We start from the raw sequence: 108,435 nt of genomic DNA on the forward strand, positions 1-108,435 counted from the left end.
TTCGAGCAGGATGTTTTGATCGTTGAAAAGATGGGATTCATGAAATTGCTTCGAAATGAATAGAGAAACGAATTGAATGTAAGATAAGCACTACCACGTATTTTTTTGACAGAATGCACTGCAAGATGAAGATGGAATGGTACAATATGTAAAAAGGGGGTCGTTCTAATGTCTCGCTTCAAACAAGAAAAGAAACAACCACTCGATCATCTCCGCGACGGTGTCGATCAAGGTCTCGGTAGTGCCGTACCACGTGGGCAAAACGACGGGATGCGTGGTCTTGAGATGCTCGCGGTGCTTGTCGTCCTCGGTGGAGGATATCTACTGTATCAATGGTTTTTCTAAAGCAAGAAGCATCGCCCTCATGAGGACGATGCTTCTTTTTGTTCGATTTCACTGACGATATCATCCAGTGTGACGTGAGCGAGCACCTTTTCAAGAGCAGATTGAGCGAGCTCAAAGATTGGTGTGACCGTCGATTGGATGTTTCGTCCGACCGGGCAATCTGGGTTCGGTGCGGCATGGACGCCGAACAGTTCCTTGTCCGGTACGACAGCGACGGCTTGGTAAACGTCAAGTAGCGTGATGCAAGATGACGGGCGGGCGAGTCGCGCACCGGCGACACCCGGGCGGACCTCAATCAGATCGGCTTTTTTGAGCATGCTCATGATTTTACGGATGACGACCGGATTCGTATTGACGCTGCCAGCAATCAAGTCGGATGTCATCTTCTCGTAAGTCGCAATCAACGAGAGAATATGGATGCCGACGGAAAAACGTGTACTGATAGCCAACGGATGACCCTCCTTCTTAAAAACATTGTTCTCTCATTATACGTCGTATTGTTCATTTGGCAAGAAACGGGGAATAGGAACAACACTGTTGACAAACAAAGTAATTGTAACTATATTGGTTACATGTAATCAAAGTAGTTACATATCAAAAGGAGGAATCATCATGAACATCGGAATCATCGGCGCAACAGGAAAAGCAGGACAATTGATTTTACAAGAAGCAATCACACGCGGGCATGACGTCACGGCAATCGTCCGTAACGCAGCAAAAGTGACCGCAGACGTCACGATTCTCGAGCGCGATGTGCTCGCGCTGACGAAAGACGACTTGAACGGGTTTGACGCAATCGTCAATGCGTTTAACGCAGCACCGGGTGAGGAAACGAAACATATCGAAGTCGGTCGTCATTTAATCAACGTGTTAGCAGGAAGCAAGACACGACTATTCGTAGTCGGTGGTGCTGGAAGTCTATTCGTCGATGCTGAGCATAATGTACGTGTCATGGAAACACCGGATTTCCCGGAAGCGTATTATCCGACAGCTTCGAACATGGGGAAAAACTTGATCGAACTGCAAGGGCAGCAAGACGTGACGTGGACGTATCTCAGCCCCGCTGGATTCTTTGATCCGAATGGTCAACGAACGGGAGCATATACAGTCGGTGGCGAGCAGATGATTCTAAACGCAAAAGGGGAAAGCTACATCAGTTACGCGGATTACGCCATCGCTGTAGTGGATGAGCTTGAAAAAGGTCAACATCTCAACGAGCGGTTCTCGGTCGTTGGCGAACAAGGGTGATGGTGTCAGACCGACTTACGTATTCGGTCTTTTTTAATGGACGGAGTGAGAGATACAGCGGAGGACGGATGGCATAGTAGCATGGTTTGTTTAATATGAGAATAGAAACGACTAAAGGAGCTCAAATCATGATGCGACGATGCTTAAGTATCATCAGTCTGTTAGCTGTCTTGATCGTCTGTACGACATCTGCGCAACCGTCCCGGTTCGAACGTTCGGAACCGGTCGCGACGATCGAGGATCATTACGAGGGACAAATCAATTGGCCGAGTGAAAGCGATCCGTTGATAGAACTTCACGCCAAACCGTGATCTACATATGACCGATCAAAACCCGTCTCCTTAAAGAAGACGGGCTTTTTGGTGACGTTAAATGACAGTCATTGCGCTCAAGAAGACGAAGAAGAACGTGACGCCGCTCGTCAAAATCAAAAAGGGAAGGACGATCAGTAATTCGAGATGCGGACGAAGACCGTAGTAAAGCAGAAAGAACAAAGTCAAACAGGCGGTCGTGATCGTCAACGCAAGAGAAGTCATCAAGAGATGAAGAGGTTCGACGAACGGAACGAGAGACGATCCTGTGATCGTATCGAAAGCTAAACCGAAGGACAAAAAAATGAGTAAATACAGAAGCGATTTTTGACGAAACATGCGGCATGTCTCCTTTTACTAAACGATACATTTAGTATAAAGCGTAGGTCATCTTGTTTTATCTAACAAAAATGTAAGAAAGCGGATGATTTCAAACAGCTGAATCTTTCTTGTATAACAATGTCAAACGCGTCATCAAAAAGTAAAGGAAAGCGGCGCTACTCGCGATTGCCTGAAAATAGATCGGTTGAAACAGACCTTTGAATACAAGTAACAGTACGCCACCGAGTAATAAAGCGATGCCTTGATTCAGGAGGAGGTGTGTTATCCAAGGTAGTGGACGTGAGCGAAATCGGAAGTAACGAATCGCGTCGGTCAGGATGCCACCGACCGTGATGACGATCACAAACGACAGCAAGGTCTCGAAGACACCTGGATAATACCCATAGTCCGTATCGGGCATGAGTCGTGGTGATGACGGAAGATGTTGATAAAGCATCAGAAAAATCCAATTACTCATCAGAAGTCGAAATGACAGACGGATCATGGTACTCCTCCTTTCCAGTCTTCATGAGGATGAATAGACGGGTGATCATTACATATAAAAAGGCAGCGACTACATTTCCGATGAAAAAAACCGCAGGAAGTGAACTGAACAAGATGAACGCACCGGCAAACACGAAGACCGTACCTTGATGAACGAGGAGATGCGTCATCCACGGTAGCGAACGCTTCGTGAAACGGACAGCTAACAGAGCGTCAGCAATCACGGTACCGCTGAAGAATAATAGCATGACAGCATCCAACTGTTCATTGACGAGCTGCACCGCGTAAGACAAAAACAGAACCATCATCGTCATTGATCCAAACAATTGGAGAAACAGAAAAAAGCTGAAGACGGTCCGACCGAGCCACCCGAACAGATAGGGGAGGAATGATGAGTACTTTCGCGCCGACTCGGAGAAGATGAAATAGATCAACGCTACACCTGAACAGAATAAGATGAGAACAAGCGAAAACGAATTCGATTGCATGAGCAGATAGAGGACAATGCTTGCGAATAATGCCATGATTTGATTGAGGATGGTCCGTTTTACGAAAGAAATATTCGAACGAAATAACAGGCGTGGAAGTCCTTCCGTCAAGAGTGCGCCGGTCAGAATGGCGGGACCGGCAAACAATAGACCAATCATAAAGAAGTCGTTGAAGGAAGTGCCGTATATTGTTGGATCACCCATCTCAAGCCCAGCAATGAGTGCATACAAGAAAGCGAACAATATCGCGGTAATAAAACTATTCTTTACGATAGATAACAGAAGGTAAGCCCTTTCCGACTGACGTTTAAAATAGTTTATACCAATACAACGTCAGATCGATATGTGGATTGACGAATTGTTTTAAACTATCGGCACCGCCGAGCTCGAAGCCTTCTCGCTCGTAAAAACGGCAAGCAATCAGGTTATCGTCTTGTGCTTCGAGTGACAGACCACTCAACTCGCGTTGTTGTGCCCATTTCGTCGCAGCAACAAGCAATTGGTGTCCGACGCCAAGTTTACGAAATGCTTGTTTGACCGCGATGTTTTCGATATAGGCGAAACGGTTCCAGTCACGAACAAGGCGAATGTGACCGATACAAGAAGTGCCGGAAAAGGCGAGGAGGACGATTCGATTCTCGTTTTCGATATATGTCGTCCAATCGAGTCGATCGTCAGGGAAACGGGTTTCAGTAGCGGTTTCATAGAGTTCTTCCGTATAGGACCATGTGGTACCAGAAAACTGCGGAACGATGCGTCCGATAATTGGGAATGGATCGTTGGCATGGTTGACGAATGGAATGCTCTCGAACGATAGCGGTTGAATCGTTAGCTTTTCAGTCTCTTTCATTGTCATCCTCCTTTTGTCTATAGAGATCTACTTCACTCTATTCATCATCTCCTACAGACTGAGAATTGTCACGAGGAGAGATGCGAGAACAGGTCAATTTTCGAATGAACCAGGTTTTAATTTTTCTAAAAAAGGAATTGCTTCAACAGGAACGAATACATAGTCAGAAGACGTTGAAACAGTACAGAAAGACAGCAGTAGAGGACGTGACAACATGAATATGGATACGGTCAATCAGTATCTCGATGCCTATGGATATGGCGTTATTTTCATTTTTTTATTTTTTGGCATCGTCGGGATTCCAGCACCGGAAGAATCCTTACTCGTCCTGATTGGTATCTTAAGTGGTCAAAACGAAGAACGTTTAATCTATTCAATCTTGACCGCGTATGCTGGGACGTTTGTCGGTATGCTGACGGCATATGGAGCAGGGCGCTTCTTCGGACCGACCGTCCTACGGTACGGTCGATTCCTCGGATTGACGAAGGAACGCTGGGAGCGGGTGTCAAACGGCTACATGGAACGAATCAATCGAACGATCATCGGCGGTCTTTACATTCCGGGTGTGCGGCAGATCAATCCATATTTTGCAGGCCTGAAGCGGATTTCTTTCGGTCGGTACTTTTTTGTGTCAGCAATCGGTTCCGCGCTGTGGGTCGTACCTTTTGTCTTACTCGGTCACTTTGCAGGAAAGACATTTCATATCAAGCCGGAAGTCGTACCGTATTTCGGACTTGCCTTACTCGTATTGTTCCTGATCGGAGTGCTCGTGAAATGGCTCAAGCGGAAGCGACTTGAGAAACGCGTCGTTTCAGGGAAAAACCAAGCGGGAAAAGAAGACTAAACGTTACTTTTTTGTTGAAGGAACGTCGGAACAGTTTGAAGGAGTGGACAAACGATGCAAAAAATAGTGATCTTTCCTTTTTTAAGGATGCGATCCGGTCATCATCTGGTTGCCGAAGCGATCGCCGAACGATTGCAAGGACCAGGGATTGAAGTCAAGGAAGTAGAATTGCTCAGTACGATCAGTCCATTTGCGGAATGGGTGACATCAAAGTTTTACCTGAACTGGATCCGACACTTCTCAAACGGCTACAGTCGTTTTTATCACCAGCATATTGCCGGACGTTCGAGCAATGCCCGGTCGACAGGGTGGACGTCGCATTATTTCCAACAACAGATGTTACGGATCATCCGGACGGAACAACCGGACGTCATCATCTGTACACATGCGTTTCCTTCCTATCTCTTGAATCAATTAAAAGAACGAAACCTTTGTGACGTACCGGTCATCAATGCCTATACCGATCTATTCGTCAGCCGCGTCTGGGGAAAGACGCATATCGAGTATCATCTGTTGCCGAATCGTGAGGCAAGGCAAGAATTGCACGAGCATCATGCTGTACCAAGTGAGCGCTTGTTCGTGACGGGTATCCCCGTCCATCCAGCAATTTCTGGTGGTTCCATCTTTCGCTCGACGCAGTCCCGCAAACAAATTCTTGTTGCTGGCGGAAACGGTGGACTCGGTCAACTCGAGACCTTACTGACGCAGATCGAACAGTGTCCAGAAGCAGATTTCCATGTCTTATGTGGGAAGAACCAAACATTGTATAAACGACTAGCTTCGCGACATCATCCACATATCCATCCGCTCACCTATATCGATTCAAGAGATGAGATGAATCAGCTGTATGAACGAATGGATGCGATCGTCACGAAACCAGGTGGCGTGACGGTCAGTGAAGCATTCGAAAAACGTGTACCGTTGTTCATTCAACACGTCCTACCGGGACAAGAAGAGATCAATCGTACGTATTTGATGGAGAAAGGACTTGCGTTCGCATTTCATCAAACGGATACACTCGCGGACGTCATCCGTCGGACGCTTGAGAACCCAGACGTCATGCATGCTTGGCAACAAGCAGTCACGCAGTATCAAAATGATCGTGTCATGGCCGATCAGCGGTTCTTCGCGGAACGGATTGCGGGTTGCCTGCAAGTCCATCGCCGAAAAGTAAATGAATAAAAGGGAGTTAGTTTCTATGCGTTCACGTCTTATCACAGCAGGAATTCTCGCGACACTCGCCTATACGGTCGTCCCGTACGTGGCGTCACGCGTCTTTGGATGGCGCGTGACAAAATCACTGAACTCACGATACGTCGCTTTGACGTTCGATGATGGTCCAGATCCCGTCTATACGGCAGAACTGCTCGATCTCTTACAACAAGAAGGCATTCAGGCGACGTTTTTCGTCGTGGGTCATAAAGCAGAAGCACATCCGGACCTCATTCGCCGGATACACGACGAAGGGCATCAACTTGGTATCCACAATTACGTCCATCGACCGAACTGGTCGATGCGACCGTCGACCGTCCGTTCAGGCATCGAGCGGACGGCTACAGTCATTGAACGGATCACGGGCGACCGACCGACCGTTTATCGTCCACCGTGGGGTGCGCTTAATGCTGGAGATGTCCTCTGTCCTCCTTCTTACAAAATGATTCTCTGGTCGAAGATGGCGGAGGACTGGAAGCTAGAGGGCGGGAAGGCGAAAATCAAACGGCTACTATCAAATGTGTCAGAAGGAGATATCATCTTGCTCCACGATAACGGGGATACGTTCGGCGCGGACCCACAAGCACCTGTGCAGACGATTGAAGCGCTTCGTGAACTCTTGCCGAACTGGAAAGCACGCGGCTTACAGTTTCGTCGCATTGATCAAACGTAAAAAAAAGAGGAGCTATCCGGTGCAGGATAGCTCCTCTTTTGCATGGATTAAGCATTGCGTGACATGTCGTCCTCGTCTGCTTGGAGGATCAAGCGTCGTACGACGAACGAGCGTAAGAATAAGATGAAGGTGATGAGCGGAAGTAGTAACCACCACGATTGCGTTAAAAATAAGTCATCAAACGTCGTGATCATGACGAAATGATGCCCGATGTACAGCCACTTGAACAAGGAACTGACGAACAGAATCGCTTCTGATGTCGTCATGAACTCAAAATCGGATTTCATTGCTTCACTCCTTATGGATGGATGATCTGTTTTTGCATCATCCAGCGCAATCTACTAAATAATCGAATGCGTATGATAAAGATTAAGAACGGACCGGTTCGCGGTCTTGTGTCGTCATGGCTGCCTCAGCATCGACTTCGTACAGAATGACGCGGTTCCGTCCTTGTTCCTTGGCGGCATATAACGCTTCGTCGGCAAGGATATTCATCCGCTGGGCAGCAACGTGTTTCCCATGGGCGATTCCGACGGATGCTGTGATCGAGATGGCGGAAAAACCGTCGAGCTGAAAGCGCGTGTTCGCGATCCGCTCCCGGATTCGGTTGGCGACCTTCGCGACTTTCGAAGGCGTCAAATCATAGACGAGGACCATGAATTCCTCTCCACCGATGCGCGCCGTGATATCGTGCGGACGCGTTTCTTCCTGTAAGATCCGTGCGAACTGTTGCAAGACGAGATCACCGTTCGCATGCCCGTATGTATCGTTGACATGCTTGAAGTGGTCGATGTCGAGTGCGAGCACATTGTAGACACGTCCTTCTTCTTCAAGCAACGCCGTCCGTTCGTCCCAAACACGGCGATTGTATAGTCCCGTCAAGTGATCGACTTCCGCTGATTGTTTATAGCGTTGCACCTGTTCGTTAAGCAACTGAAAATCAATCGTCAACAGGCTCGATAAGAGTCCGACCGCGAGTCCGATCGTCCATGTCGAAGCGAGCAAACGAAGAGCGGCATCACTAAAGCCGAGATTAATCGAGACAGCAATCGAGATCATGAACAAGGCCCAAACGTTCATGATGAGATTTTGCAAGAATGGTCGTTGGAGCAGCCGTTTGTGGATGAAGTACATCCCGGAGCTGATGCCAAGGACAGCAAGAAAGGCGACGACTGCTTGGGGTGTCCAACCGAAATAGAACCGAGAGCAACCGATGATTAGCGTCGCGATGATCAGTGGCGAGCGGACGCCATAAAAAGCGAGCAGAACGAGTGGCAAATGTCGCAAATCCATCCGTAACGACTCGTTGACGGCGATCCCCTTAAACATCAATAGCACCCCGAGCAGCCCGGTCGCGAGACCGACGATGAGGGTTTTCAAGCTACTTGACGCAAGACGCTGACTATAGATGATTTTGGCAATCAAATAAAAGCCGGTGAAGGCGATGCAAGCATTCAATAACAACTCGGCAATGAACATCGGTTCCACATCCTTGAGTATGATACCTTCACGATAGCAGTTTGATAAACGATGTCAACGAGAGACACTCAAAATTTTAGTAAATCAGGTAAAGACTTGCTTCGATATGATCATTTGGTAAAATAAGAGAGCTTTAGGGAAAGGGAGGGATGAGGTTGGAACCGAAACATCTAACGATTGAAGCGCGGAAGTTTGACGGACGTCCGCACTACTCGTGGGACGGAGACGTTCTTGTTCAGACGGAAGCGTATCTGCTCGTCGCGAATACGCCAGTGCGGACACTTTTACATCATCGTCGCGAAGCCGTTTATACATATGACAATTATAGTCTGGAATTCTATCCGCTTGATGCTGATTTTACGGTCGGTCTCGATATAGAGCGGACGGGAGAAGTGACGTACTACTGTAACATTTGCTTACCGCCGGTACTTCAAGGAAATACCTTATCGTTCATTGATCTGGATCTCGATCTCGTCCATCGAGAGGGAGTGTGGACGGTCGTCGACGAGGACGAATTTTTAGAGAACCAACAATTGTACGACTATCCGACTGATGTGATTGAACTAGCTCGTGCATCGTTACTGAACCTACAACAGCGAATCGCGCAGCAACAGTTTCCGTTTGACGGCTTTTTGGATTCATTCATCCCGACCGTCCTACAGATGAAGAGAAGGGGGAATGACACATGAAGACGATTCGTTGCCACCGGGCATTTGGTGTCTATGGATTATTGATGAAGGAGGATGCCTTACTCGTCATCGACAAGAATGGTGGACCGTATATCAATCGCTATGACTTACCAGGGGGAAGCCTCGAAGAAGGAGAGACGCTCGCTACGGCGATGCGCCGGGAATTCACGGAAGAGACAGGGCTCGAAGTGGCACTCGAACGACAGATCGGCGTCGCGGACTTCAAGCTTCCGTGGGATTGGCGCGAGTTCAACGAAGTCCATCACATCGCTGTCTTTTATCTCGTCCGACAGACGGGTGGAACGCTGAGTATCCCCGAACAATTCGTCGGACAAGACTCACTCGGTGCGCGCTGGGTCAATGCGAGTGACGTCTCGATTGATAACGCGTCACCGCTCGTAATCGAAGCGTTTCGCTGGATCGAGGAACAGCGACTCGATCTCGAGGCACGACACTTCTCGAATTGGGACGTCTTAAAATGAACAGGAGCGCTCTTCGTTGACGGAGAGCGCTTTTTTACGTCTGCAATGTCATAAAGACGAATCGTCAGGAGTGTTGGTCAAACCAAGCAGCATCATCTGATTGGTTCGCATGTATTTTTTTCGAACAATCCTCGACTTCTTCCTGTCATATTTCCTAGAAAGGAGGAATCACCATGCAAGCCCCATATCTCCCGGTTCCCCATACGCTCTTACGGAGCGGGACGGCATTTGCGTCTGTCCATGAAAAGATGATCTACCTGATTCTTGAGAGCTTCAGCGGTCAGGATGGTCAAGCATTCCCGTCCTATCAAACGATTGCCGACGCTGTCCCGTGCAGTAAATCGACGGTTAAGTCATGTATCCAGTCCTTGATTGCAAGCGGTCGGATCGAGAAAGTCGAACGGTTCACGAAACACGGAGGACAGACCTCGAATGCTTATCGTGTCCTGTCCCGTGTCGACATACCGTCCCCGGCGAGTCACGAGACGACTGCTCCCGAGGTTTCTGCTGCCTCCGAAGAAGAAGTCTTGAAGAATACGACTTTAAAAAAGGAACTGATGCAGCAGTACGAAACGAATCTCGGCAAGGCGACACCACGAATCGAGCAGGAATTGCTACAGCTGGCAACAGACCATCCGATTGAGCGCATCCAGTATGCGATCGAAGAGGCGGCGCGGGCGAACAGTCGTCATTTTGGTTACATCGAGCAAGTCGTAAAGCGTCTCGCGACTGGATTACCGGCTGAACGGCGAAAACGAATAACCAAACGTTCAAGAAGAGACACTTCATTATTTCAATTACCGAATTGGATGGAACGAGAAAAAGCAGCGCAACGAGTGTATGAAGCACACCAGAAGGAGAACCAGATCATACCTGACGACGCCGAAATTGCTGAACTATTACAAGGACTGACAAGGGAGGGAGCCTGATGCAACTAGAAGAAATACTCCGACGTGCCAATCAAAAACTATCCGTTCCGGGCATGCATCCGTCTGTCGTCCGGATCGCGCGTGACGCGATTCGAGAGCTGTATCCGCATGGAATCAAACTCGGTATAGCGCAAAGTTTTCGGAGCATCGCGGAACAGAACGTATTGTACGCAAAAGGACGGACGACACCAGGACCCATCGTGACGCAAGCCCGCGGTGGACAATCAAACCATAATTTCGGTGTCGCAATCGACGTCTTTCTCTATCAGGATGGAGCATTGTTCCTTTCTCCGCCAGACGCGCGACTCCGGCGGATCGTTGCAGCGATGAAACGACGCGGAATGGACTGGGGAGGGGATTGGTCTCGTTTTCCCGACTACCCACACTTTGAACTGTACGATCATGTCAGTCTAGCGCGTCATCACGTTCCAAAACAAGGGCGCTATCTCCGGGAAAAAATCCAAGCACCGGAACTCGTCCGAGCCATTGAAAAACGCTTGGGTCTTGTGGTGACAGGAATCTTTGATGCCCGATTGACGCACGCCGTTCGAACGTTCCAACAGACATGTCGTCTAGTCGCTGACGGAATCGTTGGTCCGCAAACATGGCGTCAACTCTTTCCGGTGTCACCATGATACGACTTCAGGCGTGGATCCGTCTTTTAATACCGCTCTATGTTTTCCTTGAGTTACTCTTGCCGACGCTCGGTTTTACGGCATTGCCAGTGTCGGCAAGTGACGTCGAACGGTTCGTGACGGGTTTAGTCGGACTAGTTGGTCTACTCGTCGCTTGGTGGAAGAACAATGATGTGACTGAGCGGGCACTGAGACGAAGGCAGGCACAGGAACAGTTGGAAAACACATCCATGACCGATTGAGTAGTCTGGAAGCGTTTGGAATGTGCTAGCAACGGGCATTATTTCATACAAACGACTAACAGTTTGATTTCAAGACACCGATAGAAGGGATAGACTTTAGTCAATTAGAAAGAGAAAGAAAGGTCGGTCTTTTTGTGAAATGGTCAACGTTGCAGCGCTATTTGTTTTTGGCACTCTGTGCGCTTTTATTTACAAGCGTATGGAGCTATCAAGCTTTCCTGAAAATCGAACGAGAGAATGCACGCATCTTAAACGAGGCGATTCCCATCTCGACGGAAGCAGCGGAGTTGTTTCCGGCGTTACTAAATCTTGAACTGGTCGTTCGCAGTTACATCCTCTCACCGAACGAGGCGGATATAGCGCAGTATGATCGGACGATTGATCGGCTTGATCAAACGATCAAGCGACTCAATCAACTCGATGAGAATCATCCAATCATGCGAAAGCTCGTTCGGACGGAAGCGATTCCCCGGATCGAGACAGCAACCCGGTTTTATGATGCCCAACTGGCACTCGTTCGAAGCGGGGATCAAGCAGTCGCTGAGGCAAAACGCTATCAAGGAATGCAATATATCGAGACATTTCGTCCGATCGATGCCCGTCTACGGACGGACGTCAACCGAATCATCGCCGAAGCAACGAATCGTTCCGAACAAGCATCGAGTGCTGCGAAATGGGTCATCGTCGTCGTCGCAAGCATCGCCGTTCTTGTCTTGATCGCCTTCATCCAGACGTTTCGGATGGAACGCAGTAAACGAGCCTTGATTCATCGTTCGCTTCACGACGCCTTGACCGGTATCCCGAATCGGCGGGCGTTCGATGAACGATTGGAGCAACTCCTTGAAGAAGCCAAACAACAGCAGACACCACTCTCCCTGATTTTGATCGATGTCGATGCCTTTAAGTCGTATAATGATACGTACGGTCATTTAAAAGGGGATGAATGTTTAAAGGAAGTCGCCCGCGTCTTGAAGCGTCAAGCACGGCATGGACAAGTCGCACGGTACGGTGGAGAGGAATTCACAGTCTTGTTGCCGCGTGGAGCAGAAGAAGCCCGGCACATTGCAGAACGCATCCGACAGGACATTCTCGACTTAAATATCGTACATGAACGGTATGAACCACTTTGCCGGGTCAGTGTCAGTCTTGGTTTGACGTCACTTGTACCCGAAGCAGAGATGACGGAAAAAGAGATGATTGACCAAGCCGATCAAGCGTTGTATCGGGCGAAAGAGAATGGTCGGAACCAAATCGGTGACATGGCAGGGTAATGCTTAATCAGATGGGAATGAAGATGGGTGATACACCTGGGATTTGTTTTTGAAGAAACCTACGATATGGAAAATGCTGCTCGAATAATCTTAGATAATTTTTGTATAGACATTCAATTTCTTAGATACAGTTACGCGACGAATACCGATGGGTCACATTGGGGCGAGGAAAAAGGTCTTCCGAAAGATTGGCGTCCATTGCTGAGTCATCATTACGGTAATGCCTCGCTCGTTTTCTTTGCGTATCATGGTTTAACGACAATACCTGTTCGAATGACGATTGAAAAAGAACCAGACTGTTTCGGTTTTCAATTCGGTTTCCAAGAAGAGAATTTAACTGCGTGGTCACTCGATCAGCAGGAGACGATTTTCATGGAGGATATGCAGAGGATTGCCGATCGATCGAATGCTTTATATGCCTATTGTGATTTTGATGCAGAAATCGAGCATGCGATAACGGAACGGGAACGCATCAATCGAGAATATGCGATCGTCTACTGGTCCAAGGAGCAGACTTTTTTAAAAAACGCATGGAAAATCGATGGTTTTACAGACCGATGAACACAAAAATACCCCGCGTGAGAGTTTGCTTCTCATACGGGGTATTTTAAAGTTCATTGTAAGATGACGCAATACGATCGATCGGAAATGAGAGGTGCCGATATGATGTAGACCGTTTTGACGGGAACACCCCCGACACGTGCATCGAGTTGTGTGAGCTGAGACCGAATCTTGCGGCTTAAACCATAGCGAATTTCAGTACTAAGTTCATCGACATCTTCTTGTACGTGTAAGAGAAGTTGGAACGGTTCAAGCGAAAAGATTGAAAAATCACAGGAAATCCGCGGATCTACAAATTTCTCATTCAATTCGTTCTTAATGTAATAGGCTTCTTGGGCACTGATCATCTTCTCTCACCTCACTCTCCTAATTGAAAAATTTTTCTCTACTATAGTATATATTACCCAGTTTTCTGGCAACTAATCGTCTGATTTTGAAAAAAAGTCAATTCAGTCTGTAAAGTCCTCTAAAATCTTTTTTCAAGAGCAATCACATCTGTAAACACAAAAAAACCGCCAAGCTTCAATGCGCAAGGCGACTAGATTCAAGAAATTGATGACTGGACTTGGCAGTTCCGAAGATATCGCTCCATCGCTTGAACGAAGAAGGTCAATTGATGTGTCGAGATGACCGGCATTTTCCCATATCGCACTTCAAAGTAGAGCGGATCAACAGGAGATGGAAACGCAATCCGGTCGAACCATTCTGTTACTGTCTCGTGGGTCCGGCGTCGTAAGGAAAGCGGCAATTGTGCATTAAAGTGAGCGAGTTGTTTTCGAATCGAGTCAGCAGGCAGGTCTTTTGTCTCATAAATGAAGATTGGAAATCGTGGCGGAAGCACATACCCTGATGGATCGATACGCGGTCGACGCAACCACTGGAGATATTGCCAGAAAAACCAGCTACAAAACAGGAGAACGAGACATAGTACGAGAAGATAAGGAGGTGTCGTCACCGAAGAATCGAACCCTGTCCGGAACCATGGAGCTGGTGGATCGACTTCGCTCATCGTGACCGTGCTTTCACCATAAGACGTTCCTTCTTCGATCGTATCGAAGATCGATTCCTTTGGACCGCAACGGTCGACGCAATATGTATTCGTTGCTGAATCAATTCGTCCAAGAAGTGACGTATAGAGCGACGGGACGAATTGTTGCACGGTAAGTAGTAGTAGACAGACAAGTGGAATAAGAAGTAATAGGCGAGTGCGAAGCGTTTTCACGATAGGGACACCTCCTTTGACGAGTACGTTTAACAGACTTTCGCTACACAGTATAGCAAAAGTGGAGAGGGAATATTTTGATTTTTTCAAAAAATAGTCATTGATTTAGAAGGGAATGAAAGAGATGGATTTACGAACGAGTTACCAAGAAACGACGAAACGTTTAGATGGACATGGTAGTCGGACGGTCGGCGTGTTACAAGAAGCGTTGCAGGGCGTTGCTGCCGATCAAATGAGCGATATCTATGGTAACGGCGAATTAATCAAGACGTTTGAGCGCAAGATGGTAGACTTACTCGGACACGACGATGCGGTCTTTTTCCCGAGTGGCACGATGGCGCAACAGATTGCGCTACGTATCTGGTCGGATGAACAGAACAATCGTAAGGTCGCTTATCACCCGCTCTGTCACCTTGAGATTCATGAACAGGACGGCTTAAAGAAATTGCACGGGATAGAACCAATACTAGTCGGAGAAGCCGATCGGATGATGACGATAGACGACGTCAAAGCTTTGCCGGACGTCAGCTGTCTGTTACTCGAACTACCACAACGCGAACTCGGCGGATTGCTTCCGTCGCGTGAAGAACTCGAAGTGATTTGTGCGTATGCCCGCAAACAGAATATCCGTCTTCACTTGGACGGTGCCCGTTTACTTGAGGTCTTACCGTATTATGAGGCAGAAGCTAAGGACATCGCGCAACTGTTTGACAGTGTCTATATCTCTTTTTATAAGGGACTCGGCGGTGTCGCAGGAGCAATCTTAGCTGGACCAGAACCGTTTTGCCAAGAGGCACGGATCTGGAAACGTCGCTACGGCGGTGACTTGATCAGTCTATATCCGTATATTCTGTCTGCCGATTTTTATTATGAACAACGAAAAGACCGCATGGCAGAGTACCATGCAGCCGCAAAGGAGCTTGCGAGCAGATTGAATGCGATTTCGGGCATCTCGACTCGTCCCCAAGAGCCAGTCTCGAACATGTTTCATCTCTACTTCAAGGTAGAAAAAGCAGTCGTCGAGGAAAAATTGGTTGAAATCCAGTCGCACGGAAAAGTAGGTATCGCTGGTTATCTAGTTGAGAAAGAGAGCGGCTGCGCGACGGAAGTCAACATCGGCGATAGTTTTCTTACGTTGACGCCTGACGAACGTGAAACAGTCTATCGTCAATTGACGGAGGCGTTCTCCGAGGATTGAACAACATCAGGAGCGGGAATTGTAGGATGGAGGCGACGATAGGTGTCGACTTTTTCTGCAATCATTCGCTCCGTTTCTTGTAATGCTGCCAGTTGTGCTAAGACGTTCGCATGGTGGGCTTCAAGCAACGCGAGCCGTTCTTGCGTCGTATCCTGCTCGCCGTGAGCAAGGAACAGCGTTACGTAAGAACGGATTTGCTCGATTGGCATATGCGTTTCGCGCAAGCGGAGGACGAACCGAAGCCACGTCACATCTGGGTCGTCGTATCGACGTTGACCGTTCTGGCGCTTCGGAAACAGTAGCCCTTCTTTTTCGTAATAGCGGATCGTATGGGCACTCGTATCGGTCAATCGACTGATTTCAGAAATCGTATACATACATCTCACCTTTCTGCTTGACTTAGAGTTCACTCTAAGGATTAGACTCTCACTATACCAAATCAAAAAGGGGATATGCTACATGAAGTACACGGTCATTACAGGAGCAAGTTCAGGAATTGGATATGAGACAGCAAAACTACTCGCAGGAAAAGGAAAATCACTCGTCCTCGTCGCACGGCGGACGTCTGAGCTCGAAAAACTTCGGGATGAAGTCAAACAAATCTCACCAGATAGTGATGTCATCCTCAAGTCGGTCGATCTCGCAGATAACCAAAATGTCCATGATTTATATGAGGGACTAAAGGAACTCGACATCGAGACGTGGATCAACAATGCTGGATTCGGCGATTTTGATCTCGTCCAGGACATTGAGCTCGGGAAAATCGAGAAAATGCTTCGCTTGAACATCGAGGCGCTAACGATTCTATCGAGTCTGTTCGTCCGCGATCATCATGACGTTGACGGAACGACGCTCGTCAATATCTCGTCAGCAGGTGGCTACCGGATCGTGCCGAACGCGGTCACGTATTGCGCGACGAAGTTCTATGTCAGTGCTTATACAGAAGGGCTCGCGCAAGAACTGCAAAAAGGTGGGGCAAAACTCCGGGCGAAAGTACTGGCACCAGCTGCGACTGAGACAGAGTTTGCGGATCGTTCGCGCGGCGAAGCAGGTTTCGACTACAGCAAGAACGTCAAAAAGTACCATACGGCGGCTGAAATGGCAGGCTTCCTGCATCAGTTGATTGAAAGCGACGCGATAGTCGGCATCGTCAACGGTGAGACGTATGAGTTCGAATTGCGTGGTCCATTGTTCAACTACGCAGGATAAAATGGAGCAAGGTCCCTTTTTCGAATGAGAAAGGGACCTTGTTTATGTAAGCATAATTGATACGAATTTCAGCAATGAATCAAAAAGGGACATCCATCATTTATTTTTTAAAGAGTTTTTTCCTAATTTCCATACGACATAGACGACTGCGCCAATGATCAGAAGATTCATCAAGGCGCCGAAAATCATGAATTGCCCCACGAGTTAACCACCTTTACGTACTTTTTTTAGAGCGATAAGCATCCTATTTACGTTTTCGCTTTGAAAATCTCAAGCTGATAAAAAATAACGCCATCAGCACGATAGCGATGTTCACGGCTAACGTTAATCGCTCATTTTCAATCATTCGACCATTCAAGAGATTCAAGATGATAACAAGTAACATAAATGACAATAAAAAGTATTTTATGGATTTTTTTATCATAAATAACTTCCTTTTTTTGTGGTCTTATATTAGTTTATACATATCTAGTTTTTAAAACAAGGGGAATGGAATCTGGAAATACGATATTTTTCTTATTTCTACTCGGGAGTGATGGTATGAAACGAATTTATGTATGGATTACGATAGTGATGATTCTAGGAGTGGGCATCATCGGTGCTTCTGCCTATAAATCGTTTTACTATGATGAAAAACAAGAAGTCACTCAGGCAATCGATCATTATCTGAAGCAACAGGATTATATGACATATGTGAAGAACAAGGAAATTCGATACGATACGAGCACGGGTGAATTCATTGCGCAGGTCGTGTTCCAAGATGAACCGGAAAATGAATATGAGATTTATCGATCGGGATCTCATCGCTTTAAAGTCACGGGATTCAAAGACGGCGAACAAATTACGAACAAACAAGAAGGACGGTATATTTCAGAGTATTGACAGCAAGGAGTCAAGAATGGAAGTGAGATGACAAAATGAAAAACATGATCTTTTTAGGAAGCGTCGTTGCGCTACTCATGGTACTCTTTTCACTTCATTACGGATTTCACGTAACCAGTGATACAACGCTTAAAATATCTTTATTGGCTTCTCTGATCGTTGTATTGATCGCGCGGAACAAATGGAAGATTTCGTTTTAATGGGAGATTGAATCGGATGACAAAAGATTGTTTGGAGGAAAAGATAAGTGAACGTCAGTGAATTTTTTGACTGGAAAATCAACTTAGATGATGAACTGTATGCTGTCATTGATGAGAAGGCGAGAAAAATGGTAGTGATGGGGGACTTCATCGAACTGACTGCGGTCTTGTGGTTGGATCGAAATGATGTCCTTCAGTTAAAGCCGACATGGGATTGTGTCATATCCATCGATGATGCTACAAAACAAATTACGATTCGCTCGGCAGAATCACTGAACATGAAAGAAGAATGTTAAGAGGTACATAAATCGAGTTCATTCGTGCGATTGCTGAATGGGCTCGATTGTTATTTAAAATACGATATCTATTTTAATTCATGTTGAACGGAGCCAATCACTTCAACATGATGCTGGTCGTATACAGTCGTCAGTACATGATCTTCAACGATTTCATAGTTGTATGTATAGTCTGGTTCATTCGTGTATTTGATTTCCGACACGTATCTTCCGGTCTTCGACTCAAAGATCGTTTCTTTTTTTGAAATATCTTGGTCGTATCCTGATTCAACTAACATTCGTTCAATCTTGATTTCAGTCATCGTTTTAGAAACGAAGAGGTAAGTCGGATAGGCAGTTATCAAGATGACGAGAACGATAAGTGTATAGATGAGTGGACGTACTTCTTTTTTCATACAATCATATCCGTTTCGATGAAATGAATAGAGAAGCTAGGTTTTCTATATTGAAGATGAGGAGAGATATGTGATGGGAAAAAACAAAGACGAGATACCGTACTATATGAGGAACGTTCCGTTCTTCTTCCTAACGGCACTCCTCGCACCCGTCGCGGTACTACTTGTACTGCTCAATTGGGATAAGCTCTCTACACAAATGAGAAATAACCATTTAACGTTTTCAATCCTAATGACTATGTTATATATCTCAAAAATACTGCCTGACGGCTTATTTAAAATCATATTCGCGGTTTTTACGTGGATGTTGATTCTTTTTGTGACATACATCTACTTCGGTGGCGGAAGAAAAGGAGGGAAACCATGAGTAAGTATCATTTATCAAGCATTCGGTTAGTTCTTATCGTCGTCATTACGTCGTCGATCTTATATTTCGGCTTCGACTGGGAACTCGGGTATGGCATTATCTGGTTGATTGGTTTAGTAGGATTTACGATTTATCGCAACTTTGAGGCTGCTCGGAACGAAAAAATCGAAGCGCAAACGAAGAACGATTGATTTCATATGAAGTCCATCGTTCTTTTTAAATATGACCCCACCGAACTAAATCTTCAAGGTAATCACGATACGATTCCTCGACTTCTACTTCCGTCAATTCTCGCGCACGAATGACGAGGTCTCTTACGTCAGAATCGGCAAAATATGCACCGCCGACGAGAGCATATAAGTAAGAGCCGATTACTTCGGATTGATTCCGGACTAAAAAACCGGTGATGTGTGTACCATCGAGACTCTCTAAGACGATATCAATCCGGCGTCCTTCCATCTCATCGAGAATCAATTGATTATAATCTGCTTCTTTCTGAGTAGCATATCGGTATCGTCGGTTTCTCCTTTTGTTATCTTGAATCTCCCACTCGAAATCCTCTAATTCCTTAGGCGTGAAAAGCGAATCCAAGATAGCAGCGTCATCAATCTTCAAGCAGCAAAAGATGGCATCGTATTCGAGTTGATCATCATTCACTAAATCCGAGATGTCGTCTTTCGGGATTTCGATTGCATTATAACGCCGGCATACGCGCTCGATGACCGTTTCTTTTTTTAACGTCAACTGTTGCTTTCGGTGTTGGAACTTGTGAGATGCTTTTTCATAATCCATGCTGGTCACCTCCGATGATAGTCTGTTCTTCTCCAATATATTTGTGTTCGACTGTATTTTAACACAAATAGACCGTTGGATTAGTCCGACGGTCTACGCTCGTTATTTGTCGTCCTGTAGAACACATTTCATCGCCTCAGATCATTTTATATCCCATTCGCCTCGCCTCGATGAAAGCAGAAGCAAGAAAGGCGAATACTCCCCAAAGAATCCATGCTGCCCCACGTCCGACGAGTAAGGGATCCGTTCCATATAGCGATGTGCCCCACGTTAGAACGATTCCGTCTAAGAACGTAGCCACTAACAGTCCGAGACTGACACCTGGCACCATCTGTTCAGCATTCAAGCATGCAACTTTTTTTATGATGATGACGGAAATCCACGAAACCGGTAAACCAATCAGGAAGGCAATCACGTTTCCAACATTTTCGAACATGCCGATTCCAGATCCGAATCTGACTGACAGGGCACCGACGAACCAAAATGCTGCACCAAGTACGACCAAGACGATAGATTGTCCTTTCGAGAATAGAGGGGGCTTATCATGTGTCATTTGTATTTCCTCCTTAAATATGTAGTATTTACTACATAAATAAATGTAGCATCTGCTACGCTTTTTGACAATGCCATGGTGTATCGATTGTAACTGTCACAATATTTTTATCGAAGTGATTTCGTTTTCGTGAAAAACAACTTGAATAATCGCCGATTCAGCTATAAAAAAGGTCAATCGATGACGATAGATAGGTACAGATTGTTCTTTTGAAAAACTGTCTTAGTACATGAACGATACATGGAAGGAGTTAATGACACCATGAATGAAACCTTACCGAGACCGCTACGCTCACCAGCGATTTTGTCGAGCCTTGAAGCAAACGTCGCGATGATCTGTTTTGATCGCCAACGACGCGTCGTCGACGTCAATGACTTGTTTGCGAAAACGATGAAATATAAACGAGACGAGATGATTGGCTTACAGCACCATACGTTTTGCACACCAGAATTCGCGAACAGCCGTGAGTATCAGGACTTTTGGACACGTCTGTTTTCGGGCTTCAGTACAGCGGATAAAATCAAACGAGTCGATGCCCGGGGCGACATCTTGTGGCTTGAAGCAACCTACATGCCGATTTTTGAAGGAGAAGAGGTCGTCGGTGTCGTCAAGATTGCGAGTAACATTACGGACCGGATCGACCGCGTGCAAGGATATGCGAAAAGCTTCCAGACGCTTGCTGAAGGACTGAATTTGCAATCGGTTCAAGGATCGAAAGAGGGCAACCAGCTTCAAGAGACGATGACTACGATCGCGAGTGAAACGGCAGAAAACCAACAGACGTTCGAAACACTGTATGACCAAGCCATCGAGATCACGAAGATTGCTGATACGATCAAGGAGATTGCGGCCCGGACGAATTTATTGTCTTTGAATGCGGCAATCGAAGCGGCACGGGCTGGGGAACACGGTAAAGGCTTTACCGTCGTTGCCAGTGAAGTCAAAAACTTATCGGATTTAGTCGGCAGTGCAGTCGTCGAAGTACGCACGAATACGGAAACGATGAACCGTCAAATCATGGCGATGATGAAAAAGATTGAAGCGTCCCATCTCGAAGTTGCGTCGAGCCTTGTGACGGTAAAAGAAACGATGCAACGCTTTACTGCGATCGAAGAGGTCGCACGACAACTCGAGCAGCAAACAGAGGATTTTCGGTCGTTTATTTGAAATGGATATGGAAAAAGCGATGGTAATGAGCCATCGTTTTTTTGTTTAGTCAGATGAGTCGTTTTAGAAGAGTAAAGGCGTGGGATATAACAGATGAGCCCGTTGACCACAGAACGGAGGCACGTTATAATTCAAATATACGTTTGAATGTAAGGTAAAAGGAGGCAACGTCATGGCACATGATCATCACCACCACCATCATCATACCGACAATAAAAAGGTACTGCTCTTATCGTTCCTGATCATCACCGCGTTCATGATCGTCGAAGTCATCGGCGGGATTTGGACGAATAGTCTCGCGTTGTTATCGGACGCAGGGCACATGTTAAGTGATTCGATTTCACTCGCGATCGCCCTGTTAGCCTTCCAGTTCTCGAGTCAAGCACCGGATGCGAGTAAGACATTCGGTTCAAAACGCTTTGAAATCTTAGCCGCTATCATAAATGGTGTGACGCTGATCGTCATCGCCCTTTATATTTTCATTGAAGCCATCCAGCGCTTCATCGATCCACCCGCTGTCGCAACGACCGGGATGCTGATCATCAGTGTCCTCGGGTTGCTCGTCAACATTCTCGTTGCCTGGATCATGACGCGCGGCGGTGGACATGAACACAACCTCAACATGCGCGGTGCGTATCTACATGTGTTAAGTGACATGCTCGGATCGGTCGGTGCGATTGCAGCTGCTCTTCTGATCATGTTCTTCGGTTGGGGATGGGCGGATCCACTGGCAAGTGTCATCGTTGCGATCCTCGTCTTACGGAGCGGCTATTACGTGACGAAGGCATCCGTTCACGTCTTGATGGAAGGAACGCCGAGCGACGTCGATATCGATGAGGTCGTTTCGACGATTCAGACGAACGAAGCCGTCCTCGGATTACATGATCTACACATCTGGTCGATCACGAGTGGGTATAACGCATTATCGTGTCACGTCGTCGTCAAGGAGGACATGACCGTCCGGGAATCGGAGTCGATTCGCGAACAGATTGATCACGATTTAAAACACGTCGGGATTAACCATGCAACGATCCAGGTCGAAACGGATCAGCATGCTCACGGGAATACGTTGTATTGTGACGGTAAACACGAATCGCATACGCATTAAAAAAAACGAGCACGCGTCCAAGTCGGACGTGTGCTCGTTTGCTTATGCTCAAATGATCGGCACCGTTGGTAGAAACAGCGTCGCGAACAGACTGATACTCAAAAACATCGAGTATCCGAAAAAGGTCGTTTTGGCATTTCCAGCAGCTCGGTTACCTAAGTACATGAAAAAGACGATGGATAAGAACGTCAAACCCGTCAATACGGACGAGTGGTGTTGATCCGGCGAAGGAGCAAGCGACTGGACAAGATGCGCGAGACCAAGCGGCAGGACGATCAAAAGAAAGTAGTAGCCTAGACGTGCCTCGGATGGGACGTCGACCTGTTCCTGTTCGGTTTCATAGTCATAACGCGTTTGCGTTTTCATGGATCTTCACCTCCCTATGCGTTTTAGTATAGCGAATGAACATGTCGGCTCTGTTACAGACGGGTAAGAATGCCTTAACAGACGATGACGATGTGATGACGAAAAAAGAATGGGCAGCAATTGAGAAAAATTGTAAGATGGACAAGAAGTCGTTTTAGGAAAGGAATAAAGCATCATGTCACGTGCGTTTCGTTTTATGTATGTCTCGGATTTGTTATCGACCGTCGGGACGAGTTTCGTCTATATCGCGATCTACTGGTTGAGTGCGGAACAGATCAGTGCTTCTGGCGTTGCCTTGCTTGCGACCGGTGTCTTTTTAATTCGTTTTCTTGTCTCAACGTTCGTCGGACCATGGATCGACCGATTCGTCAGTGCATCGTTGTACCAAACGTCGCTACTCATTCGCTTGCTTGCACATGGGATCACGTTAGCGGGAATCGGTCTGACGGACGTCGTCCTACCGTGGTTACTCGGCTTACTCGTCGTGCAGACGATTCTGCAAATCATTGGTGGCAATGCTGTCTTCACGTGGGTCGTTGATCTAGTCGAAGATGACCAATTGCCGCAAGCGAATGCTTATCTTGCAACGATTGAGCGGATTGGTACGTTGAGCGGATTCTTGCTCGGTGGGATGATAGTCGCTCATTTCTCGATCGCGAGTATCTTATGGCTTGACCTTGGATTGCATCTCGTCGCCTGGTTACTCGTTCGACATATGACAGGGCAAGTCGCAGAAGGGGCGCGTCAAGTATCGTACCGCGAAGCGTTGCTCGAAGGGATTCATCACGTTGTCCATGACGGTCGCCTGAAATGGATCCTCGGTTGTGCGATCCTCGCCAACTGGATGATCACACCAATGAATACTTTACTTGCGCCATATGCCAAGAATGTCTTATCGGGAAATGCCCAGACGTTTTCTGCACTCGAACTATCGACGGTGATCGGGGGAATCGCGATGTCGCTCCTTTACGGAAAATGGGTCGCCTCCGTACGACAGGATAAGCTGTTTCGTTTTGCCGTCGTCTTGCAAGGTCTCGCGATTGCGATCGTCGCTTATGTCTCATTCGTCCCAGTGGCTGTTGGCGGTTTCGTCTTGCTCGGGATGGCGCTGACGTTATTCGGGATTCCGTTTGCGACCTTGTTGCAGCGCTCGACGCCTGCGCATTTGCTCGGCCGGGTCCGGACGGCGATGGTCGCAGCATCAACGGCGTGTTCCGCGCTCTGTTACGGATTGTCGTCGTACTTGACATCGTTCTTTAGCATCTCATTCGTTTTCCTGTTCTTTGCCTTAAGTGGTCTTGTGATGACCAGTGTCTGGTTACTTCTTCATCGTACCGTTTCCTTTACTGAGGTACGACAGGACAAGGTCGGATGAAATATCCGCCTTGAGGTGGAGGTAAGCGGTTTCGCGCTTATGTACACTAGAGATAGAAATGAACGATGAGGAGTGGAGTCGATGGAGAGTTTATGGATCACAGCGTTATTGTTTTTGATTCCGATTAGTGGGATGACGGTCTTTTTGAATGTACTGTGGCGCCGAATGGAAACGGAAGGCGTTTCGGAGTAAGGATGAACTAACTAAACAGTGCGTCTGCTTACCAATTTTAGATTGGACAGCGGACGTTTTTTTCATTTGAGGCATAAATGGTCGTAGAAGAATGACCTCAGATTCGTTAAATCAACACTTCCCGTGTAAACTGATGTAGTAAGTAGTTTTATGATGTTTCGATTGAACATAAGGGGGATGAATCACCATGAAAGCGATCACTACAGGTATGAATGGAACAGTAGCACCCGTCGTTGCGGACGTCTTAGCAAAGCACGACATCAAGACAGTCGCCTGGGACCGGACGAAAGTCTCGACGACTGACGAATCTCAGATGCGAACGTTTTTTGAATCGGAACGACCAGATTATTTCTTACATATCGGGATGGGATCCGTCAGTTGGACGGAAGCGCTCGTTCGCTTGTGCCAGGAATACAAGATTCCGTTTTTCTTCACGAGTACGGTGTCTGTTTTCTCGGACGACGTGCCGGCACCGATTGACAAGGACGCTGTTCCGGATGCGACCGATGAATATGGTGCTTATAAGATTGCTTGCGAACAAGCGATTCAAGCGCTCGATCCACAAGCGAAGATCGTCCGGATCGGCTGGCAGATCGGAACGGAAGCTGGTTCGAACAATATGGTCGATTTCTTCACGAACGAGATGAACCAGCACGGCGTCATTCGGGCGAGTCAAAACTGGTATCCGTCGAGTTCAGTGCTTGAAGATACGGCAGAAGCGCTCGTTACGATTTTACTTGAACAGGAAGCGGGGCTCTATCAGTTGAACGGTAACGAGCGTTATTCGATGTACGACTTAGCGCGTGCCTTGAATACGCTTCATGCGAAAAACTGGACGATTGAACCGGTCGATGAACCACGCCGTGATAACCGAATGGCGACGGACGTCGTCTTGGTCCGTCCATTGTCAGAACGATTGCCCCTCTAATCAAACATCCCGCTCTCCTTGACGTGTGTCAAAGAGAGCGGGATGTTTTTTATTGTGCAACTGGAGTTTCTGCTGCAAAAGCAAGCGTTGGTCCAAAGATTTCGTAATGCAGTTTGTCGGGTGACGCCGTGAAGTGTTCGATCACATATTGAATCATTGCTTCCGGACCACAGACGTATGTCGAATCCGTGATACCTGCGATAACGTCTTTCGGCAGGCGACCCGCTTGATCCATTGCCTGGTGTTCTGCGTAACGAATGACGCGTGCGCCACGTTGCTCAAGCAAGGCAAGTTGCTCGTTAAATGGACGATTGCGTTCGTCTTGGACAGCGTGATGTAACGTGACCTGTCGACCAGCAGCTAACGCTTCGTCAGCCATCGCAAGCATCGCTGTGATCCCGATCCCACCGGCAATCAGCACGACTGGTTCGTCTGACGCATCGAGTGTAAAAGCACCCGCCGGCGCACTAATGAACACCGTGTCACCGACTTGCGCTGCATGTAAATAGTCCGAGACGATGCCTTCTCGTTTGACACCAATCGTATATGTCTCCGTGTTCGATGCCGTCGTCAGACTGTATTGACGATTGTGCCATAAGCCATCTTTGTCTTGAATCCGCACCGTGATGTATTGTCCGGCTCGATAAGCGGGGAGTGGACCGTCCGTGCGGAAGGTCAAGGCGCGAATCCCATCCGCTTGCTCCTCGACATCCGAAATCTCGACTGTCTGATATCCGGAAAATCCTTTTGCTTGTTCATCCTGTGCGTAAAGTTCGGCTTCAAGCGTGATGAACAGATTGGCAATCTCCCCATATGCTTCTCCCCACGCGCGCAAGATGTCTGGCGTTGCGGCTTCTCCTAAGACATCTTGCATCGCCCCGAGTAATTCGTGCCCGACGATGGGATACATCTCCGGTTTGATTTGTAGACTGCGGTGTTTATGGAGCACAGGTAATAAGACCGGCTTTAACGTCTCGAGTTGATCGATGTGAGCAGCAGCGGCATACACGGCGGTCGCGAGTGCTTGCGATTGACGGTCGCTTCGTTGATTCGATTGATTGAAGACGTGTTTCAGTTCCGGATGAGCCTGAAACAAGCGCTGATAAAAGACTTTCGTGATCGCGGCACCGTGCGACGCGAGGACTGGAACAGTCGATTGAACGATTTGAATGGTAGAGGTTGATAACATAAGACCACTTCCTTTTCTCTAAGTAATGAAGACAGTCTTAGTATTTCGCAGCCTCACCTTTAATACAACATTTAGAATACTAGATTAAAGGATACCGTGCGTTTTGTCACAAGCAGGTCAAGATTTCGTCAACGATTCGTCACGATTGGTTGGAGATCCAGAGCTTCGAGAAATCAAAGTAACCGAACGAGTCAATCGTGATGTTTTGCAATTCGATCGGATACGGAATCAGTCGTGTATCGTGATAGAACGGGATGAAGTACGATTCGTCGATCAAGTAACGCTCGATCGTTTGATGGATCGGAAGCCAGTCTTCGAACGGTGTCGCGTCATATTGTTCGATCGATTTCAACATCTCTGGTATCTGCTGAAACAGTCGGATCGGTGGTGAGAACGTGTTCGTCATGAACTGATAAAAGGCGTACTGGATATTTCGCTCGAACACTTCGGCATGGATGGCGAGATCGATCGTATCGTAGGCATGAAAATCCGTGATGCTCTCTTCAAATCCGACCTCGACGAACTCATACGGAATCCCGTCTTGATCAAATCGCTGACAGAGCCAGCGTGTTACCTTGTCCGTAAAGTCAGTCAGCTTGATTCGGATCGGTTGCGTGAAAAAGACGGCAGGACCATCCGGGACAGTATACGGTTGACTATAGGACTCAAGAAAACCACAGTCGTTCGGTTGTGCCCGTTCATGGAAGTCATGAATGCCACCACGGACTTCCGCGACGAGCCGGTGGATATAATGACGCGCGGCTTTTGATTCAAACGGACCACCGGCGCGTGGATGGAGCAAGACAAGACCAAACCCGGATTGCGTTGCGATCGTATCAATCGGACTAGAATCAGAAGCCGATGTCCGGTAGACCGGGTCATATTGCTCCGGCATCTGGATGAACTCAATCCGGTCGAGCAGGGCACGGATGCCAAAGTAATTCGGGAACGCTGTCAGAACGGTCTTCTTGTCGTCATGTTGCGTCAGTTGGAACGGTCCCGTCCCAATGCCGTCCTTGATGATACTCGTATGTATCGAGGCAAGTTGCGGCAAAATTGAACTCCGACGCTGATCGAGTGTGAGGTCGACCCGGTACGGACCGTTCGAGACGATGTGTTTTACGTGCCGGTAGGAATAAGCGTAAGCCGGATAGGCAATCAAAGCACGCAGGCTCTTCGTCACTTCCTTACTCGTCAGGAGCGAGCCGTCATGAAAGCGGACGTCCTTCCGTAAGAAGAGACTGAGCGTCGTCCCGTTCCAAATATAATGATGGGCGAGTTCACCCTGGATGTTGCCGTCAACATCGATCGTAAACAGCCGGTTGAAGACGTTCTGGACGAGGTGGGCACTATGGATATCGGCTGCTTCTAACGGGTGTGTCGTCAGGAAGTTCCGTTTTCGCGGAATCAATAACGCATCAGCCGTCGTCTGTGTATAGCCGAATTTTCGTTCCAGTTGCCGCATGAAGCGTCCTGCTTGCGCCGGCGACCAGTCCCACGTCAATTCCTCCGTCACCGACTCGATCGAGTCGCGATCGATCCGTTCGAGCATCCGTTTCGCATACTCTCGTTCGACGTGGCGTAACCAGACGAGTTCACTTAAGTTGCCCCGTCCGCGACCACTCGTGTAACCAATCCAACCGTCTTCCTGCCATTTATTGAGATATCGTTTCGTTTGTTTAGGACTGAGATGGATGGCGTCGGCAAGCGTCGCAATCGAGTAGTGTCCATTTCGGCAAGTCTTCCATAACATAAAAAAGATAAGTATCCATCGTCCTTCTCCTCCTTAAAAGGGGACATCTTTTTTGAATGACGTCCATTTTTCCTGTGTCTTGTCTTGTTTATGATACAGGTAGAGAATGGAAGGTGACAATATGAAATGGAAAGAAATACCGAAACCAATTAAAGTACGTCTTATCACATCGTTTTTCAACCGGGCTGTCTCGTTCTCCATCATGCCGTTCATGGCCCTCTTGTTCGTCCAGGCATTCAACGAAGTCATCGCCGGTGCATTTTTGATCGCGATGGTCTTCGTCAGCTTCATCACGAATCTACTCGGCGGATATCTTGCCGACCGCTTTTCCCGCAAACGTCTGCTCGTCACGACTTCTGCGCTCACAGCGCTGACGTTCATCACGATGACGATCTCATTGACACTCGACTGGATGCTGTTGTTCATGGTCATTTACGCTGTCTTCTCGGTGACAAGTAATCTTGGTCGGCCGGCAATGGGGGCGATTATCATCGATGCAACGACGAAGGAAAACCGCCAAGCGGTTTATGCGCTCGACTACTGGCTGATCAATCTCTCGATCGCCATCGGTACGGCGCTCGGGGGCTGGCTCTACGTCAGTAACCAACTGCTGTTGTTCGGGATATTAAGCTTCACGTCGTCCGTTTTACCGATTGCCTATTATCTGTTTCTTGACGACACACCACGGACGTGGCAGCGTCAAAAACTACGTGGTGTCCTCACGGATATCTTCACGAGCTATCAACTCGCTTGGCGGGATCGTCCGTTCGTCAAGGTCGTTTTCGGTTCGATGTGTATCTTAGCGGCTGAGTTTTCGATGGGCAGTTACGTCGCCGTCCGACTCGCCGATTCGTTCGAACCGCTATCATTTGCCGGGTGGTCGATCAACGGGGTCCGGATGATGAGTATCATCAACATCGAAAATACGTTGCTCGTCGTCACGTTGACGTTCATCGTCCAGCGATTAGCGAAGCGTTTGTCTCCGCGCCGGACGCTCGCTGCGGGTCTCATGCTGTACACGATCGGCTACGTCGTCGTGACGAGTGCCAACAGCATGACGGCACTGATGGTCTTCATCTTCATCGCAACGATCGGCGAGTTGCTCTACTCTCCGGTCTTGAACACACAAAAAGCGAACATGATGCCAGCCGATCAACGTGGGGCGTACTCAGCGTTCGCGGGAACGTCGTTTGCTGGAGCGGATTTACTTTCTCGGTCGACGTTTCTCGTCGGGACCTTCTTGATTCCGTCGATGATGAGTGTATACCTCGGATTGATCCTCCTAACGGGCTTTGGATTAGTTTATACGAGTCTGTTCGTGAAGGAATCTGTCGAGCGAGAGCGAAACGTATCTTAATAAGGGGGAATATAGATGAACTTACCAGATACTATTGAAACGCCACGGCACCTGTTACGCCGTTGGCAAGACGACGATGCAGAAGCATTGTATGCTTACGCGAAGGATCCAAATGTTGGACCAAAAGCAGGCTGGGCGCCGCACGCGTCACTTGACGAAAGCCAAGAAGTGATCGGCATTTTCCAAGCGTCACCTGGCGAATATGCAGTGACCGATAAGGAAACTGGTGAAGTGATCGGTAGCTTCGGTTTTCACTTCAATCGTCGTCCGGACGATTCAATCACCCATGACCGTCAAGTTGAGATCGGCTATGTCCTCGCGCCTGATTACTGGGGAGAAGGGCGGATGCCGGAAATCGTCGAAGCAATACTTGATTTCATCTTCCGGGAACTGCCGATCGATGTCGTCTGGTGCGGGCACTTTGATTTTAATGACCAATCACGCCGTGTCGTTGAGAAACTCGGTTTTACCCCTGTTCTTGACCGACCATTCGTCTTAGAACGAATCGACGGTCGGACCGTGACGAGTCATGTCTACAACTGGACGCGTGAGCGGTATGAAGCAAAGCGTGAAATAACGAACACGTAATTGAAACCGACACAAGTAATCAGCGAACTTCTCTTAATCTGAGAATTTCGCTTTTTATTTGATTTGATGTGTAAAAAAAACTTTACTTTAAGTCAAAAAAACTTTACTGTTTATTTATGGTAATAAATATAGTGTGATGAAAGGAGAGATGGTTTGGGCATCAAGAGTGATGGATTCATTAAGAATCGATTAGCGGTTTTAAGAGCTGAAAAAGGATGGTCGCAAAAAGAATTGGCAGAGAAGGTCGGAGTCAGTAGACAAACCATTATTTCTTTAGAAGGAAGTCGCTACAGCCCTTCGTTGATTCTGGCGTTTGAAATTGCATATTTATTTGATAAGGATATTAACGAATTATTTCAATATGAACGAGAAGGTGAGGGAAAAGGGTGATTATAAACATAATAGTAATACCGATTTTTCTATTGAGCTTATTCGTATCGCTACCGTTTATTTTCGGTGAGGAAGGAAAAGATGAGCGGGGAAGACGAATTGTTTCAAGCGCATATACGTATACTTTTCCGATTTTTCCGATTGGTTGGTTACTGTTAGAAACCTATCATCGTAATTACGCTGACCTGACGTTTGTCGATTATCGAAATATATTAGGATTACTTATTCCTCTAACGTTCATTGTTTTAGGTGGTGTGATTTTTACATTAAAAAGACGAGTGTAAATCATTGATCCACTCAAATAACTCAAGATGTGAAAGGTGTGAAAAGTCATAAGACAAAGCAGCGACGTTTTCAAGGTGAGAGAACGTCGCTGCTTTGTCTAATTTTCTACTTAATGATTAAGTGATTAATCTGCCTGACTGTTCTTAGATGAACAGATAAAAGTAACTGCAATCGTAATCGAGGTCAAAACATAACTCACGAGGACGGCGGTAATCTCTGACAAATTAAATACAAACAAAAGCAGCAGTTGAGGCACGAAAAAGACGAACACTGCAATCGGTAAAATCCATGTCTTCGTCTTCCATGCCGTGACGAGAATCCAGGCAATTAGAAGGGCACCAATTAACCAACCAACGCTCGGAGATAACGTGATTTTGGGCGAATCAATGAGTCCGTTGACGATCAACAGTCCGACGATCAGAAGAAGATGAACACTCCCATGAATCCCGTAACGCAGGAGGCGTGGTCGAGCAGTATCGCGTAAGGCGTCTTTGCGGAACAACAATGCAAGTGTCGTCAAATAAACAGCGCTTATCAGTAAGAAGCCACCGACGAGCAGGATACTGTAAGTCATCGTGCCATTCAAGAGATTTTGTAAGTATAGAAAGCTGGAAGCACCAAGATACACTTGCATGATCGTCCAAAAGGCTTGTTTTGAATCAAATGCCATCTCGTGTGAGATCGACTGGATGTAGGCAGCAGGACTGTCACCCGTGATGGAACGAACCGATTTGCCATCCGCTTCCGCTTCAATCAGATGGTCTTCGAGTTCAAGGACGATCTCGTTCGTCGCTTGTTCATTTTTTCCCGAAGCAAGCAGGTAGACCTTCAAGTCTTCCAAAAATCGGGTTGATTCCGTTGATAGGGTCATCTCAATCATCCTCCTTTAAAATACTTTCAACACTTGTCGAAAGGTGTTGCCATCTTTCCTTGAATGCGGTGAGTTCTTCTGCACCGCTCGTCGTGATCGAATAATACTTCCGTTTCGGACCGGACGGAGAGACGCGTGAAGTCGCTTCGATCCAGCCCAGTTTTTGCATCCGGATCAACAATGGATAGATCGTTCCTTCGCTGATGTCAGAGAAACCGTATGCTTTCAGTTTCGTCGCTAGTTCATAACCATAAATCTCTTCTTCCGCGATCAGTGCAAGTAAACAACCGTCGAGAATCCCCTTTAACATTTGCGTCGATGACATCCACATCATCCTTTCGCTACTTGGTATTACAAGGTAATGATATACCAAGCTATTTTGTATTACAAGGTAGCTGGAGGAAAAAGATTCATTTCCCTGAAAAAAAGGTAAACAAATCATAAAGTAGATACGTCGCTTGTTTAGAAAAGGGAGGTATTGATCGTGGATAAGCGGAATACTGTCGTCTCGGCGACCGTCGTCTTCATCATCATGGGTATCGTCATGGCTGTCTCTGCGTTTGGTTTCGGCATTCGTTATGGTGAACCGGAGTTGTTACGTATCGCGATCTTCGGTGAAGTCGTTACAGCGATTTTTCTCGTCTGGTACATTCGTCGACATGCCACGTTTGCTGCCATCGGGTTTTCGAAACTGCAGTCGCGGGGTCTGATCTGGTACATTCCGTTACTGCTGATCGTTATCGTTCAAGTCGGATTGATCGTCAATGCGATGCTCACGACCTCGATTTCATCATCGGCACTCCAACTTGTCGGAATCGTCTTCCTGACGACCTTATTCGTTGGTTTCAATGAGGAAGTCTTGTTTCGAGGCATCATCTTACGTTACCTTCGACCGAACGAACATCCGTATCGTGCCGTCCTCATCAGTGCGCTCCTATTCTCATCTTTCCACTTGCTTAATTTGATCGCCTTGATTCCCCCAGCAGCGATGTTGTTCCAACTTGCGAATACATTCGTCTTTGGTGTGTTCTTAGCGATCATCGCACTCAAGCTGAATACTCTTTGGCCATTGATCATTTTTCATGCGTTATGGGATTTCGCGAGCATCGCAGCGGATGTCGTGAACGTCAATTTAGGCATCACTCCTCTTTTGACACAAGCTTATCTACTCGTCGCGATTGTCATTCAATTGATCTTGTTGAAACGGCACGATCTCAGTCACCTGAATGGACCGATGAATCCACGTAACGTTTGAATAGTTGACTCCTCGTTGTTTGACGGGGAGTTTTTTTGAATAAAGCTAGTATCAATGATTAATATGTAATATATTACTTGTATGAAACCTACAGATGATTTAGCCATTGCACGACTTCCTCTCAGTGAGGAAGTATATCGACGTTTACAGCATCACATCATCACTTTACGCCTCGCCCCAGGTGAGAAGGTGAACGATCAAGCGCTCGCGGAAATGTTCGGTGTCAGCCGGACGCCGGTTCGCGAAGCCTTGAAACGACTCGAGGAGGAGGGATTGATTTTTGCGAAACGGGGCTCGCGGACGATCGTGACGGAGCTTGATGCTGAACAAGCACAGCAAACCTATCCAATCATCGCGACGCTGCACGGGCTGGCAGCGCGTCTAGCCGGACCGCAATTGACGGAAGACGACTTGATGGAACTTCAGACGATCCATCAACAGTTCACGACGGCAATCGATCAACAGGAGACGGAGACAGCACTGACGTTAGACGATGCCTTTCACGATGTCTTTGTGTTGCGCAGTCAGAACGCTCAGCTACGAGAAACGATTCGCCGATTAACACCGCTGATCCACCGGCTTGAATACGCCCAGTTCGATCGACTCGGACGCCAATCGATTGCCGATCATGCGGCGATTTTGATCGCGTGCCAACAACGGGATATCGAACAGCTCGTCCAAGCGACGGAACACAACTGGAACGGACTCGGACGTCTACTCGTCTCGACCCTAAAGGAGGAGCGCTGATGCGACCGATCATGTATGGCATCCTAGCGGCGATGTTCTTTGCCGTCACCTTCATCTTGAATCAATCGATGCAAGGAGCAGGGGGGCACTGGATTTACAGTGCGTCGCTTCGCTTCTTCTTGATGTTGCCGTTCTTTATCGTCATCGTCTTGATGCGCCGAGGCATCGGGCGCGTCATACAAGCACTGCGAGCAGACATCGGCTTTTGGTTACTATACGGAACGATAGGTTTCGGATTGTTTTACGGTAGCATCTGTCTTGCTGCCGATCATGCGCCAGGCTGGTTGATTGCCGGAACGTGGCAATTGACGATCCTAGCCGGACCGCTCCTTGCACCGTTGTTCAAGCAACGGATTCCGTGGTCGGCCCTTAAGTATTCCGTCTTGATCGTCCTTGGCGTCGTCGTCATGCAGTTATCCGTCGCAGGAAGTCTATCGCTACAATCCTTACTGTTCGGTGCCTTGCCGGTGCTCGTCGCTGCGATTGCCTATCCGCTCGGGAACCGGAAGATGATGGAACGGTATGGTAACGAGCTCGACGTGTTTGAACGGATCCTTGGGATGACGATCGCGAGTCTACCGTTTTGGATCGTGCTCTCCGTAATTGCTTACATACAAGTCGGATTACCAAGTGTCAGTCAAGTGACCCAGTCCGGCTTCGTCGCCTTATTCTCAGGCGTCATCGCGACATCGCTCTTCTTCTACGCGACGTCACTCGTCCGGACGGAACCGGTCCGGTTAGCCGCGATCGAGGCGACCCAGTCGTTTGAGATCGTCTTCACCGTTCTCGGGGAGATTTTGTTTCTCCATGCGGCACTACCGACGGGACTCGCGACATTCGGGATCATCCTCGTCATGCTCGGGATGACGTTGCATAGCTTGAATCAGGTGGAGCGGACGGTCGTCCGTCCTGCGAAACGAAAAATCAATTGAGAAAGTAGGCTGTCAGATGGTTTTAACAGGTACACTCGTCAATACCGTCCTGATCATCGTCGGGACGTTGCTCGGATTGATGTTCCACCGGATTCCGGAACGGATGAAGGAGACGGTCTTGCAAGCGATTGGTCTAGCCGTCGTCGTCCTCGGGATCCAGATGGGAATGAAAAGCACGAACTTTTTGATCGTCATCGGTAGTCTCGTTCTCGGAGGTACGATCGGGGAATGGTTCCGTCTCGATGAGAAGCTCGACCGGATGGGGGCATGGCTCGAACGTAAAATCAGTCGCGGTCGACCATCGAATATCGCCGAAGGCTTCGTTACCGCGACGTTGATTTTCGTCATTGGAGCGATGGGTGTTCTCGGTGCGCTCGACGGTGGACTACGTCAGGATCACGACGTCCTCTATACGAAGGGATTGATTGACGGCTTCACGGCGCTCGTCCTCAGTTCAACGCTCGGGATCGGCGTCATGTTCTCAGCGATTCCCGTCTTTCTGTATCAAGGAGCGATCGCACTGAGTGCCGTTGCGATCACGAAGTTCATTCCCGACGCCGCCTTGCAAGAATTCATCTTGGAGATGACGGCGACCGGTGGAGTGATGATTGCAGCGATCGGTCTTAATCTCGCCGGAATCACGAAGATCCGCGTCGCGAACTTGTTACCGGGCATCGTCATCGTCGCTGTCATCGTGACGGGCTTACATCTATTCTAACGAAACATCCCCGCCTGTCCGAAAGGACGAGCGGGGATGTTGTGTTATGTCTCAATTAATTCATGTGTCTCGTATGCCGTGATCGTATGGGCATCGTAATGGAAGTCATGCAGTAACGGGTGTTCGGTCGACAGAGCAATCGGTAGGTAGTGCCGGAGGTTGCTGATGATACCCATGTTATCGTCGCTTAAAATCCAGTCGAGTGATTTCCAATCGAGGATTCCTTCAACTGTCATGACCGGTGTCGGAAATGGACGATTTTCTAAATCAGCCAGGTAGAGGTACATGCCAGAAGTCTCTTCCCCATGTAAGCGGACGATGCCTTTTGATGTCACTGAGGTGAGCGTGATACCTGTCTCTTCAAACGTCTCGCGGATGACGGCAGCTTCCGGTGTCTCGCCCGGTTCGATCTTACCACCGACACCATTCCACATGCCCATCGCCGGACGTTTTTGCCGATTGACGAGTAAAAAGTGGTCCGCATGGCGGATTAAACAAAGCGTATAACGATCCATGATTTACGACTCCCGTCCTAAAAAGTGTGTATTGTACAGCATGTCGAATTGGGCGGGACCTGCGACCGGTAACTCGGTCGTCGTCGTTTCTTCAATCCGTAACGTCCGCTCAGTCAACGTCTTTTGTCCGCGCGGCGTCCGCATCGCGACGAGGCGACCTTTATTGAATGGCGAAGCGTCGCTCTGCTGGATGATCTGTTCCATCTTCGATAAGTCATCTGTTGTAATGGATGTCTCGCGGTCGAACCGGTAGCCAGTCACAAACTCCGCTTGTCCCGTTCGCTTCATCACAAGTGTGTCATTATTGATGATCCGGTAACTGCCGCTAGCGGAATGAACGGTCTCCCCATTCAACGGAACAGGAACGAGCGGTAAATTGACGCCGAAGCCGGTATCGAGCAAGTGCGTTTCATTCCAAATGATCGCAACATGGGTCGGTCCGGTCGCTGACCAGGCGTCCGACTTCGTATCGTAAACAGTCGCTTGAACGAGTCGAACGGGACAATTCAGTTCCTGCAGGACCCGGTGCAGCAGTCCGTTCAGGTCGTAACAGACACCACCGCGTCGCTCCGTCAAGAATGTTTCGATGAAGCGCTCGTCGCTAAACGGACGGATGCGTTTCTCAAGGACGGTCGTATTCTCGAACGGTAACTGGTAGGCGAAGGCTTCGAGTAAGTCAGGTAATTGATCAAACGTGATTGCATCGAGCGGAAACTCAATTCGCTGTCCTAAGTCTTTCATCCAATCCATCTCTGATCCCTCCTTTATTCACTACCTGATTATCCCATATTGCTTCAGAAAATGTGGATTTCAGTCTATATTATCTGAAAATAAGGATTTCCCTTTTGTTCGATGGAAATCTTTGATATGCTGAGACAGGATTAATTAAGAATGATTCTCAATGTCGAATCACGAATCAAAGGAGGTCTCACCATGAGACGGAAAACTTGGATGACAGCGTTGACGCTCCTCGTGTTGAGCAGTTTGATGCTTGCGGCTTGTTCTAGTCAAGCAGAGCAATCGAACGAAAAGACGCGGACGATCACGCACGAAGCAGGAAAAACGAAAGTACCGGAAAAGCCGAAGAAGGTCGTCGCGCTCGAATTCTCGTTCGTTGATGCATTAGATGAACTCGGCATCACACCAGTCGGGATTGCACAAGAAAACAAGACCGATGTCTCCGGATTACTCGGAAAAGACATCTCGTTCACGGAAGTCGGTACACGCCAACAACCGAATCTTGAAGTGATCAGTTCCTTGCAACCGGACTTGATCATCGGCGACTTCAATCGTCATAAAGGGATTTACAAGCAATTACAAGAAATTGCACCGACGATCATCTTGAAGAGTCGCAATGCAACATATGAAGAGAACATCGATTCGTTCAAGACGATTGCTGAAGCGGTCGGCAAAACGAAACAGATGGACGATCGCCTTGCGCTTCATGAAGAGCGCTTGCAGGCAGCGAAGAAGAAGGTTGATCCAAAAGATGACCGGAAAGTCATGGTCGGTGTCTTCCGCGCCGATTCACTGACAGCACACGGTGAGACGTCGTTTGACGGTGAGTTGCTCGAGAAGATTGGTATCGAGAATGCCGTTACGAAAACAGCGGAACCGACCGTGACGATCACGTTAGAGCAGATGGTCAAGTGGGATCCGGATGTCATCTTCATGGCGGAAGCCGATCCGAAGTTACTGAAAGAGTGGAAGGATAATCCGCTCTGGAATCAGATCACAGCGGTCAAAAACGGAGAAGTCTATGAAGTCAATCGTGACCTCTGGACACGTTACCGTGGTCTGGACGCTGCTGAACAAATCGTTGACGAAGCAATTCAATTGCTCAAACAGAAATAACGAACGACAAAAAGCCGGAGCAATCTGGCTTTTCGTCTTGATGAAAGGGGAAAGATCCGGTGCAGCGGAAACGTCTGATTTTCGTACTTATCTTACTCAGTGGCTTGGCCGTTTATAGTAGCTTGTTCTTTGGTATCACACAGATGAATCCGGTCCACTTAGTGCAGGAGTGGATCAGTGGCACGACCTCTAAAGCGGGACTCGTCCTGACGAATCTGCGCCTGCCGCGTCTCTTACTCGGATTGTTGCTCGGAGCAAACCTTGCTGTCGCTGGAGCGATCATGCAAGCTGTGACACGGAATCCGCTCGCTTCACCACAAGTCTTTGGGGTCAATGCTGGTGCGTCGTTTCTCGTCGTCTTAAGCCTACTCATCTTTCCGTCACTCGGAACGGCGAACTTGCTTTACTTCGCTTTTGCCGGTGCCTTACTCGGTGGCGTGCTCGTCTTTTCATTCGCTTCGATTCGCGGAATGACGGCGTTAAAACTTGCCCTCGTTGGGATGGCGATCCATCTCTTATTGACGTCGCTAACGAAAGGCTTGATCTTGTTCAACGATCGAATTACGAACGTGTTGTATTGGTTGTCCGGTTCGCTCAGTGACGCAAGCTGGCTCGAACTCCGGATCGTCTTACCGTGGTCGCTCGCCGGTTTGATTCTTGCGGCAAGTCTTGCGAAGTCGCTCGCCGTTTTCCAACTCGGGCAAGACGTCGCGGTCGGACTCGGACAAAAAGTGACGCGGATCCGTCTGCTTGCCGGCATCAGTGTCGTGTTACTCGCAGGGGTGACGGTTGCCGTCGCCGGAGCAATCGGCTTCATCGGTTTGATGGTGCCGCATATTACGCGTCGCCTCGTTGGTGAGGACTACCGGATCGTCTTACCCGTCTCTGCCGTCATCGGTGGTCTGTTGTTGACGTACGCCGATGTCCTCGCGCGCTTCATTGCCTATCCGTATGAATCACCGGTCGGCATCGTGACGTCATTACTCGGAGCACCCTTCTTCCTTCTGCTGGCACGCCGTCAGATGAAAGGGGGATTACGATGAGAGAGATGCGTCGGATTCTACTTGTCGCAGTAATCGTTTTCGTCACAAGCTTCGCCTTACTGTCGGTCGGTTCGATTCAGTTGTCGGTAACGGAACTCTGGCAGTCGTTCTTCGGTGGAAAGGATGCCTTCATCGTCCAAAATTACCGCTTGCCGCGAACGGTCCTTGCCTTTTTAGCAGGTGCGAGTTTCGCTCTTGCTGGAGTCATCTTACAAAGTGTCATCCGCAATCCATTGATCTCACCGGACGTGATTGGGGTGACGAATGGAGCGTCTCTGTTCGCTGTTTTGACGATTGCCCTCGTGCCGGACGGTCCGCTCTTGTTGACACCGCTCGCCGCCTTTATCGGAGCAGCACTCGTCACGTTAGCGTTGATGATGCTTGAGCGGGGTGGAAACGTCTCACGCAGTTCGTTTGCGTTACTTGGTATCGCCGTTAGTGCGATCTGTGCTTCAGGAACAGAATACCTGTTGATTAAATTTCCACTCCAGACGAACGATTCACTCGTCTGGCTTGCTGGAAGTCTGTTCGGGAAAGGGTGGCAGGAAGTGTTGATCTTAGCGCCGGTGCTCGTCGTGATTGGTGCGATCCTCTTCTATCGCCATCGTCAACTCGATGTCTTATCACTTAGTGAGGAAGTCAGCATTGGTCTCGGGTTACCGATTCAGCGGACGCGGCACGTCTTCTTAGCGCTCGCTGTTGTTCTAGCGGGTGTTGCCGTCGCGACGGTCGGTGCAATCGGCTTCATCGGTCTGATTGCTCCACATATGGCACGGCGTCTCGTCGGACATAAACATCTCGCCGTTTTACCGATGGCGCTGTTACTCGGCGGTGGGCTGCTCGTCGTCGCCGATGCGCTCGGTCGCGGGATTCATCCGCCGCTTGAAGTACCAGCCGGATTGATCACAGCAATCATCGGTGTACCGTACTTCCTGTATCTCTTACGAAGAGAGCGGGCTTCATGAACAGATAGCAGAAAATAAAAATAATCCCCCTCATTTCATAAGTGGAATGGGGGGGATGTTGTATAAAAGTTTTTGTTTGATTCATCATGAGGCAAGTTATTCACTTTATGCCGAGCGAATTTCTGAACCTAAATTCAAGAAGATCTCTTCCAACGACGCTTCCTCGACTTCGAGTCGATACACGTTAACGTGTTGCGAGACGAGGTAGCTATTGATCGTAGCAATATCGTGTTCACTTTGGACGATGAACGTCGAGTGAGTAGAGGAGACGATGACGTCTTTCGCAAGTGTCGACAACTTGGTCTGCAGATGTTGTTGTGTATCATTGTCGAGCAACGCATGTTTTACGTGAACGGTGATGTTCTTCTCATGTTGTTCCCGTAACTCCTCCATCGTGCCTTGCGTCTGAATCGTTCCGTCCTGCATGATCGCAATCTCCGTACACAGTTTTTCGACCTCGTCTAAGTTATGAGACGTTAAGAAAATCGTCGTTCCGTCTGCTGCGATCTTGCGAATCAAAGTATGAATCCCGAGAATCGAGTTGGCATCAACGCCAGACGTCGGTTCATCTAAAAATAGGATTTCCGGTCGATTAATCAGGGCTTGGGCGATCCCGAGCTTTTTTTTCATCCCAAAGGAGTAGTTCTTCGTTTTCACATCGATGGCGTCTTCAAGTTGGACATCACGGAGGAGTTGTTTTAATTCGTCCGTCGTCGTCTTCAGACCGAGGACTTTACTGAAATACTTCAAGTGATCGTGCGCCGTGAAGTTTTCGTAAAAGGTCGAGTAATCCGGCAGGACGCCGATTCGGGTCCGGACGTCCTTCAAGGAATCATTCGGTGCTCCGAGTAACTCGAACGTTCCGGATGTCGGACGGACAAGACCTGTGATCATGTTGATGAATGTTGATTTACCGGCGCCATTTTGACCAAGGAAGCCGAAGATGGCCCCTTGTTTGATTTCGAGATTCAACTGGTTGACGACGGTCTTATTGCCGTACTGTTTCGTTAGATTGGTTGCGCGAAGGGCTAGCATCATAAATCTCTCCTTTTAAAGATCATCAAGCTCGCGATGACGAAGACGGCGATATGGATCAAGACAAGATAAGTGTATGCAGTGTTTTCTTGCGTATAGTAATAATAGGGCGTCAAGTAAGACAACGTATCAACGATGACATTCTTCGAAATAAGACTCCACATCCCAATGACCGGAAGCGCGATCGAGATGAAGATGCCGACGAACATCGTCATTGCAGAGCTGTTGACGACTGTCGAAAGAAACAGCGACAGACCGATGAAGTAAGAGACGAAGATGATGCTTTGGATCAAATCGACGATCGAGAACGATTTTGAAAACGGAACGATCAACAAGAGGGCAACTGTCAGACAGAGGACCCAAAACGAGACGTTGCCTAAAAACTTTCCCAAAATGATGTTCTCACGAGATGTTTTCGTCGCAAGAAAACGAATCGTCTTCGATTCAATCTCTTTGTTGACGCTACTATGAGAAATACTCGTCACGAATAAAGGAGATGCTAAGAACAGGAGCAGCATCAAACCGATGATATAGGCGTTGTCACCTAGACCGAGATCACTGAGTTGTTCTTTGAACTGGCTGACAAGCTTAGCTGAACCAATCGTCACACCGAACAAGACGACGATGATCAGGATGGCTCGAATACTTTGGAAAAGCGATTTAAATTCTCGAAGTGTAATCGCGAACATATCGACACACCTTTCTGTTTGAGTTTAGTATTGCCGTGCTATCTTTTTATTCTTCGTGACGTTAGTGATACCGGCGATCAAATAAGCGATTGAACCAAAGACACCGGCGAGTAATGTGAAGATCCCACCGAGAATTGCAGTAATGATCAACATCTTTCCTGCTGAACCGTTTTTGCGAATCCGGACGATCGAGACGATTCCGCCTATCGTACATAAGAGAGAGACGGCACCAAGGTATAAGAAGAATTGTTGGAAGGATGTGAGGATTTGGGTAGACGTGACATCCGTAATGTTCTCATCTTGAATGAATTGATCGACCAACTCCCTCATGCCAGCGTGATCCGCAATTGATCCAGACAATAGAAACCCACCTAAACATAATGATCCAAACAAGACGATACCGATGACAGCAAATATGTATTCCGTTGTTCTTTTCAAGTAAAACACTCCTTTTCCTTATTTTTCCGATTTTACAAACCTAAACTACCATGACTTGAATCACTATGACAAGCGAAATAATGAATATATTTTAATGATTTATTGGTTAAATGTTTAATTAATATCAAAAATACTTTAACTTTATTTAAATGAATGCTATTGTAGTGACATGGGAGGGAAATGGGAAATGAAAAAAGATGATGTTCCAGATTGGGTTTTATCTCTAGAATTGGAAGAGATGGAATTCGTTAAATAATTCATCGTAAGCTCGGGTTCTTTGAAGGAACTGGCGAAACATTATGATGTCTCCTATCCCACAGTTCGGATTCGCGTCGATCGGATCATTCAGAAAATCGAAGTGAATGAGAAAATCGAGAATGAACCGTTCATCGCATACATTAAACAAATGGCCATTGAAGATCGCATTACGATTGAGGATGCCAAAAAAATCATCGAAAAATATCGACTTGAGAGGGGTAACAACGAATGAACTTTATCATTTCTGCTTTATTCATCACCGTTGGATTAGGATTACAGCAACTATTAGCGAGTCGAAATAATCCGTATCTTGGCGTCATTATGCCGCTTCTATTGACAATCGTCATGACATGGCGATACCTCAATGGTGGGTACAATAGTTTTCTAGCTTATGCATTAATTTTAGGATTCGGTTGGATTGTACTTTCAGTTGAATGGTCGAATGGCCGGAAATCTTTTAAAAAGAACCAAGAAAAAGAACTAGAACGGATGCGCGTCCACGATACACTATGATGGAAAGCGTACATCTTTTCTAAAGGAAGACGATCTCAAAAGAGGTCGTTTTTTTAATGACCAGAAAAGAGAGGTACTGCAGTTCATTTCGTACATCAATATAAAGCAATGATTGGCAAAAGGAGCAAATGACTTTAACTTCCTCATCACAGAATCTGTGAATAAATAATGGTCTAAGTCACATCACGCTGAATTCATAAATTTCAATTCGAAAATAACTATAAAATTGAAGTGTGATTAAGAATAGAAAAACAGACGGTGAAAGTATAGGAAAAGAACAAATAACGTGATAATTTGAGAATATATTACATAATCTAAAAAAAGTGAGTGGAAAAAATGAAGCGTAAAACGATGACGTTCTTAACAGCATTGAGTGTTACCTTAACCAGCTCCTTTATGTACGAGGCATTTGCAGAGGGAAAACAAAAGGCACTGACTCCACAACAAAAAAACCAATATTATCAGCAGTATGCGGTTATTCTTCGTACTATTAATTCGCATCATCCAGATACAGATTTAGAACTCGTCGATCAAAAATCCTTTAAGGAAAAGGATTGGGTGACGCCGAACCGTTTTCGAAAGATAGCGGAAGATCGAGTCAAAGTAAAGTTCGCATCGACGTTCGATTTCTCAAAGAAAGAATCCACATCTAAATCAAAAACGATTCATGCGAAGGGGACAACATTTGCCATTTCGATCACTGGTACATTTGATACCGCACTTCGTGAGGAGGCAGAAAGGCAAGTCTTTAAAACTATCACGTCTATGACGTCAACCGCTTCATCGAGTAAGGGGACATGGAGACAGCTTGGATATACCGCTACTTTGATGGATGGCGGAAGAACATACGATGTGACGGTCGGTGGAGAATTCATTCAACATGGTATTTCTTCCACACACAACATTCCTCTGGAGTTTTATTGTAGTGCAGAAGGTGTGATTAATTAGTTCAAAGTAGCAGGGGAAGAGACATTGATATGTATCCTATAAAGCAGTAAAAAAGAAGCTTACATGATGTGTAAGTGTCTTTTTACTGCTTTTGTACGTGGAGGAGAAGATTCAATCGACACGTGACTTCGACATTTTTTCACAAAAATCATACGTATGATATACTAATTTATGTAAAATTGTAAAAGAGGTGAATGACATGGATGATAAAACACAAAAGATCTTACGGATATGGCTGAGTATTCCTAGATGGATGCGTATTTTCGTTCCGGTTCTCCTATCTTTACTTGTTGTACTCGGTGCCATTTTTAAAGGGATAGAGATGCTGATTCATCCTACTTCACTCTCGATCTCACTCTCGGATCTACTGATTTGTTTCATCCCGTCCATTGTTTTAGCTGTAGTGATTATTAAAAATACGAAGTAATCGACAGAACACTCATATGTATAAAGGAGATGAGACGATGGATCCGCGTAAGAAAAAAGTATATTTTGTTGGATATATTCTCTTTTTAATCGTGCTATTGATAGATTATTTGTTCGTCCCGAATACAGCATTTTATTCTGTCTTGTGGGTACTGCTTGGTCTTTTTTTGGTATTTAACATTTTTCTGTTCTTCCTTAAACCCAAAACGGATTGAGAACGAGCTGAAGTCATTTTTAGCAATTCGCTGCTCTAAAAAATAGCTATATTCGAATAGATAGGATGTATACAAAGAGGGTGATCCATTTCAATAACGGAATGGATCACCCTCTTTGCTTTGATTAAATAAGGTAAGTGATGTGTTGCTTACTCTACTTCATCTAGAGCAGCAGCTCCGATGACGCCTGCCTGTCCTTTCAATTCGGCAAGACGGATATCGACCTTTGAACGAAGGGAAGGATATACGAGTTCGCGAACACGTTCCTGTAACGCTTCCCAGTATAAATCAGCAGATCCCGTAACACCTCCTCCAACGACGATGACTTCCGGATCAATCGTGTGAATGATGTTTGCAAGTCCAGTTGCTAAATGATTAGTAAAACGATCCCTCTCTTGCGGATGGGCGAGTAATCGCTCGATGGACGAGGCGTGTCGTTCGTTAGCTCGTGACTGTAGTGCTGTACCACTGGCATATCCTTCGAGAGAACCTTTGTTCAACACAGGATGCAGTGGACCCGATGAGTCGATAATCGTATTGCCAATCTCACCAGCGTATCCATTTGCTCCACGGATTAGTTGTTTCATATAGACATAACCTCCACCGATTCCTGTACTGACGGTCACATAGTAGACAGATGATGAGTGACGTCCCGCGCCGTATAACGCTTCACCGAGAGCCGCGGCATTGGCATCGTTCTCGAGAAAGACGGGTAAGTCGAATGCGGAGGAAAGTGGGGTAACCAAGTCGACTTCATCCCATCCTGGTAAATTTGGTGGAGATAACAGAAGTCCAGTCTTCGTATCGAGTGGACCAGGCGCGGCAATTCCGATGTTCGACAGGTGAAATTCCTCTGAAAAAACTTGAATGGCGTACTCGATATTTGAAAGCGTCTGGGATGGACCTGCTTTAGGATTGGTCGGAAACGACAATTGTTTAACGATTTTATGTTGATTGATCACAGCGACACGTGTTTGCGTTCCACCGAGGTCGATACCGATTCGATGAGGCGTTGTCATTTTAAGAGAAGGACCAGTGATCAAGACGAGACCGTTTCCTTTGATGAGAAAGGTGCTATTTGCCGGAAGAATCGCAGTCGCTCCGACAGACAGGAGGACGTGGTCCAATTCAATCGTACCTTCGATGACCGTGATGACGCGAAACAGACGGCTTACCTCTAAGATATGTGTCTGCCTGATCGACCACTCTTCGACAAAGAAGTCGGGTGTTTGTGTCAATCTTTTACGAAAAGGAGTGAGCGTGACGGCAGGTTCCGTGTACTGGAAATGAGGAAAACGAATGATACGACGGGCTTGTTCAAGATGAAGCGGGCGTACCTTTCCCGTCACCGGATCAGACCGGTCGTAATCAAATAGTCGATAGGTCGTATCTGAATTTTGTTGAATTTCAAGGACGACACATCCTTTTGTTAACGCGTGTACTGTGCCAGCAGGTACATAGATAAAATCACCTTTAGCGATTGGCACATGCTGAAGAGACTGCAATAAAGTACCCTGATGAATGGTCTCATCAAAGTTGTTTAAGGAGGTTAACGAATGACCATAGATAAGGACGGCGTCTTCTGGACAATCTAAGATGTACCAGCATTCATTTTTACCAAATGGCTGCTTTTCAAAACGATTGGCATCCTTGTCGTTTGGATGGACTTGAACGGATAAATCCTCCGAGGCATCGATCCATTTTACCAATAGTGGAAAATCAGAGTCGGTCTCCATACCAAAAATTTCAGGGTGATTTGACCATAGTTTTTCTAAGGTGAGTCCCGTCATTGGTCCAGTCTGGACGCGTGACATGCCGTTTGGATGACTTGCTACTGTCCAGACTTCTCCCGTCCGTTGTTCTTTAGGTATCGAAAATCCATACTCTTGAAGCTTCTGTCCGCCCCAAATTCGTTCTTTTGAAAGGGGAGTAAGATAAATCGGTTTTGTCATACAAATTCCTCCTTCATCTTATTTTCAATAACAACTCTACACTTTTATAAAATAAAAATAAACAAATTAATTATCAAGTATAGACATGAATGAATTAATCCGTATAATCAAATGTGTAAGCGATTACAAATGAGGAGGGAATTGTAGATGAGAAAAATCATGTTGGCGTGTAGTTCAGGAATGTCGACGAGCATTTTGGTGTCGAAGATGCAAGAACATGCGAAGGGACTCGGAGAAGAAGCTAAAATTTGGGCAGTCGGACAAGATCAGGCGATGAAGGAGATGTCTGGTGCAGATGTCATCTTGATTGGACCACAAATGCGATTTCTATTATCAAAATTTCAGCAAGCGACAGACAAACCGGTCGAAGTCATCGATATGATGGCGTATGGAATGGCAGACGGAAAAGCAGCTTACGAACAAGCTGTGAAGTTGATGGGGTGATCGATATGCAGACGAATGAACAGACGATGGAGCAAATTGCTTTCACGATGATCTTACACAGTGGAAATGCGAGAAGTACGATTCGTGAAGCGATCGAAGTGTATAAAGATGGCACGTTTGAAGACTTCGACCAATTATTATCAAATGCAAGATCGCAATTACAAGAAGCGCATCAAGTTCACTTTAGTCAGGTCCAAAAGGAAGCAAACGGTGAGCCAACGACGCTCTCCTTATTGTTATTACATGCAGAAGATCACCTGATGTCGACGCAGACGATGCTTGATTTAACGACCGGACTCATCGAACTCATGGAACATAAGTTTTCCCAAAAATGATAAGGAGTGTTTAAGATGACTGAGAATAGTAAGTGGTTTGATTTGCTAAGTCGTTTTTTGATGCCGATGGCGGCATTTTTAAACAATAGTCGATATTTGCAGACATTACGTGATGCATTCATGCTTGCTTTTCCGATTACGATGTTTGGTTCCTTAATTGTCGTCGTCGCGAATTTACCGTTCCTTGATAAGTTCATGTCTCCGGGTGTACTAGATGCCTTTAAGACATCACTTGGAAACGCTCCATCCGCCACAATGGGCATCATGTCATTGTTCGTCGTATTCGGTATCGGTTATTATCTGTCTAAAAGTTATGAGGTCGAAGCTGTTTTCGGTGGCGTCATCGCACTTGTTTCGTTTTTATTACTTACTCCTTTCTTTGTTTCAGTCGAAAATGTCGCCGATCCAGTCGGCAATGTCATTCCACTCGACCGTCTCGGCGCAAAAGGCATGTTCCTAGCCATGATCACGGGATTCATAGCAGGAGAGATCTATCGCTTCATCGTTCAAAAAAACTGGACGATCAAAATGCCTGCCGGTGTGCCGACAGCTGTCGCCAAATCATTCTCAGCACTCGTCCCGGCATTACTTACGCTCACCGTATTCCTTGGCATTAACATTGCCGTCACTTCACTGTTAGATACGAACTTACACGATCTCATTTTCAATCTTGTTCAAAAACCACTTGTTAATCTAGGGAACGGACTCTTCCCGACGTTAATCGCCATCTTCTTCGTGCAACTATTCTGGTTTTTTGGACTGCACGGACAAGTCATCGTCAACTCGGTCATGGACCCGATTTGGAACACACTCTCTCTTGAAAACTTGAATGCGTACACGTCAAATGGAGAAATCCCGAACATCATCAGTAAACAATTCATTGAAATCTATACGGTTGGGATCGGGGGTTCCGGTTCAACACTCGCTGTCGTTGTTGCCATCTTGTTATTCATGCGATCGAAACAAATGAAACAAATCGGAAAGCTGTCAATTGGACCTGGTATTTTCAACGTTAATGAACCCATGATCTTTGGACTTCCTATCGTCATGAACCCATTGATCATGATTCCATGGATCGTCGCACCGCTGATTACGGTGACCGTGACGTACTTCGCGATGTCAACGGGGATCGTCCCACCTCCGACCGGTGTTGCGGTACCGTGGACTGTCCCGATGTTCATCAGTGGAATGATGGCAACCAATTCGTTAGCTGGTGGATTGCTACAATTAGTCAACTTTGCAATCATCATGGCAGTCTGGTTCCCGTTCCTCGTCTTCATTGACCGTTTGAATTTGAAGAAAGAACGGGAAGAAGCGAATACTACTCAAGAGAAAAATCAACAGATCGGATAAAGTATACCGGATGAGTGAAAAATGAGAGATAGGATGTGCTAATGATGAATCAGATAGAGAACAAGACGACTACGATTAAAAAGTATGATTTTCCGACGGATTTCTGGTGGGGGACAGCTGCCTCTGCGACACAAACGGAAGGAGCCGCCTATGAAGGTGGAAAAGGTCCGAACATTTGGGATCACTGGTACGAGGTCGAACCGAACCGCTTCTTTGATGGTGTCAGTGCTTCAGTAGCATCTGACTTTTACTATCAATACAAACAAGACATTGCCTTGATGAAAGAGCTCGGGCACAATTCGTTTCGACTATCGATTTCTTGGTCGCGTCTATTTCCAACGGGAGAAGGAACCATCAATCCGGAAGCGGTCGATTTCTACAATCGTGTCATTGACGCGTTGATTGAAGCTGGGATCGAACCGTTCGTTAATTTATATCATTTTGATATGCCGCTTGCCTTACAAGAAAAGGGAGGATGGGAGAGCAGGGAAGTCGTGATGCATTATGTTGCGTATGCCAAAACCTGCTTTAAACTGTTCGGTGACCGTGTCGGCAAATGGTTCACCCATAACGAACCAATCGTCCCGGTCGAGGGGGGATACTTGTACGATTTTCATTATCCGAACGTCGTAGATTTTAAACGAGCGGTCCAGGTCGCCTATCATTCGATTCTATCAAGTGCCCTTGCAATCGAAGCATACAGAGATACACGACAAACAGGAAAAATCGGAATTATTCTCAACCTGACTCCCTCTTATCCGAGAAGTCAAAATGAAGCGGATCGACAAGCAGCGTATCTAGCGGACATCTTGTTCAATCGTTCTTTCCTCGATCCGTCCGTTTTAGGTACTTTCCCTGCTGAATTAATCGAACTGTTAAAAGAGCAGGATTCCCTCCCGGCGATGGGTGAAACGGACCGAAAAAAAATCGAGACGTACACCGTTGATATCCTCGGCATCAACTACTATCAGCCGAGACGTATCAAAGTAAAAGAACATCTTCCGAATCCGAAAGCACCGTTCATGCCAGAGCATCTTTTCGATTATTATGAAATGCCGGGACGCAAGATGAATCGACATCGTGGTTGGGAAATTTACGAAAAGGGTGTGTATGACATCCTGACGAACTTACGTGAGAATTATGGAAACATCGAGTGCTTCATTTCAGAAAACGGGATGGGAGTGGAAGGAGAAGAACGCTACCGAGACACGGACGGTAGTATCCAGGATGATTACCGGATTGACTTCATCGCGGAACATTTGAAATGGGTGCATCATGCATTAGAGGAAGGATCGAACGTCAAAGGATATCACCTTTGGACGTTCATGGACAATTGGTCGTGGAGTAATGCCTATAAGAACCGATATGGTTTCGTCGGTGTCGATTTGACGAATCAAACGCGTACAGTAAAAAAGAGTGGTTACTGGTTCAAGCATCTCATCGAAGAAAATGGATTCGAAGGATAAGAAGAAAGGATCGGGGTATATCTAGCCCTGATCCTTATTTTTTGTTATATTATATGTATATGTCTATACATGGGGTGTTGTCATGTCTAATAAAAAGAAACCAAAGTATGAAAAAATTGCAGATGAATTACGAGAACGGATTCTTCATGGCGGATACAATGTGGAAGAAGCGATGCCAGACGAGATTCAACTAGCAGAAGAGTTTGAGGTCAGCCGGATGACCATGAAACGTGCTCTAGAAATCCTCGTACTCGAGGGGATCATCTATCGACAACGAGGACAAGGGACGTTCATTTTACCGTCAAGCTTTTCCCAAGGAAGAATCAATGTATTAAACAAAGAGTCACAAGGGTTGACAAAGCTGCTCGGAGAGCGGGCTGTCAGAAGTGAAGTTCTTCAGTTCGAGGTTCGTTTTCCGGAAGCCGAGGTCGCACGCCATCTGATGATCGAGAAGACCGATCCCGTTTATGAGATACGGCGTGTTCGATATGTTGACGACGAACCATACGTGATCGAACACACGTTTATGCCGTCTTCATTAATTACCGGAGTAACGCGAGAAGTTCTTGATAGTTCGATTTACCGGTATATCCAAGAAGAACTCGGTTATACGATCACGAGCTCGCATAAGATGATTCGGGCAGACAAGCCGAATCAATGGGATCATGAATATCTCGGGAACGAGGAGACCGATCCTGTCATCGAAGTAGAGCAAGTCGTATTCCTTGGTAACGGAAAACCGTTCGAGTATTCGTTTTCACGCCATCGTTATGATAAGTTCGTCTTTACGTCTGTCCATATCGGCAGATGATAAGATTTAATCTGTTTGAGATTAAAGCGATACGTGATCATGTCAATCATTCAAAAGATATGTTACTTTTTCATCAGGAACAAAATGGTTTATATCGATTTGATGATCAGCTAACGTTAATGGATTATAAACTGAAACAAGTGCTCGATCGTGACGGTCATTCACGGGAGATCATGCAATTTGTTCTTGGATCAGCTACGATTATGAAGCATGATCAGTTCGAGTCGGAACGTCATTTGAAGAGTAGTGTAATAATTGAAGATTCGCTTGAAAATTTAAAAATATGGCTCTTCAAGATACGTCGACAAGAGATGAGTCGATTTCAAGTCAAACAAATAAAGGTCAGAAAACAATCAGAAGCGATTAAAGTATATGCATGAAAGAGAGCGGCAGGAATATGCGAAGTATATGGACGATCTGAACTATTTGAAGCGAGTCACGTGTATAAATTTTCGGATGGTGACCCTGATCATACTGAACATGTCGTAGCAATTTGTCCGCACTGTCATGCTCGCATTCATCGCTGAATAGATGGTAGTACGTATAATCAGAAATTAATAAAAAAATTGATGCAAAGGAAAATTCTTTTCGATTCAGACGAATTTATTAAGATAATTTTATACGAAAGGAATAAACTGATGGGCATCTAAATTTCATCAAAAAAGTCTGCATCTGTACAAGATGTAGACTTTTTTGATGAACGTTATATTAGTTTTTCAATACGTAACACGTGTTTAAGTGTATGCCATGTTTCTTCTAACTCAGGTTTTTCAAAAATATAAATAATTAATCCATCTCGATTTCTCGTCAAAATGACACGATAGGCATCATTTGGAATGGAATGCTGTAAGGCTTGCGAAAACTGATGTTGATCGATCTGTAAAAAATCTTGAATCGTACCACTCCATCCAACTGACATGTTTAACACTCCAAACGATGAGAATTTTAGAAAAACAAATGTATACGTAGATAACGTTATAGGTTCTTAAAAATGGTCTATGAACAAACTGAAACTTACTTTTTTATGGATAGATGGAAAATAAATCTATATAATTATTTTATAAGCGTTATACGATACAATCATTTCAACAATAAGGTGGTAAATAATTTTGAGAATACGTCTAGCGTTCTTTTTATCAATACTCATTTGTTGTGTATCAGGATGTACATCCCAACCGACGCAGTCGACTGAGAAACCCAAGTCCACTATTCGAGAAGTTGAACTAGCAAAAGACCAGCATGCAAAAATCATTACATTGTACCCAGCCTATATCGACTACTTCACAAAAGTTCAGAAAAAGATGAAGGACACAAACGTCACGGACGAGGACATACAGCGAATCTTCGATAAAACCGTCCGTCGGGAACTGGATCGCATTCAGAAAGAGCAGGATATCTTTCTTGATTTCAAGGGGTTCAATGACGTGTTTTCCGCCACTTCTTATTTGAACGATTTAAAAAGATTGACGAAACGTTTGATGCATGAAGAGAAAGAAAATATGAAAGCTGTTCATGAGGCACTCCGAAAATCAGCTGACCACCTTCCTGGTAAAGATAAGATTATCCTGATGCTACCCTTATCGGAAGAGCATCGATACGCCGCAAAGGCGACGAGCGGGCTGATTGGTTTTACGATGAGCGATGGTAGTATGGTGATTATGTTAGGTGAAGAGTATACGCATGAGATACTGGAGTACGTTGTTGCGCATGAGTATAATCATTCCGTAGTGAACGAACATCCTGAAATCAGACAACCAAGTTCCATCGACTATCTCATATTCGAAGGTAAAGCGGAGGTGTTTGCGAAGGAACTTTATCCTAAAGCGCCCCCTATAGAAACAGAAAAGATGGCTTTCAACGATAAAAAGAAGATACTCGAACAGGTTAAGAACAACTCCTTAAGCTACGAAGAACTTAGCACTGGAAGTGAAGCGAAGGATGTCCCTCGATTAACTGTTTACAGTTTAGGAACGGAGTTAATGTCAGATTTCCGACAAAAAAAATCTGAGCAGACACTGCAAGAGTTTTCATTAACACCAGTTTCAGATGTCATTCATGAAGGAAAGTTTAAATTGATTCTTGAGTAAAGAGGAGAAGGTGCATAAAAAACACTGACGTTTGAAGCGAAAAAGTAAATACTTTCAATCTAGAAGGTCAAAACGCCAAAAGCAACCGAAGATATAATAGAGAATGTGAAGAGCATACTCTCAGATAAAGTTATGCTGAAATGACTGCGTGACGATCTATTGGATATATAAGAATGTTTTCTCTCTTACATATACTCTGAGGGAGCGTTCTTATTGGACTGTCACATCTTTGTAAGAGCTTAGACATTCGTTATCCAATTCGATCGATTCGATTTTATGCGAAAATCCCTAAAAAATTCAAGACAGATAGTACAAATAAAATTAAAAGAACCATCATTAAAATAAAAGCTAACATTTTGCCTATACCTCGATTACTAAAGATAGCAGCTAATAAAGCAAGGACCAGACCACCAATGAGGATGGCGTCGCCCCAAAATCCATTAATCGGGAATGTAAAAAGTACCAAGAAAGTAAGAACCATTAATCCGATAGAAATCCAGCCAAGTTTTGCTCTCAAGAGAAGACCCCCTTTTATTTGTATAAATTTCATTATCAGTATACAAAAAATGGGATGTTGTTCAAGCAATTAGAGGTATACGTCTCTCTTCTAAACGCCTGTCATCCTATCTCACTTACTTAATGATAACTATGAATCATCCTCTTATACGTATCGTAAATTTTGATTAGGTTAGTTTTTTTATTAGGTTAGTTTTTTTATATTGATAAGCATTTTTGGTGAAAATCCTTAAAGTAAACTTACTTTTTAGTACAAATATAAGGTCGTATGGTAGAGTGATGATTGTCAACTATTAGCTATGAATAAAGGAGATTTGAAGACGTTATCTTGGCTCGGTATACATAAAGTAGAGAAACAAAGACATCAATTTTTTGGGAATATCGAAAAGCGGACTATAACTTTAGTTTTACTGACGTCCGTGTTGGTTTCATATGGAATCAAGATGTTGTTTACGTATGTAATTCCATTCGCATATTTGAAGGATCCCATCGTTGCTGTTTTGCCGGGAATAATTGGAGTATTGTTTGCTGTAATATACGTATTAGTTCTAGAGAGACGACTTCAAGAGAAACACGATGAAAACATGAAGCAAGGCTGACGAATTAATAACATAAATTGATAGATTCATGCTTGGAGGTACTTATCATGTTTACAGTCGAAAACTATATTGATTCAATTAAGATCCATCTTGAAAAGCAGTCAGGTTTAGTGGAGGACCAACTCCAGAAAATCTTTTCTTATCCGTTCTCTAAGGACATCGAAGTACTAGATTTCACAGCATTCATTGAACCGACTAGATTCGAACTTTCGGTCATCATGTTCTCAATGGATAAAGAAGCAAATGAAGTATTTAACGAAGGAAACGATTCAACTGTTTTTGCTGGGAGCGAAGATGTATTACAAGAAGTCGAATATCATCAAATGAACGACAGTCAACTCGATGTTTTTTTTGAATTTCATGAGCAAAATGAAGAAAAGTTAATTCCACAAGAACAAAGCGTTTTTGCACAATGGTTCAGATTGTGCTGGGAAAAAGCTGGTGGAGCGTCACTAAATCTTCCATCGTACTTTACGATACACGATAGTGATGATTCTCTTGATTTAAAAAACAATTGTTGGATGGATGCTGAAGAAAAATGGTCTTGATGAAATAAGAATGGTAAGCTCCCTAAAAAAGTAGACAGCTTTGATATTTCAACTGTCTACTTTTTGGGGGAGCTTTTACTATAGCTACATCTAGATTTTGATAGGTCAAAAACAATACATCATTTTCGTCACGATGGGTGAGGATGGAACAGACTCGATTAAGTCAATCGCCTCGCTCTTCGAGTTTTCAGTCACGCCCTTGAATAGTTGAAGGACAAAATATCGCATGGGAGTATTCTCTACATTTGATAATCGAACAAAGTGGACACGCTAACCAGAAGAACTAAGGATGAAAGCTTTACATGCGGTTCTGACTCAAAAGGAATCGCTCTCTAGCGCTAAAGTATTTTTGGTAGGAATCATATAGTAGAACGATGTTCAGCTCACTATCTTGGTTGATCACTGCGGTCTTTGCTCTTACTTGATCACTTGAGTGTTATTCCTTACACGCAGATAGAATCAATAAAGGGATACAGATAATGGGTACGATTAAGAGTTTCAACATACGATTGTTCTTTCGGTCATTTACTAAATCAACATATTACTGTGGTAGTGCACTTATGATATTTTATGAAACGCAGACTGCTTATAGAGCGTAAATGGATAAATAACATGATATCTATTAAAACAGGAGAAAGGAGCGAACGACTTTGAACGATTCCATCGTGTATGTCGTGATTTTAATCCCCATGCTAGTGTTTGCGATCGTTTTATCAAGAGGAAAGGGTGCCTCATTGCTTGCAGGATATAATACGATGTCAGAAAGTAAAAAGGAAACATATGACGAAGTCGCCCTGTGTAAATTCATGGGGAAGATCATGTATGGGATTAGCTTTAGTCTATTATTGATCGCATTCAGTGAGATATCTGGATATTCGTTTTTATTCATAGTAGGCTTCGTTCTACTCGTGTTTTTTATAATTTTTGCAGGCGTCTATACGAATACGAAGAATCGATTTAAAAAAGAACTGTAAGTTCGTCTAAGTCAGTATGTCCTTAGTCGTTTAAATCATAATGTAATTTAGAGAAAGGGCGACTAATCTTAAAATCGAAGTCAATCAACGTCTGTATATCATTTTTTTGACGATAAAGTTCTCTCATGAATTGTAAGAAGATGTAGCGACATGTGTATAAATCGTCTCCTGTATCTTCTCGCATCGCTGCGTAATTAATCTCCTCACCAAGCGAATCATACACGATCGTCTCAAATTCCAGATTCGTATGCCACATGAAATCTAAAAACCCATGCAGGACTGCTTTTTTATAGGTCTCTAGTGAAAAAGTAGCCAAGAGTTGATTTTGATAATGAAATTCTACTCGTTTTTTTCGATAGAAAAATCGAATAATGAACTGGTTAGAAATTTCTTCGTTTTCATATGGAAGTGACCAATCGAACTTTTCGATGTCATGCAAATCATTCGTGGTCACACTTTTTATTAACGCATGCCAAAATTGGAATAGCTCGCTCACGTGTGAGTTAAAGGGGAGAGGCATGCCCTCTATACAAAAGAAGACTTTTCCAGCAGGATAGCCGCCAGCTCGACCAAAAGCATAGTTAAAGATATCGTTGTCGATCGTATGGGTCATCTCTACGAATCCTGGATAAGTGTGATTCACATCATGTTCTTCTTTTTCAGGCGGAATTTCAAGATAGCTTTTAATTTCGAGATTCATAAAAACGTCCTTTCTGTTATCTCATAAGAGTAAAGCTTTAATAGTTGCTGTTGTCGCTCACTAGAACGTATTAAGCGTCATCAATATTATAAGCGAAAATATACATGGGTGAATTCGTCGTCTCAATCGCCTCAACTAAAGTCCAACCTAATTTTTTATAATATGCTGAAGCGTTTTCTGTTTTTAAATAGATCGTTGTGATCTGTCGTGATTTGGCGTAGATGATTAGTTGATTGATCAGTTGCTGCGCGATCCCTTGATTCCGATAGACTTTTTCAACGAATAAAGAAGCGAGCCAAGGCGTATAGGCTGGTCGTTCCTTCAAGTCATTTTCAAAGAGGGAGACGGTTCCGATACACGTGACATCATCTAAGGCAATCAACGTCACAGGATACGACTCATCTGATTTTTTGTCTAAAAAGGCTTTTATTTGTTCATAGGGTGTCGTTCCTTTTTTCTTTTGAACGAATTCGGTATGAATCATTGTGGCAACTACTTCTAATTGTTCAGGATGATTCGATAATGTATCAATGATCATCTTTTCATTCTCCATTCTAGACTGGTTGTATCAATCGTTAAAAAAATCCGTCCTCATCAGAATAAAGGAGCTTTGGAATGAACTTCGCACAATACTTGCAACAACACTATGGGAATGTAAACTTATTTGATCGTTCCTTTGTCGAGAAGGATTTCGTAATTCACGTAGACTTAGTAAGGGACCTGTATCAGTTAAAGAAAAATTCAGATGAAATCAACGAGGAATACTTTAAACAGGCATACCAAAAATCAAACGAATTGTTTGAGGATTTATTCCGAGAAGAGGAGTCCCTTTACTTCATCGTACATGTGAGAAGTGAGCGCGGTAAGTATCAAAAGTCAGCGACGAAAGTATTCCGTCACTTAAAAAGAAGAGAAGATCAATACAACATGAAGTTCGCTGAGAAAGAGGTGGATGAAGAAGAGCTAGTATCCGAATATGCCGTGTTATTACCGAACAAAAACGCATTAGATTATAAGCGTGTAATCAAAGCGATCTGCCATCAGGATTTCCCGACGCTGCATCCAAGATTTCGTCAAACGCATACAGACTATCCGGAAGTCTTTTTCGTGAACATGGATCGAAATATCGTCATGAATCTTTATGATGATCGCGGTTGTTTCTTACTGTTCGGTGATTCAGCAACGTATGACGTGTTCAAGAAGAAATATCGTAATGATGTCAGCTAATCGAATGTAATCGCTTCTAGAAATACTTAAGCTAGTGCCAAGAAGCCGATCACTGAAAAAATAAAAAGCACCAATAGAGAAGTGAGTAATGTTAACGCAAGGATTTTCCCCGTATTTTTTAGACTTATGATGGCGCACACTAGCGCAAGCACTAGTCCAGCTAACATATAATTCGTTCCCCAAAAGCCATTGAAAGGCAAGAACTTGAACGTTATAAAAGTAAAGACTACGATGCCGATCGAGATCCATCCTAGATGTTTTCGCATAAACTGCCTCCTCTTAAAATGAATACGTATAGTCATAATTTGGTTCTTTTTTAGCATATCATTACAAATGTTTACAGTGAAAGAGTTTTGTAATCGTCGCCTAAAGATAGTCTGAATGAAATGCGTGTCATACACCTACTCGTCACGAGATATACCAACAAGCAGCAAACGATGGAACAGCTATCAATCGACAAACAATCCCTCACTCTAATCAGAATGAGGGATTGTTTCGTTTCAACATTAGACCGTCAACTCAATCACATTACCTTCCGGGTCTGCGACCGTACTTTCATAATACCCGTCACCCGTCGTCCGGGGACCGTCAAGGTGTTGTATACCGGCATCCCGTAACTGATCTGTCCAGTCATCAACTGCTTGTTTGCTGCCAAGCGAGAAGGCGAGGTGGGCATACCCGAGCGCATTCGTCGACCGATCTGTGATGTCCGTCCGTTGCATCAACTCAAGACGCGCACCACTCGAGAACGTCAGGAAATACGACATGAACCCTTTCGACGGATTATGATACCGCTCGCCTGCCGTAGCATCAAAATGTGTTTCGTAGAATTGACGCATCCCTTCCAGGTCTGCCACAAAGAGGGCGATATGTTCAATCTTCATCTCCACTCATCCTTTCTTCATTACGAGGCTTTTGCCAATCGCTGTCTGAACAACATCCGGTTCAACCCTTCCGTAGCGACCAGCATCAAGAAGATGAGACTGATCGTAAACCAATGGAACAACGATAAGGAATAGGACGTCGCCAGCCATCCGAACAATGGCGGCATGAAGGTACTACCGGTATAGGCGAATGCCATTTGTACCCCCATCAGCCGTTGCGCCGCAGCCTCCCCGAAGCGAACCGGCGTCTCATGGAGCATTGCCGGGTAAATCGGTGCGAGACCAAGCCCGACAAGTACGAAACCAAGCGGCATCCAGGCAGCGGGTGCGAGGATGAAACAGGCGGCTCCGACGAATGCCGTCCATTGACCGACACGAATCAAACGACGATTCGACCAGCGTAGCGACAGAAAACCACTGATGAATCGCCCCGCGGTGATGCTTCCGTAATAGACGGAAATCCACGTCGCTGCTGACGTCACGGAAAAGGACCGGACTTGGACAAGATAACTACTGCCCCACAGCCCGACGACCGCCTCGACGCCGCAATAAAAGCAAAACGCTGCGAGAGCGGCAATCAATCCGCGTGGTTTTCCGGACGACGTATTCACGGTCTGAACCTGTTCAGACACGTGTTTCGGAGCCCGTTTCCAGAGCGGTAAACTGACGATCAAGATAATCATCAAGACAAGTTGAAATGCACCGACGACGAGGTAACCTAAACGCCAGCCGGAATCGAGCAATACACCAGCCATGATGAGCGGACCAGCCGTCGCACCGATGCCCCAAAAGCAATGGAGCCAGTTCATATGATGCGCTTGATAATGGGTGGCAACGAAGTGGTTTAACGCCGCGTCGACGACTCCAGCACCGAGTCCAAGCGGGGTCGCAAGGACGAAGAGCCAAATCAAGGACGGAGCAACGTAAAAACCAATCAATGCCAGTGCCGTCAAACCGGCAGAAGCTGCCGTGATCGGACCCGTTGAATAACGTTCGATCAAGCGACCGCTAAACAGACTCGAGACGATCGTTCCGGCAGCGATCGTCATGAAGAGCCACCCTGCCATGTCGAGCGGTGCGTCGAGATCGAGCCGCATCACGGGCCACGCTGTACCGAGTAACGCATCCGGAAGACCAAGACTGATGAAAGCGAGATAAATCAAAGGTAATAGTAAACGGGTCATCGGGCGAGTCCTCCTAACGGAATTTGTTCAATGAATGACTGGATGCTCAGTTGCATCAGACCATCTAAATAATCGGTTTCCCAGTCGCCTTGCCGCAACTGAGGTAATTTGTCGAGCGGAAAGCGCTTGGCGCATCGTTCGGTCAGCCGAGCTAATCCGTCATCTGAGACATCGGACGACGTAAATAAGATGGCATCCGGATTCAAGGTGACGCTAAACGAGAGGATGATTCGACTTAACGCTTCATACCAGTCGTCAGAGTGTGGTGTAGTCGTCGCGAGGACTTGTCCGACATTTCGCTTGTCGTCAAACGGGATGAACGAGATCTCTCCAGCGAAGTGATGCGCTCCGCGGATGACATGACCGGAAACGGCGACGCCGGCTCCCGGTCCGTTCGTTCCGAGATACACATAGACAGTCGTCTCGTTATCAGAAGCTTGGGCACGGACCGCAGCGTTCATATCATTTTCGATGACGACGGGTCGCCCGAACCGTTCCGTCAGTTCTTGTTGCAAGGGGCGACCGTCTAGCGTCGGATAATCTGGGGCGAATAGGATCGTGCCGGTTGTATCAACGGCACCAGCGACACCAATTGCAAGCGTTTGAACATCTGGATGATCGTCGAGTAATGTTGATAGCGTTTTCAATAAATGAGATCCATGATCTGTCGAATCGAAGTTCAGGCGATCCGTTGCGATCAGATGTCCACCGACGTCGTGGATGCGATACTGCAGATACGTGCGTTCGAGATAAAGAGCGAGTCCGTGGAAGTGATCCGCGCGATAGCGATACCGTTTTGCCGGACGCCCTCCGCGAACCAATTCAAGTGGTGTCTCTTCAATTTCCTGTGCAGCGATCATCTGATCGATCTGTTTGCTCGCAGTCGGAAAACTGACATCCAAAACGTGACGAATCGCAGGGATCGTATCGAGATGGTCAACTAAAAAAGCGTGACGTGTACGTGAAATGAGTTCAGTCAAACAAAGACCTCCAAACTAGTTTACTTATTAAAAAAGTTTAATAAGTTTTGATTTGAGTATATCAGGTTGGGAACAAAAGACAAGTTTAAAAAAGAGGTGTAGGATATGAATATTTAGAAAAATCACGTTTCATTCCATCGCTGTCTGGCTATATGTAAAGAAGATAAAAAAATTTTAGTCATATATCTTTAATTCATACTATTCCGATTTGTAATATCTTGGATAGCCTGCAACGGGAGGTAGATGACGAGAGGAGTTTGTAATCATGACCACCCAACTTTCAACCAACCTAGGATCCCAAGATATTTTAGCCTCCCTGCAAGATAATGTCGCAATGATTCGATTCGACCGGCAACGTCGTGTCGTCGACGTCAATGGTTTATTCGCAAAGACGATGAAATATAAACGAGAAGAGATGATCGGGATGCAACATCACCTCTTCTGCACGACGGAGTTTGCAATGAGTGACAGTTACCAAGCATTTTGGCAGAAGCTGTTTAGTGGCTTCAGTACGGCAGATAAAATTGAACGCATCGATGCGCATGGTCAATCGATTTGGCTAGAAGCAACCTATATGCCGATTTACGATGGAACGGAAGTGACCGGTGTCTTGAAGATTGCTTCCGATATTACTGATCGTCAGCAGACGATTCAAAAGTTCGCGACTTCGTTTGACACGATTGCTAGTGATTTGAATACTCGGTCGACGCATGGCGAGCAGGAAAGCGAAGCGTTACGGCGAACGATCGAACAGATGGCCGAGACGACTCGTGATAACCATCAGACGATTGAACGGCTGCAACGCCAGGCGCAGGACATCGCTCAAGTGACGGAGACGATCAAAACAATTGCGTCACAGACGAATCTCTTGTCACTCAATGCATCGATCGAGGCAGCGCGAGCCGGAGAACACGGCAAAGGATTCAATGTCGTCGCGACTGAAGTCCGAAATCTCTCAAAGCTCGTCGAACAAGCCGTCGTCGACGTCCGACAGACGACGCAGCGAATGAATGATGAACTGCAGCGGATTGCCCGTGCGATGACGCAAGCAACGTCGGATGCACAAGCAAGCGTCACGGTCGTCGCAGAAACGGTCGATCGCTTCCATGACGTTCAGAGTGCGGCATCGACGTTAACGGAGACAGCGCGAGACTTTACAAAAGCAATTTAAGTGAGAGACGGCATTCCGGTAACGGAGTGCCTTTTTGTATAAAAAAGTATCTCTACACTTTGGAATAATATGTTAATATACTACAAAACGGAAAGGGAGCGAACTACTGATGAATATCCGCACTGCTCGACCTGACGATTTTCAGGCATTGATTCCATTGTTCCAGCAAATCCACGATCAACACGTCGCCATACGACCTGATCATTACCGTCCGCACGAGATGCCGGTTTCGGAAGACTTATTTCTGTCGCAACTCGAGAATCCGGATTATGCATTACTCGTTGCGGAACAAGATGGGCTTGCCGGTGTGATCGTCCTAAAGGAAGACATCGTCGAAGGAAGCGGCTTCGTCTTCGATAAGCATTACTTACGCGTCATCAGTCTCGTCGTTGCGGATACGCATCAAAAACAAGGCGTCGGGAGACGATTGATGCAAGCCGCTTACGCGCACGCGGAAACGATCGGCTGTGACAAAATCGAACTCGGCGTCGATGACGCCAATCAGGAAGCGATCGCCTTTTACGAGGCACTCGGAATGGCTGTCCGCTCGAGACGAATGGAATGGAACGTGACGTCAAGCAGGGAAACGACGACGTGATGTCAAACAACAGGTACTAGAAAGGGGAGAGGTCATGTTCAGATTACAAGTATCCGATCACGTATCGCTTCAATTGATCGAACGGCACCATGCGGAAGGATTGTTCGCCCTCGTCGATGCCAATCGCCCCCATCTCCGCGAATGGCTCGGTTGGGTCGATGGTGCAACAGAGGCAAGTACATATCAGGAGAGCGTCATTCCAGCATGGCTGCAACAGTTCGCCGATGGTAACGGCTTTACATGCGGCATCTATCTTGAGGACGAGCTCATTGGAACGATCAGTTTACATGAAATTAATCGGCATCTCGGGCAAACGTCGATCGGCTATTATCTAGGAGAAAAGGGCCTACGAAAAGGTGTCATGACGGACGTCGTCCGGTTCGTCACGAACTATTGTTTCGAGACACTCGGCTTAAACCGTGTCGTCATTGAGTGTGCGACTGGAAACGTCCGGAGCAGACGAATCCCGGAACGACTCGGCTTCACGGAAGAAGGCGTCTTACGGGACGCTGAGAAATTATACGGGACGTATCACGACATCCAGGTCTATGCGATGTTACGACGGGACTGGACGAAAACGCAGGAGGTGGCAGCATGCGCATCGAGCCAATGAATCAAGCGACCTATGAGTCGTATCTACCGGTAGCAATCGAGGAATATGCGGCAGATAAGTGTCGCGCTGGTACGTGGTCAGAGAACGAGTCGCTTGAGAAGGCGACTGAAGAGTTCGCGGCGCTGTTGCCAGAAGGTCTGAAAACGAAGGATCATTATTTGTTTACGTTTCGTGATGAGACAGATAGCGACATCGGGATGGTTTGGGTCCATGTGACGGAAGAATCACGCGGACGTTCCGCCTTCATCTTCGACGTCAAGATTACGTCCGACAAGCAGAACCAAGGCTACGGCAAGAAAGCGCTCCGATCACTAGAAGTGATATTAAAACGGATGAACGTCAAGAAAATCTCCTTACATGTCTTCGCGCATAACGAACGGGCGATTCATGTGTATGACTCGCTTGGGTACGAGAAGACGGATTATCATATGTCGAAACGTCTCGATGTCAGCCATTAAAAAGCTTCCTCTTGCGCAAGCAGGAGGAAGCTTTTTCGTTTAACGCCACGTCTGTAATGTATTCGCGAACTGAATGTTCGTCTCCAGTTCACCTGTGATCTCGCTTGCTGTGAAGTCATTGCCAGCGAGCCAGTCGGCAAAGTCGAATGTGACCGGTTCCTGATCACCACCGAGCGCAAACCAGACCTTCAACTCTTCCGGAAAGTAGGCAGACGTATGAATCGTTCCCGCCCACTGGGCATATAAATCAGCGAAGACGCCTTTATCGGTATCGTTGAGTAGTCGGAAAGCGGACTCCGCATCTTGAATCATGTGTTGATGGGTCTTCAACTCCATCATCCGACGTTTCGAGTCATCCAGATGATAGCGGTTTTCGTGTTGCAGCAAATCGAAGTGATTGGTGCACATGTTCGATTCCCGCACTTGGACGTCGCGTGCCGTCGCCTCGATGACGAACGAACGCGCCGATTTATCGTGGACGACGTACGTGAACGATCCGCGATGCGGAATTTCCTTGACGAGTGAAATCGCGTCGTCGACCGACGTGCACATCTCGAGGATGATCCGCCCGATCATGAAACTGACGAACCCATCGCCCGGACGGCGACGGTTGATGAAGTTATAGCCCATTGCAAGCCCATGTTCATTCATCCCGTCCATCCGACCGGTCACCCGCGATGCGGGACCGATGATTGCTGAGCCACCATCATTCGGTTGAAAGACGGAAAATCGACCATCATATGTCATCGGATGGTAATCATAGTTACGGACGAGGAAATTATCACCGGTCATGATCGAACAACCACTTTTCGGTCCTTCGACCCGGTAATGCCCGAAATGGAGTAACGTATCCGGAAGCGACAGTTCAAGTTCGTCCTGGAGTCCAAGTAACTCGTCCCAAATATGCGGGGCGTACCGGAGAAACATCTCCTTCGTCTCGACCGGATCGACTTGAAAGCGCGGAACACGGATCTTCCAGTTGTCCTCCCGGTTATGGAGCAACTGGTTTCGTTTGACGTAACGCCCTTGTTCGCGACCGAACTCATAATGACTGCCGCGGAATTGTGTGATCTCATTGGCTACACGTTGCATGGAATCCATCCTTTCTTCACCTGCTGTATGCTGATTATATCGAACACGAGAGAGAAAGTCGTACGGCAGGGCTTTGCTTGAGCACATCAAAATATAGGAATATTGAAAAATCAATCAACTATTTTAATCCTGAACCGATAAAAAAACGGGAGGGGATGGAATGAAACACATGTCAGTCAGACGGAAGATTCAAGTATTGATTGCGACAGCAATCATCTCAATGCTCTTAATCGCAGGAGCAGGACTCTATTTCTTGAATCAGATGTCGAATGCTTTACGCACGATGTATCAAGAAAATCTGATACCAATTCAAGAGGTGGCACAGATCCGAATCGATACACGGGCACTCGATTCCTTTTTAGTCGAGATGATTTTGACGAAGGACGAGACTCGAATCGGTGAACTGCAGGCGGATATCGATACGCGACAAGCGCAAATCCGTTCATCGCTCAATAAGGTAGAAGATACAGGACGATTTACCGCACAGTCAAAAAAACAATTAGAAGACTTAAAGGATAACGTCCTAGCCTATGATAACGGGATGAGCCTCGTCCAAGATGCCGCGACGCGAAATGAGAACGAAGAGGCTTATAAAGCCTACTCGGATAGTTTGGAGCAAGTCCGGGACAATGTTGCCAGTTCAGCGAAGTCGTTGATGGCTTCGATGACGAGACAGGCGAAGGATCTGAACGCTCAAAATCAGTCAGAAAAACAGACCGCCTTTTACTTAATGCTCGGGATTATCTTGTTAGGTGTCGTCCTATTCGTGGGACTTGCTTTATACATCACGCGTCTGATTACCCGTCCGATTCGTCGATTACAAGGCTGGATGGACCAATCGGGTAACGGTGATTTGACGGTTCGTGGCGATTATGATTCTAAAGACGAACTCGGTCAATTGACGACGTCCTTTAATGAGATGATCGCGTCACAACAACAAGTCGTTTTAGAATTGACGGGAACAGCAGAGCGTGTCGCTGTTGCTTCAGATGAACTCAGCGTCAACGCAGAGTCGACGACGAAAGCAACCGAGATGGTCGCTGTGACGATGGAAGAGATGGCAAGTGGTGCGAGTCAGCAGCTGCACCAAGTGTCCGATGCTTCACGGACGATCGAAGAGTTAACGACGTCGGTCCGTTACGTCGCTGGCAATGCGCAGCAGATGACGGAACGCACGGCAGAGGCGATGGAAAAAGTTTCGCTCGGTGGTCAGGTCGTCGGAACACTCGGGACACAGATGGGACGGATTCAGGAAGACGTCTCGCGTCTCAGCCACGTCATCGATGGTCTCGGTAACCGATCGCAGGAAATCGGACAAATTACGGATTCGATCAAAGGTGTCGCGGCGCAGACGAACTTACTCGCGTTAAACGCAGCAATCGAAGCAGCGCGCGCCGGTGAACAAGGACGCGGATTCGCCGTTGTCGCAGCGGAAGTCAAAACGCTCGCTGAGCAGTCGGCAGTCTCGGCAAAACAGATCGAGTCGTTGATTCGTGTCATCCAACAAGAGACGGAAGCATCGGTTGTCTCGATGGAAAAAGTCTCAACCGAGATGACGAGTGGAATCGCTGTCGTCGATCGGGCAGGTGCCTCATTCTCAGAAATTGAGACAGCCATCACCGACGTGACAGGGCACGTCGAGGAGGTATCCGGTGCCGTTCAGGAAATGGCGGCGGCGAGTGAACAGATCGCATCTGTCATGCGGACGATTCAAGCAGTGACGGAAGGAACTGCTGCCGGAACGCAAAACATCTCCGCTTCAACCGAGGAACAGATGGCGTCGATGGAAGAGATTGCATCCGCGTCCCAATCACTCGCAACGATGGCGGATGATTTGAAACACGTTACCGGACGATTTACCGTATAAGATTAAAAACGACCTCGATGGAGACATGATCGAGGTCGTTTTTATGTAGGGATAAATGGGAAAAGAAGGTGATTCATGGAGACGCGTCGTATGTATCTGAATACTATATTTTAGGAGGCATACATATGAACTTTCAATCGTTATCGACAAATAGGCTGGATTTGATTCGCGTTACGGAAAGTCACGTCAATGATTTCTATACGATCTTATCTGATTCACGCGTGACTCAATATTATGGCATTGATCCGCTCACGTCTCTTGAGGAAGCAAGTCAGATCATCCATTCATTTGATCAAACGTTTTCTATGAAACGGGGAATCCGATGGGGCATGATCGACCGTTCGACAGGGCGGTTCATTGGAACGGTCGGACTCAATAACTGGAGTCCATATGCGAAAAAAGCCGAACTTGGATTCGAATTACATCCAGATTTTTGGCGACGAGGCTATGTATCGGAAGCTGTTCAAGAAGTCATCCGGTTTTCGTTCAAAGAATTGGCGCTTCATCGGTTAGGTGCGGTGACATTTCTTGAGAACGAAGCATCCTATCGCTTACTCGAAAAACTCGGATTTACGTTTGAAGGCGTCTTACGCGGCTATCTCTATCAAGGCGAAAGGTCGCATGATGCACGGATGTACGGTCGGTTACGAACGGACGTTATCACGCCTCAGGTAAAGATTGAAGAAACTGTTTGACAGCACGACGGGACGTCAAATGAATGATTTGTTTATTGGACGTCGCTTTAAGCGTTGAGAGGATACTCGGTCGTTTATCGATCGGGAACCGCCAAATCCATTTCAAAAAATCAAACGATAGTTTCTCCGGACAGTCTGCTGCCATATCCGGTCGACCGGTCTTGCGGTAGCGCCACGTCCGTTTCAGTGCTCGGTACAGACAGATCGTCCGCGGTAGATCAAGGAAGATGATCGTATCTGCGGCTTTGATTCGTAAATCAAGCGTTCCACCGTAGTTGCCGTCGATGATCCACGTGTCGCGCGACGTGAGCATGTGTTGAATCTGGCGTTGCTCCTCACGCGAAACCGCCTCCCAGTTCGGACGCCATAATAAGGTGTCGAGATGATCGACGGGATAACCGAGTTTTTTGCCCATCGCACGAGCAAGCGTCGATTTACCGGATCCACCGGAACCGATCAGGATGATTTTTCGCATCATAGACCTCCTATTTTTTGTCATAGGAATTGATCATACCACGGTTTTCTAGTCGAGGATAGAACGAAAGGAGTGGATAAGATGGTACCGAATTTCATAATCGAAGGGATGACGATTGCTTTTCTATTACTCGTACTGGGATGTGGTGTGATTTGTCTTCCGAAACGGTGGAAGCGCTATGGCTTGATTTTACTTGGTTTGGTGGCGATCGGGTGCAGTTCCTTTTGGTACATCCGACCGACGCTCGTCAATCAACAGATTGCTGAGAATGAGAAATTGCTTAAGATGGAACTAGCACGTCAATTCCCTGATGAAGTATACACTACAAAAACACAAAAATTTTCGTATGAGTCTTCGGCGAATCCGGCTTCAATCGAAGTCGAATTTGCAAATGAACCTAACGTAACTTATTTTCTAGATATGGATGGGAAAAGGATTAGGCTGTCAAGTTTTATCTTTAAAAACGGAGGATTTCCACAGGATTTACAGCATGAATTCAAATAAAGACCGGATGCTCAAAACATCCGGTCTTTTGATTAAGTCGATTTTAAATTTTTCGTAGCAGACATCGTTTTGACGGCAAAGAAGGCAATCAGACCGAATCCGACCTTGTTGATCAAGTCAGCGAAGTTATAGATCAATTCGCGGACGAGTTGCACCTCGATACCGGGTGCAAACAAGGTGACCGCGTAACCGACCGGATAGATCGCCCATCCAATCAAGATGAACAAGCGCATCTGCAGCAAGGCTTTACGAATCGGTGCAGGCTTATCTTCAGCGGCTTTCGTGACGTTCGTGAACAGCAGATAAATGATATAAAACCATGCGACACAACCAACGACGTATGCCCAAAGACCGAGTTGTGTGAAGCCACCCGCTAGATTGATCGACGACTCGCCGATATACCCACCGATGATCATGATGATGTCGGCGATAACGAGTTTCGTCAGAAGGGAACGCCCTTTCCCCCCCTTTAAACCGAGTAACAGCGGAAACTTAATCAGCAAGAGAGGCGTCGTCACAAGCCAATCGATGTAGCGGATTTCAGTCGGAAAGCCATCAATCTCCGACAACAAACCTGATTCCCCGACAGCTTGCTTCATGAAATAGTAATGAATCGCAGCGACGAACGTGACGAGAGCAGCGACTGTTGCGGTCGAGCGGTATTCCGGGGCGAGGGAATTTCGTTCGACGAGAAAATAGAGCGTACCGGCGGCCATTCCGACGAATCCGACCCAGAACATGTACTGGGTCGCAAGAACGAGAAGGTTGACGTCTTCCATGTTGTTTCGACTCCTTTTCGTAAGTGGACACGACCTTTCATACTTTTATTTTACTGACGATACAGTCTTCAGACACCACGTCGAAACGCTCTTGATGTGCGGTCTATCAACGGTTTGACAACATTTCGACACACTTGAGGAGGAGTGACGGATGCCGAGTAAACGAATGGATCATATCAGTCTGAACGTCGTGAACCTAGAAGAAGCGATTCACTTTTTTTCGCTTTGTGGCCTCGAAGTACGCGGACGATGGGAGATGAAAGGAGAGTTACTCGATCGTTTATTAAATTTAGAGGGAGCGGAGACGGAGTGTGTTGCACTCGGATTACCAGGTGAAGCAATCTGGCTTGAACTCGTTCGATTTAAACACCCGCGTGACACGGCTTCCGTGATCCAATCCGTCCACGCAGGTGGATTGCGTCATCTCTGTTTTGAAGTAACGGCACTCGCCGCGCTCGTCGAACGTTTAGCGGACAATGGATATCAGTCGATTGGCGACGTCGCGAATTACGAAAATGAATATCGCCTATGTTACGTAAGAGGACCAGAAGGCGTGATCATTGAGTTGGCAGAAAAAATCGGACCTGTCTAAGACTGGTCCGATGTATATTGTTAAGAACAACAGGAAGTCGATGATTGTGGCAGGGAAACGTTGCACACACCCGTCTCTGGTAATGATAACTTGACCTGCTTCGCACGTGCCTCGTCTCCGACAAGAAAAGCAACGATTGATCGAACTTGTTCATAACCGGTCGCAAGCAGGAAGGTCGGAGCACGACCGTAACTTTTTGCACCGACCAAATAAAGTCCAAGATCTGGATGACGTAACTCCGCTTCTCCATGTGGACGGACAGTTCCGCAGCTATGAAGGTTCGGATCAATCAGAGGAGCAAGTATTCGACTACTCTCGGTGACAGGGTCGATATCAAGCCGTACTTCCTCGAGGAACGAAAAGTCGGGTCGACTTCCTGCATTGACGATCAGCTGATCGATCTGATGAAGGGACCGACCATCTTGAGCAGTGATGTCAAACGACTTTCCTTTCGATTCAATGGATTGGGTCTTGAAGCTGGAGTGAACCCTAATCTGATCTCGTTCAACGAGCTGACGGAGACGCGAACCGAGTGCTCCGCGACCTTCCAGTGCATCCTTTTCTTCTCCGCCGTAGGCTTGAACCGGGTCCGATTTGCGAAGGATCCAATGAATCTCCGTTTCAGGGTGGTGCGCTTTAATAGAAACGAGTTCAAGGAGCGAGTTCAAAGCAGAGTGCCCGCTACCGATGACAGCGACGGATTGATTCGCGAAAACAACAGTATCACGTTTCGCATCTACGATCGAATACCGGACAGGTAAGTTCTGCTCGATTTCGACTCGATGACCAGAACTGATTGCAGGATTTGGTCGCCCGAGGACGCCAGACGCATCGATGACCGCGCGAGCGAGAATATGTTTACGTCCGTTCGGCGTGTCTATGACTAATTCGAACGGTGTTACATCACGTGAGGCATTCGTCATCTTGTCTAGACCTGCCCGTGAGATCGAGAGAATCTCATGTTGGAAATATAGAGAGGGAGCAATTTCCGGTAATGCAGCAAGTGGGGCAAGGTATTGTTTGATCAATTCAGTTCCGGTCGGCACAGTATCGTTTGCTGGTGCAATCCAGTCCGTCAGCTCGAGCAAGTGACGTGCTGCGTCACTAATATTGTATTGCCACGTCGAAAACATCCGAACGTGTTCCCATTGTTTGATATGGTGGGCAATCGAAGGACCTTTCTCAAATAGTAAAAACGATTGACCTTCCACTACAAGTTGAGCTGCAGCCGCAAGACCGATCGGACCGGCACCGATGATGACGATGGGGTGGGAAGAACCGTATGACATGAATAAAACCTCCTTTTATTTGTAAAATGCAAGTATTAGAGACATGGTTTACAGCAGACGTCACTCTCGCCCATCTTCGTGTTTAGCAAGTCGATTGCCTGGAGGACATGTGCTTTTTCGAAGGAAGTCATTGATGAGAAGATCGAATCAAGATACGTGTTCATCTCTTCGTCAATGGCTTGAGCAACACGTAATCCTTTCTCGGACAGGCGAAGTAGGTGAATTCGCCGATCGTTGATCGCGGGACGCTTTACGAGTAGGTCCCGCTTAATCAATGTTTGTACTTGTCTGCTGAACGTAGTGATATCAAGAGCGAGTTGGTCCGCAATTTCTTGCATTGCGGAGTCAGGATGTTTGGCAACCTGATACAGCAGATGACTTTGAACGAGAGATATCTCTTCATCTAGGACGGCACAACAATTCTTATTCAATAATCCGAAGCGCCGAGTGAACGTTTGAAATAATTCACGCGTTTCATTCATGTATAGCTCTCCCTTCTCTATTTTGCTTATGAATCAGTTATACGATACAAACTTGCAAATTGCAAATAATCAATATATGATTTTCTCATATTCAATTGTAAATAAGGAAAGGGGGGAAATTGGATGCTTGTTCGTTCGATGGAAGAGAAAGATCGTAGCACTGTGTTAGCCATCTATCGTCAAGGAGTAGAAGAAGGGAACGCGACGTTCGAGACGATGATTCATGAGCAAGAGTGGTGGAGAACGCTGACGCAATCTGAACGATTCGTTCTAGCGCAAGGTGGAAAAGTGATTGGCTGGGCTAAACTGGGACGTATTTCTGAACGTCATGTCTATCGTGGCGTTCGAGAAATCAGTATATATCTAGAGCGTTCCGCTCGAGGACTCGGCGGTGGACGATTCTTAATGGAGGCATTGATCACCTATGCGGACGCCAACGGGATCTGGACGCTTCAATCACACATGTTCCCAGAAAACATCGCAAGCAGACGGCTGCATGAGCGACTTGGATTCGAATTAGTCGGTCGACGACGTGCCATCGCACAGCATCATGGTGTCTGGCGAGACACGTTGTTATTTGAGCGACGAAATGACCTTAGGTAATGAAGTGATCTTTACACGCTTGATTTTTCAATTCAATTCTTCTACAATGATCTGCCTTCGCTGAAGCGAAGGTTTTTTAGTTTATCCGTCGATGGAAGAAGGGAAGTATTAAAGACGAATGATACTACCTAAAATGACAGAGGAGGATGGACGGATGTTGCATGCCTTATTCTTGAACTGCACCTTAAAAGCATCACGTGAACCATCGAATACGGAGGCGCTGATCCGTGACGTGATTGCATATTGGAAACAGGAGGACGTCACTTCAGAAATTGTCCGCATCGTCGATCACCAAGTGGCGTTCGGCGTCACGGAAGACGAAGGCAACGGGGATGAATGGCCCGTTATTTTTGAAAAGGTGAAACGAGCCGACATCGTCGTCATCGGGACACCGCTCTGGCTTGGTGAAAAAAGTAGTGTCGCGACGCAAGTCATTGAACGATTATACGGAGGGAGCGGCTTGACGAACGATCTCGGACAAGCAATCTACTACAACAAGGTCGGTGGCGTCATCGTCACGGGGAATGAAGACGGAGCTAAACATGCGTCTGCTTCCATCTTGTACGGTCTGTCGCATATCGGCTTTACGATTCCGCCGAACGTCGATGCTTACTGGGTCGGTGAAGCGGGACCAGGACCGTCTTACATCGAAGCAGGACGGAACAACGACTTTACGAAACGACACGCACAGTTTTTAGCTGCCAACCTATACCATTTTGCGAAGATGTTAAAGGAACACCCGATTCCAGCAGAAGGGAATGTGATGGAATGAAAAAACAACGTTTAACAGGATACGGTGTCGCCACGTTGTTCGCGATGAGTTTAATGCTTGCGGGTTGCGGAAATGAGGAAACGTCGACGGACAAGGTCGAAGAAGGATCAACGAATTCGAACACGACCGACGATACGATGCAAGACAAGGATACGGTAACGAAAAATGCCGACACGGATTATGGCTTCAACAGTCTGTCGATTGAAGCGGACGTTGAAGGGGATAACGATGCCATTGATATTAGTTATGACCGGGATAATGACGGAACGGAAGCGGAATATCGCTATAAAGGGGAGCAAAAGCAAGGAGACGACGCGATGGCGGAACTCGACGCGAAGTTCAAGAACTTAAAGATTGATGCGGATACATCTGAAAATGAGGTCATCAGTGAGGTTGAACGTGTGTTTGCGATCCAGGATGCTTCTCGCTTAGAGGTTGAAATCGAATTCTCAGACGGAACCGAAAAAGAATATAAAAAATAAACAACAGGTCTGCGCCCGTAAGGGGTGTAGACCTGTTGTCTTAGTGTAGCGTCACATGAGCGAGGACACCGTAATGATCGCTCGGTACAAGGCGATGCGGCAGTCGATGATTTCCGATCAGCTGGACGTGCTGTAAGGTCACCTGTGAAAGCGAACGCTGACAGAGTAACCAATCATATCGAACGGGGCTTGTGATGCCGTCATTCTTCCTTGCGTACGGATTCATCACAGAATCAAGCGTCGCGGCGGCAATCTGTCCTGTACGAGCGGCAAAACTACCGGCGAGATCGACCCATTCCTTAAGCGCAGCTTGATGCAGAGCAGAGTTTGGACCATCATTAAAGTCACCGCCTAAGAACTCGATCGTCGTGTCATCCGTCTGTGAGGCAATCCATTCGTTGACGAATCGAAGTTGATCGAGTCGAATGTCTGAAGCACGCCAATTGAAATGAATGTTCGTCACGGCAAAACGCACACCGTCAATCGAAAACGGGATCCGAATCGCACAGTGGTGGTTGATGTTTGCTGTCGCAGCGGCACTCGAATCCGTTCGTTCAAACGGCAATTTCGTCAGGATAGCAAGTCCTTCATCTGGTGAATCCATGTAAGGATCCATCATCATATACGGATAACCGGTCGCCTCTGCGAGGTGCTCAGCGATCGAGACGAATGGTTCATCCGGATGAAACGTCGACATGACTTCTTGCAGGAGGAGAATGTCCGGTTGGTGTTGCTTGATCTCCGCGCATAACGCCTCGAACCGTTCTTGTCGTTTGTGCGGGTGATGCCAGATGTTATATGTCGCAATCGATAATGAAAGACTCATAGCTGTAAGCCCATCAACACTGTATCGTAAAAGCAACCGTCCGATAATAACCGGTCATGACGCAGTCGTCCTTCTTCTTGAAATCCATGTCGCTGATAGAGGCGAATGGCGCCGAGGTTCGTCTCGACGACTTCGAGCTGAATTTTTTGCAGGGATTGCGCTTTTGCCCAAGCAATCATTCGTTCCAGCAGTTGGGTACCGATTCCTTGCCCCCAGTCGGATTGAAGTACACCGAGTCCAAATGATGCCTTGTGCGCGAAACGTTTTAAATGAAAACCACGACATCGGGCGTAGGCGATGAGGCGTCCATCGCGCTCGACGACGAGGATGCGGTCCGGAACCGAGGAATCGTGTAACTGATCTGCGAAATCCGTCGCGGTCATCACGTCCTCACCAGGCATTCGGTCGAAGTATTCCGTTTCCGCATCGAGTGTTTGGCGGAGTTCAGCGAGGGCTTCAGCGTCACTGAGTCGAGCCGGTCGAATCTGGTACCGTTGTGTATCGAACGAGTGGTGCATCGTCTGCATATGTAATCCTCCGTTCTAGATGGAATATGCTATCATTATGGCAGGGATGGTATCATTTGTAAATTTAAGGAGAGAAGAAATGAAAATTCAAACTGGAACGAAGGAAGATAGGACATTCATCCGCGAGCAATTGATTGCCTACAATCGGCAACATGTTCCTAAAGCCTTATATGAACAATCGGAAGAACTTTGTTTTACAGCATCTAACGAGAAGGGCGAATGCATCGGAGGAATTACCGCGTCTTACGGTTGGCAACATATTCATGTCCAGTTCCTTTGGGTGAGCGATACAGCACGACAGGCAGGTGTCGGAACCCGCCTGCTGCAAGCTATCGAAGGATATGCGAAGGAAGCAAGGTGTACGAAAATTCTTTTGGACACGTTTGATTTTCAAGCACCAGACTTTTACCGCAAGCATGGTTATGAAGAGTATGGACGACTGACCGATCATCCATCGATTGGACAATCTCAATACTTCTTCGTCAAGCGACTTTAACGCCGGACGTGCACAATCCAAGCCGACATGTACGTAAGTGTTCCGATCGATAAGACAAGAGCAATCGCATAGAACGGAAATGCTGGATACAGTTGAAGTAACGGTTGCTCGAACAAAAAGGCAATCATTAGGACGGGAAGGCTGATCATGAAAGCAACATACGCTGCACGAGTTGCTTTACCGGTGATCAGTGCCTCACGTTCGTCGGAGTCGGAAAATTCTGCTGTTGCAAACGAACTTGTACGGTCTTCTCGTAAGAAATAGCTGACGATCGAAAGGACAATCGCAATCACTAGCACTGGAAGGACACTCATTAGATTCAATTCCAGCGACAATCCCGTACCGGATACCGGATCATCTTGAAATAGTTGTAGGTTCGCATGAATGGCACTAATGAGATAAGCAGCTAAAAAGTAGAGACAACAATTAAGTAAAGATTGAGTGACGACACGTTTCATCAGGATTCCTCCTCTAATTGAAATAGTTCCTCGATCGGGCAATCAAAGACGCGGGCAATCTGCATCGCGAGTAAGAGCGACGGCGTATAGCTTCCTTTTTCAAGTGAGATGACAGTTTGTCGTGTCACACCGATTCGTTCAGCGAACTGCTCTTGTGTCCACTTGTGCTGTTGACGATAGAGGCGGACATGGTTCGTCAGTTTCATCTGACGACCTCCTTTCCAGTTGTTTACATTGTAAAGTTGGGTTTACATTTTGTAAAGTAGACTTTACGTCATATATGTAAAAAATGGAGCTGACTCAAAAGTCAACTCCTCAGACTGAAGACAAAGCGTAATTTTTCTTTTAACAAAAAGGATTGCGCTTTTTTTGTTCATCTCGAATCGTTTTCCTGGGAAAAGCATCGAGCCGCTTCGCTTCGCTGCAGGGTCGCTCCTGCTTGTTTTTCCCTAGGAAGCGATGTCGAGTGAACAAAACGCTTCTCTGATCCTTCTTCCGGATATAAAAAAATGACGCATTACACGCCACTCCTACAGGAAAAAGCGCGATTTTGCGCTGTCAGAGACAAACAAGACCCGTTTTCCTGCTCGAACGGAGCGGGAAAACTGAATTGTGTCTCGCCTGAGGAAAGGGCGTGAAAAGACGCGTCATTTTTTGGGATCAGTCATTTGAAGCCTACGTGAACATTAAAATACGTAAGGTGTCAAAATGACAGCCATGAGACAGACGAACGTCGTCCATCCCTGATGATGACGTAAGGATAAGAAAAGCGTGACCAGCCCAGTGATCATCATACCGGATAAAATCCATCCTAGCCAAAAATCCGTGCTATTCGAAGCAATCGGGATGCTTAATATGTAAGCTGTCGTGTGCGGAAAGAAGCCGATGGCATCTAAAATGATACCGCCAAAGACACCAGTTAGCAACAAGCCGATCGACAGACGAAATAGTGCGTTATGTTTAATCATATGCATACTCCTATTCTGTTTGGTTGACGCAAGAAATCCTATTGTTGCACCTATTCAATATGTTTCTACAAAAAGCGATGAATTCCTTTCTGTTATCTATCCCTGAACTTTATCAAAAATCCTCGCTTCTGCACATCAATCGGAATATTCAGATAGTTATGGGGTATTCTGTTGAAAACGCCATCGCCGATTCAGTGGAAAGGAGAAGAGAAGATGATGCCTGAACTGATACCGGATGACCGGGAGCTCGAACGAAGGATTCGGATCGTCCATCTGTTGCGAAAACTGGGGAAGACGGACGAAGCGATTGCCCGATCCTTGTATGTTCCGATCGAATGGGTTCAATCAATTGGTGAAGAAGACGACTGGCAGCAAATGCAATCATCCTAAGGCAAGGACGTCACGTCCTTGTTTTTTCGCGTGTTCCGGTATACTAAAACAAGCATCTCAAATCGAGAGGATGAAGTAAAATGAACGTTGCCATCATTGGAGCAGGAATCAGTGGTTTATATCTCGCGACGCGTATGCAGGAGCTTGGACACGACGTGACGATCTATGAAGCACGCGACCGAATCGGTGGGAGAATTGAGACGGTCGATTTCGACCTAGCCGGACAAGCATATGCGTTTGATCTTGGACCGACTTGGTTTTGGCCGGACAGTGAACCACTGATGGTTGATTTGATCCATCGATTCGATTTACCGACACTGGAACAATACACGACGGGTGCGCTTCGACTCGAACGGGCTGACGGAATCGAGTCGCATGTGGTTGCGAATCAACCGACGGCGCTTCGCCTTCGTGACGGAATCCGCTCCGTTGCTACGGCACTTGCTGCACGACTCAGACCGGGAACGATTCGACTCAAGTCTCCGATCAGTCAGATTGATGTCACGAACCGGAGGGTCATCAGTTCAGGAAGGAAGAGTCAACCGTTCGATGAGATCGTTCTCGCACTCCCACCACGTTTAGCGGCAAGACTATCGTATGTGCCAGCTTTACCTGAAGCAGTCCTGGATGAACTCGAAGCATTACCGACCTGGATGGCGCAGCAAGCAAAATGTCTTGTTCTTTACGAAAGACCGTTTTGGCGTGATTCGGGCTGGTCCGGTCAGGCAATCAGCTGGACTGGGATGGTGCAGGAGATTCATGACGCTTCCCCACAAGATGGATCAGGAGCGTTGTTCGGTTTTTTCCGGACGCCGGCACGTGAACGACAGTTATTGACCGAGGCGGAAATCAAGGAAACGGTACTCGCGCAGCTGGTTCGTCTGTTCGGTGAACAAGCGCGTCAGTCGATTGGTTGGGCGTATAAAGACTGGTCGACGGATAGTTGGACAGCAACACGAGCTGATGCAGCACCGCTCGTGGATTTCCCGGCATATCATGCTATCAATCTCGGAGTGGAGCATGCAGCGATTTCACTGATTGGGACAGAGACCGATCCGAGTCATGGTGGACACTTAGAAGGGGCCATACGATCCGTTGAACGCTATTTAGAAAAGAGAGGAGTAAAAAAATGATCGAGACGCTACATTATGATGTGTTCACGACGACGCCAGGAAGCGGTAATCCAGCTGGGGTCGTCTTAGACGCCGATCAATTGACTGAGTCGGAAATGCAACGAATCGCGCGTACGAATGGCTTTACCGAGACGACGTTCGTCTTGTCATCCGAGCAAGCGGACTACCGCATGCGCTACTTTGCACCGGAACGGGAAATGGACTTATGCGGACATGGTACGATTGCCGCATTGACGGCACTTGATTCAAAGATCCGTTTATCTACGGCATGTCAGATCGAGACAAAGTCAGGCATCTTGCCCGTGATGCGTTTAGCGAACGGAATGTTTCGCTTGCAACAGGGACAACCACAATTACATCAGTTTGACGGTGACATAAAGCACGTTCTAGCCGCGATTGGTCTCGAATTGACACATCTCGATGACCGATGGCCAATCGTATACGGCAGTACTGGGAACTGGACACTGCTCCTCCCGATTCGTCGACTTGAGGACTTTCACCGGATGGTGCCGGATAACCAACGCTTTACCACCGTGTTGACCGACTTCCCACAAGCCTCGATTCATCCGATTTGTCTCGATACATATGACCGACAAGCGACGATGCACGGACGTCACTTCTCAGCAACGGGGGCAGGTAGCGTCGAAGATCCGGTTACGGGAACGGCGAGTGGTGTGATGGGTGTCTATTATCGAAAATTCATCCAGCCACTTGAAACGGAAACAGCGATCATCGTCGAACAAGGACACGAGATGGGTCGTCCCGGGCAGGTCGGAATCCGTATTTCTGGCGAAGGTCTTGATCATAGCAAATGGAAAGTCGAGATGGACGGGCAAGCCGTCTTTGTCGGCGTCAAGAGAGTGGGAGAGGAAGAGGCAGATGTTGAAACATTTCATTTGGGATTTTGACGGCACCTTGTTTGATACGTATCCGGTGTTAGTCGATGTGTTCGTGGAATTACTCGAGCGTGAGGGGCGAACGGTCGAACGCGAGCAAGTAGCAGAGCTGATGGCGATTTCAGCAAAAACGACGTATGAGGCGTTTGGTGTGTCCGAAGCGTTCATTGCGAACTACAAACAACAAAAGATGAACATCGAACAAAAACAGTCTGAACCGTTTCCCGGAATCCGTGAACTGTTAGAGGCGTTATCGACGAGAGGTGCGACGCATCATATCGTCACCCATCGCGGAACATCGATTCATGCGTTGCTTGCAAAACACGAGTTGACGCATCATTTTCAAGACGTGTTGACGGCACCGGATGGATTCGCCCGAAAACCGGATCCGGAAGCTGTCACGTACTTGATCGATCGGCACCAGATGGCACGAGACGAGACGATCATGATTGGAGACCGGGAACTCGATGTCTTAGCCGGACATCGTGCCGGTATCAAGACGTGTTTGATAAGCGAACATGCGAGTCAGACCGTTGCGACGTATACCATAACGTCGCCCGGTCGATTAAAGGAATTGTTACTGACATAACGACAGCCCCGCTTCCAGTGATGGAAACGGGGCTGTTTTTTAAGAAGACAACCGATCTGCTTCGGTTGCTTCAGCGCGTGGTGCACGCCAGAAATACGTCAGGAAAATACCGACTGCGAGCATGGCTGTCGCAAAATAGAACGGATAGTTCAAATTGACGTCAAAGAGTAGTCCACCAACGATCGGTCCGAGAATGTTGCCGATGCTCGTAAACATCGAGTTCATTCCGCCGACGAATCCCTGTTCATTTCCGGCAATCTTCGAAAGATAGGTCGTGACAGCGGGGCGCATCAAGTCGAAACCGACGAAGACGACCATCGTCACGAGAATGATCGAGAGATAGTTCGTCACGAACGTCATCAAGACGACGAGCAGTGTCGAACCGATCAAGCTGTAACGAATCAAGCGAATCTCACCGAACCAGCGTGTCAAACGGTCGAACAGTCCTACTTGGACGATGACGCCGACGATCGCACCGAGAGAAATCGCAAGCGCGATATCCTTCGCTGTGAAGCCGAACTTCCGGTCGACGAACAAGGCGAACAACGACTCGAATGAGGCGAGACCGAACGATGAGATCAATAGGACAAGAAAAGCGATGAAATAGAGCGGACTGAAGACTTTCCGGAAACCCGTCTGTTGTTTGACCGTCGTTGTCTCGTAGTGACGTTCCGGTTCCTTAAGCGTAAAGACGGATAACACCATCGCTGTTAAACCGAACGCAGCAGCAAAAAAGAACGGTGTCCGCGAGCCGAGGTCAGCGAGGAACCCACCAATCCCCGGTCCGATGATGAAACCGGTCGAGATGGCAGCAGACATATATCCGAGCGCTTTCGGACGAGTTTCGTTCGTCGTGATATCAGCGATGAATGCCGTGACGGCTGGCATGATGAAAGCAGCGCTGACACCACCGAGAATCCGTGACGCGAACAGGACTTCGACGCTTTGACCGAGACCGAATAAGAGCTCGGACATGCTGAAGATGAATAAACCGATGATAATCATCGGTTTACGTCCGTACTTGTCAACGGCACGTCCCGCGAGTGGTGAAAGAATTAGTTGCGCAAAGGCGAAGGCGGAAACCATGTAACCGACTGTCGCCCCGGAGATGTTCAACTCGTTCATGATTGTCGGTGTGACGGGAATGACGAGTCCGATACCTAAAAAGGCAATGAATAAGTTGAGCAGGAGTGTACTTAAAATCAATGTATTGTTTTGCATAGTTCACCTCAATAGAATTAAATCGTTTTTGACATACCGCGCCAGACGATCGGCCAGACAGCTTGCTGTCGAGCGTGAAACGCGTCGACACCGTTGTAGACGAGTTCCGTCAGCGTACCTTCAGCAACCGTCAGATAGGCGAGAGCGGCACTTTTGTAATCCGTCGAATAGAGAATCTGTTCCGTTCGGTCTCGTTCGCGTAGTAATCGCGTTAATAGATCGTGCAGTGAATCGAAAAACGGATTGAAGCGGTCCGTCATTTCTTGTTCGAGCTTCTCCGGTGGAAAATAGGCAGCCCGAAGGATGAATCGCATCAGGATATCGTCTTGCTGTTCCGAAATGAACCAATCGAAGAAGCCGTGCAGCGATTGCTCGAGCGGCTGCTGCCGCGTACTCGTGAAATACGTCGCAAAGCGGCGCTTTTGTTCTTGCAAGGCGTACGTCGTCGCTTGCAGGAACAGGTCGTCCTTCCCTTTATAGTGCGCATAGATCGATGGCTTTTTTATGCCAACCTCTGTCGCGATCTCTTGCAACGATGCCCCTTCATAGCCGTGCGCAGCAAAATGATGGATGCTCGTCTGTAACAATTGTTGGGCTTTCAGATGAATCACCTTCCTAACGGTCGTTAGGTAACACTGTAACAGCAAATTTCAAATGTAGTCAATCAGATTGTCTTACCGCACAAAAAAACTGACTCCGCGAAGGCGGAATCAGTTAAGGAAGAATCATTATTTATTCATGACACGACCGCGTGTTGCGACGCGTGAGCCGACGATTCCTGCGAATGACGTGAAGATAAGAGTCAGAAGCAGTCCGACGAACGCCCAGATCGAAACTTTTGACGCCGTTTGTGTCGCTTGTTCCGTTTGCTCGCGGACATCTTGGACTGTTTTCTTCAAGTCAGCGGATGTCTCATCAAGCGTTTGTTTGGCGTTTTCGATTTGTTGCGTCGTTTCTTTTGTTGCCGTGTTGAGACCATCGACGATATTTTGTGTCGCTTCTTCCGCTTCAGCACCTGTCAAATCGGTGTTTTTCGCGACTGCATCAGCGATTTTGTCTTCATCGACTGATTTCTCGATTTTTTCAGCTCGTGCTGTCAACGAATCACCAAGATCCTGGACGATCGTATCGAAGTTTTCTGGTTTCGTGATCGCTTCCTTACCAGCAGCCGTGACGTCTTCTTGAACAGCGTCAAGTTCGTTCTGCAAGTAACCTGGTTGCAATTCTTTGATGTCCGTATCTTTTAAGATTTCGTCGACGTTCCCTTCAAGTTCTTTCGTATCAACTTGTGACACGTTTTTCGTAATCGAATCGAATCCTTTCGTCGCAGCGTCTTGCGCCGTCGAAGCAACGGATCCGATACCGTTACCAGCCGCACCACCGACCGTACCGAGTAGTGAGCCGACCGATTGTAACGTATTGACCGTCGTGAACGTCAAGAGAGCGAACAAGAGGATGACGCTCGTCGACCATGTCAAGAAACCGTGGACGAGACCGGCACGTGCCGACGTCACACCGGAGACGAATCCAGCAACGAACAGCGAGATGAGCAATGAAAGGATTGCCCAGATGATCAAGCCAGTTCCAACACCATCGAACGGGTTATTTGACGTGACGTCCGTGACGCCGAGACCGATCGCTGAACCGATTAAACTAAATAAGATCAATAAAGATAGAAATGATACCACACCTGCAAAAATCGAGCTCCATGAGATGTTACGACCTGCTCCGTCCGCTTCCGCTCGGAAATGCGACGAAAAGCCTCTGTTTGTCTTTTCCATAATAAGCACTACCTCTCCCCAAATTGGTCTTTCAAGTTCGAGATGTTCATGAATGTAAAAGCTTCATCTCAAGTTTCTTACGCGCATAGCTCTTATATAACCGGTAACTAAATAAGAGAAACCTAGTATTACAGGTACATGATTAATGGTCGCCTGAACTTCAACGAAGTGATATTGGTTGCGTTTGAAGAAAAAGCATCGTACACTCTTATCAAGTGTCACGTTATACTGTACAGTTTAAAATCAAAAGGAGGTGATCCCCCACTTTTAGGGGGATACAAGTTGGACATCGTCTTAACACTGAATTTGTTGTTGCTCGTCGTATTGATTGGTTTGACCGCGTTTTTCGTCGGTTCGGAATTTGCTGTCGTTAAAGTCCGGATGTCACGTCTCGACCAGATGGTGCAAGAAGGAAAAAAGGGAGCAGTACTTGCGAAGAAGGTCGCAGGAGATCTCGATTATTACTTGTCGGCCTGTCAGCTCGGTATCACGATCACTGCACTTGGTCTGGGTGCACTCGGGAAACCGACCGTCGAGAAATTGTTGACACCGGTCTTTGATGAACTTGGTGTCGCCGTTGCGCTGTCAACGATTCTCTCATACAGTATCGCTTTCATCTTCGTGACGTTTCTCCACGTCGTCATCGGAGAACTTGCACCGAAGACGCTCGCGATCCAGTATGCGGAACGGATGACGTTACTGCTAGCTCCTTCACTCTATGTATTCGGAAAAGTCATGTATCCGTTCATCTGGATCATGAACGGTTCGGCCCGTGTCCTCTTGCGGATGTTCGGTGTGAAACCTGCCGGTCACGAACAAGCCCATTCCGAAGAAGAGTTGAAGATCATCATGGCACAAAGTTTTCAAAGTGGTGAGATCAATCAATCGGAACTCGCCTTGATGCAAAACGTCTTTGCGTTTGATGAGCGTGTCACGCGCGACATCATGGTGCCACGGATGAACATGATGGTCATTTCGGACGAGATGAGTTGGGAAAATCTATTACAGACGATGTCTGATAATCCGTATACACGTTACCCGGTCAGTGAAGGAACGGATAAGGATCGGATTAGTGGTTATATCAACGTCAAGGAAGTGCTCGCCCATCACGCGGTACAAGACGAACGAGAACTTGCATCGTTCCTTAAACCGTTGCCGGTCGTTTCGGAATTGACACCGCTGCAAGAAACACTCTTGAAGATGAAGCAGACACGGTCACACATCGCTCTCGTCATCGACGAGTATGGTGGGACATCCGGTTTGATCACGATGGAGGATATTTTGGAGGAAATCGTCGGTGATATCCGTGATGAATTCGATGAAGCGGAGCAAGCCGAAATCGAACAGTTACTGGACGGCTCGTACCGCTTAGCGGGTACTGTCCTATTAGTTGAAATTGAAGAACGATTTGGTCTTCGGTTCACTGAAGCAGAGGCGGTCGACACGATCGGTGGATATATCCAATCACGGACGGCTGCTTTTGAAGAGGGAACGATCGTCACAGATGAGGCGTTTACGCTTGAGATCTTGCGTTCTGCCCAATATCAGATTCAGGATGTCAAGTTGACCTTGCCGTCAAGCTAACAGAAAGACCCGTTTTACTTAGTAGTTCAATCTACTAAGCAGGCGGGTCTTGTTTAATGGACCGAGGACTTATCGCGTTCATCAAAAAAGTAAAAAAGTGTCATTTGATCAATGATGAACATGGTGATAATTCTGACCGACGAGATCACGAATCGATAAGATATGGCGATAAGCTAACGTATATCTACTAGATGTTAGGGAAAAAGGCTAACTTCAATCAATAAAACAATCTAGATCAACCATAATTATTGTGATTTTCCATTCAATTGTCAGAGAATCTAGACGATATAAGGAATGAAGTTCACAAATGAATGAGGGAGAGAAGCATATGAAATGGTTCGCGAAATCAGCATCACCGTCCTTCGATGCGCGCATCGAAGACGAACGCGCTCATGTCGTGTTGAACGTTCCGACATCCTTACATGAACAATTACGTTTAATCGGTCTAGAAGCAGTCGATTTACAAATTGTCCGGGTCATCCGCGAAGATGTATCCCGTTGGATGCCGAGCATGGTCGACGCGTTCTACGAGGAGCTGGTTCGTGTTCCATCTCTCCGGCATTTGATTGAACAGCATTCGACGCTCGAACGATTGAAAGGCACTCTCGCTCGGCACATCCTACAAATGTTCGATGGTCAGGTGACGATGGACTACATCGAAGCCCGGCGCCGGATTGCTGAACGGCATGTTCAAATTGGGTTGCATAATAAATGGTATATTGCTGCCTTTCAAAAAGTCTGGAACGTCCTCAGTGAACAGATTGACGGCAGTGATTGGCCGGAAGTAGAACGTGTCCGGATCATGCGGGCAGCGGGGAAACTCTTCAACCTCGAGCAACAGATCGTCATGACGATGTATGAGGATCAAATCGATGAGGAACGCCAAGCGATCGCGACAGCCAAACGGCACGTCGGAGATGGCGTACAAAAATCAACGGAAGAACTTGCTGCGATGAGTGAAGAGTCGTCAGCGAACTTCCAGGAGATTGAACGGCACGCCAAACACGTCTCGACGACGACAGACGCAATTTCGATCCAGTTGACGGAAGCGGTCGGTGAAGCAGAAGCAGGTGTCGTCCTCGTCGAAGAGGAGACACGTCGCTTTGAACATGTCGTTGCAGATTTATCACGGACGACCGAACAAGTCGCTGAACTGTCTCGTCTGTCGCAGGAAATCGAGCGAATCGCCGGGATGGTGACGACGATTTCTGATCAGACGAACCTTCTCAGCTTGAACGCCTCAATCGAAGCGGCGCGTGCCGGGGAGATGGGGCGCGGGTTTACCGTCGTTGCGCAAGAAATTCGGAAACTCGCTGAAGAGAGTAAACAGTCGGCAGCCGAGACGTCGCGGATCGCCCAAGAAATCACGCAAAAGATGCTCGTCGTCTCAGAGCGGATGGGAACGACGGAGACAGCGGTTGTCCGAACGACGACGGAGATGCAACAAGTCGTCCGTGCCTTTTCACGGATTTCGGAACAGACGGATGCGGTCTCGCGGCAAATTCATGAACTATCGACCGATACGAAGGATGTCGCCGGAACGATCGAAGGTATGCGTAAGATTGCAGAAGCGATTGCTGAGACAGCGGATGACTTACAAGAAGTCGCAGCAACTCTATAAGTGATCCCTCCTTTCTACGTGAAAGGAGGATTTTTTGTCGCTTTATGGAAAAATGAAAGTGGAGGTGTGAATGGTTTATGGTTCAGAGTATAATACTGATTGTCTTATGCTTTTTCGCTTTGATTGGACATTATTTGATGACAGGGGAACTCGCTCCACGTGAGTTGTACGGATTACTCGGTTTAACGGGCGTCGCTTTCGTGATCGGTGGAGTCGAATGGTGGCAAATCCGTTGCGATTTACGTTATCGAGGAGTAGAAGAGGGAGTATCCGTTCGATTAGCGGACAGGGCGAGCCGAAAGATGAATACGGTCTTTCTCGCGCATGAACGATGGCTAACGTTCTCACGTCGATACGCCACATGGTGGCAGGCAATCCTTGCGCGCTTCGAAAAGTTCGAATCATTTTTCCTCGACGTGACGTTCGAAGGAGACGGGGAACAATTACAAATTAAAGAGACGAAGACGGAGTGGCTTCGCAATACGACACATTTTGCGATTCGTAAAGACGGACGCGATGTCGGAACGATTCGCACGGATGCGGCACTTCGTCAGCAACTGCAGCTGAAAGAAGTCTTACTCGTCTCGTATGCCGGTCAGGAGTATCAGATTCGGTCCTCGACAGTCACGAGAAAAATCGGCGTTTATCAAAACGGCGATTGCATCGCAACAGGGTCACGGCACGGGGCGCAACTCGTCTTTGACTGTGACACGAAGGAACGTCTCTTAGCCGTCGCCAGTATGATCGTCTTTCGACTTGTTTATTCGAAGTGACTTTATTTCACCGACCGTATAAATGATTTTAATGTTTACAGACCAAAAATCACTAAGACAGGTCATTTGCCTATTAGATTCTATGGCTACATACAAAAAGCGCGCTGATTCTCTTTTATAGAGATCCAGCGCGCTTTTTCGTTAACCGGTCTTTCGGATCGATTCGAATAATCGTCCCTTATAGACGTCGGCAATCGTATTGAGGAACGTCTCGCTCAACTTTTTCGGGAAGAACGGTTTTGCATACACATAATGATACGCCTTCTTCAAATCATCCCATTGTGTACACGGTTCCGTTTGACGGAACCGAGCGACGTCGATGATCCGTGTTCCGTTAGCGGTCAAAAGGATATTGCGTAAATGGATGTCTGATGGGTTCAAACCGACGGATCGTGCTTGTGCTAAAGCCGTATCGACTGTCGTTAAGACGGATTCTGGGATGAACGTCCCGCTGACGAGACATTCGAATAACGTTTGACCTTCAATGTATTCAAGCACGATATAATCGGCACCGTATTCGTAGACTTGCGCATACGTCGGAAAATCAGTCAACTGTGCGTAGATGCTCCCTTCGAGATCAGCGAGCGTTCGAAACGACGGGTAAAATTTCTTGATGACGCGATCTGTTCCGCGGATGCGAAAGACGAACGCACTTCGTCCTGTCCCGATTAAGTCAAGTTCACTCGGAAGATGCTCGATCGTACAAACGAAGCCTGTTTCTTTCAATTGGATCAATTGCGCTAACTCAGCGTCAGTTTTCAATGGTGTCACTTCCTTTCCTCCTTCATTTCTTATACCCATTATACGCTCATCTGACAGGAAAAGTTTCAAAAATCACTTGTGTGTGAAAGTTTTGAACATTATGTGATATGCTAAAAATGTTACACTGTTACATACTTCAAGGGGGTTTTTAATCATGTCAACGACACAACAATGGCGCGACCATTTCGATGGTCTTCGCGCATACGAAGAAGCCGTCGCATTACTTTACTGGGACATGCGGACATACATGCCGGATCAAGGCGCAGCAAACCGTTCCGCGTCGATCGGATTCCTCTCGACAGAGAGCTTCCGTCGCCGGACAGGCGAAACATACCAACAATTACTAGCAGCAATGGAGCAAGAGACGCTGACGGGCATCGAAGCGATCTCGTTCGCAAAAGCAAAAGAGGCATTCGATCGCGACTCGAAGATTCCAGAAGCCGAGTACCAAACGTTCATCACGTTGATCTCTGAGGCAGAGAGCGTCTGGGAAAAGGCGAAGGACGCAAACGATTGGTCGATGTTCGAACCATACCTCGAGAAAATCGTCGCGATGGAGCGCCAGTTCGTCGAGTACTGGGGTTATGACGCGCACCCATATGACGCATTGCTCCATGATTATGAGCCGGGGATGACGGTCGCGACACTTGATCCGTTGTTCGCAGAACTTCGTCAAGCAATCATTGGTTTGCTCGGTCAGCTCGAAGGAAAAGACTTCCCGACGCTTGATTGGTCAGCGGACCGCGAGACACAGATCGCCTTGAACCAAGAGTGGCTCCGCGATATCGGCTATGACTTCACGTCTGGTCGCTTGGATGAGACGGTTCATCCGTTCCAGACGACGATCAACCGGAAGGACGCACGTATCACGACGAAATACGATGAGAACGACTACCGGAACTCTGTCTTCGGCACGATGCACGAAGCCGGACACGCGACGTATGAGCAAGGGATCGAACCGGAACTCGATTCACTCGGTCTTGGTGACGGGGCTTCGATGGGGATTCACGAATCACAATCACTGTTCTTTGAGAACTTCATCGGACGCAACCAAGGTTTCCTCGACGCACGTTATCATGGCTTACAACAAGCGATTCCGTCACTGGCTGACGTTCCGTTCGAACGCTTCTATGCCGCGGTCAATGAAGTCAAACCGTCACTGATTCGGATCGAAGCCGATGAATTGACGTATGCGCTTCATATCATCATCCGCTATGAGCTGGAAAAACGCTTGATGACGAAAGAGCTCGAAGTCAAGGATCTTCCGCAAGAATGGAACCGCCTCTATAAAGAGTATCTCGGTGTGGATGTGCCGAGTGACGCAAAAGGCGTCTTACAGGACGTCCATTGGTCAGGTGGCTCGTTCGGTTACTTCCCAAGTTACGCGCTCGGTCTCGTCTATGCGGCACAGCTCAACGAAGCGCTTCGTCGTGACGTCGATAACGTCGATGGTCTGATCGCGGCGGGAACACTCGCTCCAATCAAAGGCTGGCTGAAAGAGAACATTCACCGTCACGGGAAATCGAAGACACCGGCTGAACTGATCGAAGCAGCAACGGGGCAATCGATCTCTGTCGCACCACTCGTCAACTACTTGACGAAGAAATACACGCGTGTCGTCGAGGCACTCTGATGTTGTGGTTTGCACACCGCGGCGTCAGTGACCGTTTTCCGGAGAACACGCTCGAAGCCATCGCTGCTGCGATTGAAGACGACGTCGATGGGGTCGAATTCGATGTCCATTTCTCAAAGGACGGTGTCGGTGTCATTATTCACGATGAGACCGTCAACCGGACGACGAACGGGACAGGACGTGTCATCGACATGACGGTTGCTGAACTGCAGGCTCTGGATGCTGGAGCACGATTCAAAGGGGAACCGATCAAGACGAAGATTCCGACGCTTGACGAAGTCCTCGCAATCCTTGCACCAGTGACCCTGCGGCTCAACATCGAGCTGAAGACGGATACGATCCGCTATGACGGGCTTGAAGCGTATGTCCTTGAACGCTGTGCAGCACACGGCATCGCGACCGACCGATTGTTATTCAGTTCGTTCAACCATTATTCGGTTGCCTTGATCCAAAAGCTCGACCCACGCGTTGAGACAGCGATTCTCTATCCGTATCCGATCTATCATCCGGAAGAACAAGCCCTCCGAATTGGTGCGACCGGTATCCATCCCGATTATCGACGGGTGACGGAAGCGGACGTTGCGTTCGCTCACGCGCAAGACGTCACGGTCCGGGTTTACACTCCGAAGACGGTCGAGGATGTCCGGCAGATGCAGCGGATCGGTGTCGACGCCGTCATCGTCAATGATCCAAAAGGGATGCGCGACACATTCGAAGGATGAGGAGGAGGAAGGGATGCGCAAGGAATACGTATTCGTCATCAGTTTGTCGCTCGTCGCTTTATTCGTCGGACTTCAGCTTGGCTTTGCCCGCTTGCCGGAACCAAAACCGAAGCAAGTGACGACGACACCGATGCGCCCTGCGGATTATCAGGCAGGACTTGCGTCAGCGAAACGGGAACTGAAGCAGATTCAGCGCTTCACCTTGAAAAGCACCCTTCCTGCGGATGGAACGACGGTGACCTGGATTTATGAGACCCCATCCGATGAACGAATTGCGGTCGATTGGTATTACGTCGAGAGTTATCCGGAAGAACAAGTCCAGATGACACGAAACGAGACATCCCGGATCATCTCGTATGAACGCTATTTAATCGTCATTCGACCGATTTACGGAACGGTCGTCGATAGTGAACTCGAACAGTTCGCTCTTCGCTTTACAGGTTACTTCACGACACAACAACAGGGGGAAAACGATGTCAGGTAAAATCATTCTCTTGATTGGTGGATCGGGCAGCGGAAAGTCCTCCCTGATCAAACGTCTGCGAACGGAATACGCGCACGTCCGGTTCATCCCGTCGGTGACGACCCGACCGAAACGACCGACAGAGATTGATGGAGCAAGCTATCATTTCGTCGACGTCAAGACGTTCCAACAATTGATCCAAGACGACGGCTTCATCGAATACGCCCACGTCCACCGGGCGTGGTACGGGACACCGCGTCAAGCGTATGTCGATGTCCTCGAACAGGATCAAATCGTCATCAAGGACATTGATCCGAAAGGGGCGGCGAACTTCAAGCGTTTGTTTGGCGACCAAGTGATCACGATTTTCGTCTCGGTCCCACCCGACTTGATGAAGGAACGACTGTTGATGCGCGGGGATACACCGGAGTTTGAAGCGCGACTCGTCGATTACGAGGAAGCGTGGAAAGAACGCGATCATTATGATTATATGATTGAAAACATCGATTTTGAGACAGCGTATGCCGATCTGCTTGAGATCATTGCTGGCTACATTCCACAGGCATGACGAAGAGGACGCAAGATGCGTCCTCTTTTTAATGTCAGAAAGGAGTCTTCATGTTACCTTTGCATCCCTTACTCACGCACGTTGTAAGCAAAAGACAGTTATCTGGTCGATCGCGCCAAGCCGTCTGGTCCGTCAAGACGGCAACAGCGCACTACATCGTCAAGGTCGTGACGGATCCGTCTAGTCGTCAATTTGAACGAGAAGCCGCTGTCGCGATCCCAAAACAAGAGGGAATCTCTCATGCCTTACCGCTAGCGACCGGACGGACCGCAACGACCGCTTACGGTATCTATCCCTACCTCCCCGGACAAACCGTTCGAAGCGTACTCAAGGAGACACCGGAATTAGCACCCCGACTCGGTCAGGAGACAGGGCAAGCGTTGAGACGCATTCATGACGTCACTGCACCGAGCGAAATGACGTCTTGGAGCGAACGTTGCCAGACGAAACATGACCGCTACCGCGCAGCGATTGACGGGTTGCTTGAGCCAACGTGGATCGAGCGTCTTGATCGATTCATTAGCGAGCGGATTCCGTTACTTCAGACACGTCCGAACCAGTTGCAACATGATGACGTTCATCTCGATAATCTCCTTGTCGAGGATGGGCATCTTTCCGCATTCCTTGATTACGGGAATCATGATTATGGCGATCCGTGGCATGATTTCGTCAAATGTGGTCTGTTTCAGGTCGAGACGAGTCCGGTATTTGCCCGTCACTTGATCGAGGGGTATTTCGAGACCGAAGTACCATCCGACTTTTGGCGAATGTATAGTCTTTACATGGCGATGGTCGTCTTTTCAGCACTCGTCTGGACGAAGCGGTTCGATGCAGACGGAATGCAAGCAATGCAAAAACGCGTTCAGCGAATCATTCAGGATCATGCTGGTTTTCAGCGAGACATCCCGCTTTGGTATGAGACTTGAACAGCAAGGACAATAAAAACATGATGCGTTCGTCTCTCTTGACTGAGAAACGAACGCATCATGTTTGGTCTGAATCATATATTCGAAGCGATACTTACCACTCGAAGCCTTCTTCACTATACTTGCCGTTTGAATTGAAGAATCGTTCTTCTGTTTTACCGTTTACCGTACTCGTATAAATGACGTAGACGTCGAGATGATCATTCTGATCCGCCATCTTTTTAGCAGCTTTCTTAGCATCGGCTTCATTCGTATATGTCTCTGACTTGCTTGCCTTGCCGTGTTTTTCTTGCCCTTGTTCTTCATAACCTTCTACTGTCCATACTTTTTTTGATGACATCCTTAACTTCCTTTCCTGCCAAAAGCGAGTCCGCTTGGCTGTTACATTATGCTGTGCAAAACGAGCACTCGTCAACCGTTGCCGTTCATTCTTTGACGATCTCGTCCAAATGATCGGCATAATAACGGATTGCTCGGTCAAATGTCTGGATCGAGGCGTCCGACGACGTCGTAGCAAGACTCTTCAGCAACCGACCGACTGCCTGATCGGCTTGACCGAGATTGTATTCCGTCATCGCGAGGAAGGCTTGCAGGGCATGGGCGTCCGGAAACTCACGGAGCGCACGATGGAACACGTCTGACGCAACTTCGAACTGACCGATGACACGATATGTACTGCCGAGTCCGATATATGCCTGCAGACGGTCCTCACCTGTAAGACCGAGCGCTAGTGCTTGTTCATAATAGGGAACTGCAGCCTGTTCCTCACCGAGACTATCATGACACCACGCCATCTGATAGAGGACGATCGGGTCGTTAGGTGCCGTCTCGACATACTGACGGACGACTGCCTTCGCTTTTTCATATTGTCCCGTCTGTCGTAACTGTTGCACCGATTCGAAATCAAACATCGTGTTTCCTCCTCCTTAATTTACTAAAAAACGGATCCGGTCGTCCTGACCGGATCCGTTCGATTGAACAGCTTAGATTGTTTTTTCAAGCTTCGTCAAGAGCGTCCGGAACAGTTCGAGTTCCTGATCCGAGAAGTCCTCGAAGACGTCTGCGAGGTAATCCATCTTCATCGATTCGAGTTTTTCATAGAGCTCGATGCCTTTTGGAGTGGCGCGAAGTTCGACGACACGACGATCGAGTTCGCTTCGTTCACGCGAGATCAACTCTTTTTTCGTCAATTCGTCTGCTAATGCCGTGATCATGCTCGCTGAGAATTGGAACTCCTGCGAGAGGGCAGAGGCGATTTGCGGACTGTTCGCACAAAGGGACTTCAAGATGAAGAATTCATTGCGTGTCAAGTACGTCGTGAACATGCTACGCACGTCCTTCTTGATCGCGCGGTAGTTCATCCGTAATCCTTTTTCTGTATCAACGATCAACTGATCGCGTTGTGCTACTTCTAGTGTAGTTGCCATGTATCGTTCACTCTTTCTATACCGTAGTTTCTTTCACTCGTGATTTAGTATAGTGAAAAATTTTAGTTTAATCAATATTTTTCTCTTGAATCATCTGTTTCGACGACGCGGGCGACTTGGGCGACGATCTCTTCGACGTTGCGCAGTTCTGGATAGAAGCGACGGAAGAAGTAGTCGATCCGGTGTGTATCTTCGCCAGCAATTGTCAGCGCCATGCAGATATAGGCGATGCCGATTCCTTGACGAGGCAGGAACGGATTCGGCATGACCTTCGCACAGCGTAAGGCGAGCGGACTGTGCGTCGTCACGGCTTCAATCAACTCTCCGTACGTCCGGATATCGACATAATGGAACATCCGAATCAGTTCGTTGATCAGTTGTTGATCGGAATCGAGCATCATTTGCGATGTAACGAGTCGTTTATCGAGCTCGTTGATGACCGGGGAGTGATCGATGAAGTAGTTCAAGTTATCTGCAGTGATCCGGACTTGATGGGGATCAGACAAGATTTGTTGAACGGTCTCGTCTTCAAATTGTTTCAACTGTTTCTTGATGTTGACGAACTCCTGATCGGCGATTTCGAGTAATCCTGCCACCCGACTGAAGCTGCGCCGGACTTCTGCTGGGACACTGTTCGGATTTTTATATCCGAGATCATGTTCGATCTCCGCCCACGCGTGTTGCAGGATCGAGCGGATTTGGATCTCAGCCGTGTAGTCCTTAAAACGTCCATACTCGCTCAGAGCAAGCCGCTGATCGCTCAGTGAAGCGACGAAGTGGACCGAAAGATAACCGAATTCCGTTGTATCGAGCAACGTTGACTTATCGACCGATTGATCGCGATCGATCGCGAACTCATTCTCGATGATGCGTGCCGCTTCCCGGACATCGTCATGGAAATAAGTGACGATCCGGATCCCGGTCAAGTCATGGACGTCCTTAAGTGAACGGTATTTGTTCGGTTGCCGTAAGACTTTTTGATACAGACTCTCGGAGTCCTTCGTCCGGGCGACGATCGAGTGGTATTTGATGCCTGCCGCGTCGAGCAACTCGGACAAGAGCATCTTCAACTTGTCGGCGTAGGCATCGTATTCTTCCTTATCGTTGACATATTCGAGCATCATCGTATTTAAATCTTGTGATTGCACCGTTTCGCACCTTCCTCATCCTGTAGTCATCTAGCCATATTGTAGCACTCTGCTTCGTTAAACGCACAGCAAGACCCTGTTTGAAGCAGTACGATTCGTGGGAAAAAGACAAGTAGTACGTGTCCGGGAGGAGATTAATCATGGAAATAGTGGATGCCCGTGCTTTACCCGCCGATCATATGGATGTCTTGCATGTCACACCATCGTCGATCTATTTTCGACGTCGTCTCGATGACGCCCGTTACCACATCAGCCGGTATGATCTTGAAGATCAAGAACAGGTCGATCTAACGCCAGAAGCCTTGACGGATCACGGACCAACCCGACCGTTCGTGCGGCACGGAAGAGTCTATTGTTTGAATGAACATACGCAAGAGCAGGGCGGGGAGACGGAAGTGCTCGTCATCGATCTCTTGTCCGGTAAACGGGAGCAGATTGCGTCGTTTTATGTCGAAGGGGATTTGACGCTCTACTGGGTGCTCAATGAGAACTATCTCGTATTCTTACAAACGACGGATACGACGTCTGCGTTTTTGTATGACGTTAAGGATGAAACGCGGCAGACGATTCGTGATCCACGGCTCTACGGGATGACGGAGAATTACCGGGAACTCTATTTCTTTCTCGTCACGCTCGAAGAGAAGGAGTATATCGTCTGTAATGCCCGGCTCGATGAGTTCTCGTTCTATGATGCCCTTGAAAGTGGTGTCATCTCACCAGAAGATCCGATCGACCACTCGGAAAGTCTGTTGATTGCCCCACTACCGACCTTGATCGAGGAGATCGAACGTGGTGTTGAGCACTTATCGTTCGCAACCTTGTTGAAGTTAGAAGGGGAAGGGGATACCGTTCAGTATCTCGGAGAACAGGAAGGGCATCTGATCTTCAGTGCCTATACCGATCGTTTGAACGAAGAAATCTTTTACCGGATTGATACGGAAGCGAGTGTCGAAGAGGTTGCCCGGATTCAGTGGAGTGACTATGAACCGCTCGACTTCACGTACGATGACGTCGAGTCGACGATCTTCATCGTCAATGACCGGTCCGAGCACCATCATGAAGTGATCAACTTACGCAACGGTGCCCGATTCCTCGATAAGGAGCCGTTCGAACGTGTCTTACGTGGACGCTTTTATCTACACGAAGCGATCGGAGACGACGCGGAACCAATGGTCACGGTCTATGACGCAGAACACAATGAACGCTATCGGTTCGAGGATGCCTATTATGTCACCGTATCCGGGGAACTCGTCATCTTATCGGTCCATCAACTATGAAAAAAGAGCGGTTGTTCTTTTCGTGAGAGCAACCGTTCATCATCAAGAATGCAATTATTTCAACTACCGAATTCATTATAAAAACAAAAAACCAGCCGAGAGTGAACCTCGGGCTGGCTAGAAATGCTACACTTATTCTGCGTCAGTCGTACGTGTGTAGACGTCGACTTGGATGTTTCCAGCAGTTGCACGTGAGTAAGGGCAGACCGTATGCGCGACTTTCGCAAGTTCAGCCGCCGCTTCTTCCGAGATCCCACGGACGAGAACATCGAGTTCGACGGAAAGCATGAATCCGTCAGCTGCTTCGTTTAATGTCACGTGTGCTGTGACTTCACTGCCATCGTGTTTGATCCCTTGTTTGCGAGCGACCATGTTCAAGGCAGAGTCGAAGCAAGCAGAATATCCTGCAGCAAAGAGTTGTTCTGGGTTCGTTGCTTGTTTTTTCGATCCTGGTACCGGCATTGCGAGGGCGACGTCAAGAATACCGTCCTCCGATACGACGCGTCCGTCGCGACCTCCGACAGCTGTTGCAGATGATGTGAACATTGGTTTCATGTGTGTAACTCCCTTTCGTTGTTAGATTCAAATAAGTAGCTTACAATTAGATTGTATACAATTTAAATCGAAATGCAACTCGTTTGCTCACGATAGGAGGAATTTTTTATGAACCCGTTAGCTTTAGATGAACAACTCTGTTTTCCGTTTTATGCGATTTCGCGTGAGATCACGCGTCGTTATCGTCCGTTACTTGAACCACTTGGTCTGACGTATCCGCAATATCTCGTCATGCTCGTCGTCTGGGAAGAGGAGGGACAATCACTCAAAGCCATCGGTGAACGGCTCCATCTTGATTCGGGAACGTTGACGCCGTTACTGAAGAAACTCGAAGCGGCAGATCTGTTGCGACGCGTCCGTAAGCCGGAAGACGAACGGCACATCCAGATCTTTTTAACGGATGCTGGTCGTGCGTTACGGAAACAAGCAGAGACTGTTCCGCTTGATCTCGTCCAGACACTCGACGTCGACGAAGAAGACTTACGCGTCGTCAAAGCGGCACTGAATCGTCTCGTCATGAAAATGAGCGACCCGGATTAACCGGATCGCTCATTGTCTTATTTACGGCGGAAACCTTCTTCTTCAAGATAGTTCGCTGCTTCCTTATACGAGTTGAATGCACCGTCTAAAAGATCACCAGCGTAGACGAGCCACGTGTCGATGTCTTCATTGAGCAACGTTAATTCGAACTGGTTATCGTTGACCCATGTTTCTTCGAGTGTTTCGACCGATTGGACCGTCGAGAGTGCTTTGATTGCATCTTCTAATAAGAGAATTAGAGCAGGCTCTGAAAATTCACGGATATTGACGAATCCTTTTTCGTCCGTTTCATAACCTGGTAGACCAGCGGCATAGACGAAGCCGTTTCCGTTCGGATGCAAATGATAGACGAGATTCTTCTTCTCATACTGACTGTCCGGGAATTGGAAATTGACGCGTTTTAGCGAGACATCTTTGCGGACGAGCTGTGGGAAAGTCTCGATAATTCGTAGTTTTTCTTCAAAAGTTAACATGGTTCCTCCTTGGTGTTACAGTTCTTCACTTCTATATATGCGATGAAATCAAACAAAATGTCAACCGCTGTCTGAAACCAAGCGACGTTTTTAACCGTAAATGGAAACGAAAGGAAGTGTTTTTTTGATGTCTACTGTACAATGGCATACGCTGCCAGAACGATCGATTCGAGCAGAACGGCTCGGATTGTTGCCGTTACACGGCTTGATCGCCGTCATTTTGATCGGAACGACGATTACCCAAGTCATGTGGCTCGACCTGACACCTTGGTGGATGGGCATCGCCGGTCTGCTTTGGCTGATCTATTTCATTCCCCGTATCGTCTACATACCCGTTCTTCGCTTGAAGTATATGCGTTATCGCATCGATGAGGAATTTCTCGTCGTCCGCAACGGCATCTTCTTCCGCCGCGAAGTCACCGTGCCGCTCGTCAAGGTGCAATTGATCGATAGCCAAACGGGACCGATCCTGCGTCGCTATGATTTGATCACACTTGATATTCGAACGGCATCCGGCTTCGTCACGTTGTCACGACTCGATCGTGCGCAAGGAGACGCGCTACGCACACAAGTCGAACGCTTTGCGAAACTCGAGGAACGGGAGGAGGAATCGTTATGACCCGGCGCGTCCACCCGCTGTTCATCGTGATGTCGAGTATCTCGATCATCCGCTCGCTCCTGATTCCGTTCGCCGCCTTGATTTTAAATGCGATCCGCAAAGGCGAGATCAACACCTATACGTGGATCGGGATCAGTGTTGGGATTGTGTTCGTCCTCTTATATGGGATCGCCTCCTGGTATTTCTATACGTTCACGATTGATGCCGAGACGATTCGGGTCCGCAAAGGAATTCTCCAAAAAAGTGAACGGACGACGCAACGTAAACGGATCGAGTCGATCGGCATTCAGCAAAACGTCATCGAACGACTGCTGCGTCTTGCGACGTTGACCGTCGAGACGTCGTCTGAGAGCGGAACACCAGAAGTCGAACTAAAAGGGATCCGTCTTGATTTTGCGAAAGAACTAAAGTCTTCGATCAAAAACGAGGGGCAACTCGTCGTCGAAGAACAGCAGGCGGAAGTCGCCTATACGATCCCTGTCCGCGATTTGGTATTAGCTGGTGCCTTGTCGGGACGCGTCGGACTAGCGCTCGTCGGGATCGGGACCGCCTATCAATTCATCGATCAGTTCATTGAACGTTATGTCGATCGACTGTTCTCGGAACTCGCTCATTTATCGTTGTTCGTCTTGACGGGACTTGGCGTCCTCGTCTTACTCGTCATCTATATCGGCTCGATCATCGTCTATATCTTGAAATACGGTTCGTACCGTGCCGTCTTGCAACACAACCGATTATTGATCGGGTACGGAATGTTGAACCGGACCGAGGTCGCGTTTCATGCTGATAAGATTCAAGCCCTCGTCATTCAGGAAAGCTGGATTCAGCGGTTGATTGGACGGGCTAGCCTGTCCTTGCACATCATCTCGGCGACTGGAGAAAAGGAGCGACTGTTGCTCCATCCATTCATCCGGACGAACGAGATTGATCCGTTCCTAGCGACATATCTGCCGCGCTTTCGTCAGTTCAGTCCGCAGCATGAAGTCGCACCGATTGGCTTTCGCTACCGGGTTCGTTGGCCGTTACTCGGTTATGCGCTGTTGTTTACGGCACTAAGCAGTGTCGTCATCATCGTCCTTGATTCCTCATGGCGCTTCTTGATCTTGCTTCTGTTCATCTGGTTACCGTTCTATTACTTCGCTGTGCGCAGCGGTTACCGAAAGACCCGTTTCGGAACCGGTCACGATCTCTTGATGTTACGCAAACAATGGGTCCAAAAAGAGACCGTCTATACGCCACGACTGAAAATTGAGGAATTGACCTGGTCCGTTTCTCGCTGGCTCGAAGCAAAGGAGATTGCCCGGATTGAGATTCAACTACGGGGCAATACTGCTTTTAACGCGCTTTATTTTGAACGAACGGATATCGATACCTTACAGCGCTGGTATAAACAATCGTTCCTTTCGACCCCGTTAGCAGGGGAAGTGAAAACCGACGACGAATAAGGAAAGACTCACTGTCGGAAAGGAAGCGAAGCACATGCGCAAATGGGGAATCGGCATCGTGTTGCTCGTCACGTGTCTGCTATTGTTCATCGTCTATGATGGATACCGGATGCAAGAAACATTGATCGGTCAGTCGGACGCTTCTCCGATTCTGAAGACGACAAGAAACGGACAAGTGACGAACGACGAGACATGGTTCAAACAAACGAGCGAGACGCAGCAATGGTCGAAGGACGGGATCGTCCGCTTCGGACGTTATCTACCGGTTGACGGTAGCAAACAGACGGTCCTCCTCGTTCCGGATGAGATGATGTTTTCACAGACCGGTGTTTATGCGCTTGCCCGTTATTACCATGAGGCTAATTTCAATGTCTTACTCATCGAACGGCGTGGGCAGGATCGAAGCGGTGGCGTCCGGAATTACGGTTGGCTCGATCGACTGGATGTCTTGGAATGGACGAAACGCCTGCTTGCTGAAAACGAAGACGATACACGAATCGTCTATCACGGACTCGGTGTCGGCGCAGCGACCGTCTTACTCGCTTCTGGCGAGACCGTACCAACCCAAGTCCGGGCGATCGTCGCTGAAGGAGCTTACGCCCGACTCGACGACTGGCTCAGTCTACTTGCGGACGAACAGATCCGTTACCCGGCACTTCCGTCTCTGACGATCGCGAGCATGTGGAACAAGGGCGAGCAAGATTTCTTTTATGGTGACGTCTCGGTGACCCGTCAAGCAACGAAGAGTCGGGTTCCGACGATGTTCATTCATGGAATGAAGGACGAACTCGTTCCGGTTCGGATGATGTACGAACTGTATCAAGCAAAAACGGGATTAAAACAATTGTATCCAGTTCGCGATGCCGGTCATGACGAGACTTACACGATGGACCCGGATAACTACGAAAAACGATTACGCTTATTCTTGCAACCGTACTTGCGGGAGATGTAAAGAAGGGAAGACTGATGCATGCAGACGACACATCCATCCTACTTCTGGGTCGGATCCGACGAACCATTCGTCGACACGAAGCAGATTGACCAGATTGGTCGAGTGACGCTCGGACGATTCGGAGGCTGCTCAAGAAGCGGTCAATATAAAAACGAAGACGGGGCTGCCATCTTAATCGGCGACGATTGGGAGATGACCGTCGTCTTAGACGCTCATAAGACAGCGGATAGTGCGGCACTTGTCTTACAGCAGTTAGCACAACACGAGTCGCGCATTCGGACTGATCTTGATGCCCCACTTACGGACGCATTCCAACGAATCGAGACGACCGTGCTGGATCTATTTCAAGATCCGGACTTTTTAGCGGCGTGTGCGACGTTGCAAGGAGAAACCGCTTGTTTGATTGCCGTCCGGAAAGGGCGCTTCATCTGGTGGTTCTCGGTCGGTGACGTCGTCTTGTATCTGTTTCACCCGGAGCTGATGAAGATGGGACAAGCCGCCTTGAACCAGCGTCAATTCTATGAATGGATCGGACGCGCGAACACGTTTGCGTTACCGGTCCCGAGTTACGCGCGAGGGATCCGCGAATTGCGCCAAGGCGAGAATCAGTTGTTCGTGACGACGGATGGTTTGCTTGAGTGCCCGGGAACCCCATATGCTGACGCGATGCAGATCGAGGAAACTTTACGATCAGGTGGTGTCAAAGAACTTCTCTCGACAATCGAGGCACAGGGTGTTCGTGACAGTACGACGGTCGTTACATGGACCGTCACGATTGACGAACGCGTCACCCAACCTAGTGATACATGAAATAACCCGCGCTCCTGCTTGAGCGCGGGTTATTGTTATTCTGTTTCAGGCGTTTGTTCCTGTTGCTGATCGAGTTCGACCGGTTCTTGGTCTACGGGTGGCTTCGCTTCAGCCAACGGGAAGGCGATGCCCGCACTTGTCAGCAAGGTGATCAAGGCGGCGCTCGTCAATGTTTGACGCATGATCCGACACGTCCTTTCTGTCTGATTCCGACACTATATTTTAATAATTCTGAACATTCTTCATCGTTTCGTCAAGCAATCTTTTACTTCCACTACGTATTTTTCCCAAAAACCCAGTATACTTAAACATGAAAAAGGGGGAAATCGATTGAAATTAACGAAAGCCAACACACGTCTATTAGAAACCGTTTTACCACGCTTGAACCTGAATGTCGCAGAACCGGACCGGACGGAGATTGAAGACCGTCTGCGGGCAGATATCTATGAAGCCCAGCGGAAACAGCGTCCATTCGAAGAGATTCACGGACTATCGGTCGAAGCACGCCTCGATCAGATGATTGCTGAATTACCACAACGACACCGGATGGAGACACAAAAACGCTGGACGCGAAACTATGTCTCGTCGATCCTGATGTTCATCTTCATCGAAGGGATCGATGGATTGTTCCAATTCGCTTTGATTGACTACTTATTCTTCTCGATCATCGCTCTATTCTTGATCGACGCGATGTCACAAGTCATCACGGCACCGAAGCTTAAACAAGTCAAACCGCGGGTGTGGATTCAATTCGTCATCAGCTTCATTTTATTTTCAACCTACAAGGCACTGCTCGTGACGGTCTTCCCGGCACCAGACGTCTTAATTCAAGTCAGCGGAACGCCGTCTTATCTCATCGGCATCGCGGGACTCGTTGGTCTCTACATCTACTGGTCAAAGAATCCGTTACGAAAGCGCGGCGCATAATTCGCGAGAGGAGAGGATTGCGTGGAGTTCACACATTGGAAACGACGGCTGCAAGATCATTTCGAACGAATGGGCTTTTCCCTACTGACGGAACGATTAGCATCGCAGGACATGGTCAAGCTCGAAGCGACACATGGTGCCTTCCTGTTCTTTCCGGTGACGATCCATCTGTATGAGCGTTCCGGCTGGAAGATGGTCGCCTTCGAGGCAAAGACGGAGGAGGAGCCGCAACTCGTCGAGCAGCAGATCGCCTCGTTATTCCAACTCTTAATGGTGACGTTCCAAGAAGAAGAGCGCGAGTTCCTACTCGGATTTCATGCGAATACCGGTCGTTACCTGACGGACCGTAATGCACCCGTCGGACGGCTCGTCCGTCTGATCGAAGAGTGTTGGTATGACGGTGACGTCCTGCGAGTCGACACATTCGATCCGTTTCCGGGACTGTTCGTCGCGCCACCTTTTGCCCATCAAAGTTATGCCTTCATGCCGGAAGATCGGACGTGGCGCTTATCCGTCGGGCGTACTGGACGTCCGGCGAACGATTATCGATTCGACGGAACGATCTTGTCCCTACACCGCTTACCGGAATCGGAATTATTCACCGTGACACCAAAGACGGTCCCGTTAGAGGATGAAGAGGCGATCCGGACCTTACTGGAAACAGAACGACAGACGATCGCTAAGTTCCATGATCGCGCCATGGCGACGATTCGGGCGTACGATCCATCATTTGGTTTTGCTTGGCGCGGGACGCAGACATTTTTCCACGGTGTTCCGGTCAATCCATTCGCACAGCGCTTGTGGCTCGAGAACGGCGTGACGCGATACCGGATTCTACAACAAGGATCGACGCGATTGCTTGCTTCCGGTGAGACGTGTGACGCTGTCATCGAAATGCTCGATGATGCCGTCAGCAGTGAAGAACCGGATGGTCAATCCGTCAGTCCGATTGGTCAACTGATTCTCGGGATTTGGCAACAGATCGAGTCGGACGAAGCGACGTATATCACGAACGTCGATTGCCGCGGCATCTCGCGTACACAAGCCGATAACCGGATCCGCCACGCGCTAGCAAGGCAAGAGACGATCGAGTGGGTGCACCGGGCACCGAACGAAGATGATATTTGTCGCTTTGCCGGTCTGACGTTGACCTTCCCGCATCGTCCACCGGGTGTCATCACGATTGAACGAACGGAAGCAGAATAACACGAACAGGCACGTCCGCGAGTAAGCAGACGTGCCTGTTCGTTTTTTTAGTGCGCGTGCTGTGACAATCGATTAAAGACGACGGACAGACTGTAATAGATCATTGCTGTCAGAGTAGCGATCGTAAAAGAAAGCGGCAGGTCAAATTCGTCCTTCGTCGTCAAGAGAATCAGGAGACTCGCAATCACGATGCCGTACATCCCATAACCAACGACTGTCGGCACATACGCTAGTGTCGTTGAAGAACGATTAATGATCATGCCGATGATAAAGTCGAGTAAAAAGCCGGACAGCAAGATGATTGGCAAGGCGAATAAGACGTATGACAAAAATGTTGAACCGAATGAATCATACATCGTATTCGCTTCCCTCTCTGTAATCGGTGTATAGGATATGTACGTCAGCACAGTGCAAACGAGACCGGTTGTCATAATAACGGCAAGCAATCGCTTCAACATGAATTTTCCTCCTTTATTTTCCTTATTGAGTATACCAATCCACACCAAAAAACACACCCTACTGGAGGATGTGTAAAGAACGACCTATAACCCGAGCGACACGATTAGCCGTCGAACATCCTGATCCGCTTGTTTAGGTGTCAAAATCAACAGTTGATCGTCTACGAGGACACGTGTCTGACCACGCGGCGTCAGAATTTCATCTTCACGAATGATTGCAACGACGAGCACATCCTGGGGCATCTCGATATCCTGTAGCGTTTTTCCGGCAATCACACTGTTTGTCGAGACCCTGACCTCGATGATCTCCGCTTGTGGATGGGTGACGGTCATGAATTTCAGGAACGGTTCGACCGTCGTGTCGTGCTGTGTCTCAAGCCCCATTCGCCGGACGATCCACGGCAAGGCCGTTCCTTGCAAGAGAGCAGACGTCATGACGGTGAAGAAAACGATATTGAAAAGAAGCGGCGCTTCCGCGAGACCACTGGAAAGCGGATAGGTCGCGAGAATGATCGGAACGGCGCCCCGTAATCCGGCTGCCGTGATGACACTCTGTTCTTTGACCGTGTATCGAAACGGCAGCAACGACAAGACGACGGCAAGTGGACGAGCAAGCAGGATCAAGGTCAGAACGATGACGGCCGAGACGAACAAGGTCCGAGGATCGAGTAATTGTTTTGGAAAGACGAGCAGTCCGAGCATGATGAACATGCCGATCTCTGCTAAATGCGACAAGCTGCCACTGAATCGTTTGAGCGTCTCGCGGTAGATCATGTCATGATTGTTGATCCAGATCCCGGTCAAATAGACGGCGAGAAACCCACTGGCGTGCAAAATCGTCGCGAGACCATACGAGAAGAGCGCCCCACTGAACAGAAGCGTCGGATAAAGGGCGGACGATGGCAACTCGATCCGGTTCAGCAGTTGTGTGACGAGATACCCGATCGCAAGACCAACTAGCGTCCCGAGTCCCATCTCGTAGATGAAGGAAAGAATACCCGCACCGATCGAGAACGATTCCGGCGCTAACGCAAACGATGTGAACAAGATTGTCAGGAAGACGGCCATCGGATCATTCGTTCCGGACTCCGCTTCGAGCGTATGTTTGACTTTGGCATCGACCGGTCGTCCACTGAGCAGGGAAAAAACAGCAGCCGCATCAGTCGAGCCGACGAGCGCGCCGATCAATAGCGCGACCGGCCAAGAAAAATCAAGTAATAGATACGCAACGATGGCAATGATCCCGGTCGTTGCCAGGACCCCGACGGTCGCAAGCGACAGGGCAGCGGGGAGAATTTTCCGGAAGTGTGTCCACTTCGTATGCAAGCCACCGTCAAACAGAATCAGCACGAGCGCCATCGTCCCAAAGAGACGAGCTTGCTCGAAATCACCAAAGTTGATGATTCCTGTGACATCTGACCCTGCCACAATCCCGACGACGACGAACAGGATCAACGTCGGTACATTTAACCGGACGGCAAACTTCGTCGTGATGATCGCAATCAATAGTAACGTTCCTGCGACGAATAAGATCGTCCCTTCTTCCATCCGACCACCTCTTTCGTGATAACATGTTCTCCTTTTAGTATACGTTACTTTTTGAAAATTTCGAAAAATAACGTCAAAACAAGGTGTACAAACGAAAAGAAAAAGGAAAACTAGAAACAGAACTATTTGCGTTCAATACGGAACACAAGGAGGAAAAGGGATGAACATCTGTATCGTCACGGGTGCCAACTCCGGCATGGGGATGGTCACGATTCAAGAATTATTGGAACGAGGAGATCGGGTCATCGCTACCGTCCGTTCGCAGAAAAAAGCGACGGCACTCGTGCAACTACTGCGGGAACATGGTGTATCGCATACGCACCTGGAAATCGAGATCGTCCAACTCGATCAACTGGACTCCGTCCGTCGCTTCGCGGATCGTCTGTTTGATTTAGTGGGTCGCATCGACCGCTTGATTTTAAACGCCGGTGTCATGGTACCGCCGTATCATGTCACGAAGGACGGCTTCGAATCACAATTCCAGGTCAACTACTTGAGTCATTTCTATTTGATTGAGCGCTTATTGCCGTTACTTGAGAAAGGGAACGACCCGCGCGTCATCTCGATTTCGTCGCTCGCAGGTGAAGGTGGCTTGATTCGGACCGACGTCGAACTCGAGGCGATCGCTCACGTCAAAAAAGAACACTATAGTCCGATGCGTTCTTACCGCGAATCAAAGCTCCTGCAAATGATTCATATGCGTGAACTGGCTGAAACACACGGCGACCGGATCACGTTCGTCAGCGTCCACCCGGGGATCGTCAATACGGATTTGTTCTATCGCGGCAAGTACGGCAAAGTGATGAAGACGTTACTCAAACCGGTCGCGCAAGTCGGGTACTGGACCGGAAAACTCTATACGCCGGAATACGGCGCAAAGACGGCACTCTATCTCGCAACGACCGACGATCCGCTTGACAACGGCGGCTACTATGCGGATTCCGCTCCACGACTCAGCAATCCGATCGTCGAAGACGACGAGTACCGGGCACAAGCACGGAATCTGTCGCGCCGCTGGGTCGAACTCGCCTGAATGACAAAAAAAACGACCGGCTCGTGGGAAGCCGGTCGTTTACCGTTGTGACGACTGGGGGTCAGATCACTCCTAAAGGATACGTTACATTGAAATAAAATTGTGGAATATGAAAAAAATCACAAAATAATGGGGAACGATGAAATCTTGAAGCAAAAAGGTTTTCTTCTCGCTGTACATTCGTTAGGATAGAGAAGAATTTTTTTGTAACAGGAGGAATAACATGATACGACAAGCTACATCAAAAGACGTTCGAAACATCGCAACCCTACTTGAGCAAAAAGCGCTCTCCCTCAAAGCCAGTGGCAGTAGCCAGTGGTCTGCTTATCTGGAGCAAGACATCGAACAACTCGTCGCGCGAGATTTAGAAGCCGGCCGCCTGTATGTCCTTGAGGATCAGAACGAGCTGCTTGGTTCCGTTGCCCTGCTTCCTTCGCTCGAATGGGATCAATCCTTGTGGGATGATGTAGAAGGTCTGTATATCCATCGAATCGTCGTCAGCGACCGCGCAAAAGGACGTGGTGTCGGTCGAAAACTACTGGAACACGCGATTGCAGTGACAGAGGATGAAGGAGAAATCCTACGACTCGACTGTGTCGCTTCAAACGAGTTTCTCAACGCGTATTACACGTCTTTCGGATTCGTCCATCAAGGAACACGGGACGGCTTCTCGATTTATGAGTATGAACGCATCGAAGCGACGGCTTGAAGCGGTTCAATCAAGACAACGGTCGTTTCGTTTGGTATGGTAATAGAAAAAGAACGGTTCAAGGAGTGATCGGATGCGATTGAATATCGGCTTCATCGGCTTTGGCAAAAGTACGACCCGTTACCATTTACCGTACGTGATGATCGAGGACAACTATCACGTCACCTGGATTTACAATCGGAAGGAAAAACCGGAGCTGTTCGCCTCCTATCAGGATCGACTGCCGGATGCCCGTTTTACGACGGATCTATCCGAAATGCTCGCTGACCCGGCACTTGATGTCGTCGTCATCAATACACCACCGGCGACCCATTTCGAATACGCGTTGCTCGCGTTGCAACATCAAAAGCACGTGCTCGTCGAAAAGCCATTTACGGTGACGGAAGAGGAGACGAAGCGTCTATTTGCAGAAGCACATGCGCAAGGCGTCAAGATTCTCGCCTATCAAAACCGACGTTACGACAGCGACTTCCAAGTCGTTGCGCAAATCATCCGTTCCGGGAAACTTGGTCGTCTCGTCGAGGTCGTCTCGCAATTTGATCTATTCCGCCCGGAAGCGGCTTCAGCTGATGCGCGTCACGAAAACGGTGCGCTTTACGGACTCGGCGTCCATACGCTCGATCAAATCATCGCTTTGTTCGGAAAACCGGACAAGGTCGCCTTTGACGTGCGCAGTGTTCGACTGCCGCATAATCCAGACGACGCGTTTGCGATTGATCTCTATTATCCGGAGCTTAAGGTCAGCGTTCGGACGAGTCATGTCGCACTTGCCCCGGCACCCCGGTGGATGTTACACGGTACGAACGGCACGTTCATCAAACAACACGTCGACCGGCAAGAGCTCGACCTGAAAGCGAACTACTTCCCGGGAGAAGAGGGGTTCGGTGAGGATTCAGAAGACGATTATGGGCGTTTGATCTATCACGACGAACACGGTCATCTGCAAGACGTCCGGATTCCAAGTCCTGTTGGCGATTACGGTAAAATGTATCGCGCCTTTTACCGTAGTATCGTCGAGGACGCGCCGCTACCAGTCAAGGAAGAGGATACCTTGTTCGTCGCTCATCTGCTCGAACAAGCATTTGCGCAACCATCACCATATATTTTAACGATTAAAAATTAAATTTTATTTTGATTTCAGAAAGATGACAACTCGACTGTGCCCGTAGGCATGATCGAGTTTTTTTGATATAACGAACAAGGACGTTCCTCATTTTTCAGATTTTTCTAAAGAAATGTTGATTATTTTTTCAAAAAGTTGGGAAAAGGGGAACGAGTCACCAAATTACACCATAGGGGGTCTATCATGAAACGTTTTTTCTCCGTACTGCTGATTGCAGTCATCTTCGTTGGCGTACTCAGTCCTTCGCTCATTGCTGAAGCAGCAACGAAATTAACCGTGACGACGGATGTTTTGCGCGTTCGCGAAAAACCGTCGACATCGAGTAAGATTCTCGGAAAGATTTACAAAGGAAACGTCTACAGTTCAAAAGGCACGTCTGGCAGCTGGTACAAAATCAGCTTTAAATCCCGCATCGGCTACATACACAAGGATTTCGTCAAATCGTCTTCGTCGAAGTACACATCGACCGGGACGAAGTATACGACGGTCGGCACACTTAACGTCCGGACGGGTGCTGGAACGAAGTATAAGGTCGTAGGGCAGCTGAATAAAGGGGTTGCCGTCGCGACATACGGCACGTCAGGGAGCTGGACACGGATTCTCTACAAGGGAAGCTACCGCTATATCTCGACGCAATACGTCTCGAAGTCGAAACCATCGACGACGACGAAGAAGCTAAACGTCCCGTACTACAACCAATATTCACTCGGGTATCCATCTGGCTGTGAGTTCGTCTCGTTGAAGATGGCACTCGAATACAAGAAAAAAGCCGTCTCTGCTGCGTCACTCTATAAGCAAATGCCAAAAAGTATGAAGAACGCGACGTATAAGAACGGAAAGTATTACTGGGCAGATCCAGAAAAAATGTTCACGGGGAATCCAGCCGGTACGCTCGACTACTACAAGAACTGGGGCATCTACCCGAAAGGGATCCTACCACTTGCGAAAAAATACCGCAGTGGTGCCGTTGATATCTCGAAACAAGGCGTCTCGAAAAT

The 108,435-nt window shown here is 47.6% G+C and carries 136 protein-coding genes and 1 pseudogene (2 of these 137 running past the window's edge); 83 read left to right on the forward strand and 54 right to left on the reverse strand.

Annotation, left to right across the window (positions count from 1 at the left end; translation table 11 throughout):
• Window positions 1-63 carry the 3' portion of a hypothetical protein gene (locus KNQ12_RS00345; protein ID WP_214775379.1) on the forward strand. The gene continues 189 nt to the left of window position 1, outside the view, so 63 of the gene's 252 nt are visible here — the last part of the coding sequence; its start codon lies beyond the left edge, outside the window; its stop codon occupies window positions 61-63.
• Window positions 64-168: 105 nt separating this feature from the next.
• On the forward strand, window positions 169-345 hold the full coding sequence (locus KNQ12_RS00350; RefSeq protein ID WP_156501836.1) for a hypothetical protein: 177 nt from the start codon (window positions 169-171) through the stop codon (window positions 343-345).
• Window positions 346-362: 17 nt separating this feature from the next.
• Here the strand turns inward: KNQ12_RS00350 and KNQ12_RS00355 are convergent, their stop codons facing one another.
• The gene (locus tag KNQ12_RS00355; protein ID WP_214745621.1) at window positions 363-794 is read right to left on the reverse strand and encodes an Rrf2 family transcriptional regulator; all 432 of its coding nucleotides are present in this window, start codon (window positions 792-794) and stop codon (window positions 363-365) included.
• Between the two features lie 163 nt (window positions 795-957).
• Here KNQ12_RS00355 and KNQ12_RS00360 point away from each other — a divergent pair, with 163 nt between their 5' ends.
• On the forward strand, window positions 958-1,593 hold the full coding sequence (locus KNQ12_RS00360; RefSeq protein WP_214745624.1) for an NAD(P)-dependent oxidoreductase: 636 nt from the start codon (window positions 958-960) through the stop codon (window positions 1,591-1,593).
• A gap of 128 nt (window positions 1,594-1,721) precedes the next feature.
• Window positions 1,722-1,904 carry a hypothetical protein gene (locus KNQ12_RS00365; protein WP_214745627.1) on the forward strand — a complete coding sequence of 61 codons (183 nt, stop codon included), beginning with the start codon at window positions 1,722-1,724 and terminating at the stop codon, window positions 1,902-1,904.
• 57 nt (window positions 1,905-1,961) lie between these two features.
• On the opposite strand, the gene KNQ12_RS00370 is transcribed toward KNQ12_RS00365, so the two are convergent.
• The 4 genes from KNQ12_RS00370 to KNQ12_RS00385 all read right to left on the reverse strand — a co-directional run bounded on the left by KNQ12_RS00370 (window position 1,962) and on the right by KNQ12_RS00385 (window position 4,067).
• Entirely contained in the window at window positions 1,962-2,243 is a 282-nt protein-coding gene (locus KNQ12_RS00370) for a hypothetical protein (RefSeq protein ID WP_214745630.1), read from the reverse strand.
• A 91-nt stretch (window positions 2,244-2,334) separates the two neighbouring features.
• Window positions 2,335-2,703, reverse strand: coding sequence for a hypothetical protein (locus tag KNQ12_RS00375; protein WP_214745633.1), 369 nt, complete (start codon window positions 2,701-2,703; stop codon window positions 2,335-2,337).
• Window positions 2,696-3,448, reverse strand: a complete 753-nt coding sequence (locus KNQ12_RS00380; RefSeq protein ID WP_214745636.1) for a hypothetical protein — start codon at window positions 3,446-3,448, stop codon at window positions 2,696-2,698. The genes KNQ12_RS00375 and KNQ12_RS00380 overlap by 8 nt, the downstream gene beginning before the upstream one ends.
• 76 nt (window positions 3,449-3,524) lie before the next feature.
• Window positions 3,525-4,067 carry a GNAT family N-acetyltransferase gene (locus KNQ12_RS00385; RefSeq protein WP_214745639.1) on the reverse strand — a complete coding sequence of 181 codons (543 nt, stop codon included), beginning with the start codon at window positions 4,065-4,067 and terminating at the stop codon, window positions 3,525-3,527.
• Between the two features lie 214 nt (window positions 4,068-4,281).
• Between KNQ12_RS00385 and KNQ12_RS00390 the strand changes: the two genes are divergently transcribed.
• The 3 genes from KNQ12_RS00390 to KNQ12_RS00400 are packed head-to-tail and all read left to right on the forward strand — an operon-like array spanning window position 4,282 to window position 6,796.
• Window positions 4,282-4,911, forward strand: coding sequence for a DedA family protein (locus KNQ12_RS00390; RefSeq protein ID WP_214745642.1), 630 nt, complete (start codon window positions 4,282-4,284; stop codon window positions 4,909-4,911).
• Between the two features lie 54 nt (window positions 4,912-4,965).
• Window positions 4,966-6,093 (forward strand): MGDG synthase family glycosyltransferase, encoded by a 1,128-nt coding sequence (locus KNQ12_RS00395; RefSeq protein WP_214775381.1) that lies wholly within the window; start codon window positions 4,966-4,968, stop codon window positions 6,091-6,093.
• A 16-nt stretch (window positions 6,094-6,109) separates the two neighbouring features.
• A complete protein-coding gene (locus tag KNQ12_RS00400; RefSeq protein WP_214745648.1) occupies window positions 6,110-6,796 on the forward strand; it encodes a polysaccharide deacetylase family protein in 687 nt (228 codons plus the stop codon).
• A gap of 47 nt (window positions 6,797-6,843) precedes the next feature.
• Here the strand turns inward: KNQ12_RS00400 and KNQ12_RS00405 are convergent, their stop codons facing one another.
• Window positions 6,844-7,083 (reverse strand): hypothetical protein, encoded by a 240-nt coding sequence (locus tag KNQ12_RS00405; RefSeq protein ID WP_214745651.1) that lies wholly within the window; start codon window positions 7,081-7,083, stop codon window positions 6,844-6,846.
• Window positions 7,084-7,165: 82 nt separating this feature from the next.
• Window positions 7,166-8,275, reverse strand: coding sequence for a GGDEF domain-containing protein (locus KNQ12_RS00410; protein WP_214745654.1), 1,110 nt, complete (start codon window positions 8,273-8,275; stop codon window positions 7,166-7,168).
• 155 nt (window positions 8,276-8,430) lie between these two features.
• On the opposite strand from KNQ12_RS00410, the gene KNQ12_RS00415 reads away from it, so the two are divergent.
• From KNQ12_RS00415 to KNQ12_RS00445, 7 genes are all read left to right on the forward strand, one after another.
• Window positions 8,431-8,964, forward strand: coding sequence for a DUF402 domain-containing protein (locus KNQ12_RS00415; protein ID WP_214745657.1), 534 nt, complete (start codon window positions 8,431-8,433; stop codon window positions 8,962-8,964).
• Window positions 8,961-9,446 (forward strand): NUDIX hydrolase, encoded by a 486-nt coding sequence (locus tag KNQ12_RS00420; protein WP_214745660.1) that lies wholly within the window; start codon window positions 8,961-8,963, stop codon window positions 9,444-9,446. The genes KNQ12_RS00415 and KNQ12_RS00420 overlap by 4 nt, the downstream gene beginning before the upstream one ends.
• Before the next feature lie 173 nt (window positions 9,447-9,619).
• The gene (locus KNQ12_RS00425; protein ID WP_214745663.1) at window positions 9,620-10,375 is read left to right on the forward strand and encodes a helix-turn-helix domain-containing protein; all 756 of its coding nucleotides are present in this window, start codon (window positions 9,620-9,622) and stop codon (window positions 10,373-10,375) included.
• Window positions 10,375-11,010: a M15 family metallopeptidase gene (locus KNQ12_RS00430; protein WP_214745666.1), complete on the forward strand. Its 636-nt coding sequence runs from the start codon at window positions 10,375-10,377 to the stop codon at window positions 11,008-11,010. Before KNQ12_RS00425 ends, KNQ12_RS00430 begins: the two co-directional genes overlap by 1 nt.
• Window positions 11,007-11,252 (forward strand): phage holin, encoded by a 246-nt coding sequence (locus tag KNQ12_RS00435; RefSeq protein WP_214745669.1) that lies wholly within the window; start codon window positions 11,007-11,009, stop codon window positions 11,250-11,252. The genes KNQ12_RS00430 and KNQ12_RS00435 overlap by 4 nt, the downstream gene beginning before the upstream one ends.
• 134 nt (window positions 11,253-11,386) lie before the next feature.
• Window positions 11,387-12,523, forward strand: a complete 1,137-nt coding sequence (locus tag KNQ12_RS00440) for a GGDEF domain-containing protein (protein ID WP_214745672.1) — start codon at window positions 11,387-11,389, stop codon at window positions 12,521-12,523.
• A 66-nt stretch (window positions 12,524-12,589) separates the two neighbouring features.
• Complete coding sequence (locus KNQ12_RS00445; protein ID WP_214745676.1) at window positions 12,590-13,084, forward strand: Imm64 family immunity protein; 495 nt, start codon at window positions 12,590-12,592, stop codon at window positions 13,082-13,084.
• Between the two features lie 53 nt (window positions 13,085-13,137).
• Here KNQ12_RS00445 and KNQ12_RS00450 read toward each other — a convergent pair whose 3' ends face one another.
• Both KNQ12_RS00450 and KNQ12_RS00455 read right to left on the reverse strand, forming a co-directional pair.
• Window positions 13,138-13,431, reverse strand: a complete 294-nt coding sequence (locus tag KNQ12_RS00450) for a hypothetical protein (protein WP_023468187.1) — start codon at window positions 13,429-13,431, stop codon at window positions 13,138-13,140.
• 197 nt (window positions 13,432-13,628) lie between these two features.
• Complete coding sequence (locus KNQ12_RS00455) at window positions 13,629-14,306, reverse strand: hypothetical protein (protein WP_023468188.1); 678 nt, start codon at window positions 14,304-14,306, stop codon at window positions 13,629-13,631.
• 124 nt (window positions 14,307-14,430) lie between these two features.
• Between KNQ12_RS00455 and KNQ12_RS00460 the strand changes: the two genes are divergently transcribed.
• Entirely contained in the window at window positions 14,431-15,504 is a 1,074-nt protein-coding gene (locus KNQ12_RS00460; RefSeq protein WP_023468189.1) for a threonine aldolase family protein, read from the forward strand.
• On the opposite strand, the gene KNQ12_RS00465 is transcribed toward KNQ12_RS00460, so the two are convergent.
• Complete coding sequence (locus KNQ12_RS00465; protein WP_023468190.1) at window positions 15,474-15,881, reverse strand: MerR family transcriptional regulator; 408 nt, start codon at window positions 15,879-15,881, stop codon at window positions 15,474-15,476. The two genes, KNQ12_RS00460 and KNQ12_RS00465, sit on opposite strands and share 31 nt — an antisense overlap.
• A gap of 82 nt (window positions 15,882-15,963) precedes the next feature.
• Between KNQ12_RS00465 and KNQ12_RS00470 the strand changes: the two genes are divergently transcribed.
• The 3 genes from KNQ12_RS00470 to KNQ12_RS00480 all read left to right on the forward strand — a co-directional run bounded on the left by KNQ12_RS00470 (window position 15,964) and on the right by KNQ12_RS00480 (window position 18,091).
• Entirely contained in the window at window positions 15,964-16,713 is a 750-nt protein-coding gene (locus KNQ12_RS00470) for an SDR family NAD(P)-dependent oxidoreductase (protein ID WP_214745679.1), read from the forward strand.
• A 540-nt stretch (window positions 16,714-17,253) separates the two neighbouring features.
• Window positions 17,254-17,595 carry a DUF3139 domain-containing protein gene (locus tag KNQ12_RS00475; protein ID WP_074668477.1) on the forward strand — a complete coding sequence of 114 codons (342 nt, stop codon included), beginning with the start codon at window positions 17,254-17,256 and terminating at the stop codon, window positions 17,593-17,595.
• A 247-nt stretch (window positions 17,596-17,842) separates the two neighbouring features.
• Window positions 17,843-18,091, forward strand: coding sequence for a hypothetical protein (locus KNQ12_RS00480; protein WP_023468196.1), 249 nt, complete (start codon window positions 17,843-17,845; stop codon window positions 18,089-18,091).
• A gap of 68 nt (window positions 18,092-18,159) precedes the next feature.
• Here KNQ12_RS00480 and KNQ12_RS00485 read toward each other — a convergent pair whose 3' ends face one another.
• Window positions 18,160-18,486, reverse strand: a complete 327-nt coding sequence (locus tag KNQ12_RS00485; protein ID WP_023468197.1) for a DUF3139 domain-containing protein — start codon at window positions 18,484-18,486, stop codon at window positions 18,160-18,162.
• 363 nt (window positions 18,487-18,849) lie between these two features.
• Here KNQ12_RS00485 and KNQ12_RS00490 point away from each other — a divergent pair, with 363 nt between their 5' ends.
• Window positions 18,850-19,044, forward strand: a complete 195-nt coding sequence (locus tag KNQ12_RS00490; protein ID WP_023468199.1) for a hypothetical protein — start codon at window positions 18,850-18,852, stop codon at window positions 19,042-19,044.
• A gap of 25 nt (window positions 19,045-19,069) precedes the next feature.
• Here KNQ12_RS00490 and KNQ12_RS00495 read toward each other — a convergent pair whose 3' ends face one another.
• Together KNQ12_RS00495 and KNQ12_RS00500 are read right to left on the reverse strand one after the other, a co-directional pair.
• Window positions 19,070-19,645, reverse strand: a complete 576-nt coding sequence (locus KNQ12_RS00495; protein WP_023468200.1) for a hypothetical protein — start codon at window positions 19,643-19,645, stop codon at window positions 19,070-19,072.
• A gap of 136 nt (window positions 19,646-19,781) precedes the next feature.
• Window positions 19,782-20,198, reverse strand: a complete 417-nt coding sequence (locus tag KNQ12_RS00500; protein WP_023468201.1) for a hypothetical protein — start codon at window positions 20,196-20,198, stop codon at window positions 19,782-19,784.
• Between the two features lie 261 nt (window positions 20,199-20,459).
• Here KNQ12_RS00500 and KNQ12_RS17120 point away from each other — a divergent pair, with 261 nt between their 5' ends.
• Together KNQ12_RS17120 and KNQ12_RS00510 are read left to right on the forward strand one after the other, a co-directional pair.
• Window positions 20,460-21,365, forward strand: a complete 906-nt coding sequence (locus tag KNQ12_RS17120) for a methyl-accepting chemotaxis protein (protein WP_023468202.1) — start codon at window positions 20,460-20,462, stop codon at window positions 21,363-21,365.
• 172 nt (window positions 21,366-21,537) lie between these two features.
• On the forward strand, window positions 21,538-22,473 hold the full coding sequence (locus KNQ12_RS00510; RefSeq protein WP_214745684.1) for a cation diffusion facilitator family transporter: 936 nt from the start codon (window positions 21,538-21,540) through the stop codon (window positions 22,471-22,473).
• Window positions 22,474-22,521: 48 nt separating this feature from the next.
• On the opposite strand, the gene KNQ12_RS00515 is transcribed toward KNQ12_RS00510, so the two are convergent.
• Window positions 22,522-22,839: a hypothetical protein gene (locus KNQ12_RS00515; protein ID WP_023468204.1), complete on the reverse strand. Its 318-nt coding sequence runs from the start codon at window positions 22,837-22,839 to the stop codon at window positions 22,522-22,524.
• 35 nt (window positions 22,840-22,874) lie between these two features.
• On the opposite strand from KNQ12_RS00515, the gene KNQ12_RS17125 reads away from it, so the two are divergent.
• The 3 genes from KNQ12_RS17125 (at window position 22,875) to KNQ12_RS00525 (ending at window position 25,334) form a co-directional block, all read left to right on the forward strand.
• The gene (locus tag KNQ12_RS17125; protein ID WP_285801362.1) at window positions 22,875-22,997 is read left to right on the forward strand and encodes a hypothetical protein; all 123 of its coding nucleotides are present in this window, start codon (window positions 22,875-22,877) and stop codon (window positions 22,995-22,997) included.
• A 17-nt stretch (window positions 22,998-23,014) separates the two neighbouring features.
• The gene (locus KNQ12_RS00520) at window positions 23,015-24,214 is read left to right on the forward strand and encodes an MFS transporter (RefSeq protein WP_214745687.1); all 1,200 of its coding nucleotides are present in this window, start codon (window positions 23,015-23,017) and stop codon (window positions 24,212-24,214) included.
• 379 nt (window positions 24,215-24,593) lie between these two features.
• On the forward strand, window positions 24,594-25,334 hold the full coding sequence (locus KNQ12_RS00525; RefSeq protein ID WP_023468207.1) for a sugar nucleotide-binding protein: 741 nt from the start codon (window positions 24,594-24,596) through the stop codon (window positions 25,332-25,334).
• Between the two features lie 49 nt (window positions 25,335-25,383).
• Here the strand turns inward: KNQ12_RS00525 and KNQ12_RS00530 are convergent, their stop codons facing one another.
• Together KNQ12_RS00530 and KNQ12_RS00535 are read right to left on the reverse strand one after the other, a co-directional pair.
• Entirely contained in the window at window positions 25,384-26,523 is a 1,140-nt protein-coding gene (locus KNQ12_RS00530) for a globin domain-containing protein (protein WP_023468208.1), read from the reverse strand.
• Window positions 26,524-26,662: 139 nt separating this feature from the next.
• Window positions 26,663-28,276 (reverse strand): ABC transporter substrate-binding protein, encoded by a 1,614-nt coding sequence (locus tag KNQ12_RS00535; RefSeq protein WP_214745690.1) that lies wholly within the window; start codon window positions 28,274-28,276, stop codon window positions 26,663-26,665.
• A gap of 121 nt (window positions 28,277-28,397) precedes the next feature.
• Here KNQ12_RS00535 and KNQ12_RS00540 point away from each other — a divergent pair, with 121 nt between their 5' ends.
• The 3 genes from KNQ12_RS00540 to KNQ12_RS00550 all read left to right on the forward strand — a co-directional run bounded on the left by KNQ12_RS00540 (window position 28,398) and on the right by KNQ12_RS00550 (window position 30,611).
• The gene (locus tag KNQ12_RS00540; RefSeq protein ID WP_214745692.1) at window positions 28,398-29,633 is read left to right on the forward strand and encodes an MDR family MFS transporter; all 1,236 of its coding nucleotides are present in this window, start codon (window positions 28,398-28,400) and stop codon (window positions 29,631-29,633) included.
• 15 nt (window positions 29,634-29,648) lie between these two features.
• Window positions 29,649-30,221, forward strand: a complete 573-nt coding sequence (locus tag KNQ12_RS00545; protein ID WP_023468211.1) for a GNAT family N-acetyltransferase — start codon at window positions 29,649-29,651, stop codon at window positions 30,219-30,221.
• A 159-nt stretch (window positions 30,222-30,380) separates the two neighbouring features.
• Complete coding sequence (locus KNQ12_RS00550) at window positions 30,381-30,611, forward strand: helix-turn-helix transcriptional regulator (RefSeq protein ID WP_041255440.1); 231 nt, start codon at window positions 30,381-30,383, stop codon at window positions 30,609-30,611.
• 409 nt (window positions 30,612-31,020) lie between these two features.
• On the opposite strand, the gene KNQ12_RS00555 is transcribed toward KNQ12_RS00550, so the two are convergent.
• Together KNQ12_RS00555 and KNQ12_RS00560 are read right to left on the reverse strand one after the other, a co-directional pair.
• Window positions 31,021-31,767 (reverse strand): hypothetical protein, encoded by a 747-nt coding sequence (locus KNQ12_RS00555; protein WP_023468213.1) that lies wholly within the window; start codon window positions 31,765-31,767, stop codon window positions 31,021-31,023.
• A gap of 1 nt (window position 31,768) precedes the next feature.
• Window positions 31,769-32,092 carry a PadR family transcriptional regulator gene (locus KNQ12_RS00560; RefSeq protein WP_023468214.1) on the reverse strand — a complete coding sequence of 108 codons (324 nt, stop codon included), beginning with the start codon at window positions 32,090-32,092 and terminating at the stop codon, window positions 31,769-31,771.
• 159 nt (window positions 32,093-32,251) lie between these two features.
• Between KNQ12_RS00560 and KNQ12_RS17185 the strand changes: the two genes are divergently transcribed.
• From KNQ12_RS17185 to KNQ12_RS00580, 4 genes are all read left to right on the forward strand, one after another.
• Window positions 32,252-33,022 (forward strand): CPBP family intramembrane glutamic endopeptidase, encoded by a 771-nt coding sequence (locus KNQ12_RS17185; protein ID WP_023468215.1) that lies wholly within the window; start codon window positions 32,252-32,254, stop codon window positions 33,020-33,022.
• Window positions 33,023-33,103: 81 nt separating this feature from the next.
• Window positions 33,104-33,769 (forward strand): GntR family transcriptional regulator, encoded by a 666-nt coding sequence (locus tag KNQ12_RS00570; protein ID WP_041255097.1) that lies wholly within the window; start codon window positions 33,104-33,106, stop codon window positions 33,767-33,769.
• Window positions 33,769-34,701 carry a DMT family transporter gene (locus KNQ12_RS00575; RefSeq protein ID WP_214745694.1) on the forward strand — a complete coding sequence of 311 codons (933 nt, stop codon included), beginning with the start codon at window positions 33,769-33,771 and terminating at the stop codon, window positions 34,699-34,701. Before KNQ12_RS00570 ends, KNQ12_RS00575 begins: the two co-directional genes overlap by 1 nt.
• Before the next feature lie 16 nt (window positions 34,702-34,717).
• On the forward strand, window positions 34,718-35,419 hold the full coding sequence (locus KNQ12_RS00580; protein WP_023468217.1) for a DUF554 domain-containing protein: 702 nt from the start codon (window positions 34,718-34,720) through the stop codon (window positions 35,417-35,419).
• A gap of 44 nt (window positions 35,420-35,463) precedes the next feature.
• On the opposite strand, the gene KNQ12_RS00585 is transcribed toward KNQ12_RS00580, so the two are convergent.
• Both KNQ12_RS00585 and KNQ12_RS00590 read right to left on the reverse strand, forming a co-directional pair.
• Window positions 35,464-35,934, reverse strand: coding sequence for an NUDIX hydrolase (locus tag KNQ12_RS00585; protein WP_023468218.1), 471 nt, complete (start codon window positions 35,932-35,934; stop codon window positions 35,464-35,466).
• 3 nt (window positions 35,935-35,937) lie between these two features.
• Window positions 35,938-36,684: an arylamine N-acetyltransferase family protein gene (locus tag KNQ12_RS00590; RefSeq protein ID WP_023468219.1), complete on the reverse strand. Its 747-nt coding sequence runs from the start codon at window positions 36,682-36,684 to the stop codon at window positions 35,938-35,940.
• 237 nt (window positions 36,685-36,921) lie between these two features.
• Between KNQ12_RS00590 and KNQ12_RS00595 the strand changes: the two genes are divergently transcribed.
• Genes KNQ12_RS00595 through KNQ12_RS00605 form a run of 3 tightly spaced genes read left to right on the forward strand, consistent with a single transcriptional unit; the run spans window position 36,922 to window position 39,796 of the window.
• The gene (locus KNQ12_RS00595) at window positions 36,922-37,788 is read left to right on the forward strand and encodes an ABC transporter substrate-binding protein (RefSeq protein ID WP_369792085.1); all 867 of its coding nucleotides are present in this window, start codon (window positions 36,922-36,924) and stop codon (window positions 37,786-37,788) included.
• Between the two features lie 59 nt (window positions 37,789-37,847).
• The gene (locus KNQ12_RS00600; RefSeq protein ID WP_255998426.1) at window positions 37,848-38,831 is read left to right on the forward strand and encodes a FecCD family ABC transporter permease; all 984 of its coding nucleotides are present in this window, start codon (window positions 37,848-37,850) and stop codon (window positions 38,829-38,831) included.
• Window positions 38,828-39,796: a FecCD family ABC transporter permease gene (locus tag KNQ12_RS00605; RefSeq protein WP_353047603.1), complete on the forward strand. Its 969-nt coding sequence runs from the start codon at window positions 38,828-38,830 to the stop codon at window positions 39,794-39,796. Before KNQ12_RS00600 ends, KNQ12_RS00605 begins: the two co-directional genes overlap by 4 nt.
• 105 nt (window positions 39,797-39,901) lie before the next feature.
• Here KNQ12_RS00605 and KNQ12_RS00610 read toward each other — a convergent pair whose 3' ends face one another.
• The 3 genes from KNQ12_RS00610 to KNQ12_RS00620 are packed head-to-tail and all read right to left on the reverse strand — an operon-like array spanning window position 39,902 to window position 41,958.
• On the reverse strand, window positions 39,902-40,831 hold the full coding sequence (locus KNQ12_RS00610; protein ID WP_214745696.1) for an ABC transporter ATP-binding protein: 930 nt from the start codon (window positions 40,829-40,831) through the stop codon (window positions 39,902-39,904).
• On the reverse strand, window positions 40,831-41,520 hold the full coding sequence (locus tag KNQ12_RS00615) for an ABC transporter permease (RefSeq protein WP_214745699.1): 690 nt from the start codon (window positions 41,518-41,520) through the stop codon (window positions 40,831-40,833). Before KNQ12_RS00615 ends, KNQ12_RS00610 begins: the two co-directional genes overlap by 1 nt.
• 24 nt (window positions 41,521-41,544) lie before the next feature.
• Window positions 41,545-41,958 carry a DUF4064 domain-containing protein gene (locus KNQ12_RS00620; protein ID WP_023468225.1) on the reverse strand — a complete coding sequence of 138 codons (414 nt, stop codon included), beginning with the start codon at window positions 41,956-41,958 and terminating at the stop codon, window positions 41,545-41,547.
• 187 nt (window positions 41,959-42,145) lie between these two features.
• Here KNQ12_RS00620 and KNQ12_RS00625 point away from each other — a divergent pair.
• From KNQ12_RS00625 to KNQ12_RS00635, 3 genes and pseudogenes are all read left to right on the forward strand, one after another.
• Window positions 42,146-42,448 (forward strand): annotated as a pseudogene (locus tag KNQ12_RS00625) (DUF2089 family protein).
• Window positions 42,445-42,729 carry a hypothetical protein gene (locus KNQ12_RS00630; protein ID WP_023468226.1) on the forward strand — a complete coding sequence of 95 codons (285 nt, stop codon included), beginning with the start codon at window positions 42,445-42,447 and terminating at the stop codon, window positions 42,727-42,729. Before KNQ12_RS00625 ends, KNQ12_RS00630 begins: the two are co-directional and overlap by 4 nt.
• A 336-nt stretch (window positions 42,730-43,065) precedes the next feature.
• Window positions 43,066-43,677 carry a hypothetical protein gene (locus KNQ12_RS00635; protein ID WP_144080700.1) on the forward strand — a complete coding sequence of 204 codons (612 nt, stop codon included), beginning with the start codon at window positions 43,066-43,068 and terminating at the stop codon, window positions 43,675-43,677.
• A gap of 790 nt (window positions 43,678-44,467) precedes the next feature.
• On the opposite strand, the gene KNQ12_RS00640 is transcribed toward KNQ12_RS00635, so the two are convergent.
• Window positions 44,468-46,270, reverse strand: a complete 1,803-nt coding sequence (locus tag KNQ12_RS00640) for a type I phosphomannose isomerase catalytic subunit (RefSeq protein WP_051353605.1) — start codon at window positions 46,268-46,270, stop codon at window positions 44,468-44,470.
• A 147-nt stretch (window positions 46,271-46,417) separates the two neighbouring features.
• Between KNQ12_RS00640 and KNQ12_RS00645 the strand changes: the two genes are divergently transcribed.
• The 6 genes from KNQ12_RS00645 (at window position 46,418) to KNQ12_RS00670 (ending at window position 51,059) form a co-directional block, all read left to right on the forward strand.
• Window positions 46,418-46,714, forward strand: a complete 297-nt coding sequence (locus KNQ12_RS00645) for a PTS sugar transporter subunit IIB (protein ID WP_023468230.1) — start codon at window positions 46,418-46,420, stop codon at window positions 46,712-46,714.
• Window positions 46,715-46,719: 5 nt separating this feature from the next.
• Entirely contained in the window at window positions 46,720-47,049 is a 330-nt protein-coding gene (locus tag KNQ12_RS00650) for a PTS sugar transporter subunit IIA (RefSeq protein WP_041255102.1), read from the forward strand.
• A gap of 15 nt (window positions 47,050-47,064) precedes the next feature.
• Window positions 47,065-48,402: a PTS cellobiose transporter subunit IIC gene (gene celB, locus KNQ12_RS00655; protein WP_023468232.1), complete on the forward strand. Its 1,338-nt coding sequence runs from the start codon at window positions 47,065-47,067 to the stop codon at window positions 48,400-48,402.
• 41 nt (window positions 48,403-48,443) lie between these two features.
• Window positions 48,444-49,868, forward strand: coding sequence for a glycoside hydrolase family 1 protein (locus KNQ12_RS00660; protein ID WP_483297634.1), 1,425 nt, complete (start codon window positions 48,444-48,446; stop codon window positions 49,866-49,868).
• A gap of 82 nt (window positions 49,869-49,950) precedes the next feature.
• Complete coding sequence (locus KNQ12_RS00665) at window positions 49,951-50,679, forward strand: GntR family transcriptional regulator (protein WP_023468234.1); 729 nt, start codon at window positions 49,951-49,953, stop codon at window positions 50,677-50,679.
• Window positions 50,680-50,738: 59 nt separating this feature from the next.
• Window positions 50,739-51,059: a hypothetical protein gene (locus KNQ12_RS00670; protein ID WP_023468235.1), complete on the forward strand. Its 321-nt coding sequence runs from the start codon at window positions 50,739-50,741 to the stop codon at window positions 51,057-51,059.
• A 323-nt stretch (window positions 51,060-51,382) separates the two neighbouring features.
• Here the strand turns inward: KNQ12_RS00670 and KNQ12_RS00675 are convergent, their stop codons facing one another.
• Window positions 51,383-51,598 carry a hypothetical protein gene (locus KNQ12_RS00675; RefSeq protein ID WP_023468236.1) on the reverse strand — a complete coding sequence of 72 codons (216 nt, stop codon included), beginning with the start codon at window positions 51,596-51,598 and terminating at the stop codon, window positions 51,383-51,385.
• A 382-nt stretch (window positions 51,599-51,980) separates the two neighbouring features.
• Between KNQ12_RS00675 and KNQ12_RS00680 the strand changes: the two genes are divergently transcribed.
• Window positions 51,981-52,766: a DUF2268 domain-containing putative Zn-dependent protease gene (locus KNQ12_RS00680; RefSeq protein ID WP_214775384.1), complete on the forward strand. Its 786-nt coding sequence runs from the start codon at window positions 51,981-51,983 to the stop codon at window positions 52,764-52,766.
• Window positions 52,767-53,040: 274 nt separating this feature from the next.
• Here KNQ12_RS00680 and KNQ12_RS00685 read toward each other — a convergent pair whose 3' ends face one another.
• The gene (locus tag KNQ12_RS00685) at window positions 53,041-53,283 is read right to left on the reverse strand and encodes a hypothetical protein (RefSeq protein ID WP_023468238.1); all 243 of its coding nucleotides are present in this window, start codon (window positions 53,281-53,283) and stop codon (window positions 53,041-53,043) included.
• 645 nt (window positions 53,284-53,928) lie between these two features.
• Between KNQ12_RS00685 and KNQ12_RS00690 the strand changes: the two genes are divergently transcribed.
• Together KNQ12_RS00690 and KNQ12_RS00695 are read left to right on the forward strand one after the other, a co-directional pair.
• Window positions 53,929-54,429 (forward strand): hypothetical protein, encoded by a 501-nt coding sequence (locus tag KNQ12_RS00690; protein WP_174316286.1) that lies wholly within the window; start codon window positions 53,929-53,931, stop codon window positions 54,427-54,429.
• Between the two features lie 689 nt (window positions 54,430-55,118).
• Window positions 55,119-55,403 (forward strand): DUF3784 domain-containing protein, encoded by a 285-nt coding sequence (locus KNQ12_RS00695; protein ID WP_174316756.1) that lies wholly within the window; start codon window positions 55,119-55,121, stop codon window positions 55,401-55,403.
• A 22-nt stretch (window positions 55,404-55,425) separates the two neighbouring features.
• Here the strand turns inward: KNQ12_RS00695 and KNQ12_RS00700 are convergent, their stop codons facing one another.
• Window positions 55,426-56,103, reverse strand: a complete 678-nt coding sequence (locus KNQ12_RS00700) for a hypothetical protein (RefSeq protein WP_214745711.1) — start codon at window positions 56,101-56,103, stop codon at window positions 55,426-55,428.
• A 70-nt stretch (window positions 56,104-56,173) separates the two neighbouring features.
• Entirely contained in the window at window positions 56,174-56,641 is a 468-nt protein-coding gene (locus tag KNQ12_RS00705; protein ID WP_174316288.1) for a GNAT family N-acetyltransferase, read from the reverse strand.
• 77 nt (window positions 56,642-56,718) lie between these two features.
• On the opposite strand from KNQ12_RS00705, the gene KNQ12_RS00710 reads away from it, so the two are divergent.
• Window positions 56,719-57,330 (forward strand): DUF3885 domain-containing protein, encoded by a 612-nt coding sequence (locus tag KNQ12_RS00710; RefSeq protein ID WP_214745715.1) that lies wholly within the window; start codon window positions 56,719-56,721, stop codon window positions 57,328-57,330.
• A 506-nt stretch (window positions 57,331-57,836) separates the two neighbouring features.
• Here KNQ12_RS00710 and KNQ12_RS00715 read toward each other — a convergent pair.
• The 3 genes from KNQ12_RS00715 to KNQ12_RS00725 are packed head-to-tail and all read right to left on the reverse strand — an operon-like array spanning window position 57,837 to window position 60,378.
• The gene (locus KNQ12_RS00715) at window positions 57,837-58,214 is read right to left on the reverse strand and encodes a VOC family protein (RefSeq protein ID WP_214745718.1); all 378 of its coding nucleotides are present in this window, start codon (window positions 58,212-58,214) and stop codon (window positions 57,837-57,839) included.
• 20 nt (window positions 58,215-58,234) lie between these two features.
• A complete protein-coding gene (locus tag KNQ12_RS00720) occupies window positions 58,235-59,398 on the reverse strand; it encodes an MFS transporter (RefSeq protein ID WP_214745721.1) in 1,164 nt (387 codons plus the stop codon).
• Window positions 59,395-60,378, reverse strand: coding sequence for an ROK family protein (locus KNQ12_RS00725; RefSeq protein ID WP_023468250.1), 984 nt, complete (start codon window positions 60,376-60,378; stop codon window positions 59,395-59,397). Before KNQ12_RS00725 ends, KNQ12_RS00720 begins: the two co-directional genes overlap by 4 nt.
• Before the next feature lie 265 nt (window positions 60,379-60,643).
• Here KNQ12_RS00725 and KNQ12_RS00730 point away from each other — a divergent pair, with 265 nt between their 5' ends.
• The 4 genes from KNQ12_RS00730 (at window position 60,644) to KNQ12_RS00745 (ending at window position 63,218) form a co-directional block, all read left to right on the forward strand.
• A complete protein-coding gene (locus tag KNQ12_RS00730) occupies window positions 60,644-61,549 on the forward strand; it encodes a methyl-accepting chemotaxis protein (RefSeq protein WP_023468251.1) in 906 nt (301 codons plus the stop codon).
• 109 nt (window positions 61,550-61,658) lie between these two features.
• Window positions 61,659-62,147: a GNAT family N-acetyltransferase gene (locus tag KNQ12_RS00735; protein WP_023468252.1), complete on the forward strand. Its 489-nt coding sequence runs from the start codon at window positions 61,659-61,661 to the stop codon at window positions 62,145-62,147.
• Between the two features lie 34 nt (window positions 62,148-62,181).
• Window positions 62,182-62,760 (forward strand): GNAT family N-acetyltransferase, encoded by a 579-nt coding sequence (locus KNQ12_RS00740; protein ID WP_023468253.1) that lies wholly within the window; start codon window positions 62,182-62,184, stop codon window positions 62,758-62,760.
• On the forward strand, window positions 62,742-63,218 hold the full coding sequence (locus KNQ12_RS00745; protein WP_023468254.1) for a GNAT family N-acetyltransferase: 477 nt from the start codon (window positions 62,742-62,744) through the stop codon (window positions 63,216-63,218). Before KNQ12_RS00740 ends, KNQ12_RS00745 begins: the two co-directional genes overlap by 19 nt.
• 39 nt (window positions 63,219-63,257) lie before the next feature.
• On the opposite strand, the gene KNQ12_RS00750 is transcribed toward KNQ12_RS00745, so the two are convergent.
• Window positions 63,258-64,310, reverse strand: coding sequence for a C45 family autoproteolytic acyltransferase/hydrolase (locus tag KNQ12_RS00750; RefSeq protein ID WP_023468255.1), 1,053 nt, complete (start codon window positions 64,308-64,310; stop codon window positions 63,258-63,260).
• 160 nt (window positions 64,311-64,470) lie between these two features.
• Here KNQ12_RS00750 and KNQ12_RS00755 point away from each other — a divergent pair, with 160 nt between their 5' ends.
• Both KNQ12_RS00755 and KNQ12_RS00760 read left to right on the forward strand, forming a co-directional pair.
• Window positions 64,471-66,177, forward strand: coding sequence for a methyl-accepting chemotaxis protein (locus KNQ12_RS00755; RefSeq protein ID WP_214745725.1), 1,707 nt, complete (start codon window positions 64,471-64,473; stop codon window positions 66,175-66,177).
• Window positions 66,178-66,302: 125 nt separating this feature from the next.
• Window positions 66,303-66,872, forward strand: coding sequence for a GNAT family N-acetyltransferase (locus tag KNQ12_RS00760; protein ID WP_023468257.1), 570 nt, complete (start codon window positions 66,303-66,305; stop codon window positions 66,870-66,872).
• On the opposite strand, the gene KNQ12_RS00765 is transcribed toward KNQ12_RS00760, so the two are convergent.
• Entirely contained in the window at window positions 66,838-67,347 is a 510-nt protein-coding gene (locus KNQ12_RS00765) for a DNA topology modulation protein (protein ID WP_023468258.1), read from the reverse strand. The two genes, KNQ12_RS00760 and KNQ12_RS00765, sit on opposite strands and share 35 nt — an antisense overlap.
• 81 nt (window positions 67,348-67,428) lie before the next feature.
• Here KNQ12_RS00765 and KNQ12_RS00770 point away from each other — a divergent pair, with 81 nt between their 5' ends.
• Window positions 67,429-67,851, forward strand: a complete 423-nt coding sequence (locus tag KNQ12_RS00770) for a hypothetical protein (RefSeq protein ID WP_035397448.1) — start codon at window positions 67,429-67,431, stop codon at window positions 67,849-67,851.
• Window positions 67,852-67,883: 32 nt separating this feature from the next.
• Here the strand turns inward: KNQ12_RS00770 and KNQ12_RS00775 are convergent, their stop codons facing one another.
• Window positions 67,884-68,630, reverse strand: a complete 747-nt coding sequence (locus KNQ12_RS00775; RefSeq protein ID WP_023468260.1) for a bacteriorhodopsin — start codon at window positions 68,628-68,630, stop codon at window positions 67,884-67,886.
• Window positions 68,631-68,781: 151 nt separating this feature from the next.
• On the opposite strand from KNQ12_RS00775, the gene KNQ12_RS00780 reads away from it, so the two are divergent.
• The gene (locus KNQ12_RS00780; RefSeq protein ID WP_023468261.1) at window positions 68,782-69,222 is read left to right on the forward strand and encodes a VOC family protein; all 441 of its coding nucleotides are present in this window, start codon (window positions 68,782-68,784) and stop codon (window positions 69,220-69,222) included.
• Window positions 69,223-69,242: 20 nt separating this feature from the next.
• Here KNQ12_RS00780 and KNQ12_RS00785 read toward each other — a convergent pair whose 3' ends face one another.
• Window positions 69,243-70,511, reverse strand: coding sequence for an NAD(P)-binding domain-containing protein (locus tag KNQ12_RS00785; RefSeq protein ID WP_041255107.1), 1,269 nt, complete (start codon window positions 70,509-70,511; stop codon window positions 69,243-69,245).
• A 35-nt stretch (window positions 70,512-70,546) separates the two neighbouring features.
• Window positions 70,547-70,993: a MarR family winged helix-turn-helix transcriptional regulator gene (locus KNQ12_RS00790; protein ID WP_023468262.1), complete on the reverse strand. Its 447-nt coding sequence runs from the start codon at window positions 70,991-70,993 to the stop codon at window positions 70,547-70,549.
• 123 nt (window positions 70,994-71,116) lie between these two features.
• Here KNQ12_RS00790 and KNQ12_RS00795 point away from each other — a divergent pair, with 123 nt between their 5' ends.
• The 3 genes from KNQ12_RS00795 to KNQ12_RS00805 all read left to right on the forward strand — a co-directional run bounded on the left by KNQ12_RS00795 (window position 71,117) and on the right by KNQ12_RS00805 (window position 72,850).
• Window positions 71,117-71,596: a GNAT family N-acetyltransferase gene (locus tag KNQ12_RS00795; protein WP_023468263.1), complete on the forward strand. Its 480-nt coding sequence runs from the start codon at window positions 71,117-71,119 to the stop codon at window positions 71,594-71,596.
• A 154-nt stretch (window positions 71,597-71,750) separates the two neighbouring features.
• A complete protein-coding gene (locus tag KNQ12_RS00800) occupies window positions 71,751-72,368 on the forward strand; it encodes a flavodoxin family protein (RefSeq protein WP_055968026.1) in 618 nt (205 codons plus the stop codon).
• The gene (locus KNQ12_RS00805) at window positions 72,365-72,850 is read left to right on the forward strand and encodes a YusW family protein (protein ID WP_055968028.1); all 486 of its coding nucleotides are present in this window, start codon (window positions 72,365-72,367) and stop codon (window positions 72,848-72,850) included. The genes KNQ12_RS00800 and KNQ12_RS00805 overlap by 4 nt, the downstream gene beginning before the upstream one ends.
• A 40-nt stretch (window positions 72,851-72,890) precedes the next feature.
• Here the strand turns inward: KNQ12_RS00805 and KNQ12_RS00810 are convergent, their stop codons facing one another.
• The gene (locus KNQ12_RS00810; RefSeq protein ID WP_214745728.1) at window positions 72,891-73,676 is read right to left on the reverse strand and encodes an endonuclease/exonuclease/phosphatase family protein; all 786 of its coding nucleotides are present in this window, start codon (window positions 73,674-73,676) and stop codon (window positions 72,891-72,893) included.
• On the reverse strand, window positions 73,673-74,203 hold the full coding sequence (locus tag KNQ12_RS00815; RefSeq protein WP_055968034.1) for a GNAT family N-acetyltransferase: 531 nt from the start codon (window positions 74,201-74,203) through the stop codon (window positions 73,673-73,675). The genes KNQ12_RS00810 and KNQ12_RS00815 overlap by 4 nt, the downstream gene beginning before the upstream one ends.
• A 79-nt stretch (window positions 74,204-74,282) precedes the next feature.
• Here KNQ12_RS00815 and KNQ12_RS00820 point away from each other — a divergent pair, with 79 nt between their 5' ends.
• On the forward strand, window positions 74,283-74,699 hold the full coding sequence (locus KNQ12_RS00820) for a GNAT family N-acetyltransferase (protein WP_058713067.1): 417 nt from the start codon (window positions 74,283-74,285) through the stop codon (window positions 74,697-74,699).
• Here the strand turns inward: KNQ12_RS00820 and KNQ12_RS00825 are convergent.
• From KNQ12_RS00825 to KNQ12_RS00835, 3 genes are all read right to left on the reverse strand, one after another.
• On the reverse strand, window positions 74,696-75,157 hold the full coding sequence (locus KNQ12_RS00825; RefSeq protein WP_058713068.1) for a DUF2178 domain-containing protein: 462 nt from the start codon (window positions 75,155-75,157) through the stop codon (window positions 74,696-74,698). The two genes, KNQ12_RS00820 and KNQ12_RS00825, sit on opposite strands and share 4 nt — an antisense overlap.
• Window positions 75,157-75,363: a helix-turn-helix transcriptional regulator gene (locus KNQ12_RS00830; RefSeq protein ID WP_023468270.1), complete on the reverse strand. Its 207-nt coding sequence runs from the start codon at window positions 75,361-75,363 to the stop codon at window positions 75,157-75,159. Before KNQ12_RS00830 ends, KNQ12_RS00825 begins: the two co-directional genes overlap by 1 nt.
• Before the next feature lie 480 nt (window positions 75,364-75,843).
• Window positions 75,844-76,125 (reverse strand): hypothetical protein, encoded by a 282-nt coding sequence (locus KNQ12_RS00835; protein WP_023468271.1) that lies wholly within the window; start codon window positions 76,123-76,125, stop codon window positions 75,844-75,846.
• 171 nt (window positions 76,126-76,296) lie between these two features.
• Between KNQ12_RS00835 and KNQ12_RS00840 the strand changes: the two genes are divergently transcribed.
• From KNQ12_RS00840 to KNQ12_RS00855, 4 genes are all read left to right on the forward strand, one after another.
• Complete coding sequence (locus tag KNQ12_RS00840) at window positions 76,297-76,515, forward strand: hypothetical protein (protein WP_143013646.1); 219 nt, start codon at window positions 76,297-76,299, stop codon at window positions 76,513-76,515.
• 80 nt (window positions 76,516-76,595) lie between these two features.
• On the forward strand, window positions 76,596-77,648 hold the full coding sequence (locus KNQ12_RS00845; RefSeq protein WP_058713070.1) for a flavin monoamine oxidase family protein: 1,053 nt from the start codon (window positions 76,596-76,598) through the stop codon (window positions 77,646-77,648).
• On the forward strand, window positions 77,645-78,556 hold the full coding sequence (locus KNQ12_RS00850; protein ID WP_023468274.1) for a PhzF family phenazine biosynthesis protein: 912 nt from the start codon (window positions 77,645-77,647) through the stop codon (window positions 78,554-78,556). Before KNQ12_RS00845 ends, KNQ12_RS00850 begins: the two co-directional genes overlap by 4 nt.
• A complete protein-coding gene (locus tag KNQ12_RS00855; protein WP_023468275.1) occupies window positions 78,528-79,133 on the forward strand; it encodes an HAD-IA family hydrolase in 606 nt (201 codons plus the stop codon). Before KNQ12_RS00850 ends, KNQ12_RS00855 begins: the two co-directional genes overlap by 29 nt.
• Window positions 79,134-79,172: 39 nt before the next feature.
• On the opposite strand, the gene KNQ12_RS00860 is transcribed toward KNQ12_RS00855, so the two are convergent.
• The 3 genes from KNQ12_RS00860 to KNQ12_RS00870 form a co-directional block, all read right to left on the reverse strand.
• A complete protein-coding gene (locus KNQ12_RS00860; protein ID WP_023468276.1) occupies window positions 79,173-80,354 on the reverse strand; it encodes an MFS transporter in 1,182 nt (393 codons plus the stop codon).
• Window positions 80,355-80,371: 17 nt separating this feature from the next.
• A complete protein-coding gene (locus KNQ12_RS00865; RefSeq protein ID WP_023468277.1) occupies window positions 80,372-80,965 on the reverse strand; it encodes a TetR/AcrR family transcriptional regulator in 594 nt (197 codons plus the stop codon).
• A 117-nt stretch (window positions 80,966-81,082) separates the two neighbouring features.
• A complete protein-coding gene (locus KNQ12_RS00870; protein WP_035397417.1) occupies window positions 81,083-82,135 on the reverse strand; it encodes a YrzE family protein in 1,053 nt (350 codons plus the stop codon).
• A gap of 282 nt (window positions 82,136-82,417) precedes the next feature.
• On the opposite strand from KNQ12_RS00870, the gene KNQ12_RS00875 reads away from it, so the two are divergent.
• The 3 genes from KNQ12_RS00875 (at window position 82,418) to KNQ12_RS00885 (ending at window position 86,113) form a co-directional block, all read left to right on the forward strand.
• Entirely contained in the window at window positions 82,418-83,719 is a 1,302-nt protein-coding gene (locus tag KNQ12_RS00875) for a hemolysin family protein (protein WP_023468279.1), read from the forward strand.
• Between the two features lie 328 nt (window positions 83,720-84,047).
• A complete protein-coding gene (locus KNQ12_RS00880; protein WP_023468280.1) occupies window positions 84,048-85,340 on the forward strand; it encodes a globin-coupled sensor protein in 1,293 nt (430 codons plus the stop codon).
• A 77-nt stretch (window positions 85,341-85,417) separates the two neighbouring features.
• The gene (locus tag KNQ12_RS00885) at window positions 85,418-86,113 is read left to right on the forward strand and encodes a hypothetical protein (RefSeq protein WP_023468281.1); all 696 of its coding nucleotides are present in this window, start codon (window positions 85,418-85,420) and stop codon (window positions 86,111-86,113) included.
• Between the two features lie 141 nt (window positions 86,114-86,254).
• Here KNQ12_RS00885 and KNQ12_RS00890 read toward each other — a convergent pair whose 3' ends face one another.
• On the reverse strand, window positions 86,255-86,884 hold the full coding sequence (locus KNQ12_RS00890) for a Lipopolysaccharide core heptose (II) kinase (protein WP_023468282.1): 630 nt from the start codon (window positions 86,882-86,884) through the stop codon (window positions 86,255-86,257).
• A gap of 145 nt (window positions 86,885-87,029) precedes the next feature.
• Between KNQ12_RS00890 and KNQ12_RS00895 the strand changes: the two genes are divergently transcribed.
• Genes KNQ12_RS00895 through KNQ12_RS00915 form a run of 5 tightly spaced genes read left to right on the forward strand, consistent with a single transcriptional unit; the run spans window position 87,030 to window position 91,187 of the window.
• The gene (locus KNQ12_RS00895) at window positions 87,030-88,508 is read left to right on the forward strand and encodes a carboxypeptidase M32 (RefSeq protein WP_023468283.1); all 1,479 of its coding nucleotides are present in this window, start codon (window positions 87,030-87,032) and stop codon (window positions 88,506-88,508) included.
• A complete protein-coding gene (locus KNQ12_RS00900; protein ID WP_023468284.1) occupies window positions 88,508-89,230 on the forward strand; it encodes a glycerophosphodiester phosphodiesterase in 723 nt (240 codons plus the stop codon). The genes KNQ12_RS00895 and KNQ12_RS00900 overlap by 1 nt, the downstream gene beginning before the upstream one ends.
• 13 nt (window positions 89,231-89,243) lie before the next feature.
• Window positions 89,244-89,714: a hypothetical protein gene (locus KNQ12_RS00905; protein ID WP_023468285.1), complete on the forward strand. Its 471-nt coding sequence runs from the start codon at window positions 89,244-89,246 to the stop codon at window positions 89,712-89,714.
• On the forward strand, window positions 89,704-90,261 hold the full coding sequence (locus KNQ12_RS00910) for a guanylate kinase (protein WP_023468286.1): 558 nt from the start codon (window positions 89,704-89,706) through the stop codon (window positions 90,259-90,261). The genes KNQ12_RS00905 and KNQ12_RS00910 overlap by 11 nt, the downstream gene beginning before the upstream one ends.
• 50 nt (window positions 90,262-90,311) lie before the next feature.
• Entirely contained in the window at window positions 90,312-91,187 is an 876-nt protein-coding gene (locus KNQ12_RS00915) for an aminoglycoside phosphotransferase family protein (protein ID WP_023468287.1), read from the forward strand.
• A gap of 94 nt (window positions 91,188-91,281) precedes the next feature.
• Here the strand turns inward: KNQ12_RS00915 and KNQ12_RS00920 are convergent, their stop codons facing one another.
• The 4 genes from KNQ12_RS00920 to KNQ12_RS00935 all read right to left on the reverse strand — a co-directional run bounded on the left by KNQ12_RS00920 (window position 91,282) and on the right by KNQ12_RS00935 (window position 93,762).
• Window positions 91,282-91,527, reverse strand: coding sequence for a hypothetical protein (locus tag KNQ12_RS00920; RefSeq protein WP_023468288.1), 246 nt, complete (start codon window positions 91,525-91,527; stop codon window positions 91,282-91,284).
• 85 nt (window positions 91,528-91,612) lie between these two features.
• Complete coding sequence (locus KNQ12_RS00925; protein ID WP_023468289.1) at window positions 91,613-92,098, reverse strand: tetratricopeptide repeat protein; 486 nt, start codon at window positions 92,096-92,098, stop codon at window positions 91,613-91,615.
• 72 nt (window positions 92,099-92,170) lie between these two features.
• Window positions 92,171-92,614, reverse strand: coding sequence for a MarR family winged helix-turn-helix transcriptional regulator (locus KNQ12_RS00930; RefSeq protein WP_023468290.1), 444 nt, complete (start codon window positions 92,612-92,614; stop codon window positions 92,171-92,173).
• Window positions 92,615-92,685: 71 nt separating this feature from the next.
• Complete coding sequence (locus KNQ12_RS00935) at window positions 92,686-93,762, reverse strand: GTP pyrophosphokinase (RefSeq protein WP_231681756.1); 1,077 nt, start codon at window positions 93,760-93,762, stop codon at window positions 92,686-92,688.
• A 140-nt stretch (window positions 93,763-93,902) separates the two neighbouring features.
• On the opposite strand from KNQ12_RS00935, the gene KNQ12_RS00940 reads away from it, so the two are divergent.
• Window positions 93,903-95,039, forward strand: coding sequence for a hypothetical protein (locus KNQ12_RS00940; RefSeq protein ID WP_023468291.1), 1,137 nt, complete (start codon window positions 93,903-93,905; stop codon window positions 95,037-95,039).
• 132 nt (window positions 95,040-95,171) lie between these two features.
• Here the strand turns inward: KNQ12_RS00940 and KNQ12_RS00945 are convergent, their stop codons facing one another.
• On the reverse strand, window positions 95,172-95,594 hold the full coding sequence (locus tag KNQ12_RS00945; RefSeq protein WP_023468292.1) for an organic hydroperoxide resistance protein: 423 nt from the start codon (window positions 95,592-95,594) through the stop codon (window positions 95,172-95,174).
• 108 nt (window positions 95,595-95,702) lie between these two features.
• Between KNQ12_RS00945 and KNQ12_RS00950 the strand changes: the two genes are divergently transcribed.
• Window positions 95,703-96,134, forward strand: coding sequence for a MarR family winged helix-turn-helix transcriptional regulator (locus KNQ12_RS00950; RefSeq protein WP_023468293.1), 432 nt, complete (start codon window positions 95,703-95,705; stop codon window positions 96,132-96,134).
• 17 nt (window positions 96,135-96,151) lie between these two features.
• Here KNQ12_RS00950 and KNQ12_RS00955 read toward each other — a convergent pair whose 3' ends face one another.
• Window positions 96,152-96,607: a hypothetical protein gene (locus KNQ12_RS00955; RefSeq protein ID WP_023468294.1), complete on the reverse strand. Its 456-nt coding sequence runs from the start codon at window positions 96,605-96,607 to the stop codon at window positions 96,152-96,154.
• Window positions 96,608-96,734: 127 nt separating this feature from the next.
• On the opposite strand from KNQ12_RS00955, the gene KNQ12_RS00960 reads away from it, so the two are divergent.
• The 4 genes from KNQ12_RS00960 to KNQ12_RS00975 are packed head-to-tail and all read left to right on the forward strand — an operon-like array spanning window position 96,735 to window position 100,433.
• Window positions 96,735-97,226 carry a PH domain-containing protein gene (locus KNQ12_RS00960; protein ID WP_023468295.1) on the forward strand — a complete coding sequence of 164 codons (492 nt, stop codon included), beginning with the start codon at window positions 96,735-96,737 and terminating at the stop codon, window positions 97,224-97,226.
• Window positions 97,223-98,671: a PH domain-containing protein gene (locus KNQ12_RS00965; protein WP_023468296.1), complete on the forward strand. Its 1,449-nt coding sequence runs from the start codon at window positions 97,223-97,225 to the stop codon at window positions 98,669-98,671. Before KNQ12_RS00960 ends, KNQ12_RS00965 begins: the two co-directional genes overlap by 4 nt.
• Window positions 98,672-98,705: 34 nt before the next feature.
• Window positions 98,706-99,623, forward strand: a complete 918-nt coding sequence (locus tag KNQ12_RS00970; RefSeq protein ID WP_023468297.1) for an alpha/beta hydrolase — start codon at window positions 98,706-98,708, stop codon at window positions 99,621-99,623.
• A gap of 18 nt (window positions 99,624-99,641) precedes the next feature.
• Window positions 99,642-100,433, forward strand: coding sequence for a PP2C family serine/threonine-protein phosphatase (locus tag KNQ12_RS00975; RefSeq protein ID WP_023468298.1), 792 nt, complete (start codon window positions 99,642-99,644; stop codon window positions 100,431-100,433).
• Between the two features lie 35 nt (window positions 100,434-100,468).
• On the opposite strand, the gene KNQ12_RS00980 is transcribed toward KNQ12_RS00975, so the two are convergent.
• The gene (locus KNQ12_RS00980) at window positions 100,469-100,615 is read right to left on the reverse strand and encodes a hypothetical protein (RefSeq protein ID WP_023468299.1); all 147 of its coding nucleotides are present in this window, start codon (window positions 100,613-100,615) and stop codon (window positions 100,469-100,471) included.
• A 148-nt stretch (window positions 100,616-100,763) separates the two neighbouring features.
• Here KNQ12_RS00980 and KNQ12_RS00985 point away from each other — a divergent pair, with 148 nt between their 5' ends.
• Window positions 100,764-101,360: a hypothetical protein gene (locus KNQ12_RS00985; protein WP_023468300.1), complete on the forward strand. Its 597-nt coding sequence runs from the start codon at window positions 100,764-100,766 to the stop codon at window positions 101,358-101,360.
• 21 nt (window positions 101,361-101,381) lie between these two features.
• Entirely contained in the window at window positions 101,382-102,566 is a 1,185-nt protein-coding gene (locus KNQ12_RS00990; protein WP_023468301.1) for a hypothetical protein, read from the forward strand.
• Window positions 102,567-102,613: 47 nt separating this feature from the next.
• On the opposite strand, the gene KNQ12_RS00995 is transcribed toward KNQ12_RS00990, so the two are convergent.
• Both KNQ12_RS00995 and KNQ12_RS01000 read right to left on the reverse strand, forming a co-directional pair.
• Window positions 102,614-103,024 (reverse strand): hypothetical protein, encoded by a 411-nt coding sequence (locus tag KNQ12_RS00995; protein WP_023468302.1) that lies wholly within the window; start codon window positions 103,022-103,024, stop codon window positions 102,614-102,616.
• 84 nt (window positions 103,025-103,108) lie between these two features.
• Window positions 103,109-104,572 carry a potassium/proton antiporter gene (locus tag KNQ12_RS01000; protein ID WP_023468303.1) on the reverse strand — a complete coding sequence of 488 codons (1,464 nt, stop codon included), beginning with the start codon at window positions 104,570-104,572 and terminating at the stop codon, window positions 103,109-103,111.
• Between the two features lie 160 nt (window positions 104,573-104,732).
• Between KNQ12_RS01000 and KNQ12_RS01005 the strand changes: the two genes are divergently transcribed.
• The 4 genes from KNQ12_RS01005 to KNQ12_RS01020 all read left to right on the forward strand — a co-directional run.
• Complete coding sequence (locus tag KNQ12_RS01005; RefSeq protein ID WP_058713086.1) at window positions 104,733-105,605, forward strand: SDR family NAD(P)-dependent oxidoreductase; 873 nt, start codon at window positions 104,733-104,735, stop codon at window positions 105,603-105,605.
• A 223-nt stretch (window positions 105,606-105,828) separates the two neighbouring features.
• Window positions 105,829-106,314, forward strand: a complete 486-nt coding sequence (locus KNQ12_RS01010; protein ID WP_214745731.1) for a GNAT family N-acetyltransferase — start codon at window positions 105,829-105,831, stop codon at window positions 106,312-106,314.
• Window positions 106,315-106,387: 73 nt separating this feature from the next.
• Complete coding sequence (locus KNQ12_RS01015) at window positions 106,388-107,437, forward strand: oxidoreductase (protein ID WP_023468306.1); 1,050 nt, start codon at window positions 106,388-106,390, stop codon at window positions 107,435-107,437.
• 183 nt (window positions 107,438-107,620) lie between these two features.
• Window positions 107,621-108,435 carry the 5' portion of a C39 family peptidase gene (locus KNQ12_RS01020; protein ID WP_214745734.1) on the forward strand. It continues 262 nt past the right edge of the window, so 815 of the gene's 1,077 nt are visible here — the first part of the coding sequence; it begins with the start codon at window positions 107,621-107,623; its stop codon lies beyond the right edge, outside the window.

Origin of the sequence: Exiguobacterium sp. s11 (assembly GCF_018619015.1) — a bacterium.
Taxonomy (GTDB): domain Bacteria; phylum Bacillota; class Bacilli; order Exiguobacteriales; family Exiguobacteriaceae; genus Exiguobacterium_A; species Exiguobacterium_A indicum.

Excerpts from the sequence above, each read along its gene's own strand:
- KNQ12_RS00350 (WP_156501836.1), top strand. The coding sequence starts at position 169 with ATGTCTCGCTTCAAACAAGAAAAGAAACAACCACTCGATCATCTCCGC.
- KNQ12_RS00360 (WP_214745624.1), top strand. The coding sequence starts at position 958 with ATGAACATCGGAATCATCGGCGCAACAGGAAAAGCAGGACAATTGATT.
- KNQ12_RS00365 (WP_214745627.1), top strand. The coding sequence starts at position 1,722 with ATGATGCGACGATGCTTAAGTATCATCAGTCTGTTAGCTGTCTTGATC.
- KNQ12_RS00370 (WP_214745630.1), bottom strand. The coding sequence starts at position 2,243 with ATGTTTCGTCAAAAATCGCTTCTGTATTTACTCATTTTTTTGTCCTTC.
- KNQ12_RS00375 (WP_214745633.1), bottom strand. The coding sequence starts at position 2,703 with ATGAGTAATTGGATTTTTCTGATGCTTTATCAACATCTTCCGTCATCA.
- KNQ12_RS00385 (WP_214745639.1), bottom strand. The coding sequence starts at position 4,067 with ATGAAAGAGACTGAAAAGCTAACGATTCAACCGCTATCGTTCGAGAGC.
- KNQ12_RS00390 (WP_214745642.1), top strand. The coding sequence starts at position 4,282 with ATGAATATGGATACGGTCAATCAGTATCTCGATGCCTATGGATATGGC.
- KNQ12_RS00395 (WP_214775381.1), top strand. The coding sequence starts at position 4,966 with ATGCAAAAAATAGTGATCTTTCCTTTTTTAAGGATGCGATCCGGTCAT.
- KNQ12_RS00400 (WP_214745648.1), top strand. The coding sequence starts at position 6,110 with ATGCGTTCACGTCTTATCACAGCAGGAATTCTCGCGACACTCGCCTAT.
- KNQ12_RS00405 (WP_214745651.1), bottom strand. The coding sequence starts at position 7,083 with ATGAAATCCGATTTTGAGTTCATGACGACATCAGAAGCGATTCTGTTC.
- KNQ12_RS00410 (WP_214745654.1), bottom strand. The coding sequence starts at position 8,275 with ATGTTCATTGCCGAGTTGTTATTGAATGCTTGCATCGCCTTCACCGGC.
- KNQ12_RS00420 (WP_214745660.1), top strand. The coding sequence starts at position 8,961 with ATGAAGACGATTCGTTGCCACCGGGCATTTGGTGTCTATGGATTATTG.
- KNQ12_RS00425 (WP_214745663.1), top strand. The coding sequence starts at position 9,620 with ATGCAAGCCCCATATCTCCCGGTTCCCCATACGCTCTTACGGAGCGGG.
- KNQ12_RS00430 (WP_214745666.1), top strand. The coding sequence starts at position 10,375 with ATGCAACTAGAAGAAATACTCCGACGTGCCAATCAAAAACTATCCGTT.
- KNQ12_RS00435 (WP_214745669.1), top strand. The coding sequence starts at position 11,007 with ATGATACGACTTCAGGCGTGGATCCGTCTTTTAATACCGCTCTATGTT.
- KNQ12_RS00445 (WP_214745676.1), top strand. The coding sequence starts at position 12,590 with ATGGAAAATGCTGCTCGAATAATCTTAGATAATTTTTGTATAGACATT.
- KNQ12_RS00450 (WP_023468187.1), bottom strand. The coding sequence starts at position 13,431 with ATGATCAGTGCCCAAGAAGCCTATTACATTAAGAACGAATTGAATGAG.
- KNQ12_RS00460 (WP_023468189.1), top strand. The coding sequence starts at position 14,431 with ATGGATTTACGAACGAGTTACCAAGAAACGACGAAACGTTTAGATGGA.
- KNQ12_RS00465 (WP_023468190.1), bottom strand. The coding sequence starts at position 15,881 with ATGTATACGATTTCTGAAATCAGTCGATTGACCGATACGAGTGCCCAT.
- KNQ12_RS00470 (WP_214745679.1), top strand. The coding sequence starts at position 15,964 with ATGAAGTACACGGTCATTACAGGAGCAAGTTCAGGAATTGGATATGAG.
- KNQ12_RS00475 (WP_074668477.1), top strand. The coding sequence starts at position 17,254 with ATGAAACGAATTTATGTATGGATTACGATAGTGATGATTCTAGGAGTG.
- KNQ12_RS00485 (WP_023468197.1), bottom strand. The coding sequence starts at position 18,486 with ATGAAAAAAGAAGTACGTCCACTCATCTATACACTTATCGTTCTCGTC.
- KNQ12_RS00490 (WP_023468199.1), top strand. The coding sequence starts at position 18,850 with ATGAGTAAGTATCATTTATCAAGCATTCGGTTAGTTCTTATCGTCGTC.
- KNQ12_RS00495 (WP_023468200.1), bottom strand. The coding sequence starts at position 19,645 with ATGGATTATGAAAAAGCATCTCACAAGTTCCAACACCGAAAGCAACAG.
- KNQ12_RS00500 (WP_023468201.1), bottom strand. The coding sequence starts at position 20,198 with ATGACACATGATAAGCCCCCTCTATTCTCGAAAGGACAATCTATCGTC.
- KNQ12_RS17120 (WP_023468202.1), top strand. The coding sequence starts at position 20,460 with ATGAATGAAACCTTACCGAGACCGCTACGCTCACCAGCGATTTTGTCG.
- KNQ12_RS00510 (WP_214745684.1), top strand. The coding sequence starts at position 21,538 with ATGGCACATGATCATCACCACCACCATCATCATACCGACAATAAAAAG.
- KNQ12_RS00515 (WP_023468204.1), bottom strand. The coding sequence starts at position 22,839 with ATGAAAACGCAAACGCGTTATGACTATGAAACCGAACAGGAACAGGTC.
- KNQ12_RS17125 (WP_285801362.1), top strand. The coding sequence starts at position 22,875 with ATGAACATGTCGGCTCTGTTACAGACGGGTAAGAATGCCTTAACAGAC.
- KNQ12_RS00520 (WP_214745687.1), top strand. The coding sequence starts at position 23,015 with ATGTCACGTGCGTTTCGTTTTATGTATGTCTCGGATTTGTTATCGACC.
- KNQ12_RS00525 (WP_023468207.1), top strand. The coding sequence starts at position 24,594 with ATGAAAGCGATCACTACAGGTATGAATGGAACAGTAGCACCCGTCGTT.
- KNQ12_RS00530 (WP_023468208.1), bottom strand. The coding sequence starts at position 26,523 with ATGTTATCAACCTCTACCATTCAAATCGTTCAATCGACTGTTCCAGTC.
- KNQ12_RS00535 (WP_214745690.1), bottom strand. The coding sequence starts at position 28,276 with ATGTTATGGAAGACTTGCCGAAATGGACACTACTCGATTGCGACGCTT.
- KNQ12_RS00540 (WP_214745692.1), top strand. The coding sequence starts at position 28,398 with ATGAAATGGAAAGAAATACCGAAACCAATTAAAGTACGTCTTATCACA.
- KNQ12_RS00545 (WP_023468211.1), top strand. The coding sequence starts at position 29,649 with ATGAACTTACCAGATACTATTGAAACGCCACGGCACCTGTTACGCCGT.
- KNQ12_RS00555 (WP_023468213.1), bottom strand. The coding sequence starts at position 31,767 with ATGACCCTATCAACGGAATCAACCCGATTTTTGGAAGACTTGAAGGTC.
- KNQ12_RS00560 (WP_023468214.1), bottom strand. The coding sequence starts at position 32,092 with ATGTCATCGACGCAAATGTTAAAGGGGATTCTCGACGGTTGTTTACTT.
- KNQ12_RS00570 (WP_041255097.1), top strand. The coding sequence starts at position 33,104 with ATGAAACCTACAGATGATTTAGCCATTGCACGACTTCCTCTCAGTGAG.
- KNQ12_RS00575 (WP_214745694.1), top strand. The coding sequence starts at position 33,769 with ATGCGACCGATCATGTATGGCATCCTAGCGGCGATGTTCTTTGCCGTC.
- KNQ12_RS00580 (WP_023468217.1), top strand. The coding sequence starts at position 34,718 with ATGGTTTTAACAGGTACACTCGTCAATACCGTCCTGATCATCGTCGGG.
- KNQ12_RS00585 (WP_023468218.1), bottom strand. The coding sequence starts at position 35,934 with ATGGATCGTTATACGCTTTGTTTAATCCGCCATGCGGACCACTTTTTA.
- KNQ12_RS00590 (WP_023468219.1), bottom strand. The coding sequence starts at position 36,684 with ATGGATTGGATGAAAGACTTAGGACAGCGAATTGAGTTTCCGCTCGAT.
- KNQ12_RS00595 (WP_369792085.1), top strand. The coding sequence starts at position 36,922 with ATGCTTGCGGCTTGTTCTAGTCAAGCAGAGCAATCGAACGAAAAGACG.
- KNQ12_RS00605 (WP_353047603.1), top strand. The coding sequence starts at position 38,828 with ATGAGAGAGATGCGTCGGATTCTACTTGTCGCAGTAATCGTTTTCGTC.
- KNQ12_RS00610 (WP_214745696.1), bottom strand. The coding sequence starts at position 40,831 with ATGCTAGCCCTTCGCGCAACCAATCTAACGAAACAGTACGGCAATAAG.
- KNQ12_RS00615 (WP_214745699.1), bottom strand. The coding sequence starts at position 41,520 with ATGTTCGCGATTACACTTCGAGAATTTAAATCGCTTTTCCAAAGTATT.
- KNQ12_RS00630 (WP_023468226.1), top strand. The coding sequence starts at position 42,445 with ATGAACTTTATCATTTCTGCTTTATTCATCACCGTTGGATTAGGATTA.
- KNQ12_RS00635 (WP_144080700.1), top strand. The coding sequence starts at position 43,066 with ATGAAGCGTAAAACGATGACGTTCTTAACAGCATTGAGTGTTACCTTA.
- KNQ12_RS00640 (WP_051353605.1), bottom strand. The coding sequence starts at position 46,270 with ATGACAAAACCGATTTATCTTACTCCCCTTTCAAAAGAACGAATTTGG.
- KNQ12_RS00645 (WP_023468230.1), top strand. The coding sequence starts at position 46,418 with ATGAGAAAAATCATGTTGGCGTGTAGTTCAGGAATGTCGACGAGCATT.
- KNQ12_RS00650 (WP_041255102.1), top strand. The coding sequence starts at position 46,720 with ATGCAGACGAATGAACAGACGATGGAGCAAATTGCTTTCACGATGATC.
- celB (WP_023468232.1), top strand. The coding sequence starts at position 47,065 with ATGACTGAGAATAGTAAGTGGTTTGATTTGCTAAGTCGTTTTTTGATG.
- KNQ12_RS00660 (WP_483297634.1), top strand. The coding sequence starts at position 48,444 with ATGATGAATCAGATAGAGAACAAGACGACTACGATTAAAAAGTATGAT.
- KNQ12_RS00665 (WP_023468234.1), top strand. The coding sequence starts at position 49,951 with ATGTCTAATAAAAAGAAACCAAAGTATGAAAAAATTGCAGATGAATTA.
- KNQ12_RS00670 (WP_023468235.1), top strand. The coding sequence starts at position 50,739 with ATGTTACTTTTTCATCAGGAACAAAATGGTTTATATCGATTTGATGAT.
- KNQ12_RS00675 (WP_023468236.1), bottom strand. The coding sequence starts at position 51,598 with ATGTCAGTTGGATGGAGTGGTACGATTCAAGATTTTTTACAGATCGAT.
- KNQ12_RS00680 (WP_214775384.1), top strand. The coding sequence starts at position 51,981 with ATGAAGGACACAAACGTCACGGACGAGGACATACAGCGAATCTTCGAT.
- KNQ12_RS00690 (WP_174316286.1), top strand. The coding sequence starts at position 53,929 with ATGTTTACAGTCGAAAACTATATTGATTCAATTAAGATCCATCTTGAA.
- KNQ12_RS00695 (WP_174316756.1), top strand. The coding sequence starts at position 55,119 with ATGCTAGTGTTTGCGATCGTTTTATCAAGAGGAAAGGGTGCCTCATTG.
- KNQ12_RS00700 (WP_214745711.1), bottom strand. The coding sequence starts at position 56,103 with ATGAATCTCGAAATTAAAAGCTATCTTGAAATTCCGCCTGAAAAAGAA.
- KNQ12_RS00705 (WP_174316288.1), bottom strand. The coding sequence starts at position 56,641 with ATGATCATTGATACATTATCGAATCATCCTGAACAATTAGAAGTAGTT.
- KNQ12_RS00710 (WP_214745715.1), top strand. The coding sequence starts at position 56,719 with ATGAACTTCGCACAATACTTGCAACAACACTATGGGAATGTAAACTTA.
- KNQ12_RS00715 (WP_214745718.1), bottom strand. The coding sequence starts at position 58,214 with ATGAAGATTGAACATATCGCCCTCTTTGTGGCAGACCTGGAAGGGATG.
- KNQ12_RS00720 (WP_214745721.1), bottom strand. The coding sequence starts at position 59,398 with ATGACCCGTTTACTATTACCTTTGATTTATCTCGCTTTCATCAGTCTT.
- KNQ12_RS00730 (WP_023468251.1), top strand. The coding sequence starts at position 60,644 with ATGACCACCCAACTTTCAACCAACCTAGGATCCCAAGATATTTTAGCC.
- KNQ12_RS00735 (WP_023468252.1), top strand. The coding sequence starts at position 61,659 with ATGAATATCCGCACTGCTCGACCTGACGATTTTCAGGCATTGATTCCA.
- KNQ12_RS00740 (WP_023468253.1), top strand. The coding sequence starts at position 62,182 with ATGTTCAGATTACAAGTATCCGATCACGTATCGCTTCAATTGATCGAA.
- KNQ12_RS00745 (WP_023468254.1), top strand. The coding sequence starts at position 62,742 with ATGCGCATCGAGCCAATGAATCAAGCGACCTATGAGTCGTATCTACCG.
- KNQ12_RS00750 (WP_023468255.1), bottom strand. The coding sequence starts at position 64,310 with ATGCAACGTGTAGCCAATGAGATCACACAATTCCGCGGCAGTCATTAT.
- KNQ12_RS00755 (WP_214745725.1), top strand. The coding sequence starts at position 64,471 with ATGAAACACATGTCAGTCAGACGGAAGATTCAAGTATTGATTGCGACA.
- KNQ12_RS00760 (WP_023468257.1), top strand. The coding sequence starts at position 66,303 with ATGAACTTTCAATCGTTATCGACAAATAGGCTGGATTTGATTCGCGTT.
- KNQ12_RS00765 (WP_023468258.1), bottom strand. The coding sequence starts at position 67,347 with ATGCGAAAAATCATCCTGATCGGTTCCGGTGGATCCGGTAAATCGACG.
- KNQ12_RS00770 (WP_035397448.1), top strand. The coding sequence starts at position 67,429 with ATGGTACCGAATTTCATAATCGAAGGGATGACGATTGCTTTTCTATTA.
- KNQ12_RS00775 (WP_023468260.1), bottom strand. The coding sequence starts at position 68,630 with ATGGAAGACGTCAACCTTCTCGTTCTTGCGACCCAGTACATGTTCTGG.
- KNQ12_RS00780 (WP_023468261.1), top strand. The coding sequence starts at position 68,782 with ATGCCGAGTAAACGAATGGATCATATCAGTCTGAACGTCGTGAACCTA.
- KNQ12_RS00785 (WP_041255107.1), bottom strand. The coding sequence starts at position 70,511 with ATGTCATACGGTTCTTCCCACCCCATCGTCATCATCGGTGCCGGTCCG.
- KNQ12_RS00790 (WP_023468262.1), bottom strand. The coding sequence starts at position 70,993 with ATGAATGAAACGCGTGAATTATTTCAAACGTTCACTCGGCGCTTCGGA.
- KNQ12_RS00795 (WP_023468263.1), top strand. The coding sequence starts at position 71,117 with ATGCTTGTTCGTTCGATGGAAGAGAAAGATCGTAGCACTGTGTTAGCC.
- KNQ12_RS00800 (WP_055968026.1), top strand. The coding sequence starts at position 71,751 with ATGTTGCATGCCTTATTCTTGAACTGCACCTTAAAAGCATCACGTGAA.
- KNQ12_RS00805 (WP_055968028.1), top strand. The coding sequence starts at position 72,365 with ATGAAAAAACAACGTTTAACAGGATACGGTGTCGCCACGTTGTTCGCG.
- KNQ12_RS00810 (WP_214745728.1), bottom strand. The coding sequence starts at position 73,676 with ATGAGTCTTTCATTATCGATTGCGACATATAACATCTGGCATCACCCG.
- KNQ12_RS00815 (WP_055968034.1), bottom strand. The coding sequence starts at position 74,203 with ATGCAGACGATGCACCACTCGTTCGATACACAACGGTACCAGATTCGA.
- KNQ12_RS00820 (WP_058713067.1), top strand. The coding sequence starts at position 74,283 with ATGAAAATTCAAACTGGAACGAAGGAAGATAGGACATTCATCCGCGAG.
- KNQ12_RS00825 (WP_058713068.1), bottom strand. The coding sequence starts at position 75,157 with ATGAAACGTGTCGTCACTCAATCTTTACTTAATTGTTGTCTCTACTTT.
- KNQ12_RS00830 (WP_023468270.1), bottom strand. The coding sequence starts at position 75,363 with ATGAAACTGACGAACCATGTCCGCCTCTATCGTCAACAGCACAAGTGG.
- KNQ12_RS00835 (WP_023468271.1), bottom strand. The coding sequence starts at position 76,125 with ATGATTAAACATAACGCACTATTTCGTCTGTCGATCGGCTTGTTGCTA.
- KNQ12_RS00845 (WP_058713070.1), top strand. The coding sequence starts at position 76,596 with ATGAACGTTGCCATCATTGGAGCAGGAATCAGTGGTTTATATCTCGCG.
- KNQ12_RS00850 (WP_023468274.1), top strand. The coding sequence starts at position 77,645 with ATGATCGAGACGCTACATTATGATGTGTTCACGACGACGCCAGGAAGC.
- KNQ12_RS00855 (WP_023468275.1), top strand. The coding sequence starts at position 78,528 with ATGTTGAAACATTTCATTTGGGATTTTGACGGCACCTTGTTTGATACG.
- KNQ12_RS00860 (WP_023468276.1), bottom strand. The coding sequence starts at position 80,354 with ATGCAAAACAATACATTGATTTTAAGTACACTCCTGCTCAACTTATTC.
- KNQ12_RS00870 (WP_035397417.1), bottom strand. The coding sequence starts at position 82,135 with ATGGAAAAGACAAACAGAGGCTTTTCGTCGCATTTCCGAGCGGAAGCG.
- KNQ12_RS00880 (WP_023468280.1), top strand. The coding sequence starts at position 84,048 with ATGAAATGGTTCGCGAAATCAGCATCACCGTCCTTCGATGCGCGCATC.
- KNQ12_RS00885 (WP_023468281.1), top strand. The coding sequence starts at position 85,418 with ATGGTTCAGAGTATAATACTGATTGTCTTATGCTTTTTCGCTTTGATT.
- KNQ12_RS00895 (WP_023468283.1), top strand. The coding sequence starts at position 87,030 with ATGTCAACGACACAACAATGGCGCGACCATTTCGATGGTCTTCGCGCA.
- KNQ12_RS00900 (WP_023468284.1), top strand. The coding sequence starts at position 88,508 with ATGTTGTGGTTTGCACACCGCGGCGTCAGTGACCGTTTTCCGGAGAAC.
- KNQ12_RS00905 (WP_023468285.1), top strand. The coding sequence starts at position 89,244 with ATGCGCAAGGAATACGTATTCGTCATCAGTTTGTCGCTCGTCGCTTTA.
- KNQ12_RS00910 (WP_023468286.1), top strand. The coding sequence starts at position 89,704 with ATGTCAGGTAAAATCATTCTCTTGATTGGTGGATCGGGCAGCGGAAAG.
- KNQ12_RS00915 (WP_023468287.1), top strand. The coding sequence starts at position 90,312 with ATGTTACCTTTGCATCCCTTACTCACGCACGTTGTAAGCAAAAGACAG.
- KNQ12_RS00920 (WP_023468288.1), bottom strand. The coding sequence starts at position 91,527 with ATGTCATCAAAAAAAGTATGGACAGTAGAAGGTTATGAAGAACAAGGG.
- KNQ12_RS00925 (WP_023468289.1), bottom strand. The coding sequence starts at position 92,098 with ATGTTTGATTTCGAATCGGTGCAACAGTTACGACAGACGGGACAATAT.
- KNQ12_RS00930 (WP_023468290.1), bottom strand. The coding sequence starts at position 92,614 with ATGGCAACTACACTAGAAGTAGCACAACGCGATCAGTTGATCGTTGAT.
- KNQ12_RS00940 (WP_023468291.1), top strand. The coding sequence starts at position 93,903 with ATGGAAATAGTGGATGCCCGTGCTTTACCCGCCGATCATATGGATGTC.
- KNQ12_RS00945 (WP_023468292.1), bottom strand. The coding sequence starts at position 95,594 with ATGAAACCAATGTTCACATCATCTGCAACAGCTGTCGGAGGTCGCGAC.
- KNQ12_RS00950 (WP_023468293.1), top strand. The coding sequence starts at position 95,703 with ATGAACCCGTTAGCTTTAGATGAACAACTCTGTTTTCCGTTTTATGCG.
- KNQ12_RS00955 (WP_023468294.1), bottom strand. The coding sequence starts at position 96,607 with ATGTTAACTTTTGAAGAAAAACTACGAATTATCGAGACTTTCCCACAG.
- KNQ12_RS00960 (WP_023468295.1), top strand. The coding sequence starts at position 96,735 with ATGTCTACTGTACAATGGCATACGCTGCCAGAACGATCGATTCGAGCA.
- KNQ12_RS00965 (WP_023468296.1), top strand. The coding sequence starts at position 97,223 with ATGACCCGGCGCGTCCACCCGCTGTTCATCGTGATGTCGAGTATCTCG.
- KNQ12_RS00970 (WP_023468297.1), top strand. The coding sequence starts at position 98,706 with ATGCGCAAATGGGGAATCGGCATCGTGTTGCTCGTCACGTGTCTGCTA.
- KNQ12_RS00975 (WP_023468298.1), top strand. The coding sequence starts at position 99,642 with ATGCAGACGACACATCCATCCTACTTCTGGGTCGGATCCGACGAACCA.
- KNQ12_RS00980 (WP_023468299.1), bottom strand. The coding sequence starts at position 100,615 with ATGCGTCAAACATTGACGAGCGCCGCCTTGATCACCTTGCTGACAAGT.
- KNQ12_RS00995 (WP_023468302.1), bottom strand. The coding sequence starts at position 103,024 with ATGTTGAAGCGATTGCTTGCCGTTATTATGACAACCGGTCTCGTTTGC.
- KNQ12_RS01000 (WP_023468303.1), bottom strand. The coding sequence starts at position 104,572 with ATGGAAGAAGGGACGATCTTATTCGTCGCAGGAACGTTACTATTGATT.
- KNQ12_RS01005 (WP_058713086.1), top strand. The coding sequence starts at position 104,733 with ATGAACATCTGTATCGTCACGGGTGCCAACTCCGGCATGGGGATGGTC.
- KNQ12_RS01010 (WP_214745731.1), top strand. The coding sequence starts at position 105,829 with ATGATACGACAAGCTACATCAAAAGACGTTCGAAACATCGCAACCCTA.
- KNQ12_RS01015 (WP_023468306.1), top strand. The coding sequence starts at position 106,388 with ATGCGATTGAATATCGGCTTCATCGGCTTTGGCAAAAGTACGACCCGT.